The organism is Cupriavidus sp. FW216-B1 (genome assembly GCF_058789195.1).
Genome location: NZ_JBYTEL010000007.1, coordinates 55875 through 153510, shown reverse-complemented (window position 1 = coordinate 153510; position 97636 = coordinate 55875). Strand labels below are relative to the sequence as shown.

Sequence of the window (97636 nt, the reverse complement as noted above, 5' to 3'; positions counted from 1 at the left end):
AAGCGTTGGTGTGGGCGCTGGCGCGCGCCAGCGCCAGCGCCAGCGACTACGTGCTGTTCATCGACGCCGACGAGACCCTGCGCGTGCCGCCCGGCTTCCGCTGGCCCGCGCTGGGCGCCGACGGCTACCGTTTCCTGTGCGAGCTGGGCGGCTGGCACTACCGGCGCAACGCGCTGGTGGCCGCCGGCCAGCCGTGGCGCTGGGAAGGCGTGCTGCACGAATACCTGACGCAGGACGCGCCGCACGCATGGCAGCACCTGGACGGCCCCGCCATCGTGGTGTCGCGCGACGGCGCGCGGGCGCGCGATCCGCATACCTACCTGCGCGACATCGAGGTGCTGGAGCGCGCGCTGGAGAAGGAGCCGGCCAATCCGCGCTACCGCTTCTACCTGGCGCAGAGCTACCGCGACGCGGGGAACGTGGAGGCCAGCCTGGCGCAGTACCGCGCGCGCGCCGCGCTGGAGGGATGGGACGAGGAGCGCTGGTTCGCGCTGTTCCAGATCGGCGTGCTGACCGAACGGCTGGCCGCGGCGGACGCGAGCGTCGCCGCCGGCGCCGTGCGCGACGCCTACCTGGCCGCCTACCAGGCGCGCCCGGCGCGCGCCGAGCCGCTGTGCGAGCTGGCCCGCTGGCACCGCCTGCGCGGCGAGTTCGCGCAGGCGCACCTGTACGCGCAGCAGGCCGCGGCGCTGGCGGTGCCGGACGACTCGCTGTTCGTCGACACCTCGGTCTACAGCTGGCGCGCGCTCGACGAACTCGTGGTCAGCGCTTACTACATCGGCGCGCTCGACCAGGGCCGCGCCGCGCTGCGCAAGCTGCTGGCCGACCGGCGGTTTCCCGAGTCCGAGCGCGCCCGCATCGAGGCCAACCGGCCGTTCTACGGTTTGTAGGCGCTCGCCTTGCGCCGGCTCCCTGTGCCGCAGCCGGCGCCGCTCAGCCGCGGTCGACCCAGTTGACCCGGGGAAACTTGCTGGCGAACGCCGCCGGCATCGGCATCACCTGCTTGCGCGCATAGCTGAAGAAGACGAAGCCGGACTTGGCCAGCGCGATCAGCGCGCCGTCGCTCGGGCGCGTGATGCGGAAGGTGATGTCGCCGCCGTAGCGGTTGAAGTCCATCACGCCCACCTCGAACAAAAGCTGGTCGCGCGCATGCGCCTCGTTGCGGTAGGTGGTGGCGAGATCGGTGACGATGGTGCCGACCTGCTCGGTCTCGGCCGCCTCGCCGTCGCCGCTGCGCAGGTCGAACAGGAAACGCGCGCGCGCCTCGGAGATCATCGAGATCATCGAGTCGTTGCCGAGGTGGTTGGCGCTGTTGATGTCCGTCACGCGCACCGTGAGATGGGTGCTGTAGTAGTACTGGTCTTCGGGGAACTCGAGCTTGAGGCGGGCCATGATGCGGTGAAGGCGTGAGCGTGGAATGGGCAAAAAGAAAGGCCCCGGGAAGGGGCCTGACTGGGACTGCTGGCGAGGAGTGCCGACCGTTGGCTCCCCTCTCCCGCCTGCGGGAAAGGGGAGCACACCACCGCCGGTCCTGTGCCTTACATCGACACCGTATCCGCCACGTCCTTGAAGTCTTCGATCTGGTCGAAGTTCATGTACTTGTAGATCTTGTCGCCGTTGGCGCTCAGCACGCCCATGTCGGCCATGTACTCTTCCTTGGTCGGGATGCGGCCGAGGCGCGAGCAGATGGCGGCCAGTTCGGCCGAGCCCAGGTACACGTTGGTGTTCTTGCCCAGGCGGTTGGGGAAGTTGCGGGTGCTGGTGGACATCACCGTGGCGCCTTCGCGCACCTGTGCCTGGTTGCCCATGCACAGCGAGCAGCCCGGCATTTCGGTGCGGGCGCCGGCGGTGCCGAACACGCCGTAGTGGCCTTCCTCGGTCAGTTGCTTGGCGTCCATCTTGGTCGGCGGGGCGACCCACAGCTTGACCGGGATGTCGCGCTTGCCTTCGAGCAGCTTGGACGCCGCGCGGAAGTGGCCGATGTTGGTCATGCACGAGCCGATGAACACTTCGTCGATCTTGGCGCCGGCCACGTCGGACAGGGTCTTGACGTCGTCCGGGTCGTTCGGGCACGCCACGATGGGCTCGTGGATGTCGGCCAGGTCGATCTCGATGACCGAGGCGTATTCGGCGTCGGCGTCCGGCTGCAGCAGCTCGGGGCTGGCCAGCCAGGCTTCCATCGCCTTGATGCGGCGCTGCAGGCTGCGCGCGTCGGCGTAGCCTTCGGCGATCATCCACTTCAGCAGCGTGATGTTGCTGTTGATGTATTCGATGATCGGTTCCTTGTTCAGGCGCACGGTGCAGCCGGCGGCCGAGCGCTCGGCGGAGGCGTCGGACAGCTCGAACGCTTGCTCGACCTTCAGGTCGGGCAGGCCTTCGATTTCCAGGATGCGGCCGGAGAAGATGTTCTTCTTGCCTTGCTTGGCCACGGTCAGCTCGCCCGACTTGATGGCGTACAGCGGGATCGCGTTGACCAGGTCGCGCAGGGTCACGCCGGGCTGCATCTTGCCCTTGAAGCGCACCAGCACCGATTCCGGCATGTCCAGCGGCATCACGCCGGTGGCGGCGGCGAAGGCCACCAGGCCCGAGCCCGCCGGGAAGCTGATGCCGATCGGGAAGCGGGTGTGCGAGTCGCCGCCGGTGCCGACGGTGTCGGGCAGCAGCATGCGGTTCAGCCACGAGTGGATCACGCCGTCGCCGGGGCGCAGCGAGATGCCGCCACGGGTGCTGATGAACTGCGGCAGCGTGTGGTGGGTCTTGACGTCCACGGGCTTCGGATACGCGGCGGTGTGGCAGAACGACTGCATCACCAGGTCGGCCGAGAAGCCCAGGCAGGCCAGGTCCTTCAGCTCGTCGCGGGTCATCGGGCCGGTGGTGTCCTGCGAGCCGACCGAGGTCATCTTCGGTTCGCAGTAGGTGCCCGGGCGCACGCCCTTGCCTTCGGGCAGGCCGCAGGCGCGGCCGACCATCTTCTGGGCCAGCGTGTAGCCGCGGCCGGTGTCGGCCGGGTTCTGCGGCAGGCGGAACAGCGTGGACGGGGCCAGGCCGAGCGCTTCGCGCGCCTTGGCGGTCAGGCCGCGGCCGACGATCAGCGGAATGCGGCCGCCGGCGCGCACTTCGTCGAACAGCACGTCGGACTTGACCTGGAATTCGGCGACGACCTGGCCGTTCTTCAGAGCCTTGCCGTCATAGGGGCGCAGTTCGATGACGTCGCCCATTTCCATCTGCGACACGTCCAGCTCGATCGGCAGCGCGCCGGCGTCTTCCATCGTGTTGTAGAAGATCGGGGCGATCTTGCTGCCCAGGCACACGCCGCCGAAGCGCTTGTTCGGCACGAACGGGATGTCTTCGCCGGTGAACCACAGCACCGAGTTGGTGGCGGACTTGCGGCTGGAGCCGGTGCCGACCACGTCGCCCACGTAGGCGACCAGGTTGCCCTTTTCCTTGAGCGATTCGATGAACTTGACCGGGCCGCGCTTGCCGTCTTCTTCCGGGGTGATGCCGGGACGCGCGTTCTTCAGCATGGCCAGCGCGTGCAGCGGAATGTCCGGGCGGGTGGTGGCGTCGGGGGCCGGCGAGAGGTCGTCGGTGTTGGTTTCGCCCGAGACCTTGAACACCGTCACGGTCAGGCTTTGCGGCACTTCCGGGCGGCTGGTGAACCATTCGGCGTCGGCCCAGCTTTGCAGCACGGACTTGGCGTTGGCGTTGCCCTGGTCGGCCTTTTCCTTGACGTCGTGGAAGGCATCGAACATCAGCAGGGTCTTCTTGAGCGCGGCGGCGGCGACGGTGCCGACTTCGGCGTCGTCCAGCAGCTCGATCAGCGGCGAGATGTTGTAGCCGCCCAGCATGGTGCCCAGCAGTTCGGTGGCGCGCGCGCGCGTGATCAGCGGGCAGGCTTCCTTGCCCAGCGCCACGGCGGCCAGGTACGAGGCCTTGACCTTGGCGGCATCGTCCACGCCGGCCGGCACGCGGTGGGTGATCAGCTCGACCAGGGCCTGCTCTTCGCCGGCGGGCGGGTTCTTCAGGAGTTCGATCAGCTCCGCAGTTTGCTTCGCGGTCAGCGGCAGAGGGGGAATGCCAAGCGCGGCGCGTTCGGCTACATGGGCGCGATAGGTATCAAGCATGGGATCCTGCGGGGTAATAGGGGTTGGGAAGACCTAGTTGTGCCGTGATTGTAGAGTGAAGTGCGTCCGCGGTCAAATGTCTTATATCTTATATAAGAGTTGAATTACACAATCACAGTAAAAACAATGACTTGGACTTCCCGCCCCGTCGGAAACCTACAACAGGAGACCTTGACCAAATTGCTCGGGCAATCCCCCGGGAAAGGCCCCGGCGAGCCCGTTCAGCCGTAGTGCGCGTCGTCCAGCAGCATGTCCTCGAAGAACGCGCCGAAGCGGTGCCGCGGGTCGCGCAGGTGGATTTCCAGGATCCAGCGCATCGGCAGCGGGCAGCTTTCCAGGTCGGCCAGCGAGCCGGTGTAGATGGTGGCGTGCGGGAAGTCCGAGACGCGGTGGCCGGGCAGGTCGAAATTCAGCTCCCAGCCCATCTTGCGCGCGGTGCGGTCGGCGTGGTCGTAGAGCGCGTGGCCGGTCAGCCCTTCCTTGCGCCAGACCGCGCGCACGTCGTGGAACAGCGCCTCGGCGTCGCGCGCGCAGCGGGCGTATTCGGCGTCGTGGCCGACCGTGAAGCTGGCGCCGCCGTCGCCCTCCCAGGCGTCCACGCGCGGGGCGATGTCGATGAAGAAAAGGTCGTTTTCCCGCAGCACCACGCCGGGCACCGAGGCCTGCTTCATCGGCTTGATGGTGTTGCCGCCGAAGCGCACGCGGGTGGGGTGCCAGCTCAGCGCGAGGCCGGCGTCGAGCAGCACCGAGCGGGCCATCGCCACGGCGTCTTCCTCGACCATGCCGGGCGCCACGCGGGCGGCGATCTCGCGGATGGCCTGGCGCGTCTTGTCGCGCGCCAGCAGCATGCCGTCGACGGAAAAGGCGGGGCCGACACGTTCGGCGGCGGCAACATCGGTCTTTGTCATGGGGTCTCTCCGGGTCAGGTGGCGCGCGCCGTGTGCGGCGCCGGGCAGGAACCAGTATGGAGAGCGGGCGGCCCGGGCAGAACCGCCTCCGGCGGTGCCCTGGCGCCAAATGGCGGCGTTTTCGCGCCAGCGCGGGCCGCGCCGCCCGGCTAACATGGCGGCCATCGCCTCCCGCCATCCGGCCCGCCCATGAACCGATCCGTCGCCATCCTTGTCTTTCCCGGCGTGCAGGCGCTGGACGTCAGCGGCCCGCTCGACGTGTTCGCCGAGGCCAACCGCTTCCTGCTGCCCGGGGACCGCTACCAGCTCGGGCTGATCGGCACCGAGCGCGGGCCGGTGGCCTGCTCCAACGGCATGGTGCTGCACCCCCAGCGGCATTTCGCCGACATCGACGCCAGCGCCGGCGCCGACACCGACGTCCCCGGCCTGCTGCTGGTGGCGGGCGGCCCCACGCTGCCCGAGCGGGCCTTTCCCGCCGCGCTGTACGCGTGGCTGCGCCAGGCCAGCCAGCGCGCCGCGCGCTTCGGCTCGATCTGCAACGGCGCCTTCCTGCTGGCCGGCGCCGGGCTGCTCGACGGGCGCACCGTGACCACCCACTGGAACGACGTGGCCGCGCTGGCCGCGCGCTGCCCGGCCGCCCGCGTGGAGGCGGACCGCATCTACGCGCAGGACGGCAGCCTCTACACCTCGGCCGGCGTCACCGCCGGCATCGACCTGTCGCTGTACCTGCTGGCGCAGGACCACGGCGAGGAAGTGGCGCTCGACGTGGCCAAGCGGCTGGTGGTGTTCATCCGCCGCGCCGGCGGCCAGTCGCAGTTCAGCCCCTACCTGACCCCGCTGGCGGAGGCGGCGTCGCCGGTGGCGCGGGTCCAGCAGTATGTGCTGGCTCACCTCACCGAGGATCTCACCCTCGACCGGCTGGCGGCGGTGGCCAGGATGAGCAGCCGCAACTTCTCGCGCATCTTCGCGCGCGACGCCCGCGCGACCCCGGCCGAGTTCGTCGAAAGCGCCCGGCTGGACGCCGCCCGCGTCATGCTCGAGCGCAGCGCGGTGCCGCTGAAGACCGTCGCCTACGCATGCGGGTTCCGCGATCCGCATCACATGCGCGCGGTGTTCCGCCGCCGGCTCGGCGTCTCGCCGCAGCAGTACCGGCACAGCTTCGGCGGCCCGGCCGACGCGCAAGCGCCAATGGAATCAAGCAGTTAGCCGGCCGGCGCGGCAGCGCGGGGCGCGCCGCGCCGGGGCGCGGCCGGCCGCGCAGCGTGGCGCCGGCCATCCACGGCGCCACCCTGCAGCCACCCCGCCACCACCGGCCACCGCCCGCCGCGCGGCCCGGGGCGCGGGTCTGCGGCGGGCGTCCGGCCCATCGCGGGCGCAATTCCGGCTCAAGTTCCGTGCACGCCATTCGTTAACCCCCAGTAAGACCATCCGCATCATCCGGATGACGCACCCGCTTGGCTCAAATGGCCAAGCTGAGCGGGTTTCACCCTTTTTTTCGGCCCTTTGCTTGCCCTGTCTTCACCCAAGAATGGCAGGGCATTCCGATACAGGCATCTCATGGCGACTACGCTCACTTCTTCCCAGGCTGACGGCAACAAGAGCAAGCGCGGGCGACTGCTGCTGGTTCTCGGCGTCGTGATCGTCGCGGCGCTGGGTGCCGGGGGCTTTTTTCTGGGCAACATCCTGAGCAACCGCCAGCCGCCGGTGCCGGCGGCTCCGGTCGTGCCGCCGCCGATCTTCGTGCCGCTGGAGCCGTTCACCGTCAATCTCAAGAGCGAAGACGGCGACCGTTTCCTGCACACCGGTCTGTCGCTGAAGGTGGCGGACGCGAAGGATCAGACGCGCATCACCGAGTACCTGCCGGAAGTCCGTAGCCGGATCCTGCTGCTGCTGTCGGCCAAGCAGCCGCCCGACCTGGCGACGGTGGAAGGCAAGCGCCGCCTGGCGCAGGAAATCCAGCGCGCCGTCAACCAGCCGTTCGCGCCCAACCTGCCGGCTCAGCAGGTCGTGGACGTCCTATTCACATCCTTCGTGGTGCAGTAAGCACGTGCCCTGCCCCACCAGCAAATCCGACATGAATCCGTCCCTGCCTGCCTTGCCCGTACAACAGCACGCGCGCCAACGCCAGCGCGCGGGCTGATCGGCACATGGTCGCTTTCATTCATCACGGCACTCACGGGGCAGGACACTAGATGGCCTACGACAAGTTCCTCTCGCAGGACGAAGTAGACGAATTGCTGAAAGGCGTGTCGGGCGAAGCCGACCTGCCCGAGGTTTCCGCGCCGGTCTCCGAGGACGGCGTGCGCCCGTACAACCTGGCCACGCAGGAGCGCATCGTGCGCGGCCGGCTGCACACGCTCGAGATCATCAACGAGCGTTTCGCCCGCCAGCTGCGCACCGCGCTGTTCAACTTCATCCGCCGCGGCGCCGACATCTCGGTCGGCTCGATCCGCATCGAGAAGTACGGCGACTTCGTGCGCAACCTGCCGGTGCCGACCAACCTGAACCTGGTGCACCTCAAGCCGCTGCGCGGCACGGCGCTGTTCGTGTTCGACCCCAACCTGGTGTTCCTGGTGGTCGACAACCTGTTCGGCGGCGACGGGCGCTTCCACACCCGCGTCGAGGGGCGCGACTTCACCCAGACCGAGCAGCGCATCATCCGGCGCCTGCTGGACCTGGCGCTCAACAGCTACGGCAACGCCTGGCACGCGGTGCACCCGATCGAGCTGGAATACGTCCGCTCGGAGATGCACACCAAGTTCGCCAACATCGCCATGCTCAGCGAGGTGGTGGTGACGACTGCATTCCATATCGAACTGGGCGCCGTGGGCGGCCAGCTTCACGTCTGCTTCCCGTACTCGATGATCGAGCCCGTGCGCGACCTGCTGATGAACCCGCTGCAGGACGAGGTCGAAGTGGACAAGCGCTGGATTTCCCAGCTGTCGCAGCAGATCCGCTCGGCCGAGGTGGAACTGGTGGCCGAATTCGCCCACCTGGAAAGCACCGTGGCCGAAGTGCTGTCGCTGCGCGCCGGCGATGTACTCCCCATCGAGCTGCCCGAGCAGGTGTTCGGCAAGGTCGATGGCGTGCCCGTGATGCAGTGCGGCTTCGGCACCATGAACGGCCAGTACGCGCTGCGGGTAGAACGGATGATCAATCACCAAGAAAGCGATTCCAACAAGGAAACCGACCATGACTGACGGCAAAGACGACAAGCCGGCCGACCCGATGGACGACTGGGCCAGCGCCCTGGCCGAGCAGACCAGCGCCGAGGATCTCGCCGCTGCTGCCGCGCCGGCACCGGCAGTCGCAGCCGCCACCGCAGCCGCGACGCCGGCCGCCTCCAAGGTCTTCCAGCCGCTGGAAAAGGAGGTGCCGAGCGGCTTCCACAACGATATCGAGATGATTCTCGACATCCCCGTGCAGCTCACGGTGGAGCTCGGCCGCACCAAGGTGCCCATCAAGACCCTGCTGCAGCTCGCGCAGGGTTCGGTGGTGGAACTCGACGGCCTGGCCGGCGAGCCGATGGACGTGCTGGTCAACGGCTACCTGATCGCCCAGGGCGAAGTGGTGGTGGTCAACGACAAGTTCGGCATCCGCCTGACCGACATCATCACGCCGTCCGAACGCATCCGGAAGCTCAACAGATGATCGCCAGCCTGCGCCGGATGGCCACCGCCGGGCTCGTCGCCGGCCTGGCGCTGGCGCAGGCTGCGCCGGCGGCGGCGCAAGCCAGCGCCGCCGCGGGCAATCCCCCCGCCGCCGGCGCCACGGCCGGCATCGCGGCCGGTACCGGCGCCGCCGCGGGCCACGTCGGCCCCAGCGGCGCGGCCAGCATGGCCCAGGCCGGCCTCGGCCTGTTCGCCGTCATCGCCCTGATCCTGCTGCTGGCCTGGCTGGCGCGCCGCGCCGGCCTGGTCCGCCACGGCCAGGGCGGCACCATGAAGGTGGTCGGCAGCACCGCGCTCGGCCCGCGCCAGCGCCTGGTGATGGTGGAGGTGGGCGACACCTGCCTGGTGCTGGGCGTCAGCGCCGGCGAGATCCGCACGCTCCATACCCTGCCCGCGCAGGCCGCGCGGGCGCCGGGCCAGTCTCCGGACCCCGAGCGCGGCGGCCCGGCCAATCCGGCGGGCAGCGGCAGCTTCGGCCAGAAGCTGCTGCGCGCCATGCAACACAACCTGAAGTCATGAATTTCCTGCCCGGCGCCTCGCGGCGCGTTTTCCAGCAGCGGCTGCGAGGCCGCCTGCAGGCTCTGCGCGCCTGCGCCGGCCAGCCCTCGCGGCTGGCCTTCGCCGCCGCGCTGGCCGCCGCCTGCCTGGCGCTGGTGCTGCTGCCCGCCCTGGCGCAGGCCCAGGCGCTGCCCGGGCTGACCAGCCGGGCCGGCCCCGGCGGCAGCCAGACCTGGTCGCTGTCGGTCCAGACGCTGGTCCTGCTGACCTCGCTGTCGTTCCTGCCGGCGGCCATGCTGATGATGACCGGCTTCACCCGCATCATCATCGTGCTGGGCCTGCTGCGCAACGCGCTCGGCACCGCCACCTCGCCGCCCAACCAGGTGCTGGTGGGGCTGTCGCTGTTCCTGACCTTCTTCGTCATGTCGCCGGTGTTCGACCGCGTCTACACCGACGCCTACAAGCCGCTGAGCGAAAACAAGATCAGCCTGGAGGACGCCGCCGAGAAGGCCGCCGTGCCACTCAAGGCCTTCATGCTCAAGCAGACCCGCGAGAAGGACCTGGCGCTGTTCGCGCAGATGGCCAAGGCGCCCGAGATGCAGGGCCCGGAGGACGTGCAGATGCGCATCCTGGTGCCGGCCTTCGTCACCAGCGAGCTCAAGACCGCGTTCCAGATCGGCTTCACCGTCTTCATCCCGTTCCTCATCATCGACCTGGTGGTCGCCAGCGTGCTGATGGCGATGGGCATGATGATGGTGCCGCCGGCCACCATCTCGCTGCCGTTCAAGCTGATGCTGTTCGTGCTGGTGGACGGCTGGCAACTGCTGCTGGGTTCGCTGGCGCAGAGTTTCCTGAACTGAACACGGGGCGCGCCCGCCGCGTCCCCACCGAGACCGCTCCATCATGACGCCGGAAACCGTAATGAGCATCGCCACCCAGGCGATGAAGATGACCCTGATGCTGGCGGCACCGCTGCTGCTGGTGGCGCTGGTGGCCGGCCTGGTGGTCAGCCTGTTCCAGGCCGCCACCCAGATCAACGAAATGACGCTGTCGTTCATCCCCAAGCTGCTGGCCCTGTTCGCCACGATGGTGCTGGCCGGCCCGTGGATGATCAACACCTTCGTCGACTACATGCGCGAAGTCTTCCAGGGCATTCCCGCCCTGGTGCACTGATGCGGGCGTAGCGCCCGCGCTGCCCTCACACCGCGCCCGCCGTGCTGTCCGTCACCTCCGCCCAGCTCTACGCCTGGATCGCCGCGTTCCTGTGGCCGCTGTTCCGGCTGCTGGCGCTGCTCAGCACGGCGCCCCTGTTCGGCGAGTCCACCATCCCGCGCCGCGCCAAGGTCGCCCTGGCCGCGCTGATCGCGATGATCGTCTCGCCCACCATCGACAAGCTGCCGCTGGCGCCGGTGTATTCCTTCGAAGGCTTCCTCATCATCCTCAACGAGGTCGGCATCGGCCTCGCGGTGGGCTTCACCATGCGGCTGGCCTTCGCCGCCGTGCAGTACGCCGGCGAGACCATCGGCCTGCAGATGGGCCTGTCGTTCGCTTCGTTCTACGACCGCTCCTCGGGCGGCCAGACGATGGTGCTGGGCCGCTTCCTCAACGTGGTCGCCACCCTGATGTTCCTGGCGATGGACGGCCACCTGATGCTGCTGGCCACGCTCGCCGACAGCTTCGCCACCCTGCCGATCTCGTCCCAGCCGCTCTCGGGCGAGGGCTGGTCGGCGGTGGCGGCGGCCGGCGCCAGCGTGTTCTCGTCGGGCATGCTGCTGGCGCTGCCGCTGATCGCCGCGCTGCTCACGCTCAACCTGGCGATGGGCATCCTCAACCGCGCCTCGCCGCAGTTGTCGATCTTCGCGGTCGGCTTCCCGGTCACGCTGGCCGGCGGCTTCCTGATGATGGCGCTGGTGATGCCGCAGATGAGCTCGTACATGGGACGGCTGATCGACAACAGCCTGGCCGAGGTCGGCATGGTGCTGGGGCAGCTGGGGCGGTAGACGGGCCGGCGTCGAGCGCGGCGGCCTTTTACGGCAGCGCGGCAACGGCGTCGAGCCGGCCCGGCAGCTCCTTCATGAAGGCCGCCCGGGCGCGCGGGCCGGCATACTCCGCCTCTTTCTTCGCGTCCTGGATCAGGCGGGCGAAGACCACGCCGCGGCCATCCTTCTCCGCCCAGCCGACGAACCATCCATAGGCGTGGTCCCAGTCCTCGCCGCCGTCGGCCAGCCGCGGGGCGCCGGTGCCGGTCTTGCCGTGCACGGCCCAGCCGTTGGCGAGCGTGCCGAGCGCGCTGATGCGGCTGGTCATGTCGTACGCCCGCGCGCTGACCGGCAGTTCGCGCCGGACCACCTTGCGCAGGAAGGCGACCTGCTCCAGCGGGGAAATCCGCAGCGAGGCGCCGAGCCACGCATGGGTCAGGCCGTCATGCCGGCCCGGGTTGCCGGTGACGTCGCGGTTGCCGTACTGGAAGGCGTCGACATAGCGCCGGAAGCGGGTCTCGCCAAGCTGGCGCGTGACCTGCTGCGAATACCAGACGATGGAGTTCTTCATCCAGCTCGCGGGATCGGTCGTGACCCGGCGCGCGGGATTGCGGTCGCCGTATTCGGCGCGGTAGGGCATGGCCGGGGCGTGCGCGTCGACCAGCAGGCCCGCGTCGAACCCCATCAGGCTGATGGGCAGCTTGAAGGTGGATGCCGGCGTGACGCGCGTGCCGCAGTCGCCTTCCTGCGTCAGCAGCCTGCCGGTGGCGGCGTCGGCCATCACGGTGCACAGCACGTCCGCCCGGGCCGCGGGCATGGCCAGCGCCGCGCCCAGCGCGGCGAGGATTACGAATCGCTTCAAGATGTTCTCCGTGGTGTCGTGTTCTTGTCGGGGATGACGCCCGGGCCCGGGCTACGAAGCGCAGCATAGGAGGACGGCGCGCCGGCGCCAAGGCCGCGCGCTGTAACCTGCGTAACATGGCGCCCGCCGCGCAGCACGTCGCGGCCAACCTCGGCCTGTGCCTGTGGCTGTTCTGGAACCACGCACTGATCGACCCCGCACGCGCGTGGCCGGCCGGGCAGGTGCAGCGCCAGGCGGTGCGCTGGCTGGGCTTGTCCGAATGGATCTGCGACCGCTTCGGCGTGGGCGGCGGCTCGGCGTGGAACATCATCTTCCTGTTGCGCATCGCGCGCGGCAACTGCAAACAGGACGGCGGCGGCGCGCTCGCCGACTTCCGCGCGCAGCGGCCACTGCGGCTGGACGACGCGGTGGATGCGCTGCGCCCGTTCCACGCGCCGTTCGCGCGGGCCAAGGGCTTCATCAGCTGGTCGTCGCTGGCCGGCTTCGCGCTGGAAGAGCACGACGGCGGCCACGTGCGCTACGGCGCCCTGCAACTGGCCAACCTGCTGCTCGAAGCGAGCTGGTTCGAGACCTTCGAGCATGGCGCCACGCCGGCCGCCTTCGCCGCCGTGGAGCGGCTGGCCGGGCTGCTGGGCAAGCTGCGCCCGGCCGAGCGGCGCTTCTTCCAGGCCGCGCTGGCGGCGCTGCCGCGCGAGCTGCGGCTGGCCGCGGCCGAAGCCGGCAGGCACGCGGGCCGGCGCGCCGATGAAGCGGCCGGCAAGGCGAGCCGCAAACAGGCCCCGGGACAAGCCCCCAAACGGTCGCCCAAGCCGTCGCCAGAACTATCGCCAGAGCAATCCCCCAAGCAGGCCCGCGCCGGCACGCACAGCCGCCGGCCACGCTGACACACAAGCGTCATCCCGACGCAACATCGCCTCCCTATAGTCGCGCTCGCCACTGACAGGGAGACAAGAATGGGCACTCACAAGAACAAGCACCACGTGCGCCCCGGCATGGCCGCCATGCTGGCCGTGCTGGCCACGGCGGCCGCGCTGTACGGCTGCGGCAGCGAGAACCCGGACGCGGCCGCCGCCGCGATCGCCCCCGCCGTTCCCACCGCGCCGGCCGCGCCTGCGGCTCCGGCCGGCGACGCCGCCAGCGCCGCCGCCAACATCCAGGCCGCGTGGGTCGAGATCGGCGACAGCAACCAGGCCATCGCCCGCGTGATCACCAGCTATGCGGCGCCGGCCGCCGCCGGCGACGCCCCGCCCGCCAACGCCGTGTGCCCGCTGCTGACCGTGGACGGCGTGCAGCAGCGCATGGCGCTGCGCGTGGGCGCCGGCACCATGCCGCTGCGCCCCACCGCCAGCGCGCCGGCCGACTCCAAGCCCTCGGATTTCCCGGTCTCGGCGTGCGAAGCCACGCTGCCGGCCGGCGCCGCCGCCGCCAGCGTGGCCGGGCGCGCCCTGCCGCTGCCCAAGGCCAGTCCCCGGCGCGTGCTGGTGCTGGCCGATACCGGCTGCCGCCTGAAGAAGGCCGACAACGCCTACCAGCCGTGCAGCGACACCGCCGTGTGGCCGTTCGCCACACTCGCGGCCACTGCCGCCGCCATGAACCCGGACCTGGTGCTGCACATCGGCGACTACCACTACCGCGAGAACCTGTGCCCGCCGGACATCGCCGGCTGCCAGGGCACGCCGTGGGGCTATGGCTGGGATACCTGGCAGGCCGACCTGTTCAGGCCCGCCGCCGCGCTGATGGCCAGGGCGCCGTGGGTGGTGGTGCGCGGCAACCACGAGGAATGCGCGCGCGCCGGCCAGGGCTGGTTCCGCTTCCTCGACCCGCGCCCGTACACCGAGGCCCGCTCGTGCAACGACCCGGCCAACGACGGCAGCGCCAACTACTCCGAGCCCTACACGGTGGCGCTGGGCACCGACTCGCAGGTCATCGTGTTCGACTCGGCCAAGGCCGGCAAGACCGCGCTGCCGACCAGCGACCCGCAGTTCATCGCCTACCAGAAGCAGTTCCAGACCGTGGGCTGGCTGGCCAGCAAGCCAGGCATGGTCAACACCATGTTCACCAACCACCATCCGGTGCTCGGCTTCGCGCCGGTGGCGGGCAGCGCGCCGGCGCCGGGCAACCTGGCGCTGCAGTCGGTGATGAGCAGCCTCAACGCCCAGGCCTACTACCCGCCGGGCATCCAGGTGGCGCTGCACGGCCACGTGCATGACTTCCAGGCCATCAGCTTCGCCTCCAACCACCCGGCCACCATCGTGTCCGGCAACGGCGGCGACAACCTGGACGTGGCCCTGCCCGACCCGCTCACGCCGGGCGCCGTGCCCGCGCCGGGCACCACCATCGACAAGATCACCCATCACAACAGCTTCGGCTTCCTGCTGATGGAGCGCAGCCCGGCGCCCGCCACCGGCTGGACCTTCAAGGCCTACAGCGTGGCCGGCAAGCTCATGGCCACCTGCGCGCAGACCGGCACCACGCTGGCCTGCGACAAGACGGGCTTCCTGGCGCCGTGACGGCATCGGTTCGCGCCGCCTGCGCGGCCCGGCCCGCCGGCATCCGCATCGCGCGGGCGGCGCGGAGACTTGCCGCCGGCGCTGCCGTCCTGGCCGCGGGCCTCGCGGCCGGCGCGCCCACCGCATCCACCGCGCCCGCCGCGGACACCGTGCTGACGCCGGGCGCGCCGCCATCGGTGGTGGTCGACATCATCGGCAATGGCACGCCCAAGGTGGCCGCCAGGGTCGACCCGACCGCCGCCGTGTTCCGCCCCGACCCGGCGCTCGCCGCGCTCGGCAGGCGCATCTTCTTCGATACGCGCCTGTCCGAGCCGCGCGGCCTGTCCTGCGCCGGCTGCCACGACCCCGCGCGCGCGTTCGCGCCCACGCTCTCGCCGGCCGCGCTGGCCGGGCCGCGCGTGCCGCAGGGCAGCCGGCCCGGGCACTTCAGCCTGCGCAACGCGCCCTCGCTGCTGTACGTGCGCTACGTCCCGCGCCGGCACTTCTACCAGGACGACGACGCGCCCTACGCCTCGCCGTTCGGCGGCCTGTTCGCCGACGGCCGCGCCGACACGCTGGCCGAGCAGGTGCGCGGCCCGCTGCTCGACCCCGAGGAGATGAACAACGGCACGCCGGCGCGCCTGCTGCGCAAGGTCGGGAGCACGGAACTGGCGCCCGCGCTGGCCGCGCATTTCGGCCCCGCGGCGCAACGCGATCCCGCGCAGATGATGCTGGCGCTGGGCCGCGCGCTGGAGGCCTACCTGCAAAGCGACGAGATGGCGCCGTTCAGCTCGCGCTTCGACGACTACCTGCGCCGGCGCGCGCCGCTGTCGCCGCAGGAAACGCGCGGCCTGGCGCTGTTCAAGAACCCGGACAAGGGCAACTGCATGAGCTGCCACACGCTGGCGGACACCGCCAGCCGGCCCGAGCGCTCGCTGTTTACCGACTTCGGCTACGACGCCATCGCCGTGCCGCGCAACCGCGCGCTGCCCGCCAACCGCGACCCGAAGCATTTCGACAACGGCCTGTGCGACACCGCGCGCCGCCTGCGCTGGCCCGAACCGGCGCAATGGTGCGGCTACCTGCGCACGCCCGGCCTGCGCAACGTGGCGGTGCGCCAGAGCTTCATGCACAACGGCGTGTTCACCACGCTGCGCGACGCGGTGGCGTTCTACAACACGCGCTCGACCGATCCCGGCAAGTGGTATCGCGGCGGCAAGCCCTTCGACGACGTGCCCGCCGCCTACCGCGGCAACGTCAACGTCAACGCGACGCCGATGAACCGGCGCGCGGGCACCACGCCGGCGCTGACCGAGGCGGAGATCGACGACATCACGGCCTTCCTGCGCACGCTCACGGACGCGCCCTACGCGAGCGCCATGCCGCCGGCCGCGGCGCCGGTGGCCGCGCGGCCCTAGCCCTAGCCGGCGGCCCGCGCCTCACGGCGACGCGCACACCGCGTCCGGCTCGAAGCCGCGGAACACCTGCTGCGTGGGGTCCGGCGTGGCCACGATCTCGCCCGAGGGCGCGCGCAGCAGCCGCAGCACCTGGCCGGCGCAGTTGCGGGCCGCCGCGTTGCGCTGGTAGCGCAGCTCGTACTGCCAGCCCGGCAGCGGCACGAACGACACGCCGATCGCGCAGCGGTAAGGCTGGTCGTCCGCCGCCGAGGTCGCCGCCGCCGTCAGGTAGATGCGCTGGCTGGCCACCAGCCAGCGCTCGCGCGTGCGCGCGGGCGGCTCCGGCGAGATGCCCCACATCTTCAGGTCTTCCTCCTTGCCGATGGCCGCCGCCTGGTGGCCGGTGGCCGCCAGCAGCGCGGGCCGCGGCGGCTTGGGGCACTTGCCGGCATCGACCACGCTGAAGGTGGTGTTGTCGTCCGTATTGGTCACGAGCCGCACGCGCGCGGCGGGCGTGCCGGCCTCGACGCGGTAGCGGGTCACGCAGCCGGCCAGCAGCGTGGCCAGCGCCAGGCTCATCAGGACGGCGGATCGGCGGACATTCGGCATGGGCTGGCGGGAAAGTAGGCGTCCGCTCAAGCATAGGCGTTCCGGCCGCCCGCGCGCCGCCGGGCAAAACCCCGAGCCGGCCCGCGCATTGACTTCCGTTCCGGTTCGGCCTTACCCTCGCCTGAGCCTCCGGCCCGCGCGGCGCGCGATACCGGAAGAAAACCGGAAGAAAACCGGAAGAAAAACAAAACAACAAGAACAATACAAAGACAGAGACAATTCCTCGTGAGCACCGCCGCGCCTTCCCGCCTGTCCGAACTCCGTCCCGTCCTGCCGATCCTGCTCGGCGCCTCCGTCATGCTGAGCCTGGCGATGGGCCTGCGCCAGAGCCTGGGCATCTTCATGCCGCCGCTGACCAGGGGCATCGGCATCTCGGTTGCCGATTTCACGGCCGCCATCGCGGTGCAGAACCTGGCCTGGGGACTGCTGCAGCCGATCGCGGGCGCGTGGGCCGCGCGCGTGGGCTTCCGGCCGCTGATGATGGCGGGCTCGCTGCTGTACGTGCTCGGGCTGGTCATGCTGGCCACCGCGCAGGGCATCGTCGGGGTCACGCTCGGCGCCGGCGTGGCCATCGGCGCGTCGATGGCCTGCACCGGCAGCGCCTTCGCGATGGCGGTGGCCGCGCGCCCGGTGCCGGTGGCGCTGCGCAGCACGGTGCTGGGCATCGTCTCGGGCGCCGGTTCGCTGGGCGCGCTGGTGGCCGCGCCGGTCGGGCAGGTGGTGGCGCAAGCCTACGGCTGGCGCGTGGGGCTGGCGGCCTTCGTGGTGCTCGCGCTGGTGATGCTGCCGGCGGCGTGGTTCGCCGGCCGCGTCGACCGCCTGCCGCTGCCGGTGCCGCCGGGCGGCGTGCAGCAGAACGCGCGCGAGGCGCTGGGCACCGCGCTGCACCATACGCCGTTCCTGGTCATGGGCGCGGCGTATTTCGTGTGCGGCATGCAACTGGTGTTCCTGACCACGCATCTGCCCTCCTACCTCGACATCTGCGGCATGGACCCGATGCTCAGCGCCAAGGCGCTCGGCGTGATCGGCGGCTTCAACGTGCTGGGCAGCCTGTTCTTCGGCTGGGCCGGCGGGCGCGTCAACAAGCTGCTGCTGCTCGGCGCCATCTACACCATCCGCTCGCTGGCGCTGACGTGGTATTTCACCTCGCCGCCCACGCCGGCCAGCACGCTGGTCTTCGCCGCCGTGATGGGCTTCCTGTGGCTGGGCGTGGCGCCGCTGGTGGCCGGCTGGATCGCCGAGACCTTCGGTCTGCGCTGGCAGGCCATGCTGGGCGGGGTGGCGTTCTTCAGCCACCAGATCGGCAGCTTCGTGGGCGCCTTCGGCGGCGGGCTGGTCTATGATGCCCTCGGGTCCTACACCCTGGCCTGGCAGATCGGCGTGATGCTGGGGCTGGCCGCCGGGCTGGTGCAGATCGCCTTCGCGGTCGCCGCGCGGCCGCGCCCGCCGCGCATGGCGGCGACGTGATGGGGACATGACGGCGACATGAAGGCAACATGAAGGCGATGTGACGGCGCACGCCAGGCCCCGGCTGCGCCGAACGGCAAGGAGGAAATGTCATGGCCCTGACGCTGCACTATCATCCGCTGTCATCGTTCTGCCACAAGGTCCTGATCGCGCTCTACGAGAACGGCACGCCGTTCGCCGGCCGCGTCGTCGACCTCGGCGACGCGGCCGACCGCGCCGCCTTCGTGGCGCTGTGGCCGGTCGGCAAGTTCCCGGTGCTGCGCGACGACGCGCGCGCGCAGACGGTGCCGGAGAGCACCATCATCATCGAGTACCTCGACCGCCACTATCCCGGCCCGCGGCCGCTGCTGCCCGCCGACGGCGACGGCCGGCGCGAAGCGCGCCTGTGGGACCGCCTGTTCGATCTCTACGTGCACCTGCCGATGCAGAAGATCGTCGGCGACCGCCTGCGCCCGCAAGCCGAGCGCGACCCGCGCGGCGTGGCGGATGCGCTGGCCGGCCTGCGCACCGCCTACGGCGTGGCCGACAAGCACATGGCGGAGCGCACCTGGGCCGCCGGCGAACAGTTCTCGCTGGCCGACTGCGCGGCCACGCCGGCGCTGTTCTACGCGGGCATCGCGCAGCCGTTCGCCGACACGCACCCGAACCTCGCCGCCTATTTCGAGCGGCTGGTGAGCCGCCCGAGCGTGCGGCGCGTGCTGGCCGAGGCACAGCCCTATTTCTCCATGTTTCCAATGGCAGACAAGATCCCCACCCGCTTCCTGGCCGGCCAACTGCCCTGAAACGCGACGGCGCGTCCGTCCACGCGGACAAAACCGGGATTGAGCGGAATTGGCCGCGCTACTCCGCGTTTTGAACCGGCGGCCGTTGCGTAAGATGCGCTCGTGCCTCCAGAGGAGGTGCGGCGCCCCCGACCATCAGTCCTGCCCAGCCCCGCGCGCGTACCCGCCGCGCGGGGCTCTTTTTTTTTGCCGGCGCAACGCGCGGCGAAGACTTCCGGCGCGAATGAGCCGCGAGCCCCCGGCATCCCGATGCGGTCCGCCGGCGCGCCGCGGAAGCCCGACCGGCCCATCCGCTAAGATTCGGCATCCCAGCCCTCGGAGCCGCCACATGCGCAACCTGGATTTCAGTTCCTGGCAGGGCCTGCTTTCGACCTTGTTCGGGCTGGCCTTGATCACCTTGATCGGCGTCGGCATACGCCTCGTCGTCATGCAGACGATCCAGCAGCGCCGCGAGCGCGAGAACCGGCAGATCAACGAACGCCTGCGCACGCTCATCGCCGCCTACAAGACGCTGGGCGGCTCGTTCACCGGCAATCTCGCGGTCGATCCCACGCACCTGCGCGACCTGCGCCGGCGGAGCGCGGGCGCGGACGGCCCCGACGCGGAACAGGCGGCCGGCGCCATCGCGGCGGATGCGCCGGCCGCCGGCGCATGGCCCAGCGTCGACCGCTCGCGGCGCATGCGCGACGCGGTCGAGGCGGCCTTGTCCGACATCATCCTGCTCGGCACCGAGGAACAGGTCCTGCTGGCGTCGAAGGCGGCCGCGGAGCTGGCCGCGGGCCGGCCGACGCATACCGACGAGCTGGTGGTCTCGCTGCGCAACTTCATCCGCCAGGTGCTCGACCTGGAGCCGGTGCCGGCCAGCCTGCAGATTCCGAAGCAGGGACCGGCCCGCCCGTCCGCGGCGCGCGGCAAGGCCGAAGGCGGCGCCAAGGGCGGCGAGGGAAAGTCCGGCGGTGGCATGGGAGGAGGCGGTGGTGGTGGTGGTGGCGGTGGTGGCGGGATGGGCGTCGGCGTGGGCCTGCCCGTCGAGGACGACCAGGAGCATCACCACTAGCCGCGCCCCGATGCGGACCCGCGCTATGCCGACGCTAACCCGGCACAATCCGCCGCCCTGCCGGCGCTGCCGGCCGGAGAACGAGGGCCGCCGGGGAATCTACTGGTAGTCGATCAGCACGGTAACAGCGCCAGTGATGGTGCCCGGCGTGACCGTATCGCCGGTCTGGAAATAGGCTGCCTTCATCGGGATCGCATACGATCCGCCCGTGCCCTTGTCGTAGGCACCGACCTGCACCGACTGCTTGAACGTCACCGGCGTGCCGCCGCTGTCCGTGAGCCGGATATTGACCCCGCCCGCGCTGGAACCCGAGCCCGCGGGCAGCACGCCGGGCGCGTTGGCGACCGTGCCGCCGGCCGGATCGAGCGCGTAGCCGACGCGGTTGTAGCCGGGCGGGCAATTGAGCAGACGGACCTCGAAGCCGATCTCGCCGGTGGTGCTGCCCGCGCCCGTGAACGCGCGCTTCTGCGCGGGCGGCAGCGTGATGGTCTGGCTCGGCGTCTGGCAGGTGCCGGCGATGGGCTTGATCTTGCCGGCGAGCTGGATCGAGGCGAAGCGCTGGTAGCTGTAGCAGGCGCTATAGCCCGGGGTCGCGGTCGCGCAAAGGTTCAGGTTCGCGCGCCAGCCGCCAGCCAGATCCCCCTGCGACATCGTCGCCTCGGTGCGCACCAGTTGCACCTCGAGCGGACTGGATATGGTGACTGCCGGCGCAAAGGTGGTCGTGGTGAGCGGAGCACCGTTGAGCAGCACCTGCAGACCGATGCCGGACACGTCGACGTCGACCACCGGCCCGGCCGCGGTATAGGCGCCGCCGTGGACCCAGAACGAGGGCCGTGCCAGCGTGCAGGTCGGCGCCCCGCACAGTTGCTGCGGCGTCACCGACTCGCGGACCAGCACGGTGCCCGGCGCGGCAAGCGCGGGGAACGCGAGATCCCGCCCGAATGCGGTGACGATGTTGTCAGCCACTGCCCAGCCGCATGCGGACGACAGAAGCACCGCGATGGCGCCGGCCGCGATCGTGCGGCGGGGCCGCACAGCTTGCGCAATTTGCACAGCTTGCGCACGAAAGCTGCCTTCGTCTTTCCTCATGGTGGTCACTTCGATGAATGGATGGGACGTGGCTAGTATCTGTAAATGTCCCGGCACATGAAATAAGACAAGTACCAAATCGTGGGCGGTGCAGCAAAACCGTGGATGATGTGACGAATTGGCGGGATTGCGATGCCGCGCGGGCCCCGCCACGGCCCCATGCCGTGGCTGCCGGCGCGAAGGCCGTCGGTGCGGGCACGGTAGCTGGTGCCGTGCCCGCGCCGGCCTCCGCCTACCGCGGCGGCAAGTCGGCAACGGCGCTGCCGATCTGCGCGGCGCGCCGCGCGTTCATCTCGGCCACGCACGCGAGGCCGAGCATCTCGTGCGTGTTGCCGGCACCGCCGCCGCCAAGCGCGGCGGCGAATTCGCACTGCGCGTCGCGGTAGCGCGCGAAAACCGCGCCGGATGCCTTGAGCTTGCGCGCGGCGGCGGTGGTGTACCTGGCGTCCTCGTCCCACGCGGCGAGCGCGGCCACGGCCTGCCGCTCGGCTCGCCGCAGCGCGTGCTCGCTCGCGCGCGCCTTGCCGGCGAGGCAATCGCGCATGCCGGCCTGCGAGCCGGCGCTGCATGCCGCGCGCGCGTCCTCGACGCCGCCGGCCCGCGCCGGCATGGCAAGCAGCGACGCGGCCAGGGCCAGGCAAGCGGGAAGCGAATACGCGACGGATATCACCGTGCGCATGCGGCCGCCCTTTCCCCGCGCGCCGGCCCGGGCGCGTACCCGGGCTGCCTGGCGTGGCCGGGACCGCCGCCGCCGTTGCAGCGCCGCGCGACCGGGGCCGTGCCCCGTCCCGACCGCCGCCTCGTGGACCGTGGCGTCGGCCGCGCGCGCGTTGCGGTGCCCGCGCCTGGCCACGCCGGATTCACTGCGCGTCGCCGTCGAACACGCGGAAGACGAACGCCTCGGCGGGCGCCGCCTGCGCGTCGGCCACGTCGATCTCGATGCGCCGCAGCGCGCGCTTCGACGAGAACGCGCCGAGCCATTGCGCGGCGAGGCGCGGCAGCACGTGCTGCTCGATGAAGCCGATCAGCAGCCGCGCGCCGGTCTCCTGCACCAGGCAGCGGCCGGTGATGTAGTCGACCACGGCCGGCGCGTAGGTCAGGCCGATCGCGTGGTTCGAGGCCATGCGCCTGACCACGCGGTCGAGGTGCAGCGCGACGATGCGCGACAGCGCTTCCTGCGCCAGCGGGCGGTACGGCACCACGGTCACGCGGCCGAGAAAGGCGGCCGGGAACACCGTCAGCAAGGCCGGGCCGAGCGCCGCGCACAGGCCTTCGTGGTCCGGCGCGAGCGCCTCGTCGGCGCACAGGTTCACGCTCAGGTCGGAGCCGACGTTGCTGGTGAGCAGGATGGTGGTGTTGCGGAAGTCGATGTAGCGGCCGTCGCCGTCTTCCATGTAGCCCTTGTCGAAGACCTGGAAGAACATCTCGTGCACGTCGCCGTGGGCCTTCTCCACTTCGTCGAGCAGCACCACCGAATAGGGCCGCCGGCGCACCGCCTCGGTCAGCACGCCGCCCTCGCCGTAGCCGACGTATCCGGGCGGCGCGCCCTTGAGGCCGGACACGGTGTGGGCTTCCTGGTACTCGCTCATGTTGATCGTGATGAGGTTCTGCTCGCCGCCGTACAGCGCCTCGGCCAGCGCCAGCGCGGTCTCGGTCTTGCCCACGCCGGACGGGCCGGCGAGCAGGAACACGCCCAGCGGCTTGCCGGGGTCGGTGAGGCCCGCGCGCGCGGTCTGCACGCGCTCGCCGATCTGGCGCAGGGCGTCGCCCTGGCCGATCACGCGGGCCGCGAGCGTATCGGGCAGGACCTGCACGGCGGCCACTTCGTCCGTCACCATGCGGCCGACCGGGATGCCGGTCCAGTCGGAGACGATCTCCGCCACGATGGCTTCGCCGACCTCGGGAAACACCAGCGGCGACTCCTGCTGCAGGTCGGACAGCGCCTGCTCCAGCTCGGCCAGCGCCGCCGGCGGCATGCCGGCCTCGCGCGCGCGCAGCAGCGCCTGGGCGGCGCCCGCCTGGGCCTGCCAGCCCGCCTCCAGCGCGCGCTCGTCGGCTTCCAGCGCGGCGATGCGCCGCCCCACGGCGGCCATCGCCTGGTCGTTGCCGATGCCGATGCGCCGCTCGCTGTCGAGCAGCTCGCATTCGACGCGGGCGGCCTGCAGGCGCTGGCGCACGTCCTGCAGCTCGCGCGGCGGCGCGTGCTGGGACAGCGCCACGCGCGCGCAGGCGGTGTCGAGCAGGCTGATGGCCTTGTCCGGCAACTGGCGCGAGGGGATGTAGCGATGCGACAGCGTCACCGCCGCGCGGATCGCCTCGTCCAGCACCACCACGCCGTGGTGGCCCGAGAAGGTCTGCACGAGGCCGCGCACCATGTCGATGGCGGCCGCTTCTTCCGGCTCGGGCACCTGCAGTACCTGGAAGCGGCGCGTGAGCGCCGGGTCCTTCTCGATATGGCGCTTGTACTCGGCCCAGGTGGTGGCGCCGATGGTGCGGATGGTGCCGCGCGCCAGCGCCGGCTTGAGCAGGTTGGCGGCGTCGCCGGTGCCGGCCTGCCCGCCCGCGCCGATCAGCGTGTGGATCTCGTCGACGAACAGGATCACCGGCATCGCGGACTTCGCCGCGGCCTCGATCACGCCCTTGAGGCGCGCCTCGAACTCGCCCTTCATGCTGGCGCCCGCCAGCAGCGCGCCGACGTCGAGGCTCAGCAGCCGCACGTCGGCCAGCTTGGGCGGCACGTCGCCGTCGACGATGGCGCGCGCCAGCCCTTCGACCACCGCGGTCTTGCCCACGCCCGCCTCGCCCGTGAGCAGCGGGTTGTTCTGGCGGCGGCGCAGCAGCACGTCGATCATGGTGCGGATCTCCAGCTCGCGGCCGACCACCGGGTCGATCTCGCCGGCGCGGGCGCGCGCGGTCAGGTCGGAGCAGAACTGCTCGAGCGGCGCGCCGCCGGCCGGCGCGGCCAGCGCGGACGATGCCTCGCCCGGCAGCGCGGCGGAGAAATCGCTGTTGTCGTAGGGCGCGTCGTCGGCCTCGGGCGAGCCGTCGATCCACGCCGGCAGCATCTCGCGCAGCCCGTCGAGCGGAATCTTGCCGAACGCCGGCGAGACCGACAGCAGCACGCGCCGCAGCTCCGGCGTCTTGACCAGCGCCGCCAGCAGCCACGCGCCGCGGATGCGGCGGTCGCCGAAATCGAGCGTGGCCAGCACCCAGGCGCGCTCGATCGCGGTCTCGATGTGATGCGAGAAGTCGCTGATCGAGCTCGCGCCGGCGGGCAGCGCGGCGAGCGCGCGCAGGATGTCCTGGTCGAGCGCGTCGGCGTCGACCTCGCAATGCCGGAGGATGCGCTGCAGGTCGCCGTCGGGCGCCTGCAGCAGTTGATGCACCCAGTGCACCAGCTCGACATAGGGGTTGCCGCGCAGTTTGCAGAAAGTCGTCGCGGATTCGACGCTGCGGAACAGCGAGTTTCCGAGCTTGCCGAACAAAGCCTGTCGTGAAATCGTCATAGTCTCGACCGTGAATGATGGGGCGTGCGCGCGGGAGCGCATCCGCCGCGCGGCGCATCGGGGGCACCGTTGTCCACGCGGGATGCGAGTCGGAAGCGGGCCGGATGCGGGCGGGGATGCAGGCGGGAATGCGGGCAGCGCCGGGCGGGAAATCCGCCGTGCGAAAAAAATAAGACATTAATGGCGATCATTGCCGATTGCCAATAAGACTAGTATCAATCTTTCATTCAATTGTGTCGGCAATGTCATGAGGCGGAATAAAAGAAATCCGCCTAGCACATTCCGCATTCACGATACCGGACGGGAATAAGCGTCGCATTGCCCACGCCGCAAGCGCGCCGCGACTTCCCTGGCGTGGCGGCGCGCATTGCCTTGTCCTGCCTGGATTTCCCGCCCGCGATCGCGCGCACGGATCGACGTGCGGGTCACATCGGCGATTCGCCGCGCCGCCGAAATTTAGAACAATTCCTATATCTACAAATCGGCCCGTGGCATAGCATCTCCCCGGTTTGCATCACACGCTATTCCGTCTTCCGCGTTTCACCTTCCCACTCCGCACCGTCATTGGCAACGGAAACGGGAAATGAAATGGAGGCAGGCGAAATACCACCCTTTGACGATGTCGAGAGAGAAACTGGCGGCGCACGCGCATCCCGGGCCGCACCAACCCATCCCGGCCGGGAGCGACGCTCCGCGGCCCGGCGGCGAAGCGCCGCCGCCGGACGGCCACGCCGCGCCCGCGCCGCCCGACCTGATCGCCATCGGCAACGCGCTGGCGCGCAGCGAGCCGGCCCACTTCCGCGACCTGGCCGCGCTGGCCGGCGCGCAGGCGGACCCGATGCAGCACCGCGACGCGGCGGCGGGCGCGCCGGCGCCGCTGCTCATCTTCGACGAGGAGCCGCTGGCCGGCCCGGGCGCGCTGCCGGAAAGCGACGACGATGCCGACCCGCTGGCCGGCCTGCTCGCCGAGTACCGCCGCGCGCTGATCCACCGCGAGCGCGACCACGACGCGCACGAGCTCAAGGCCATCGGGCGGCCCCAGGTCGCCATGCCGCTGCCGGAGGACCCGTTCCTCGACGCGCGGGGCCGCTTCGAGACCGGCTCGCTGCTGGGCGACCTGCTGGGCAGCCAGCAGAACATCGACACCGTGCTCGGCGAGATGGACACCTTCCGCGCCGACCACCTGTTCGCCGAGGAAGACCGCCACGAGATCCTGGCGCTGCTCGCGCCGGCCCGCAAGGCCGGCCGGGCGCTGTCGCAGGCCGCGCTGCTGGCCCGCCAGGAGCACCACCTGATCAGCGTGGACAGCCATTTCCCCATGCTGGTGGCGCGCACCGACACGGACGCGCCGGACGAGACAGGCACCGACATCGGTGCGGACGCCGGCGTCGACATCGACGCCGACACGCAGGCCGCCGGCACCGGCGCGCAGGCGCCAGCGGACGCGCCGTCGGCACACACGAACCCTTCACCGGAACCCCACGATGACGAACAACCTTGACATGACCGTTTCCACCGCCGCCGCCGATGCCGTCAGCGCCGCCACGCTCGCCGGCATGCTGCGCACGCAGTCGCTCGACCAGTTGCAGCGGCGCACCGCCGAAGCGGTGCGCAAGCGCCCGGCCGATACGCAGGAACGCTGGCTGCTGTTCCAGCTGCTGTGCATCGACGGCGAATGGAACCGCGCGCTCAAGCAGCTCCAGACCTGGGCCACGCTGGAGCCCGCCGGCGAAGCCCGCGCCCAGCTGCATCGCGGCCTGATCCAGAGCGAGCTGTTCCGCATCGAGGTGTTCGCCGGCCGGCGCACGCCCGGCTTCATCGCGCCGGCGCCGGCGTGGGTCGAGACGCTGCTGCAGGCCAACGCCCGGCTCGGCGCCGGCGACGTGGCGACGGCCGACACGCTGCGCCGCGCCGCGCTGGAGCAGGCGCCCGCCAGCCCCGGCGAGAGCCCCGAGATGGGCGCCTTCGCCTGGCTGGCCGAAAGCGACACGCGCCTGGGCCCGGTCTGCGAGATGGCGGTGGCCGGCGGCTACCGCTGGATTCCGTTCGAGCAGATGCAGTCGCTCACCTTCACGCCGGCCGGCACGCTGACCGACCTGGTGTGGCGCCCGGCCACCGCGGTGCTGCGCGACGCCACGGTCCTCAAGGGATACCTGCCGACCCGCTACGTCGGCTCCGACGCGGGCCCGACGCCGTGCCGGCTGGCGCGCGAGACGAGCTGGACGGACGTCGGCGACACCGGCGTGATCGGGCTGGGGCAGAAGACCTGGAGCACCGACCAGGGCGACTGGGGCCTGCTCGACCTCGGCAGCTGCCGCTTCGCGCACGGAAACGGCGATGCGGCAGCCTGACAACTGGCACCGGCCAGCCTACCTGCCGTCGCTGCTCGACCGGCTGCAGGACGACGCGCCCAACAAGCGCAGCGAGCGCCCCGACGCCTATGCGCCGGACGGCGAGGGCATGCGCAGGATCATCCGGCGCGACCTGAGCCTGCTGCTCAACACCACCAATCTCGACGGCGAACTCGACGCGGCGCGCTTTCCGGCGGCGGCCGCGTCCGTCGTCAACTACGGCGTGCCGCCGCTGTCCGGCAGCTACCTGAGCGACCGCAACTGGGAATCGCTCGAAAAACTGCTGCGCGCCGCGGTCATCCATTTCGAGCCGCGGCTGATTCCCGAGTCGGTGGCGATCCGCCCCGCGACCGATCCCGGCGCGGCCAGCTACAACAAGCTGGTGTTCGAGATCAGCGGCCTCATGCAGTGGTCGCCGTATCCGCTGGAGTTCCGCATCCAGAGCACCTTCGACATCGAAATGAACAAAGTGACGCTCGATCCGGGCGCACGCACAGGCAGCTGACATGGACCCGCAGTTTCTCGACCACTACAACCGCGAGCTGACCTACATGCGGGAGCTGGCCGGCGAATTCGCCGCCCGGCACCCGAAGATCGCGCGCCGGCTCGGCATGCAGGGCATCGAGGTGGCCGACCCGTTCGTGGAGCGCCTGATCGAGGCGTTCTGCTTCATGTCGGCGCGCACCCAGCTCAAGCTCGAAGCCGAGTTCCCGCGTTTCACCCAGCGCCTGCTCGAAGTCACCTACCCCAACTACATGGCGCCCACGCCGTCGATGGGCGTGGCGCGCCTGCGGCCGAGCCTGCGCGAAGGCAATTTTAGCAAGGGCTTCAAGGTGCCGCGCCACAGCGTGCTGCGCTCGGCGGTGCCGCCCGGCGAGCAGACCGCCTGCGAGTTCCGCAGCGGCCACGACGTCACCATCTGGCCGATCGAGATCGTCGATGCCAAGCTCACGGCGATCCCGCCCGACCTGCCACCCACCGAGCGCCACCTGCGGCCCCACGTGCAGTTGCGCGGCGCGCTGCGGCTGCGCCTGCGCACCGTCGGCGAGATCCGCTTCTCGCAGATCGCCGGCCTCGACCGCCTGCCGCTGTACATCAACGGCGACGAGCGCATCGCCTCGCACCTGTTCGAGCTGATCCACGCCGGCAGCGTCGCCTCGGTGGTGCGCGCGTTCGGCGCGGCGCGCGGCGAGGGTCATGTGGTGTCCAGCGCCGCGGTCGATTTCGAGGGGCTGCGCGCCGACCAGAGCCTGCTGCCCGTGCCGTGGAACACCTTCCACGGCCACAACCTGCTGCAGGAGTATTTCACCTGCCGCCAGCGCTTCTATTTCTTCGCGCTGACGCAGCTCGGCGCCGGCCTGTCGGCCATCGACGGCAGGGAAGCGGAGATCGTGCTGCTGCTCGACCGCCTGCCCGAGACCCTGACCTCGCACGTCGACGCCGGGCGCTTCCTGCTGTTCTGCACGCCCGTCATCAACCTGTTCCCGAAGCGGACCGACCGCGTCGAGATCAACCGCGCGCTGACCGCCTTCCACCTGGTGCCCGACCGCAGCCGCCCGCTCGACTACGAGGTCTTCTCGGTGTCGCGCGTGTTCGGCCAGAAGGCGCAGACCTCGAACGAGGTGGTCTTCAACCCGCTGTACCAGACCCTGCACAGCGACACCGGCAACTACGGCCGCTACTTCTCCATCCTGCGCGAGCGGCGCACGCTGTCTGCCAACGTGCGCAAGTACGGCACGCGCACGCCGTACATCGGCACCGAGGTCTTCGTCTCGCTGGTCGACCAGGCCGAGGCGCCCTACGCCGACGACATCCGCTACCTGTCGGTGGAGGCCTGGGTCACCAACCGCGACCTGCCCCGGCTGATCCCGCGCAACGGCGTCAGCGACCTGACCATGCAGGAATCGGTGCCGATCGAGGGCGTGAGCCTGGTGCACGCGCCGAGCGTGCCGCGCGAGCCCTACGCCGCCGGCGAGACCGCCTGGCGGCTGATCCGCCAGCTCAGCTTCAACTACATGCCGCTGGCCGAGCTCGACCACGCCGACGGCGGGCAGGCGCTGCGCAACATGCTGCGGCTGTTCGTCGGCAGCGGCGACCACGAGCAGGCCGCGCAGATCGACAGCCTGGTCGGCGCGCGCACCGAACCCGTGGTGCGGCGCCTGCCCGGCCACGGGCTGCTGGTCTACGGGCGCGGCGTGCGCTGCGAGCTGACCGTGGACGAGACCGGCTTCTCCGGCGTCAGCCCCTACCTGTTCGGGCTGGTGCTGGAGCACTACCTGGCGCGCCACGTGTCGATCAACGTCTTCACCGAGACCGAGCTGCGCTCGATGCAGCGCGGCCTCGTCACGCGCTGGAAGGCCCGCATGGGCGGCCGCGGGGCGGTGTAGCCATGCACGCGCCCACCTCGCATCCGGTCGACGCCAGCTCCCCGATCCATCCCGACGCGCTGCGCGCGTGGTTCGACGAGCGCGCGCCGTGGCAGTCCAGCTTCCTCGGCCTGCTGCGCGCGATCTCCGCGCGCGCGCCCGGCATGCCGCTGCCGGGCACGGCGAGCCTGCCGGGCCAGGAGCCGTTCCGCATCGGCCAGCAGCCGTCGCTGGCCTTCGCGCCGCGCGAGATCGCCGCGCTGGACGTGCGCGGCGGCCACCTGGACATCCGCCTGTTCGGCCTCGGGCTGTGGGGGCCGCAGGGGCCGCTGCCGCTGCACATGACGGAGCTGGCCTACACCCGCGCCGAGAGCCACCAGGACCACACGCTGAGCGCGTTCGCCAACCTGTTCCACCAGCGCGCGCTCACGCTGTTCTACCGCGCCTGGGCCGCGTCGCAGGCCACCGTCTCGCTCGACCGCCCCGACGACGAGGCGTTCTCGTTCTACGTCGGCAGCCTGATGGGCACGGACACCGCCGAGGCGGCGCTGACCCATCCGCCGACCCACGCGCGCTACGCCGCCTCGGCCCACCTGGTGCGCGAGGCGCGCAACCCGGACGGACTGGCGGCCACGCTGTCCCACTATTTCGGCGTGCCGGTGGCGGTCGACGAATACGTCGCGCACTGGATCCGCGTCGCCGGGCCGGAGCGCACCCGGCTGGGCGCGCCGGCCGAGTCCTCGATCGTGTGCGAAGGCGCCATGCTCGGCGAGATGGTGCCCGACTGCCAGCACAAGTTCCGGCTGGTGATCGGCCCGCTGGACCTGGACCAGTACCTGCGCCTCACGCCGCATGGCGACGACCTGCCCACGCTGGTCGACTGGGTGCGCGCCTTCGTCGGCTACGAGTACGACTGGGAAATCAAGCTGCTGGTCAAGCCGCGCGCGGCGCCGCCGGCGCGCGCCGACGCCGCGCAGCGGCTCGGCTATTCCACCTGGCTCGGCGAATCGCTGGACGACCTGCCGGTCGTCGGCATGGTGTTCGAGCCGGAGAAATACTGTGCCTGACCTCGGAGATTTTCACGCATGAACGCGAACACGCCGGCCGCGGCGCTGCGCTACGCCGATCTTCTGGAACCCGTCTCGGCCGACGCGCCGTGCGGCCCGGACCTCGAATACGATCCCGCCTTCGTCATGCTGCAGGCCGCCATCGCGCCGCGGGCCGACGCGCAGTACGGCGATTTCGTCGACGCGCCCCAGCCCGCCAACTGGGCCGAGGCCGAGCGCGACTGCCGCGCGCTGCTGCTGCGGACCAAGGACATCCGCCTGGCCGTGATCCTGGCCCGCTGCCGCACCCGCCAGGGCGGCGCGGCCGGCCTGCGCGACAGCCTCGCGCTGCTCAAGGCCATGCTCGACCGCTACGGCGACGCGCTCCACCCGGTGCCGTTCTTCGAGGGCGAGCCCGACCCCGTGGTGTGCGCCAACGCCATCGCCGCGCTGGCCGACGCCGACGGCGCGCTGGCCGACGCGCGCGACATCCCGCTGCCCAAGACGGCGGGGCTGCAACTGCAGCTGCGCGACATCGAGAAGGCCTTCGCCGTGCCACGCCAGAAAGACACGCTGGCGCCGGAATCGGCCAGCCGGCTGCTGCGCGAGCTGTGGGCCAGGCGCGACCCGGCCGTGGTGGCGCTCGCCGAGGCGCAGCGGACCGCCGCCGAACTCGATGCGTGGAGCCGGGCAGCGCTCGGCGCCGACGCGCCCGACCTCGGCGCGCTGACGAAGCTGCTGCAGCCATTCGCGCCGGCCAGCCTGGAATCGCCCCACGCGGCGGCGGCCCAGCCCGCCGGACTTCCCGCGCCGGCGGCGGACATGCCGGACACGGGCGACACGGCGGATGCGCCCAATGCGCCGGACACGCGGGCGGCCCCGCCGGCGGCGCCCGCGCTGCCGGCAGCCGCCGGTCCCGCGGACGCGCCGCGCCCTTGCGCCGGCCCGCCGGCCGACCGCTGGCAGGCGCTCGCCGCGATCCGCGACACGCGCCTGTGGTTCGAGGAGAACGAGCCGAGCAGCCCGGTCATCGTGCTGCTGCGGCAGGCCGAGCGCATGGTCGGCAAGCGCTTCTCCGAGCTGGCCCACATCATCCCCGCCGACCTGCTGCCGCTGTGGGACGCCGTCGATGCGTAGTCCGGGCCGGCCTTCCCGTTTATCCAGCGCCCCCGACTTCCGCGCGGGTTTCCACCCCGGACCCGCCTCGTTTCCACGCCGTTCCCATCTCACTCCCTTCCAGCCATGAAAAGACCTTTCGCGCTACTGGCCTCCCTGTCCGCCGCCGGCCTGCTCGCCGCATCGCCGGGCGCCTTCGCCGAATGCCGGCCGATGACGCAGCCGGAGATCGACTACTCGGTCAACGTCGAAGGTATCAGAGCCCAGGCGTATTCGTCGTTCCAGATCAACTTCCCGGGGCCGGCCGAGGTCGATCCCGACCTCGGCATCGGCGAAACGATCGCGACAGGCGAATACAGAATGGACGACCGGCTCCGGTTTGCCATCTGCATCACGCCGTCCGGGACAATCAACTACGGGTTCTTCGCACCGTTCACGCTTTCCGTGCTGGGACAGAAAATCTATGACACCGGCATCCCCGGCGTCGGCTTCCGGCTCAGCTATCAGCGCCCCAACAACGGGCGTGTCGACGTCATGCCGGTCGCGCTCCCGTGGGCAGGCAGCAGCAGTGTGTACTACAACATCAATGCCGGGGCGGTATACCGCATGGAGCTGATCAAGACCGGCAACAACATGCCGAGCCGGTCGGTGGTGAATCTGGGAACGGTTGCCACCTTCTACGGCGACCTGCCTGCTCCTGCACTCGGGCACATCAGCGTCAACAGCATCGAACTCAAGGTCCTGCCGAAGTGTCATGTCGACAGCAGCACGCTGAACATCGACTTCGGTCCGTTCGGCCCGGCCGACGTCTCCACCACCGCGGGCCCCACGCGGCAGGTCGATTTCACCGTGCGCTGCTCCGGCCCGACCCCGCCCGCCACGATCACCGCCACGCTGGCCGGCACGCCCGACGGCGACGATCCCCGCTTCATCCGCAACACCGGCGCCACCAACCTGGCGATCCGGCTGGCGGACCGGAGCACGTCCTACGTCCTCAAGCCCAACGACAGCAACAGCGCGCTCATACACGAGCCGTATGGCGCGATGGCGTCCAGCTTCTCGCTCGACGCCACGGTGCTGCGGGTCGGCAGCCGGACCCCCACGGCCGGCCAGATCCAGGCCACGGCGACCGTCACGCTGAGCATCCTGTGAACGAACACCTTCCCTTCTCATCACCGCATCTCATGAAATGAAACCCACGATTTTTGTCCAGATGGCCAGCTACCGAGACCCCGAGCTGATCCCGACGCTGCGCGACCTGATCGAACGCGCGGACCGGCCCGACATGCTGCGCATCGTCGTGTGCTGGCAGCACGCGCTGCACGAGACCGTCAGCGAATTCTTCGCGCGCGGCTTCGCCAAGTGGCGCCTCGACGCCAGCGGCCAGCACACGGTCCATACGCTGGCCTATGGCGATGCGTCGATCGAACTGATCGACGTGCCGCACATGGCATCGCAGGGCGCCTGCTGGGCGCGCAACCTGATCCAGCAGCAGTACCGCGCCGAGCGCTACACGCTGCAGCTCGACTCGCACCACCGCTTCGTCGATGGCTGGGACAGCCAGTTGACCGACATGCTGGAGTCGCTGCGCGCGGCCAGCCCCAAGCCGGTCCTCACGGCATACCTGCCGTCGTATTTTCCGCACGACGATCCCGGCGGGCGCCGCCAGAACCAGCTCGAAATGCGCTTCAGCCACTTCAGCAAGCGGGGCGTGGTGGTCTTTTGCCCGGCCCGGCTGTCACACGCGACACCGCGGCAACCCGTTCCGGCACGCTTCTACAGTGGCCATTTCACGTTCGCCGACGGGAGTTTCTCGGTCGAGGTGCAACATGATCCGCAGTATTTCTTCCTTGGCGAGGAAATCTCGATCGCCGCGCGCGCCTATACCCACGGCTACGATCTCTATCACCCGCATCGGCTGATCGCCTGGCACGAGTACACGCGCAAGGGCCGCACCAAGATCTGGGACGACCACTCGGCGCAGGCCAAGGCCGACGGCGCGATTCCGATGTACTGGGGGGAGCGCGACAATATGTCGTACCAGCGCAATCGCGCGCTGTTCGGCATCGACGGCGAGCCGCGCGGCGACGCCGAATTCGGCCCGTACGGACTGGGCAGCGAGCGCACGCTCGCCGAGTACGAGACCTACGCGGGCATCGATTTCACCCATCGCGGCGTGCAGCGCGCGACCCTCGAGGCCGCGCCGCCGGCGCAGGGAATGGTGCCGGCGCGTGGCACCGAAGCGGAGTGGAAGGCATCGCTGGTACGCTCGAACGAGCTGCGCCTGTGCCTGCATCGGAAGACAATGAACGTGGCGTCGACGAAAGTCCACACCTGCCGCATGACCGTCCATGACGCCGCAGGCAGCGTGCTGCACCATCGCGTCATGGAGGCCGAGGAATTCGGCCAGGCCATGCGCGGCGAGTGGTTCGACCGCAACCTAGTCTTCACCTCCGGGCTCGGGCAGCTTCCCGCCAGCTACGTCGTCGAACTGCTCGACGATGCCGGTGAGCAACTGGGACGGATAGAGCAGGCGGTCGAGGCCTGACATCCGGAGCGCGGGCGCGCATGGCTGCATGCGCGCCATTTGCACCGCATGCCCGTCCGGATTGCCGCCGGTCAGCGGATTGAACACGTAGCGGTACGGGCTCGCGCCGGCCGGCGCGGTGCGGTCGGGGCTCAGATAACGGCCGGCGTCGGGATCGTAGAAGCGCGCGCCATTGAGATGCAGTCCGGTTTCCTCGTCCGCGTATTGCCCCGCGAAGCGCAGCGGCTGCCGCGCCTGCTCGCGCAGGCCGGTCGACGGCGCCAGTCCGCCCCAGGCCTTGTAGCGGCCGCGCCAGACCGGCTCGCCGCTCTCGTCGGTGAGCGCCACGGCGGTGCCGGCGCCATCGGTGTGATAGTGCAGCACGCGCATCGGGCCCAGCGTGCCGTCCTCGAGGTGCTTCTGGTCCACGCAGGCCAGCGGCGCGTATGCCGTCAGGCCATCCGCGGCCGGGTGGTACAGATAGGTCCGGATGCTGTCGCCGGTGCGCTCCTGTGCCAGGCGGCCGCCCTGCCAGACCAGTTGCGTGGCCTCGTCCTGCGCCCCGCCAAAAAGTGACCCCGGCAATCCGGGCAGCCCCTGCAGTCCGGCCAGGCCGGGCTCGGCCGGGCCGGCGCTGCGGCGGATGCAGCGGCCCAGCGCGTCGTAGCGGTAGCGCACCACGCGGTCGCGCTGCCGCGCGACGACGAGCCGGCCCTCGGCATCCCACTCCAGCGACAGCGCGCCGGCCGCGCCGTGCTTGCCCGTCACCTGTCCCCAGGCATCGAATTCGTAGTGGTAGCCGCGGCACTCGAGCAGGCGGTGGTCCGCGTAGATGGCGGGCTGCCAGCCGGCGCGCGGCGTGTCGAGCAGGTTGCCGGCCCCGTCCCACGTGAAATACTCGATGCCGAGGTCGTCCGACACGCAGCGCAGCAGCGCGCCGCGCCGGTCGTAGTCGAAATGGATGCGGCCGTCGTAGCGGTCGTCCAGGCGCGCGAGGTTGCCCGCGGTGCTGTATTGCAGCTCGCGCCATTGCAGCACCTCGCCCGGCGCCATCTCGCCGTTCTCGCCAGGCACGGCGGTCATGGCGAACCAGCGCAGCGGCCAGCCGGTCTCGGTGTAGTGAGTGTGGAGATAGAGCGCGCCCTGCGAGCGCAGCACGCAGCGGCGCATGGCGTCGTGCTGGAACGCGGCGATGCCATGCATGTCCTGGCCGCTGCCCAGGCCGAGCAGCGCGGGCGCGCCCGCTTCGTCGTGCTCGGTCTTGACCGTCTGGCCGTGCGGCAGCGTGACCTCGGCCGCGCGGCCGGCCGCGTCGTAGAGATAGGTCAGCGTGCCGTTGGCGCCGTGCTCGGCGGTCATGCGGCCGAGCGCGTCGTATTCGAAGCGGATCGTGTCCGGCTCCAGGCCGAGCGCGCGCCCCGCCTCGGTAGGCTCGTAGCCGACCGCCTCGGGCAGTCCCCGGCGCGTGTAGATGAAGCGATAGCGGGCATGCTGCGTCTCGCGCGAGACCAGCCGCCCGAGCGCGTCGTGGTCGAACGTCTCGGTGCGCGCGAGCGCGCCCGCGGTGGCCGTGACCTGCCCCAGCGTGCCGGCCGCCGCGTAGGCGAACTCGCGCCGCACGCCGTCGGCATCCGTCACCGACTGCAGGCGCCCGGCCGGGTCCCAGGCCAGTTGCTGTATCGCGCCGTTGCTGCCCGCGGTGCGCGTGCGGCGGCCGTGCGCGTCGTATTCGTGCAGCGTGACGTGGCCTTCCTCGTCGACCGCGCGCACGACGTTGCCGCGCGCGTCGCGGTGCCAGTGCCGGGTCTGCCCGTCCGCGCCGGTCCACGACACCGGCTGGCCGGCGGCGTTCCAGGCGTGGCGTTCCTCGCGGCCGTCCGGCAGCGTCACCACGAGCGGGCGGCCCAGCAGGTCGGGCTCGATCCTGGTGAGCGCGCCCTGCGCGTCGATGACGGACACGACGTGGCCGGCGGCGTCGCGGCCATAGGCGGTGGCGCGGCCGCCCGGCTCCACGCGCCGCGCCAGCTGGCCGCGCGCGTCGTACTCCAGCACGGTCGCCTGGCCCTGCTCGTCGGTGCGGTGCTCCGACAGGCCGCCGTCCTGCTCTTCGTGCCGGATCTGCGTGATGCCGTGGCGCGGCGACTGGCGGCGCACCGCCTGCAGGCGGTCGTTGCGCTGCCACAGCCAGGTCCGGCCGTCGTCATGGCGGATGCTGACGAGCTTGCCGGTGGCGAAGGCATAGACCCGCGAGCATTCAGCGCCGAGCGGGTCGATCTCCTGCGTGACGCGGCCCAGGTTGTCGTAGACCGCGCGCAGGCGCCGCTCGCCGGGCAGGGCCAGCATGACCGGCCATCCCGCGCCGTTGTATTCGAAGACGTGGCGGCGCCCGTCGAAGCCGACGTGGGCGCGCACGCGGCCGCAGGTGTCGTACTGCCAGTGCGCGGCGTGGCCGAACACGTCGACCGCCTGGCTGGTGCGGTTCTCGATGCGGTAGGTGCAGCGCTCGTGCGCGCCGTCGCTGGTGATCCGCTCGGCCACGCGCTGCGCGCCGCCCACGGGCTGCCACACGTAGCGCGTGACGTGGCCCAGCGGCCCGGTCTCCTCGACCATGCGCCCGCCGGCATAGGCGAAGCGGCGCACCACGTCGCCGAGCCGGTTGCGCACCTCGGCAAGCTGGCCGTGCGCGTCGTAGCCGTACCTGGCCAGGAAGCCGGCGGCGCCGCCGTCGACGCACTCGATGCCGGTCAGGCGCGAGCTCGCCTGCGCGTAGTGCAGGCGCAGCTCGTGCCCGCAGGTGCCGCGCATGCGCAGCAGGCGGCCGGCCTCGTCCCAGATGCAGCCGATGCGATGCTGGTGGATGTCCTCGACGTACTTCAGCCGCGCCACGCCGCGCGCGTCGAAGTCCCCGAACACGCGGTAGCGCGGCGTCAGGTCGGCCACCACCATGCGCCCGTCGGGCAGGCAGGCGATGTGCAGCTGCTCCGCCGACACGATGACCTGGGCGCCGCGCGCCGGCGCCGGCACCGACAGCGCGCGGCCCTGCTCGTCGGTGTAGACCAGCCGGTCGTGCACGCGCGCGAGCGTGACTTCCCAGGGCGAGCGCCAGCCCGGTCCCAGCAGCCCGCCGCCGGGCAGCAGGCTGGAATAGAAGCGGTTCCAGGTGATCGGCAGGCGTCCGGGCAGCGCGAAATCGGCCTCGTTCCACGGCAGGCAGATCTTGGCCCCGGTGGTCATGTCCACCGTTTCGCACAACAGCCCCGAGAGCGCGCGGCGCGCGCCGTAGCGCCCCGCGAGGTCGCCCGGCTGATGCCGGAAGCGGCCCGCCGGCGGCGCCACCTCCAGCGATTCCAGCACCACGCCTTCCAGGCCGGCCAGCACGCCGCCCAGTCCTCCGATCCCGCTCATGCTTCTCCTTTGCTCAACCGCCGATGGAGACGTCGCCGGAGCCCGTGACGATGGGCGCTCCGCATGACGTCAGGCTGCCGACGAACGCCGCCGGCAGGCCATTGATGAAAACCGAGCCGGAACCCAGCACCACCGCCTGCGCGGAACAGTGCGGCCCGCACACGGCGATGCTGCCGCCGACGAAGGCGGCGGGGATGCCGTTGATGGACACGTCGCCCGAGGCCGTGACGACCACGCCGCCGTGGCCGATGGCGTCGCCGAGCCTTGCTGCGGGACTACCCATGATGAAACTCCTTCTGAAGAATGGGGCGACTGCGCCCTGGTTCGCGTAAACGCCGCGGCCCCTTTTCGGTCCCGCGGAGGGACCGCGGCGGCGCCGGATCAATCGACATCACCTGTAGTTTCGGGATACGTCTCGGGCGGCTCCGGTGTCGATGGTTCCGGCGTTGACGGCTCTGGTGTCGACGGCTCTGGTGTCGACGGCTCGGGCGTTGACGGTTCTGGTGTCGACGGCTCCGGTGTCGACGGTTCTGGTGTCGATGGCTCCGGCGTTGACGGCTCCGGTGTCGACGGCTCAGGGGTTGACGGTTCTGGTGTCGACGGCTCAGGCGTTGACGGCTCCGGTGTCGACGGCTTCGGCGTCGACGGCTCCGGCGCCGGCGGCAACGGCCGCAGCTTCGGCGCCGTCACCGAGAACCCGAACGCGGGCAGCGGGATCGGCGGCACGACGCCGCTGCCGCCGCCGCCGCCGCTGGCCGCGCTGTCGGAGTCGCCCGGGTTGAGGTCGACCTGCGAGCCCTGTATCACCACGTGGCTGCTGCCGATGATGCGGATCTTGGTGCCGACGATCTTGATACTGCCATCGGGCGACAGCGTGATCCCGGCCGCGCCGCAGCAGAAGTTGATCAGGCCGCCCACGGCCAGCGCGTAGACGCCGCCGACCGAGGTCGAGTAGGCGCCGCCGACCGCGACCGCGCGCGCGCCGCCGACGTTCAGCGCGGACGCGCCGCCGACCTGGGTCGACTCGGCGCCGCCCACGGAATAGCTGGCGGCGCCGCCGACGATGCTGGTAAACGTCGCGCCGACCGAGCACGAGTACGTCAGGCCCACGCCGAGCGAGAGGTTCACGCCGACCGTGTGCGACTCGTTGTTCTTGGTCAGGCGGTTCATGTCCTTCTCCGCCTGGATCTCGACCTCCTCCGCGCCGAGCTTGTCCTCGAAGCGGATGGCGTTGTAGTTCTGGCGCCCGCCGGTGATGGTCTTGCTCTTGAAGCCGCTCTTGGTCGCTTCCGCGGGCAGGTCCCACGGCGGCGGCGTCATGGTGTTGTAGAGGCTGCCGAGGATCAGCGGGCGGTCCGGGTCGCCGTTCAGGAAGCCGACGATCACTTCCTGCCCGATGCGCGGAATGTAGATGCCGCCGAAGTTGGTGCCGGCCCAGGCCTGGCTGACGCGCACCCAGCACGAGTCGGTGGCGTCGTTGCGCGCGTAGCGGTCCCACAGGAAGCGCACCTTGACGCGGCCGAATTCGTCGGTCCACACCTCCTGGCCCTGCGGCCCAACCACGATGGCCGACTGCGGGCCGTGCGTGGTCGGCTTGGGCGTCTCGCGCGGCATGCGGAAGACCTCGCCGGTGGGCTGCACCACCAGCTCGTTGTTGCATTCGTAGCGATAGCCGCTGCCGGTCTCGTCGGCGACCTCGGTCAGCGCCAGCGCGGATTCGATCACCAGGTATTCGCGGTTCGCATCCTCGTGCTGGTGCCGCGTCAGGACGAAGGTCTGCCCGCAGCCGATGCCGCGCACGTTGCCCTTGCCGTAGGCCCGCGTGCCGGGCGCGCGCCGCTCTTCCATGCGCACGCGGCTGATGAGCTCGCCGTGCTTGCTGTCGGTGTAGTCGCCCGGCCACTCGTAGAGCTCGCCCTCGCCCCAGTTGGTCTCGCGCGGCTGGTGGTTGGAGGTGCCGATCAGCGCGCGCGGGCGCGTGAAGTCGAAGTCGTCGATGACCACGCGGCCCGGCCGCAAGGCCTCGTCGGTGGAGAAGTAGCCGATGTACTCGATGTCGATCTTGCCGCCGTCCGGATGGTGGACCAGCTCGTGATAGGCCTCGCTGGGCGACTTGCGGTGCGCGCCGATGTGGTCGCACAGCACGAGACGGTGCTTGTTGTCGGTGTGCTCGAAGAACCAGTAGATGCCCCACTCCTCCATCAGGCGCTGGATGAAGTCGAAATCGGTCTCGCCGTACTGGACCTGGAACGCGCGCGGCTCGTTGCGCTCGCTCTCGCCGCGCACCGAGTACTTCTCGATGTCGAGGCGCTTTTCCACCGGGTAGGGATAGTCGTGCAGCACCGTGTCGATGATCTCGACCACGGTCTTGTCCTGGAAGATCTTGTAGTCGCTGGTCAGCGTGGCCAGCCACAGCCAGGGCCGCAGCTCCACGCGGTAGATGTTGTAGCGGCCCTCGCCGCGCAGGAAGCCCGCCTTCACCACCAGCCCGCTGATCTCGCGCACGCCCGCGCCCACCCCGCCCAGCGCCCCCGTGCCGATGCCGTCGAGCTGCAGGCTGACCGTCATTTCCGTGCCGATCATCGCCTTCAGGTCCAGATTGGCGCTGGTGGACAGCGGCACGTGGAAGTCATCCGGCGTGCGCAGGAGCAGCTCGTATGCGTAGAGCTTCCCGAGATGCTCCTCGCCCCGCAGGGACAGGAACCGGAGTGCCGGCTGGCCAAGCAACCGGGGCATCGCGTCGCTGCGGATGGCCACCGTGTGATCCTGGACAATCCGGCTCGCAGAAGAATTCATTGACATACAGTCCTCTCGATCCTACTCAACCAAACAAATTTGCGCCACGCGGCCGGCCCGGCCGCGCGGCTTCGCACCGCGCCGCTCAGGGCCGGGCGCCGCCGCTGTTCAGCGGCGGCTGCACGCGCACCTGCGCGCGCCGCAGCAGCACCTCGATCAGCAGATCGGCGCCGATGCCCTGCGCGGCCTCGACCAGGTAATCGGCAGCCAGGTCGAGATCCCTCGGACCACGCGCGTCGACGATCTTCTGGCCGAACTCGGCCACCCGCCGCATGCAGTAGACCGCCCGCGGCCCCGGCACGGCGGGCTCCCCCGCCGCCGTGGCGATGCCCTTCACCCATCCGACCGGCGTCGCGTGGACGCCCAGCCACTCGCCGAGCATGCCGGCAATGGTGTGGAGGTTGCCGGCGGCGCACAGCGCGGCCACCCTGGCGCCGTCCACCTCGCGCAGGCGCCAGGCGGCGCGCCACAGCGCGTTTTCCAGCTTCTTCGCATGCGGCAGGCGCCGGAAGGCGACGATTTCCCGATATTCCCGGTGGCGGCTGCGCAGCGTGGTGCAGTTCGAGGCGATGGCGCGCTCGAGGGCGCGCGTATCCGGCTCGTGCCGGCTCGGCAGCTTGTCGAAGGTGTAGGTGTCAGCGTCCCTGATGTTCATGAATCCGCCTATTGTCCTGTTGACGAGTAAGGGGCCGTGCCGCCGGCCGGCTCAATGCACCGCCGGCAGCCCGGCGCCGGCCGGCCGCGCCGCGGCCATCTTGCGTGCGCCGCCGGGACCGCGGCCCGCGGCGGTGCCGGGGCAGCGGAAGTCCTTCAGCAGGCTGGTCGCGAGCGGGTTGAACTGCCCGCCCGTGACCAGTTCCAGCGCCGCGTGCCGGCCGTCGAAATCGAAATCCACCACCAGCCGGCTGGCCGACGCGGTGCCGCTCAGGCGGCCGCGCTCGATCAGCCGGAACAGCGCCCACGGCCCGCTGGCGACGATCGTCGAGGTGTCGGGCCGGATGCGCGGCCTGGCCGTGATCTCGGCCACCGCGCCGCCGCGCGGCCCGGGCCAGCTCAGCGCGAAGGGCCGCACCGGGCCGTGCGCGTAGCGCAGGCCCTGGCCGTCCACGTCGACCGCCAGTTCGGTGATCTCCGGGTCGATGGCGGCGATCCTGGCATCCATCTTCCACGCCATGCGCTTGGCGCCGGGCTCGCGGAACAACAGCTCGCGGATCGCCGCGGCGCGCTCGAACGGCTCCAGGCTCGGCCCCTGGATCGGCGGCATGCCGGGATTGAGCGCCTTGTAGCGCCACGGCCTGACGTTGGTGTCCACATAACTGGCGAACGATTTCTGGAAGAAGTCGTCGAGCAGGCCCCCGGCGGCGAACACGCGGTTGAAGTCCTCGATGTCGACTTCCTGGCTGCTGGCCGCGAACGGATATTTCCCCTCGATGGCCAGGCGGCAGCTCGCGCCGACGCTGGAATCCATCTGCAGCGCCAGCAGCGCGCCCACCTCGCGCCCGACCTTGCTGGCCGACTGCGAGGCGATGCCGCCCAGCACCAGCCGCAGCGGCGCGGGCAGCTTGTCGGCTTCCATCTGCAGCGTGGTGCCGATGTCCAGCGCGGGCGGCATGCTGCTGCTGGCCAGCGCGTTGTCGGCCACCGCCAGGCGCGTGTACTGCTCGTTGAGCAGCGCGATGAGCGCGTCGAGCTGCAGCGCCTTGCTGCCGCTGACCGGCGGATTGCTCATGGCCGGGCCGTTGCCGGTGTCCGCCTGGCCGGTGACGACCTCGCGCAGCGCGGCGAAGCGGTTGTCCACCAGCTCTTTTTCCAGCCGCTGCTCGGGCCGCTGCGCGGCGATCCTGGCGGCAGTGGTCGCCGCCGCCTGCGCGGTGCCGGACTTGCGCCCCACCGCGGCCAGCGCCATGTCGGCCAGCGACGAATCCTCCTCGCGCCCGGCCAGCGACAGCGAGGTCTCGCGCACGGCGGCGCGCGCCAGCCGCACCAGCGGCGAATCCGGCGAGGCCAGCACGCGCAGCGTGTTGAGATCGAGCGCCAGCGTGCCGCCGACGCTCTGCGCGCCGGCCGCCGCCGGCCGCACGTCGGCCAGGAACTGCTGCCAGTGGTTGCCGTAGTCGGTCAGGTACTGGCGGCGGATGTCGTCGGCAATGGCCGACCTGCCCGCCACCAGACTGGTGTTGCGCAGCCCGCCCAGCGGCGCCGCGGCGGCCTCGGCGCGGCCCATGACCCAGGCGTCGTCGCTCTGCGCGCGCGCCAGGAACTCGGGCAGGCGCTTGCCGAAGACCTCGTGGTAGCCGTCATAGGTGTAGAGGCCGGGAACGCCGCGCTCGTACCGCGTGCCGTCGGCCAGCACGAAGATCGACGCGCCCTGGATGCCGGCCGCGCGGGCCAGCGTGAAGTTCTCCGGCGCGTCCTTCTCCATCGAGGCCATCGCGCGCTCGTAGAGCCGGCGCGGCGCCGGGTTGCTGCTCAGGAAGCTGCGCGCGCGCTGCACCAGCGCCGCGTCCTGCGGCACGCCGGGTCGAGCCGGGCGCGCGGCGAACATGGCGTCCAGATGCTGGCTCATGGCCTCGCGGCCGCCCATCGCCGTGGCGCCGTCGGTGCGCTCCCAGTCGCGCAGCACCCAGTTCCCGACCGTCTGCGCGTCGAAGCGCTTGTCGTCGTAGAGCATCAGGTAGGCCATCAGCGTGCGGTAGACCTCGTCGGCGTTGCCGGCGTCGACCTGCGCGCCCAGCACGGTCTCGACGCGGCGCACCACCTGCGGGAACAGGGCCTGGTGCAGCAGGCTCGAGTATGTCGTCCGCGACGCGTCGACGATGACGGGCGCCGTGTACAGGCCGTAGCGGTAGGCGCCGCCCGGCGCGAGCAGATCGAGGCTGCGGTACTGCGGCAGGTCGCGCGAGGCGTCCAGCATGCCGGCGATGGCGCCCGCCTGCGGCGCCTTGTTGTAGGCCTTGACGCCGGCCGCCAGCTCGCCGGTCTTCTGCGAGATCACCGTCAGGTAGGCGCGGTTGTTGTCGAAGCTCACCGTGAGCGCGCTGACCAGCCACAGGAACAGCGTGGCGACCAGCAGGTGCCCGGCCCAGCGCACCATGCACAGGCGGATCTCCCATTTCAGGTTGGGCCGCACCAGGTGCGCTTCCGGCACGATCACCTGCCGGAACACGTCGCGCAGGAAGTAGCCGCGGTGGACCGGCGGCGCCGCGTCGGCGCGGGCGGCCTCGGCCGCGCCGTCGTCCGGGCGCAGCCTGGCGAGCCGGCGCCGCAGGCGCTGCATCAGCGTCTCGCGGTCGGCCGGCACGATCTGGCCGGTCTGCTCGGTGCTGGTGAAATAGACGCCGCGCATGGTGGTCTGCAACTGCGTGTCGTCATAGCGCGAGTCGAGGAACACCAGCCCGAGCGTGTCGACCAGGACCGCGCACAGGCTGCGGAATTCCCGCGGCAGCGCGTAGAGCGTCTTGCGGCGGTCGTTGTCGTACTCCTCGAGCAGGCGGTTGTTGAGGCCGGCGTCGATGCGCGCCTCCAGTTGCGCGAGCTCGTCGGCGCAATGCCGGCGCAGGTCGGCGACCTCGGCCGAGGCGCCGTCGCCGCCGTGCGGCAGCGTGAAGCCCCAGGCCTGCGCGCGCCCTTCCGCGCTCAGCGACTGGAAATACTCGGGAAAGCCCGGCAGCAGGTCGAGCTTCGTCACCAGCACGTAGACCGGGAAGCGGATGCCGAGCTGGTTGCGCAGCTCGCCCAGGCGCGCGCGCAGGCTGGCCGCCAGCGCGGTGCGCTCGCCGTCGGACTTGTCCAGCAGTTCGGCCGCGCTGATGGCCAGGATGGCGCCGTTGACCGGCGCGCGCGGACGGTGCTTGCGCAACAGGCCGAGGAAGCCCCGCCATTCCGCCGCGTTGACCGCCGCTGCCGGTTTGCCCTGTTGGCCTTGCTGGCCCTGTTCACCGCGTTCGTCATCTCCGGCTTGTTCGGCCTGCTCGGCCTGCTCGACTTGTGCGTCGCTCCGGCTCTCGTGCTGGACGTAGCGCCCGGCCGTGTCGATCAGCACCGCCTCGTTGGCGAACCACCAGTCGCAGTTGGCGGTGCCGCGCGCGCCGCGCGGCGCCGACTGCGCGCCCATCTGGTCGGCCAGCGGGAATTCCAGCCCGGAGCCCAGGATGGCGCTGGTCTTGCCGGCGCCGGGCGTGCCCAGCATCAGGTACCACGGCAGCTCGTACAGATGGCGGCCTCTTTCGAGCACGCGCGTGCGCAGCGTGCCGCCGCGCAGCCGCTTGAGCTGCCCGACCGCCTTGGCCACCACCAGGCTGACCGTGCGGATCTCGTCGCGCGCCACCGGGTCGGCCTTGTCGGAGGACGGATTGAGAATCCGCTTGAGCAGGTCCGGGTTGGCGCGCACCGCGTGCCACAGCCGGTACAGGCCATAGGCCGAGTAGCAGAAGACGATCACCGAGATCAGCAGCACGCGCACCCACACCGGCGCCAGCGGATGATGCTCGGCCAGCCCGAACAGCGGCCCCGCGTGCCACAGCAGCACACACAGCGCGACGGCGGCGACCGGGCTCAGCGGCCACCCCAGCAGCCAGAACAGCAGCAGCGCCAGCAGCAGCACGATGACGGTCACGCGCGGGCCGGCATCCTCGAGCGGATGCAGCTGGCCGAAGGCCAGCAGCGGGCCGACGAACCACACCGCCAGCGACAGCAGCGCGACCGCGATGAACGCGAGCATCTGCCGCGAGAACAGGAATCGGAAAAAACGTTTCAAGTAAGACATGGCGGGCTCCGTCGCTACAGCGTCACCGTGATTTCCACGCGGCGATTGCGCGCGCGGCTCTCGGCCGTGGCGTTGTCGGCGACCGGTTGCGAGTCGCCCCGGCCGACCGCCTGGATGCGGCTGGCGGGGGTGCCGTGGGCTTGCAGGATCTGCGCGACGTAGGCCGCGCGCTTCTCGGAAAGCACCTGGTTGTTGGGAAATTCCGCGCTGCGGATGCGCTGGTTGTCGGTATGGCCGGTCACGGTCACGCGGCCGCCCACGCGGGCCACCTCCTGCGCCACCTTGACCAGGATCGGGTCGATCTCCTGGCGCACCCGGGCCTGGCCGGACACGAACATGGCGTCGCCGCGGAACACCACCACGCTGCGGCGCTCGTCCTCGGCCACGGTCAGCAGCCCGCGCGCGATTTCCTGCTTGAGCAGGATCGACAGGCGCAGGCGCTGCGCGGGCACGGCGGGCGCCTCCTTGCCGATGGCGAGAATGCGCGCGGCCAGCGCGTTGCGCTGCGACAGCAGATGGTATTGGTAGAACGCGAACAGGCCGAACAGGAACAGCACCGCGCACGCGGCCGTGGCCCACACCGGCACGCTGCGCAGGAACGGCAGCTTGCCGGCCTGCGCGCCGCGCCAGTGCGGCGACAGCTCATGCTGGAGGGCATCGCGCGCGCCGGCGATCAGCGTCCACAGGCGCTGGCGTATCTGCTCGAGATGGCGGCGGCCGTCGGCGACCACGCTGTAGCGCCCCTCGAAGCCCAGGCCGAGCACGCGGTAGAGGATCTCCAGGATGTCGACGTATTCCTGCGGGTCGGTCGCCATGCGGCCGATCAGCAGGAAGAACTTCTCGCCGCCGTCGACTTCGCCCTCGAACGTGATCAGCAGGCTCTGCGCGGCCCACACGCCGCCGCCGCCCCAGCGCGTGCGGTTGGCGGCTTCGTCGAGCGCCGTGCACAGGCAGTAGCGCACCACCGCCATGTGCTTCCACGGCAGGTCGGCCTTCTCGCACAGCTTCTGGAACACGCTGACCTCGCGCACCAGCAGCGTGCGCAGGCTGGCCACGGCGTCCGACGAATCGAGCGTGGCCGGCATGTCGGCCAGCGCCCGCAACAGCGGATGAGCGGCCTCGAGCAGCGGGTTCGCGGCCGCGCGCACCGCGTCCAGCCGCGCCGGGATGTCGACGGGCAGGTCGAACGCGCCGTCGCCTTCGGGCGCTTCCGGCGCGCCGAGGGCGCCGAGGGCGCCGGAAGCGGGCCGCGCCATCCCGGGCAGCAGGCCGGCGTCCACGCCGGCGCTGGCGGCGGCATCGGACAGGAAATCGAACGCGCCGTCATCGAACGTGGCCGAGCTCATTTATGACGCACTCCCCACAGTTCGAGCTTGAGCTCGGGGAAGCGGCCAGCGATGTGCATGGCGAGACCGCCCTGCTGCGCGATCTGCTCCCAGAACGGCCCGCTGCGCGACAGCTCGTAGTAGATGAAGCTCGAGTTGAACGGAATCTGGCGCGGCGGCACCGGCAGCGGCAGCAGCGTAAGACCCGGCAGGTGCGAACGGATGAGCTCGGGCAGGCGCTGCGGCTGGCTGATCTTGGTCTGCGCGGCGAACTGCTGCTGCAGCACGTCGGGCGACATCTGCGCGCCGACCGCGAGCACCAGGCTGGAGTAGCCCGCGAGGTCGGCCGGCAGCATGGTGGCCACGCGGATGCCGTGCGGCTGCTCGGTCAGCGGGATCGGCTGCGCGCCGCGGATCAGGACCTGGTTGAGCAGGTAGTGGACCTCGTCGACCAGCGGCCGGATACTGCGGTACAACTGCGCGTGGTCGTAGCCCGGCGTGGGCAGCGGGCGGCGCGTCTGCGGGCGCACGAAGGTCGACAGCTCGCCGGCCAGCATGGCCAGCTCGCGGTACAGCGTCACCGGCGGCGTCTCGCGGATGCGGCAGACGTGCTCGAGCAGCGGCTCGTAGCGGTTGAGCACCTGCAGCAGCAGGTAGTCGGCCACTTCCGCGGCCGCGCCGGCGCGGCCGTCGCCGCCCGACAGGCGGGCCGCGAGCGCGTCGGCGCGCAGCTTGGCCAGGCCATGCAGTTGCGTGGCCCATTCGCGCAGCAGCGGATTCGCGCCGTAGTGGCAGACCGGCGGGATATGGTCGGTGTCGTGCAGCGTCACCGAGCCGTCCGCGCGCAGCGCCTTGACGCGCGTGAGCGCGATGCCGATCCACGACTGGGTCAGCTCCTTCTCCGGCAGCAGGCGCAGGCGCAGGTTGGCCAGCTGGACCGGCTTCGGGCCCTGGCCGATCGCGTTGCTGTCGCGCAGCTCGTTCTCGAAGGCGGCATAGCGCGCCAGCGAGCCGGGCTGCTCGTCGAACGCGGTTTCCTCGGTGTTGGGCAGGCGCAGCGGCACCGCCAGGTAGATCATCTGCTCCTGGTGCTCGGGCCCGATGGTCAGCGGCGGCGGCGGCGGCGTGTGGCCGGGCACGTCGAACGGCGTGCCGTCCGGGAACACGCCCGTGCCGTTCTTGAACACGAGCTTGCCGAACGACAGCGATTCCTGGTCGATCTCGTACTGGCCGAAGCCCCAGAAGAACGGGCCGAGCACGGCCGCGCGCTTGTGCGCGAAGTGCTCGAAATAGCGTTCCTGCTGCTGAAACAGCTGGGGAAGGAGAAACAGCCCTTCGCTCCAGACGACTTTGTTATGCCAACTCATTGCAACTAATCCAATTCAGTAACCAGAATGGCCTGCTGGCCGATATCGACGTTCAGCCTGACCTTGGTGCGCGGCATGACCGCCCGGTACCAGCCTTCCTCGGGCACCGGCGGCGCCTGGTAGACCGCGCGCCATACGGATTTGCCCAGTTCGCGGTAGGCGGCCAGCACGCCGATCGCCACGGTGGCGGGATTGGCGCGCCGGCGGATGTCGCGCGTGTCGCCGGGGCGGAGGATGAATTCGTCCATCGCCAGCGCGTCTTCGCCGAGCACCTTCCTGCTGTCGTTGTGCAGCGTGAAGAAGTCGGCGTTCTCGAACGCCGTCGCCGATTTCAGTTCGTAGATCCGCACCATGACGGGCGCCGGGCGCCCCTTGTCGTCCGGATTCGTGCCTTCGCCCGACTTGATCCGCACGTGCAGGTCCGCCCGCTCCTTGCGCGGCTGGGGCAGGCTGCCGCAGGCGGGCAGAAGCAGGCATAGCGTCCCCGACGCGAGCCACCGGGTGGCCGCGCGCCGCGTCATGCGCCGGGAGGAAAGTCGAGAAGGCATCTGGATGATCATGTCGGGGAGGACCGCTGGCCGCACCGCCCGCCGCGCGGGCGCTCCGGTCAGCAGCCTCGGGCTCCGCCGCGGCGCGGCGGAGCCCTCTTCCGGAAAACCGGCGTCGGGGGTTAGGCTGCGTTCTTCTTGACGTCGAACGTTGCGGTGATCGCGCCGCCGCTGCCGCCCTGGGCGTTCTGCACCACGTATTCCTGCTTCAGGCGCGAGAACGACAGGCGCACGCTTTCACGCGGACGCGATTCGCCGGTGGCGACGCCGGACGGGCTCACCTGGGTCACCAGCACGTCGCTCATGGTCAGCTTGATGTACTCGAGCGGGTTGCCGCCGGCCTTGCGGACCACCAGCTTGGCTTCGTCGATATGCTTGCCCAGCAGGCAGTACTGGATCAGGTTGGGGCTGGCACGGTCGATGTAATGCTCGAACTGCAGATCGTCCACGGTCGCCTTGCCGGCGCCGCCACCCGAACCCAGATGCATGTTCGATTGCTGGGACACGTTCCATGCCCAGCTCAAGACTTCGATTTCGCCCTTGTGCGTGGCGTCTTCCGCTTCACCATCAATGCCGTTGATCTTGAGGAAGATGTCGTGCGACATGGCAATACTCCTTACGTTCTCGGTTAACAATGCGTTGAGGCAGGCAGGGATGTTTCACGAGCGCCTGCCCGTCGCTCGGCCGGGCGGCCGTCAGGCCGCCCCGCATGCCTTGATGCCGGCCGGGACCGCGCGGCAGGCCGCGCCCGGCCGCGGCCTCGCATCGTGTGTGTGGGGTGGCCGTGCCGCGGCGGCACGGCCGGGCGTCAGGCGGCTTCCTTGACCGAAGGCAGCTTGGCGACGAGGCGCAGCGATACCGTCAGGCCTTCGAGCTGGAAGTGCGGGCGCAGGAAGAACTTGGCCTGGTAGTAGCCCGGGTTGCCTTCCACGTCCTCCACGACCACTTCCGCGGCCGCGAGCGGGCGGCGCGCCTTGGTGTCCTGCGAGGAATTGCCGGGATCGGCGTCGACGTAGTTCATGACCCATTCGTTGAGCCACGTCTGCATGTCGCTGCGTTCCTTGAACGAGCCGATCTTGTCGCGCACGATGCACTTCAGGTAGTGCGCGAAGCGCGAGCAGGCGAACAGGTACGGCAGGCGCGCCGACAGGTTGGCGTTGGCCGTGGCGTCCGCGTCGTAGTACTCGGCGGGCTTCTGCAGCGATTGCGCGCCGATGAACGCCGCATAGTCGGTATTCTTGCGGTGGATCAGCGGGATGAAGCCGTTCTTGGCCAGCTCCGCCTCGCGGCGGTCCGAGATGGCGATCTCGGTCGGGCACTTCATGTCCACGCCGCCGTCGTCGGTCGGGAACGTGTGGCACGGCAGGTTCTCCACCACGCCGCCGCTCTCCACGCCGCGGATCAGCGTGCACCAGCCGTAGTGCTTGAACGAGCGGTTGATGTTGACCGCCATCGCGTAAGCGGCATTGGACCACGCGTACTTGCGGTGGTCGGCGCCGTCGGTCGATTCCTCGAAGCCGAACTCGTCGACCGGGTTGGTCTTGATGCCGTAGGGCAGGCGCGACAGGAAGCGCGGCATGGCCAGGCCGATGTAGCGCGCGTCCTCCGAATTGCGCAGCGAGTTCCACGGCGCGTACTCGAGGTTCTGCGTGAAGATCTTGGTCAGGTCGCGCGGGTTCGCCAGTTCCTGCCACGAATCCATCTGCAGCACCGACGGCGAGGCGCCGGTGATGAACGGCGCGTGCGCGGCGGCGGCCACCTTGGCGATCGAGCCGAGCAGGTCCACGTCGGGCGGGGTGTGATCGAAGTAGTAGTCGGCCACCAGGCAGCCATAGGGCTCGCCGCCGAGCTGGCCGTATTCCTCTTCGTAGATCTGCTTGAAGAACGGGCTCTGGTCCCAGGCCACGCCCTTGTAGCGCTTCATGGTGCGGCGCAGGTCGTCCTTGGACACGTCCATGAAGCGGATCTTCAGCTTCTCGTCGGTCTCGGTGTTGGTGACGAGGTGGTGCAGGCCGCGCCACGCGCTCTCCAGCTTCTGGAAGTCTTCGTGGTGCAGGATCAGGTTGATCTGCTCCGACAGCTTGCGGTCGATCTCGCCGATGATCGCCTCGATGCTCTTGTAGGCGTCGTCGGACATCGTGATCGAGTTGGCCAGGGCCTGCTCGGCCAGCGTCTTGACCGCGCCTTCCACCGCTTCGCGCGCCTGCTCGGTCTTCGGCTTGAATTCGCGCGACAGCAAGGCATTGAAATCCGGTTGCGTGGCGAGCGTCGCCTCGGCGGACCGGGATTGTGATTCACGTACAGCCATTTCTACTCCTGTGGACTAGTCCAGATTCAATCTTTTCCTTCAACGAAAATCAGCGTTTTTCCGCCGGTGCGGCGGCGCCTTTCTTTTCCGTTTCGGGCTTGGGCGCCTTGGCCAGCGCGCTGAGCAGCGCCGGGTCCTTGAGGACCTTGCTGACCAGGTTCTCGGCGCCGGACTTGCCGTCCATGTAGGTCTGCAGGTTGGCCAGCTGCGTGCGCGCATCCAGCAGTTGCGCCAGCGCGTCGACCTTCCTGGCGATGGCCGCGGGAGAGAAGTCCTCCATGCTCTCGAAGGTCATGTCGACCATCATCTGGCCGTCGCCGGTCAGCGTGTTCGGCACCGAGAACGCCACGCGCGGCTGCATGGCCTTCATGCGCTCGTCGAAGTTGTCGATGTCGATGTTGAAGAACTTGCGGTCGCTGACGGCGGGCAGCGCCTCCAGCGGCTTCCCCGAGAGGTCCGCCAGGACGCCCATCACGAACGGAAGCTCGACCTTCTTCTCCGAGCCGTAGATCTCGACGTCGTACTCGATCTGGACGCGCGGCGCGCGGTTGCGCGCGATGAATTTCTGTGAACTGTTTGAAATGACAGACATGAACTCTCCAGCCTTATGTCTTTTGGTAAAAATCTATTGAAAAATTCTTCGTTTTTAGAATTCCCAATAAAACCAGTCGCAATGCTACGTGTTTGGTTGTACCGCTTATATGGGAATTGTTCGAAAAATGGCTTTCGACTCTGAATTTATTGACGCCGTGAAAATGAAGATGACGACGCTGCTCCTGGCGCCGGACCACGCGCGCGCCGGGGCGGCGCGGCGCGTGAAGTGCCGGGCGCAACGGCTTACCGCGCCGCGCTCTCGGGAACGAAGAAGATGTCCACGCGGCGGTTCTGCGCGCGGCCTGCCGCGCTGCGGTTGTCGGCCACCGGGCGCGTGTCGCCGTAGCCCTGGATGGCGAAGCGCGTGACGGGCAGGGGGCCCTGCGCGACGAACCAGTCGCGGATCGCCCGCGCGCGCGCTTCCGACAGCACGAAGTTCGCCTGGGCCGAGCCTTCGCCGTCGGCGTGCCCGGCGATCAGGATGCGCTGGCCGGGCGTCGCGCGGATGCGGTCCAGCACGTCCTGCAGGTCGCGCCGCGCGGCGCCCGGCGCGAACGTCGCCTTGCCGCTGTCGAACAGCGACAGGCTGTCGATGCGCACCGCGGGCTGGGACGGAAGGCGCGACGCCAGTTCGTCCAGCGCGCGGTCCAGCGGCGCCAGCGCCGCCGGGGCGCCGTCGCCGCGCTCCCCGTCCACGTGCCAGTACGCATACAGGCCGGGAAACGCGCGCAGGAGGGCCTGATGATTCGCCCATGCCGCGATGCCCAGCCCGAAGGCCAGCGTCGCGGTTGCCAGGAGCAGCGGCCGCCGGTGCGGCCACGGGCGCGCGCGGCTGCGCGGCGGCGGCGCAGCGGGCCTCGCGGCCGGCGCCGTGGTGGCGGCCAGCGGCGTCAGCACGGCGTGGAACGCCTGCGCCGGCGGCGCCTCGAATTCCGCCTCGAATGCCGCCTCGGGAACCATCGCGGGCGCGGGCGCTGCCACCGGCGCCGCCGCCGGCAGCGGCTGCCCGACCGGCACGGGCACCGGCAGCGGCCCGGTCGCCGGCGTCGTCAGGCGCGGCTGCATGCCAGTGCGGCCGACCAGCCAGCGCGACCACGCGCCGGGCCGCACCGGCGTCTGCGCCAGGTCGGCCAGCAGCAGGCCCTGCAGCGCCAGCGGCGCGGTGTTCGCCAGCGACGACAGCGAGGACAGCAGCGCCGCGGCGTCGAGCCACTCGAACACCGCCAGCCCCAGCGCGCCGCGCGCGGCGCTGCCGTGCGGCGGCGCCTGCTCCAGTTGCGCGCGCAGCGCCCGCAGGCGCTCGCGGACGTGGCCCGTGCCGGCCAGGACCGGCGCGCCGAAATCGACGGCATCGCCGAACCATCGCGGCTCCCGCGGCGCCGGCGCCTGCGCGCCGAGCGGGCCCAGGCAGGCATACACCGCGAGATAGCAGGGCAGCACGCATCCGGGATGGCACAGCGCGGTCGCCAGCACGTGCTGCCACTGCGCGAACTCGCGCCGCAGCGTCGCCTCGTCGTCGCCTTCGGGCAGCACGGGAATCAGCGCCGCGTCGGGGAAACGGCCGCGCGATGCCTTGACCTTGGCCATCGTCTCGGCCAGTTGCGCGGGCGTATCGACGCGCAGCCACACCGCGCGGTCGTCGCGCCGCAGCGTGGCGCGGGATGCCTCGCGCGCGAACAGCGCGCCCGCGTAGGGGCCGAGCACCAGGACGACCGGCAGCTCGCGGCCGTCGGCCGCGGCCTGCTCCGGCGCGCCTGCGCCGCCGTCCGGTTCCGCCCGCGCGCCGGCCGTCTCTTCCGGGTGCCGCCCCGCGGCCGCCGCCAGGCGGCGGCGGTACGCCTGCCGCAGGTCGCGCCCTGCCAGGAAACCGAGTTCGAGCACGAGGTCATACCAGTCCAGCAGCGCCGGCGACGGCGCCGCCGAGTTCAGCAGCGCCTCGATGCGCACGCGCACGCGGCTGGTGCCGTCCTGCGCCGCGTGGAAGCGCGCCTGCAGCGTCTCGCGCATCCAGTCGTCGCGCTGGCCCGGCGGCAGGCTGCGCAGCGTCACCTCGTCGAGCAGCACGCAGTGCGCCAGCCCGATCTCGCTCACCGCGGCGTCGGCGTAGCCGCGGTCCCGCAGCGCCTGCGCCAGCGTTTCGGCAAGGCCGGCGCAGCGCGCGCGCCAGACGTGAATGGGCGGCAGTTGCGCGCCGTGGGAAAGCAGGGCGAGATGCAGCGCGGTGTCGTGCATCAGCGGGCGCAGCGATGCACCGGGTGTTCCGAGGTTCATGCGAGGAAATGTCTGGATGGAGCGATGCCGCCGTCACGGCATCTGGAGGATGTAGGTGACGTAGGTCTGGACCACGCCCGCGCCGGTCTGGCCGGTGGCGAAATAGCGCGCGAAGAACGGGATCTGCAGGTTGGTCCGGCCTTCGACCGGCACGGGCCTGACCGTCGAGCGGTCGCCCACCTTGATCGGCGAGCCGTCGCCGTTGGTGAGCTGGACCTGCACGCGGGTCGCACTTTGCACGCCGGCCTGGTCCTGCACCTGGAGATTGCCGGTGCCGGGATCGGTGGTCGGCCCGCTCTGGAAATAGGCGATGACCGAGTCCACGCCGCTGTCGCATTGCACCGGGATGTGGAAGCCCGTGGCCCCGGCGGTCTCGCCGGCGGCGGTCAGCACGCGCGTCGAGATGGTCGGCAGCGTGACGGTCTGGTCCGTCGCACCCGCCGCGACCGTGCACGACACCGCGTGATAGGTGCCGGTGAAGTTCAGCGTGACGGTCGGCGAGCCCGCCGCGAACGCGGCCGGCGCGGTCCATGCCAGCGCCAGCGCGGCCAGCGCGGCCCGCCGGGCGCCGCGCGCAAGTTGTTTCAACGTATGCCTCTGTGTCGTCATTTCGGTTCGCCCGACGAATTGGATTGCTGGACCGGCGCAGGACCGGGATGGGACTCCGCCGCGCAAGGCGGCAGCGCCGCGCCGGCGCGCGCCCCCAGGCGGACGCGGCGCGGATGTCTTCGCCCGGACGCGCATGCCGCTGCCCTCACGCGGACGGCCGGCAGCGCCATTGCACACGCAGCGTGGTGGCGCCTTTCCTGGCCTGCAGGCCGGCCGGCGCAATCGCGTAAGGCACGGTGCAGCTTTCCTCCGCGCGCTCGCCCCACTTCGCCGTGAGCGCGCCGCTGCCCTCGAGCCCGCGCAGGAACGTCATGCCGCCCTGCCCGACGCCGCCCAGCGACTTGCCGGACGTGTCGAACAGCTCGGCGCCCATCGGCAGCGGGCTGCCGTCGGCCTTGCGCACCGTGGCGATAAGCGGCCGCCCCAGGCGCGTGGCCATCTTCACGAACACCACGGCATTCAGGCGCGGGACCACTTCCTCGCTGGTGTTGTTCAGCTCGACGTCGTCGGGCATGGCGGCCGGATCGAGCGCCACCGTGTTGGCGCGGTATGGCATCAGCGACGGAACCACGGCATAGCCGAAGCGGTCGATCGAGGCCCCCTGGCCGTTGATCACCTTGCCGCCCTTCGCCCCCTTGGCTTCGATCAGCGCGGCGGCCGCGCCGAGCGGCGGGCTCAGCGTCACGCCGCCGCGGTGGACGACCACCGCGCCCGTGGCGCCGAGCGACGCCTGGCGCGTGCGGTTGTTCAGCGACGCATTCGCCGTGACCGTGCCGACCGGCGAGCGGTACGTGCCGTAGCCGCCGAGCGAGGCGTTGGTGCTGTCGCCGCTCACGATGCGCGCCATGTTGACGCCGTAGTCGAGGCCGATGTCGGTACGGCTGCCCGACAGGCTGGTCTGCAGCGCGCTGTTGCCGCTCGAATCGCGCGATGCCGATGCCGACAGGAAGCTGAACGTGTTGCGGTTCGCCGCGGTGGCGCGGCCGAGCGGAATCGACAGGTTCAGCCCGACCTGCGTCACCGTGCGGCCGTTGCCGTCGGTGGCGCGCTGCGCGTAGAGCGAATAACCGACGTGCCGGAACACGCTGCTGAAGCCGAACTGGAACTGCAGGTCGCGCCCGCGCGCCGTGCCCCAGTAGTTCTGCGTGCTGCCCGATACATAGAACGCGCTGCGCGTGCCGACCTGCTGGTTGACGTTCACCTGCAGGCGGCTGCGCGCGCGATAGTCGCGATAGTCGCGATAGTCGTCGGTGCCGCCGGCGCCGGCGTGGTCCTCGCGCGCGCGGACCGCGTCGCCCAGGCTGTAGAAGCCCGGCGTCGAATAGCGGTAGGCCGCCAGCGAGAAATTGGTGCGCGAGCCCGGCATCATCTTGCTGTAGCTGGCGCGCGTGCTGATGCCGCTGCGGTTGCCGCGCCCCGGCAGCTCGGTGCGCGCGGCGGTGGCGTCGAACGCGATCGCGCCGAGCGGCGTGTTCAGGCCGAAGCCGAGCACGCTCGAGACGTAGCCGGCCGATGCCAGCACGCCGCCGTAGGCCGTCACGAGATTGGTGAGGCCGTGCTGGTAGGTGCCCTGCGCGACCCACGGCGTGGCGCCGTGCGCGGCATCGCGGTAGCGGCCCGCCGCCACGCTGAAGCGGTAGCTGCCTGGACGCAGCATCTGCGCCACCGAGGCAAACGGCACGGAGAACTGCCGCGCGCGCCCGTCGGACTCCGTCACCGTGACCTCGAGGTCGCCGCCGTAGCCGGTGGCGGGCAGGTCGGTGAACTCGAACGGGCCCGGCGGCACGCTCGCTTCGTAGATGATGTTGCCGTTCTGCCGCACGATCACGCGCGCGTTGGTGTCCGCCACGCCGCGGATGACCGGCGCGTACGAGCGCAGCGAGTCGGGCAGCATGCGGTCGTCGCTGGCGAGCTGCACGCCGCGCACGCCGAACGAATCGAAGACCTCGCCGCTGGTGTAGCTGTCGCCGGCGGTCAACTGGCTGCGCAGCGCGGTGATGTCGCGCTGCGCGTAGGCCTCGAGGCTGCGCCAGCCCACGCCGGCGCCGCGGCTCATCCAGCTCACCGTGGAGCGCTGGCGGAAGCGCCAGGCACCGATGTTCAGCCCGCTCTGCAAACCGAGATAGGCGCTGCTGAAATCCTGCGTGCCGGTCTTCTGCTCGCTGGTGTAGGTGTTCAGGCTGTATTGCAGCAGGCCGGCGTCAATGCCGTTGTCCCAGCGCGCGGGGTCGATGTACCCCCGCGGCGTCTTGCTCATGGCGAGCTGCGGGATGGTGAGGTCGAGCTTCAGGTCGGCGCTGTCGAACGAGGCGCTGGCGCCCGGCAGTGCCTCGCGCAGCGGCAGGCAGGTTTCGGGGTCCAGCGTGGCGCGCGCGGCGTCGACGGTGGCGTCGGCGTCCTCGTCGTCCAGCCCCTTGAGCTGGCGCACCACCGCCTGGCTGTCCACGCCGAGCCGCTCCAGCGTCGCGAGCGTGAAGCACGGCGACGCGGTCTCGCTGCCGGGCACGGCGCGGAACTCGACCTCCAGGCGCCCGCGCCCGGCGCCGTTGACGGAGACGTCGACCGGATAGGTGCCGGGCTCGACCGGATTGCCGCGCGCATAGCGCGTCAGGTCGACGCCCTTGCCGGCGAACAGGGCGGAATTGAAGGCCACCACCAGCGGCTCGGCGGGTTCCTGGCGGCTGGCGGGCGCGCGCGGCGGCATGCCGTCGGCCAGGATCTGCGGGGCGGCGCTGGGGGACAGCGCCGCCAGTTCCACGCTTGGCCGGCGCGTCACGGCGAGCTTGCCGGCCTCCTCTGCGGATGCATCCACGGCCCACGCTCCCGCGCCAAAGGCCAGAATCGCTGCCGAAACCGTTTGACGGCAGCGGAAAACGCCATGATCGCCGCCCTGCGGTCCACCCTGCATTGCCCTGCTTACTACGCCAGCCACTCAGCTCACCCCCAATCGTTTTACCGCCTGGTCCACTTACTCCACTGTTTCCACGTTTGCCGTGTCCTTCACTTCCGCGCCGTAGTCATTGAGCAGCCCGTAGGAAACGAGCCCCGGCGCCTTCACCAGGCCCGGCTCGCCCTGCTTGCGCTCGAAATCGAGATGGCCGAACGGCGCCACCATGTCCTGGTTGAACGATGTTTCCCTGTCGCCCGACTTCAGCGTCACGCGGCTGAACGAGATGTGGTACGGGGTCGGGTTGTCGACGCGCAGCACCGGGCCGCCGCCCTTCTCGTCTTTTGCGTCTTTTGCGTCTTTCGCGCCCGGCACCAGCCGCCACTTCAACCGGGCCCGCACGGCGGCGGGGTCTTCCTGCAGCGCCGCGGGCCGGTAGAACAGCTTGATGCGGGTGCGGAAGGCGAACTGCAGCAGGTTGCGGCTGGCCGCGTCCTGCGCCGTGGGCGGGATTTCGAGGACGTTCAGCCAGTAGAGCGATTCGCGCTCCGGCGGCGCGTTCTCGCCCGCGTACATCACCCTGAGCGTCTGCCCTTTCTTCGGCTCCATGCGGAACACGGGCGGCGTCAGGACAAAGGGAACCTGGATTTCGTCGGGCTGCGCATTGACGTCGCCGTCGTCGATCCACGCCTGCACCAGCACCGGGGAATTCTCGATATTGGTCATGCGCACATTGACCTCGCGGCTTTGCTCCGGATAAACGACCCGCGTTCCGGTAATGACGACGGCTGCCTGCGCCGGCAATAACATCATGGCCGCCATGAAGGCGCCGATTTTCCATAAGCGCACGCAATACTCCTTTTCATTCTTTTTCCGGAAAATTCCGAACCGCCTCTGGCGAGACAGCCCGGAATTCGCCGATCCCGGCGGATCGATTTAGTTGTAGGCCAGCGTGAAGCGGGCGAACGATTCCACCTTGCCGGCCGTGGTGGCGGCGGTGGCGTAGTACTGGCCGCCGTACGTCAGCGTCGCGCCGCGCGCGGCACCGGTACCGGTGAGGTTGACGGGCTTGCCGCCGGCGCCGAGCGGAATCGGCGCGCCGCCGTCGCCGTCGACGAGCTGCACGTTGACGTTCCCTGCCGGGTTGGTGGTGGCCAGGTTCTTCAGGTTGCGGGTGGCCGGATCCATGTTGTCCATCTCGAAATGCGCCTTGACGGTGTTCAGGTCCGCGGAGCACTGCGTCACGCCGATGGTGAACGAGGTGGCGCCGGCGGTGGCGCCCTGGGTGGCCAGCGCGGTGGTCGACACCGTGGGCATCGTGACGGTCTTGTCTTCGTCGCCGGCGGTGATCGAGCAGGTGCTGCTCACCAGTTCACCGTTGAACTTCACCTTGCCCGCGGATTGCGCGAACGCGGTTTGCGCAGCGGCCAGGCCAAACAGCGTGGCGATGGAAAAAACGATTGCGTTCTTCTTCACTAATTACTCCTGTTCATATGAATAAAAGGCACCAACTTTTAATTGGTCGGCGAGATTGACGGGATTTTCTGCGGAATAATGAAAATGGATTCGCCTTATCCCGTCGATCAAACCCGAGGGCGATAGTAGTGCGCGGGATACGGGTGCGCCATATGACAAGTATTAAAGTCACCCGCTTGAAGTAACAGAGTGAAATGCATGTGCCGCACAGCCCATATGGGGATACCGATATGGCTGTGGCGGAAACATTTCAGACACAAAGCGCGGCCACGGATATTCGAATCGGGGCGCTGGAACGGCGATATGGAAATGGGCGCGCGGGCTTGGGCGCGCAGAGCGACAGCGCGCGGAACGCGTATGGGAAGCGAGCACGAGGAAAGCGGCGAGGCGGAGAACACGCCGGCCGTTCCACCCGGCGACCGCCGCGCCGGCACGGCCGGGACGCGCGGAGCCGGCGGCCTGCCCGGACGCCGCGACACGTGCGCCGCAAACGCCGCATGGCCGGCGGCGGCGGGAGCGCCGATGGCCGCCCCCGCCGGCAGCGCTCACGCCACCGCCGGCATGGCCTCGCGGCACGGAGGGCCCGTTTTTACGCACCATTCAGGTGCATTTACGGCGCCGGGCGCAAGAAAGCGGGCCAAAGTCAGGCCTCTGAAAGCAAAATCAGGCAAAATCTCACATTTACCGCGGACTGCGATCCAGCCGGCGGCGCCTTCCCTACCTATTTCTTGACCTTGAGGTAAGCAATGAGTACCCAGCCCACCATCATCTACACGCTGACCGACGAAGCCCCGCTGCTGGCGACCAGTGCCTTTCTGCCTATCATCCGCACGTTCACCGCGCCGGCCGGCATCGACGTCACGACCAGCGATATCTCGGTGGCTGGGCGCGTCCTGGGCGAATTTCCCGAATTCCTGACCGAAGAGCAGCGTGTGCCGGACAACCTGGCGGAACTGGGCCGCCTGACGCTGCTGCCGGACACCAACATCATCAAGCTGCCCAACATCAGCGCCTCGGTGCACCAGCTGGTCAGCGCCATCAAGGAACTCCAGTCGAAGGGCTACAAGGTGCCCGACTACCCGGAAGATCCGAAGACCGACGAAGAGAAGGCCATCCGCCAGCGCTATTCCAAGTGCCTGGGCAGCGCCGTGAACCCGGTCCTGCGCGAAGGCAACTCGGACCGCCGCGCGCCCGCCGCCGTCAAGAACTACGCCCGCAAGAACCCGCACAGCATGGGCGAGTGGAGCATGGCTTCGCGCACCCACGTGGCGCACATGAAGCACGGCGACTTCTATCACGGCGAAAAGTCGGCCACGCTGGACCGCGCGCGCGAAGTGCGCATGGAACTGGTCACCAAGAGCGGCAAGACCATCGTGCTCAAGCCCAAGATCGCGCTGCTCGACGGCGAGATCCTCGACAGCATGTTCATGAGCAAGAAGGCGCTGCTGGCCTTCTACGAAGACCAGATGGAAGACGCGCGCAAGACCGGCGTCATGCTGTCGCTGCACGTCAAGGCGACCATGATGAAGGTGTCGCACCCGATCGTGTTCGGCCACGCCGTCAAGGTGTTCTACAAGGACGCCTTCGCCAAGCACGCCAAGCTGTTCGACGAACTGGGCGTGAACGTCAACAACGGCCTGATCGACCTGTACACCAAGATCGAGGCACTGCCGGAATCGAAGCGCGAGGAAGTCATCCGCGACCTGCACGCCTGCCACGAGCACCGCCCGGAACTGGCGATGGTGGACTCGGCCAAGGGCATCTCGAACCTGCACGCGCCGAACGACGTGATCGTCGACGCGTCGATGCCGGCCATGATCCGCATCGGCGGCAAGATGTGGGGCGCCGACGGCCGTCCGAAGGACACCAAGTGCCTGATCCCGGAATCGACCTTCGCCCGCATCTATCAGGAAATCATCAACTTCTGCAAGACCAACGGCAACTTCGACCCCACCACGATGGGCACGGTGCCGAACGTCGGCCTGATGGCGCAGAAGGCCGAGGAATACGGCTCGCACGACAAGACCTTCGAGATCCCCGAAGACGGTGAAGCCCGCGTCGTCGACAACGCCACCGGCGAAGTCCTGGCCGCGCTGACGCAGCAGGTCGAGCAGGGCGACATCTGGCGCCTGTGCCAGGTCAAGGACGCGCCGATCCGCGACTGGGTCAAGCTGGCCGTCACCCGCGCGCGCAACTCCGGCATGCCGGCCGTGTTCTGGCTGGACCCGTATCGCCCGCACGAAGCCGAGCTGATCAAGAAGGTCGAGACCTACCTCAAGGACTACGACACCAAGGGCCTGGACATCCACATCATGTCGCAGGTGCGCGCCATGCGCTACACGCTGGAGCGCGTGATCCGCGGCCTGGACACCATCTCCGTCACCGGCAACATCCTGCGCGATTACCTGACCGACCTGTTCCCGATCATGGAACTGGGCACCAGCGCCAAGATGCTGTCGATCGTCCCGCTGATGGCCGGCGGCGGCATGTACGAAACCGGCGCGGGCGGCTCGGCGCCCAAGCACGTCAAGCAACTGGTGGAAGAAAACCACCTGCGCTGGGACTCGCTCGGTGAATTCCTGGCGCTGGCCGTGTCGCTGGAAGACCTCGGCCTCAAGACCGGCAACGCCGCCGCCAAGATCCTGGCCACCACGCTCGACGCCGCCACCGGCAAGCTGCTCGACAACAACAAGAGCCCGTCGCCCAAGACCGGCCAGCTCGACAACCGCGGCAGCCAGTTCTACCTGGCCATGTACTGGGCCCAGGAACTCGCCGCGCAGACCGCCGACGCCAAGCTGGCCGCCCACTTCGCGCCGCTGGCCAAGAAGCTGACCGACAACGAGAAGACCATCGTCGGCGAGCTGTCGGACGTGCAGGGCAAGCCGGCCGACATCGGCGGCTACTACTGGCCCGACTCCGCCAGGCTGGAAGCCGTGATGCGCCCGAGCAAGACGCTCAACGCCGCGCTGGCCGCCACGCAAGGCTAAGCAGGACCGGCCCGAAAAGAAACGGCCGGGCCGCCCCGAGAATCGGGGCCGGCCCGGCCGTTTTTTCGTTTGCGGCAGCCGGATGGCTCCCTGGCGCGCGGGCCTTGCCCGGGCGCCGGCGCGGCTAGTCCCAGAGACTCCGGAATGCCGCCGCCACGATCACCGGGATGGTGAGCACCAGCGGAATCGCGAAATACGGCAGGTCCAGGTCGACGTAGCGCTTGTAGATGAGCCAGGCGACGCCGAGCGCAAGCGTGACCAGTCCGACGAGCACAGAGAGCACATTCAAGGTCCGGTCCGACGGACGCTTTTGCGCTCGTTCCTTGGTGGAATGCGTGTCCATTTCAACTCCGAAGCAGGTCGTGGCGGGCATCCGTGCATTCAGTCTACTCCAGCCCGCGCCGGCGTGAATACCGGTCTGCCGGGCCGGCCACCGCCACCGTTGTGACGCGCATGCCATTTCCGCCGGGCATGGCATCCGCCACCGCCAATGTGTCAAAATGCCACGGCTCGCGCGGCCCCGGCCGCGCCCCGCTTCGGGTAGACTGCACGCGCCCCGATCGCACACCCACATGACGCCCCGCAAACGCATCTCGACTACCGCATGGCTCGGCTTGCTCGCCATGTGGCTGATCGTGTTCGCGCCGGTCGTCAGCCAGTTCGTGGCGTCCGCCCATGCCGCCGACCCGGCCGGCTACATCTGCTCCGCCGCCCATCCCGACGATGCCGCCCGCCAGCCGGCGGCCGCCGACCTCGCCGCCTGCGGCTACTGCGACCTGCTGGCCGATCATCCGGCGGCGCCCGCCATGCCCGCGCCGCCGCCCACGCTCGTCCTGCTGATCGCCTTCGTCGCCGCGGCGGCGCTCTTCACCCGGTTCGTGCCGCTCGGCGCGTTCCCCTCGGGACGCCCGCGCGCCCCGCCAGCTCTGCCTCGTCTGCGCCCCTGAGTATCCGCGGCGCCCCTGCGCGCCCGCGGCGTCCGCATGCACCGGCATGCGGGCGACGGACATCGATTCGAGGTAGACCCAGATGCACAAGATGCTTTCCCGCGGCCGCACCGCGCTGCGCGAGGCCGCTCCCGCTGCCGCCCGCACCCTGCTTTGCGCCGCGCTGGCCGCGCCCGGCGCCCACGCCCAGGAGGCCGGCGGCAACCCGGCCAGAGCCGCCGGCGAAACCGGCGCCGACGACCACAGCCTGCCCGCCGTGAGCGTGACCGGCACGCGCTCGTTCGCCGAGAAGAACCAGTTGCCGCAGACCACCGCCGGCATCACGGCGCAGCAGGCAGCCGAGACCATCAACGCGATGGGCACGGAAGACATGCTCAAGTACCTGCCCGACGTGCTGGTGCGCAAGCGCTTCATCGGCGACACGCAGTCGCCGATGGCCACCCGCACCACCGGCATCAACGCCAGCGCGCGCAGCCTGATCTATGCCGACGGCGTGCTGCTGTCCACGCTCGTGAACAACAACAACGGCAACGGCTCGCCGCAGTGGTTCATGGTCGCGCCCCAGCAGGTCGAGCGCATCGACGTGATGTACGGCCCGTTCTCCGCCGCCTATCCCGGCAACTCCTACGGTGCGGTGACGGAGATCGCCACGCGCATGCCGAAGAAGCTGGAAGGCAGCATCGAAGTCACCGGCGCGATACAGCACTTCGGCCAGTACGGCACCAGCGAGAACGAGCCGTCCCAGCAGTACAGCCTCACGCTGGGCGACCGCGCGGGCAAGCTGTCGTGGTGGTTCAGCGCCAACCATCTCAACAGCTTCAGCCAGCCGCTGAGCTTCGGCACCGTCACCCAGTCCACCACGCCGGCGGGCGCCGCGCTGCCGGTCGTCAGCGGCGCCTTTGCCGAGCGCAACCGCACCGGCGGCGCGATCCAGGTGATCGGCGCGGGCAACTTCCAGCACACGCTGCAGGACAACGCCGCCATCAAGCTGGCCTACGACTTCACGCCCGCGGTCAGCGCGGTCTACTCGCTCGGCTACTGGCAGAACGACGCGAAGGCCAGCGCCCGCACCTACCTGAGCACCGCCGGCGGCACGCCCTATTATGGCGGCGCCGGCGGCAGCGTCAACATCGGCGGCTTCGCCTACAACGCCAGCACCATCGCCGGTCAGTTCACCGGCAACAACGTCGAGCAGCAGCACCTGATGCAGAGCCTCAAGGTGGAAAGCCACACGCAGGGCGTGTTCGACGGCGAGGCGACGGTCAGCAATTTCTACTACCTGCGCGACCTCAGCCGCCTGTCCACCGGCACCTACCCGGCCGCGCTCACGGGCGGCCCCGGGCGCGCCACCGACATGAGCGGCACCGGCTGGACCACGCTCGACCTCAAGGGCACCTGGCGCCCGCAGGGCATGGCCGGCGCCAACATCGTCAGCTTCGGCGCGCACTACGACCAGTTCAAGCTGGTCAGCCCGACCTACACCACGGCGGACTGGACCGCCGGCAGCAGCGGCGCGCTGTTCAGCAACTCGCTCGGCAAGACCCAGACCACCGCGCTGTGGCTGCAGGACGTCTGGCGCGTGGCGCCCGGCGTGCAGGCCACGCTGGGCGGGCGCTACGAATGGTGGCGCGCCTACGACGGCTACAACTTCTCGCTCGGCAGCAACGGCGCGGGCGTGTCGATCAGCCAGCCCAGCGTGGACCAGTCCGGCTTCTCGCCCAAGGCTTCGCTCACCTGGGACGCCACCGAGCGCTGGTCCGTCACCGGCTCGTTCGGCAAGGCGCTGCGCTTTCCCACGGTCGGCGAGCTGTACCAGAGCGTGCAGACCGGCACCACCTTCACGCAGGCCAACCCGTTCCTGCAGCCCGAGCGCGTGCTGTCGAGCGAACTGGCGATCGAGCGCCACGACAGCGACGGCAAGATCCGCCTGTCGGTCTTCAACGAATACGTCTCCAACGCGCTGATCTCGCAGACCTCCAACATCGCCGGCTTCGCCACGCCGGTATCGTTCACGCAGAACGTGGGCAAGACGCGCCAGACCGGCGTGGAGCTGGCCGGCCAGCAGGACAACGTGCTCATCCGCGGGCTCTCGCTCTCGGGCAACGCCACCTATGTCGATTCGCGCATCCTCTCCGACGACAGCTACGTGCCCACCGTGGCGGGCGCCACCGCCGCCGGCAAGCGCGTGCCCTACGTGCCGGCCTGGCGCGCGACGCTGGCGGCCACGTACCGGCCCGACAACAAATGGACCTACACGCTGGCGGGCCGCTACAGCTCGCGCGTGTACGCCACGGTCGACAACACCGACGTCAATCCGGCGACCTACCAGGGCTTCCAGAGCTTCTTCGTGATGGACGCGCGCGTGCGCTACGAATTCGACAAGCACTGGAGCACGGCGCTCGGCGTGGACAACCTGAACAACCGGAAGTATTTCCTGTTCCACCCGTTCCCGCAGCGCACGTTCTATCTCACCGTGCGCTACGCGCTCTAGGCGCGCCGCCGCCGGCCCGCGGGCGCTCGCGCGCCTGCGCCGCCACCGCCACCAGCGCCTCGATCAGCCCCGCCACCGGCGCCCGCTTGAGCGCCGACTGCCGCACCAGCACGCCGATCTCGCGGAACATCGGCTCGCCCGGCAGCGGGATCTCCACCACGTTGCGCGTGCGCCCGAGCGGCACCAGCTCGGCCGGGATGATGGCGCAGCCCAGGCCTTCGCTCACCATCTGCAGGATCACCGCCGGCTCGTCCAGCTCCATGCCGCCGTCCACCCACAGCCGGTGCCGGCGCAGGTAGCGGTCCACCAGCTGGCCGCCCATCGAATGGCGGTTGTAGCGGATGAACGGCAGCGCCGCCAGCGCGGCCTTGAGGTCGCGCGGCGCGCCCCTGGGCGCGATGCCGACGAAGCGCTCCTGCATCAGCGGCACCCACTTCAGCTCCGGCGGGATGCCCAGCCGCGGCTTGACCAGCACGGCCACGTCGAGCTCGCGCGCGTCCACCTGCGTGAGCAGCTGGGTGGACATGCCGGGGACGACGTTGACGTGCGTCTTCGGAAAGCCGTCGCGGAAGCGCTTCATCGCGCGCGGCAGCAGCGCGGCCTGCACGGTGGAGACCGCGCCCAGGTCCAGCGGCGCGGTGTCGGGGGCCGATTGCGCGTGGCCCTTCATCGACTCGTACAGGTCGATGAAGCGGCGCGCCTCCGGCAGCAGGCGGCGCCCGTCCCCGCTCAGCGCGACCGATTTGCCAGCGCGGTCGAACAGCGTGCAGCCCAGGTCTTCCTCGAGCCGGCGGATCTGCGTGCTGACGGCGGACTGGGTCAGCCCGAGCCGCGCGCCGGCCGCGGAGAAGGAGGCCGTCTCGGCGGCCACGAGGAAGGTCTGGAAGTAGCGGATCATATATAGAAACTTTCGATACTCAGAGCAGAAAACATTCGTTTCATATTACGAGTTCTGCTGATTACAATCAACGGACCAGCGCCGCGCCGGCCGCGGCGCGGAACCGGCCAACCCGTCCCCCCGAGAGCCCCCGATGAGCGCCATCCCGTTGTTTCACCTCGCCTTTCCCGTCAACGACCTGGCGCAAGCGCGCCGCTTCTACGGCGGCCTGCTCGGCTGCCCCGAAGGCCGCAGCTCCGACGCCTGGATCGACTTCGACTTCTACGGCCACCAGGTGGTGGCGCACCTGGCGCCGCAGGAATGCGGCCATCGCGCCACCAGCGCGGTGGACGGCGACGAGGTGCCGGTGCGCCACTTCGGCGCGATCCTGCCGATGCCCGAATGGGAAGCGCTGGCCGACAGGCTGCGCGCGGCCGATACGCAGTTCGTGATCGAGCCGCACGTGCGCTTCAAGGGACAGGTCGGCGAGCAGGCCACCATGTTCTTCCTCGACCCGTCGGGCAACGCGCTCGAGTTCAAGGCCTTCGGCGACCTCAGCCAGGTGTTCGCCAAGTAAGTGCCGCCAGGCCGCAAGCCACGTTTGCCAAGCAGGCGCCGGATCGTTCCGGCGCATTTTTCCAAGCCCCCTCACCTACGGATTCCAAGATGACCGATTTCGTGATCCAGCCGCCCGCCCAGGCGAGCGTCGCCGTGGCCGGCAGCGATGCCCGCTTCCCCATCCGCCGCGTGTTCTGCGTCGGCCGCAACTACGCCGCGCACGCGCGCGAGTTCGGCAACGACCCCGACCGCGATCCGCCGTTCTTCTTCACCAAGCCGGCCGACGCCGTGGTGCCGGCCGAAGGCACCGTGGCCTACCCGCCGCTGACCGGGAACCTGCACCACGAGATCGAGCTGGTGGTGGCGATCGGCAAGGGCGGCGCCGACATCAAGCCCGAGCAGGCGCTGGACTTCGTGTGGGGCTACGCCGTGGGCGTGGACATGACCCGCCGCGACCTGCAGGACGTGGCCAAGAAGATGAGCCGGCCGTGGGACTGGTCCAAGAGCTTCGACGCCTCCGGCCCAAGCGGTCCGCTGCACCCGGTGGCCAGCGTCGGCCATCCGGCCAAGGGCCGCATCTGGCTCGCGGTCAACGGCGAGACCCGCCAGGACGGCAACCTCGACGAACTGATCTGGCCGGTCGCGGACGTGATCGCCTATGTCTCGCAGAGCGTGACCCTGGCCCCCGGCGACCTGATCTTCACCGGCACCCCGGCCGGCGTGGGCGAACTGCGCCAGGGCGACAAGGTGACGGCGGGCGTGGAAGGCGTGGGCGAGATCGCGTTCACGGTCGGCAAGCGCTGAGGCAGCGGGGTCAGGCATCGCAAGCGGACGGTTTTTTCCAGTCCGACAGCATTCGCCAGCGCTGGCCCTCTCCCCCGACCCCTCTCCCGCGAGCGGGAGAGGGGAGCGAGGCCGGCCCAAACCCGGCTATCCCCGGCTTATACTTCCCCGCAGCAGCGCGGATCGCCGCGATCCGCCGTCGAGAACACGCCGGGGGCACGTGTCGCCTGGCGAAGACCTGCCAGGAGACAAAGCCCGATGCGCGAGAACCGGATTCGAAAGATGTGGGCGGCCGGCCAGGCCGTGGTCAATGGCTGGCTCTCCATCCCCAGCAGCTTCGCGGCCGAGACGATGGCGCACCAGGGCTGGGACTCCCTGACCGTGGACCTCCAGCACGGCGCGCTCGACTACCGCGACGCGCTCGCGCTGTTTACCGCCGTGTCCACCACCGATACCGTGCCGGTGGCGCGCGTGCCGTGGAACGAGCCCGGCATCCTGATGAAGGTGCTGGACGCCGGCGCCTACGGCGTGATCTGCCCGATGATCAACACGCGCGAGGACGCGGAGCGCTTCGTCGCCGCCACGCACTACCCGCCGCTGGGCTCGCGCAGCTTCGGGCCGATCCGCGCGCTGCTCTACGGCGGCGCCGATTATCCCGAGCGCGCCAACGAGACCATCGTCACCTTCGCCATGATCGAGACCCGGCAAGGGCTGGACAATCTCGACGCGATCCTCTCGGTGCCGGGGCTGGACGCGGTCTACATCGGCCCGTCCGACCTTTCGCTCGCGCTCGGCTGCCGCCCGGTCTTCGACGACGTCGATCCGCCGGTGGCCGCCGCCATCGCCCACGTGCTGGCGCGCGCGCAGGCGCACGGCGTGGTCGCCGGCATCCACAACGGCGCGCCGGAAGCGGCGCTGCGCCGCATCGGGCAGGGCTTCCGCTTCGTCACGGTCGGCTCCGACGCGCGCCTGATGGCCGCCGGCGCCCGCCAGGTGGTGACGCAGATGCGCGCCGGGCAGGCGCCGGCCGGCGGCGGCGCCCAGGGCTACTGACCGCCGGCATGCCGACCATGCCAGCGCGCGCTACACGTACTTGCCGGTGATGCCGCCGTCCACCACCAGCTCGGTGCCGGTGACGTAGGCGGCCGCGTCCGAGGCCAGGAACGCGCAGGCGTGCGCCACCTCCCACGCGCTGCCCATGCGGCCCAGCGGCACCTGCGCGGCGCGCGCTTCCTTCGCCTGCTCCAGGCTGGTCGCGGAGAACATGCCGGCCACCGTGGTGGCGATGCGCGGCGTGTCGATCAGGCCCGGCACCACCGTGTTGGCGCGCACGCCGTGCGGCGCGTACTGCTGCGCCAGCATGCGCGTGAACTGGATCACCGCCGCCTTGGTCACGTTGTAGGCCAGGTGCGGATAACCCAGGTAGCGCATGCCGGCCACCGACGAGATCGCGACGATGGCGCCGCGCCCGCGCGCCACCATGTCGGGCAGCACCTGCTGGCTGGCCAGCAGCAGGCTGCGCACGTTGACGGCGTGGATGCGGTCGAAGTCGGCCGCGCTGGTCTCCAGCGGGCCGCCGGTCTTGCCGATGCCGACGTTGTGATGGAGCACGTCCACCACGCCGAAGTGCTCGCGCGCCTCGGCGAACAGGCGCGCCACGTCGTCCTCCACGGCGACGTCGCCGACGAAGGTCTCGGCCGTGCCGCCTTCGGCGCGGATCAATGCGGTGGTTTCCGCGGCCGAGGCCGCGTCGCGGTCCGCCACGCAGACCCGCGCGCCGAGCCGCGCGTAGGTCACGCTCGACGCGCGGCCGATGCTCCAGCCCGGCCCGGCCGAACCGGCGCCCGCCACGAATACCGTGCGCCCGGACAGATCGAGCGGCAGCGCCGGCGGGCGCGCATCCCGCGTCGCGTCCGCCGTCATGCGCCCTCTCCCGCCGCGCGCCCGCCTTCGCCCACGTAGGGAATGGCGTGCTCGACGGTATCCCAGATGAAGCGGCCCGACGGGCTCTGCTGTTCCTCGACGATATGCGCCACCAGCCCGGCCGCGCGCGAGATCACGGCAAAGCCGCGCATCACCGCCGTGGGCACGCCCAGTTCGCCCAGCAGCGCGGCCACGGCGCCGGTGGCGTTGATGGTGATGGGCCGCCCCGCCACCGCGTCGACCGCCGCGGACAGGCGCTCCAGCGCGCGGATCTTGTCGCCGCCCAGCTCGGGCTCGGCGCGGCCCATCTCCAGCAGCTTGTAGGCGCGCGGGTCCACCGGCTTGTGCAGGTGGTGGCCGAAGCCGGGCACGTGGGCCTTGATGGACTTGTAGTGCCGCGCGATCTCCATCGCCTCGGCATCCGGGTCGGCGGCCGCGCCGATGCGGTCGAGCAGCTGCGAGCAGTTTTCCATCGTGCCCACGAAGGAGCTGCCCACGGCCAGCAGGCCGGCGGCGACGGCACCCTGCAGGTTCTCGGGCGCGCTCATGTAGATCAGGCGCGTGGCGATGGCGCTGGGCGTGAGGCCGTGCTCCATCAGCACGATCAGCACCACATCGGTGATGCGCAGGTCCACCGGGCGCGGCGCGCGGCCCAGGATCTGCATCAGCATCACCTCGGTGAAGGTCTTCTTGCCCATCAGGTCCTCGACCAGGTCGGCATCGCGGTAATGCAGGCTGGTGAGCGTGTGCGTGCACAGGCGGGTGACGGGCGTGGCGGCGTTCGAAGCGGCGTTGGTCATGGCTTGGTCTCTTGTTGTGCGGAGGAGCGGAGGAGCGGAGGTGCGGAGGCGCGGACGATCAGGATACGTCGGCGGGCGCCAGCGCGCGGTCGCGCACGGCGGTCTTGAGCACCTTGCCCACCGGCGAGCGCGGCAGGCTGGCATGGAAGTGGATGCGCTTGGGCGTCTGCACCGGCCCCAGGCGCTCGCGCACGAAGGCGATCAGTTCGGCCTCGCTGGCGTGCTGGCCGGGGCGCAGCTCCACCGCCGCCTGCACCGCCTCGCCCCATTTCTCGTCGGGCACGCCGAACACGGTGCATTCGTGCACGGCGGGGTGCTGGCCCAGCGCGTTCTCGACGTCGATCGGGTAGACGTTGAAGCCGCCGGTGATGACCATGTCCTTGAGCCGGTCCTTGAGATACAGGTAGCCGCGCGCGTCGATCAGGCCGCGATCGCCGGTGTGCAGCCAGCCGTCCACCAGGGTCTCGGCGGTCTTTTCCGGCAGGCGCCAGTAGCCGCTCATCAGCAGGTCGCCGCGCGCCACCACCTCGCCCACCTCGCCGGCGGGCAGCAGGCGGCCGTCGGGCGCCATGACGGCCACGTCGCTGAACCACGTGGCGCGGCCCACGGCGGCCCAGTTGCGCTCGTCCTCGAAATCCTCGGGGCGCATCACGGTCAGGTTCTGCGGCGCCTCGGTCTGGCCGTAGGTGGTGCCCAGCACCGGGCCGAAGAATTCGCGCACCTCGCGGATCTTCTCGGGCGGCATCGGCGCGCCGCCGTAGATCAGGCGGCGCAGGTGCGGGAAGTCCGCGCGCGAGGCGCCCGGCAGCGCCATCAGCATGTAGACCAGCGTGGGCGGCATGAAACACACCGTGCCGCCGCGCTCGCGGAAGGCGGTGCGCACGGCCTCGGCGCCGGCCTCGGCCAGCACCACGTGGCAGCCGCCCTGCGCCAGGATCGGCAGCAGGTAGGTGGAGGTGCCGTGCGTGACCGGCGCGGCCACGATGTAGCGCTCGTGCTCGTCGAAGCCCCAGGTGTGGATCTGGTTGGCGATGTTGGCCATCCACGCGCGGTAGGTCTGCATCACGCCCTTGGGCGCGCCGGTGGTGCCGCCCGTGAACTTGATCGCCTGCGTGGCCTCGGGCGGCAGCGAGAACACCGGGCGCGCCGCGCCGGCATGCTGCGCCACCAGCCCCGCCAGCGTGCGCTCGCCGGCCGGCGGCGGGCCGCAGTAGATGCGCTCGCCGGGCGCGCCTTCGAGCAGGCCGGCGCAGGCGGGATCGATCACCAGGATGGACGGCTCGGTCGCGTCGATGATGCGGCGGATCTCCGGCCGCGTGCTCTTGGGATTGAGCGGCACCCAGACCTTGCCGCAGGCCAGCGCCGCCAGCAGCGCCACGATGTGCTCGGCGCTGTTGCGCGCGCAGATGCCGACGCGGCTCTGCGGCGCGGGGTCCAGCGCCACCAGCGCCGCGGCCAGCGCCGCGACCCGCTCGGCCAGCGCGTCGTAGCGGATGGCGCCCTCGGGCGCGTCGATGGCGATGTTGCCGGGCCAGCGCGCGGCCGCGCGCCAGAAGAAATCGATCGGGAACATGCGGTAAATCCTCCTTATTCGGCTTTGGCGCCGGACTGCTTGACGACATCGCGCCAGCGTCTGGTTTCGGATGCGATCAGCTTGCGCAGCTGGTCCGGCGTGCCGGGCTCGGGCGTGGCCGCCAGGTCCTGCAGGCGCTGGCGCACGTCCGGCATGGCCAGCACCTTGCCCAGCGCGGCGTTGAGCCGCTCGACCACCGGCTGCGGCGTGCCCGCCGGCGCGGCGAGCGCGAACCACGACTGCACGTCGAAGCCGGGAAAACCAGACTCCGCCACGGTCGGCACGTCGGGCAGCAGCGGCGAGCGCTGCGCGCTGGTGATGGCGATGGCGCGCAGCCGGCCGGCCTTCACGTGCGGCAGCGACGACGGCGTGTTGTCGAACATCGACTGCACCTGCCCGCCCAGCAGGTCGGTCACGGCCGGCGCGCTGCCGCGGTAGGGCACGTGCAGCATGTTGAGCCTGGCCTGCATCTTGAACATCTCGCCCGACAGGTGGATGGACGAGCCGCTGCCCGACGAGGCGAACGTCACGCCCTCCGGCGCGCTCCTGGCCAGGCGCATGTAGTCGGCCAGCGTCTTCACCGGCAGCTTGGGGTTGACCACCAGGATGTTGGGAATCCGCGCGATCAGGCCGACCGGCTCGAAGTCCTTCTGCGGGTCGTAGCCGAGCTTGTCGTACAGCGAGGCGTTGATGGTGTTGGCGATGGTGTAGACGTAGAGCGTGTAGCCGTCCGGCGGCGACTTGGCCACCAGTTCGGCGCCCACGTTGCTGTTGGCGCCGGCGCGGTTGTCCACCACCACCGACTGGCCGAGCTGCTCGCCGAGCTTGACCGCGACGAGGCGGGCGATCACGTCGGTGGCGCCGCCGGCGGAATAGCCGACCACCAGCCGGACCGGCTTGGTCGGCCACGCGGCGGGCTGGGCCCGCAGGGCCGGCGCGGCGCCGCAGGCGAGCGCCGCGGCGAATGCCAGCAAGCGCCGGCGCAGTGCGTTGTGCGAAGTCATGTTGTCTCCTGTTTTGGCGGTGCGATGCCGTCTCGGGCCCCCTTCTGACCGCGCTGCGGCATACTGCGGGGTGGCTCCGTCGACCGAGAAATTCTTCCCCATGCCTGCCCGCACTGCCAGCCGAAACGTCCGCCAGCCGGACGTTCACTCCGCCGCCGAGGCGGCCGAAGACTGTGGCGCGCGCACCTTGCGGCGCGGCCTGCAACTGCTCGACGCGGTGCTCGACAGCGGCCGCGACGGCCTGCGCGTGGTGGACCTGTGCCGCATCGCGGCGCTCGAGCGCGCCACCGTCTACCGCCTGCTGGCGACCCTGATCGAGAGCGGCTACGTGGCGCAGCGCGGGCGTTTCCGCTACGTGGCGGGACCGCGTGCGGCAGCGCTGGCGCAGCCGCGCGCCACGCCCGGCTTCGCCGCGCGCCTGCAGCCGGTGCTGGCGCGCGTGAGCGCCGCCTGCGGCGACGCGGCCTTCGCCATCGTGCGCGAGGGGCCGATCTCGCACTGCATCGCGCGCCACGTGGGCACGCACCCGGTGCAGATCCTCGTGATCCAGATCGGCACGCGCCAGCCGCTCGGCGTGGGCGCCGCGGGGCTGGCGCTGCTGGCCGCGCTGCCCGACGAAGAGATCGAGCGCTGCATCGCCGCCAACGCGCCGGCGCTGGGCCGCTACGGCGGCATGACGCCCGAGCGCATGAAGATCCTGGTGCGCTCCACGCGCGAGCGCGGCTGGTCGGTGATCGGCAACCATGCCACCAGCGGCGTGCTGGCGGTCGGCATGGCGGTGCACGCGCCGGACGGCGAGCCGGTCGCGGGCATCAGCGTGGCCTCCACGCTGGCGCGCATGCCGCGCGAGCGGCAGCAACTGATCGCGCGCGCGATGCGCGAATCGCTGGCGGCGCTGTTGCCGAAGGGGTTGTGAGGGGACGCGGCGCGCGACCCGCGAAGTCGCACCGGCGGGCGACAGACTGATGACCGCCGGCGCATCGGCGCCGGCAGTTCAGTAGCCGCGGGACGGGACGCGCGGAACGCGCGCGCCGGCATGCCTGTTGGCTGGACAACGCCAGGTGGCGCGAGTAGCCTACCCGGGCCACCGTGACGTGGCAGACCCGTCATCCACCAGGATGAGGCAACCCCCCAGGCTCAGACCGGGCACCGGCCCGGCCACACTCAAGAGGCCCCCATGAGCATCACCAGCAAGCTTCGTTTCGCCGCAACCATCCTCGGCACCGCCGCGGCCCTGAATGCCGCCTGCCTGTACAGCGGCAGCGCCGGCGCGCAGACCGTCAACGCGCCGCCCGCGGGAACGGCCACCGCGACGCCCGACAACGCGGTGCTGCTCACCGTGTTCCTGCGGCACGACCAGTCGCGCCCGCTCAGCGAGCTGAATGCGCAACTGGCCAAGCAGGGCTTCTACAAGGCGTTTCCGCCAGCGGGCGTCGAGGTGGTGAGCTGGTACGTCGCGATGGGGATCGGCCAGGTCATCACGCTGCGCCTGCCCGCCACGCGCATCCGCGAGGTCAACCGCGTGCTGGAAGACACCGCCTGGGGCGCGTACCGCACCGAGTTCTACCCGACCTACGACTACAAGGCCGTCGGCCTCGCCGAGCACGACAAGGCGGCCAAGTAACCGGGGATCGCGCGGCCGGGCCGGCCCCTGAGCGGACCCTAAGCGCCGGCGATGAGTCTTGCGACCCGAGCCAGATTGTCCGGGCTGACGTGAATCAGTCCCCGGCCCGGCACGTCGATGTCGGCGATGAGGGCGAGCGAAATCGAGATGACCGCGGGAAACACCACGAGGAGCCCGCGGTGATTGCGAACGCCGGCGCTGTAGCCGATGAGCGCGCTGCAGAAGGCGGCCAGCGCGGTGATCAGGCCCCAGGCCGCGGGTGGTATCTGGCTTCGCCAGCTGGCCGTCGAATTCTCATACGAACCGAGCAAGTCGCTCATTGCGGACACCGGCAGCACGGCGACCGGATTCGGCTGCCTTCCGGCGTTCCGCGCCACGATCGCCCACATCTGCGACCTGAGCAGATTCGCATTGCCGGCCAGCTCATCCGTCTGCCTGCCGTGGCCGGTCTGGTAAAAACGCAGCCGCGCATCCAGATACTGCCGGAGCAAGCCGCGCACTTTGCCGGCATCCTCGCCCGGCAACAGTTCCGCCTTGAAAAAGGCGGACTCGATCCTGTTGGCCTCCATTGCCTCGTTGGCCTGGCGCGCGTTGTATCCGCCGATGGCAAGCGAGAAGGCGAACCCCACGACCAGCGCCAGCAGCGTCAGCGTGGCGCTCAGGACCACCCTGATATCGTCGGTGGCCCCCGATTCGGCGTTCCGCACATACCTGGCGCCAACCGCGCCGCACGCGCTCACGATCGACAACAGGGCAAGGTACTGCAGGAGCAGCGGCCATGAATAAGGCACGACGTGGTAGAACTGGTGCAGCATGGCAATGTTTTCCAGGGGCCGGATTCGATCACAACGCCGCGGGGCGACGCTCGATGCTTAATTCCTGATGTCTTGCTTCCCGACGCGCCGCCGCGTCATTGCCCGAACAGCAGGCGCGTGTACTTGGGCGAGACCACGCCATCCCGAACGCCGTTCTTGTCGAAATATCGGCCGAACCGGCACACGCGCTGATTGGCATCGCAAAACAGACCCGATTCGAACGTGAATGCCGTCAGGTCGAATTCTCCCTGGGAGCGCAATCTTTCCACCGCCTTCCTGCCAAGGTATCTCTGCGTCAGCGCGTAGGATATTCCGCCTGCGCCCGCGCACACGTAGCGGTCGCACAGGACCCCCGCTCCGGGCGAGAACACCTTCCCCGGCTTTGCCGCCCAGGCAGGCGCGGCAAGCACGGCCGCAAGCAACAGCGGGAGGAAACGGACGAAGCGGACGAAGCGGACGAAACATCTGATCATGACTCCCTCGGCATCTCTTGTCTCCCAATGCGATCGCCGCCGCGAGGATCTCCCCGGGCAAGACCGGAACCAGCCTTGACGCGCTTCTCGCGGAAATTCGCCGATGTAGTATGCCATCAGCCAACGGCAACGTGACGTCTCCGTGGCCGGCAAGACCAGTCACGCGCATTTGTCCGGCGCCGGGCATGCCGCATTGAACGGCAGCCCGCACGTCCCGCGCGCGGGGATTGGCTGGAAAGATCCGCCGCAGGAAGCGGCATGACGGGCCGGCGGCGGTTGCGCGAACGGCAAGCCGCGGGCATGTGGAATTCGATGATGTGCATTCGATGGCGTTCGGGCGGAACGCCATCGCGGAGGGCTCCGGGCCGGCGCCGGCCCGCCCCTCCCCCCCCCCCCCGCCGCTCAATACGTTTCCAGGTGCAGCCGCCCCTCGCGCCTGAGGTCGGCGCCCAGCGTCTCCCACGACAGCCCGGCCTGCTGCGCCACGTCGCGCAGCGCCAGCACCACGCCCTCCTCCATGCTCTTGAGGCCGCACACGTAGAAATACGTGTCGGGGTCGGCCAGCAGCGCCGCGAGGTCGGCGGCGCGCTCGCGCATGGCGTCCTGCACGTAGCGCCTGGGCTGGCCCGGCGTGCGCGAGAACACCATGTTGATGTCGATGAAATCCCTGGGCAGGTTCTGCAGCGGGCCGAAGTAAGGCAGTTCCTCCCTGGTGCGCGCGCCGAAGAACAGCATCAGCTTGCCGCCCTCGAACTTGCCCGACTTGCGCAGCCGGCGGCGCCATTCGGTCATCGCGCGCATGGGCGCGCTGCCGGTGCCGGTGCAGATCATGACGATGTTGGAGCGCGGGTGGTTGGGCATCAGGAAGCTGCTGCCGAACGGGCCGATCACCTCCACCTTGTCGCCCACCTGCAGGTCGCACATGTAGTTGGACGCCACGCCGCGCACGGGATTGCCCTGGTGGTCTTCCAGCACGCGCTTGATGGTCAGCGAGAGGTTGTTGTAGCCGGGCCGCTCGCCGTTGCGCGCGCTGGCCACCGAATACTGGCGCGCGTGGTGCGCGCGGCCGGCGGCGTCCACGCCGGGCGGCACGATGCCGATCGACTGGCCTTCGAGCACCGGGAACGGCAAGGCGCCGAAATCCAGCACGATGTGGTGCGTGTCGTAGTCGTGCCCGGCCTCGCGCCCGACCTCGGTCACGCGCACGTTGCCGGTCACGGTGGCGGCGATGGTCCTGGCGGCCTTGGCGCCGTACAGGTTGGTGTAGGCATGCGCGGCCGACCACGGCGGCACGGTGGCGCCGTACTGCGCGCTGTTGAACGCTGCCTCGCCGCTGGCGGCGGCGGGCAGCGAGACGGCGGCCGGCGGCGGCGGCTCGGCGCCGGCCGCCACGCCGGCGGCGGCCAGCTGCTCGGGCGTGAGCTCGGCCGGCAGCTCGTCCCAGCCGAGCTGCTCGCCGATGCCGTAGGCGCGCGCGCGCGGCATGGTGCGCCAGTTGTCGATCGAGCCGGTCGGGCACGGCGAGATGCAGGCCATGCAGGCGTTGCATTTGTCGGCATCCACCACGTAGTTGCGCGCGTCGTGCGTGATGGCCGCCACCGGGCAGGTGGCTTCGCAGGTGTTGCAGCGGATGCAGATCTCGGGGTCGATCAGGTGCTGCCTGACGACCTGGATGTCGGACATGTCCAAGGCGATCTCCGGGTAGCGTGCCCCCTGTGGCCGGGGGCTTCCCATTGGCTTGCGGCGGCAGGCGCGGGGGTCCCTGCCGCAGGTAGCGCCCGCGCGCGGGCGCGGCGCTCAGTTGAAGCGCACGTACTCGAAATCCACCGGCTGGCGGTTGATGCCCATCACCGGCGGCGCGATCCAGTTGGCGAACTTGCCGGGCTCGACCACGCGGCCCATCAGGCTGGACACGAAGGCGCGGTCGCCGTCGCTGGGCAGCCACTGGTCCACGTTGTCGCGCCATTCGGCCTCGGAGACCACGCGGCCGTCCGGCGAGATCTTCACGCCCGAGAGCGCGCCGATGTTGCGGTGGAACGCCTTGTGCGGCACCTTCAGACGGAACGGGATGGCGGCCTTCTCGATGACCTTGTTCCAGCGCTCCACGCCGGCCATGCTGTCCTTGATGTAGTCGTCGCGCAGCACTTCGTTGAGCGCGTTGAGCAGCGGCACTTCCTTCTCCACCAGTTGCCCGCCCACGGCCTGCAGCACCTTGTAGCTCTGGCCCTTGAGCACGTGGTCGTCGGTGCGCTTGCCTTCTTCGTAGCGGCCCTTGAGGCCGGTGCTGTAGAAGGTGGCGGCGTTGCTGGACTCGTCCGCGCCGAACAGGTCGATGGTGACGCTGTAGTGGAAGTTCAGGTAGCGCTGGATGGTCGGCAGGTCGATCACGCCGGCCGCGCGCAGGCGGGCCGGGTCGTCGGTCTTGAGCTCGTTCATGACCTGGCAGGTGCGCTGGATCACGCGCGACACGCCGCTCTCGCCCACGAACATGTGGTGCGCTTCCTCGGTCAGCATGAACCTGGTGGTGCGCGCGAGCGGGTCGAAGCTCGATTCGGCCAGCGCGCACAGCTGGAACTTGCCGTCGCGGTCGGTGAAGTAGGTGAACATGAAGAACGACAGCCAGTCCGGGGTCTGCTCGTTGAACGCCTGCAGGATGCGCGGATTGTCCTGCTGGCCGCTGCGGCGCTCCAGCAGCGCCTCGCCTTCCTCGCGGCCGTCGCGGCCGAAGTACTTGTGCAGCAGGTAGACCATCGCCCACAGGTGGCGGCCTTCTTCCACGTTGACCTGGAACAGGTTGCGCAGGTCGTACATGCTCGGCGCGGTCAGGCCGAGGTGGCGCTGCTGCTCGACCGAGGCCGGCTCGGTGTCGCCCTGGGTGACGATGATGCGGCGCAGGTTGGCGCGGTATTCGCCGGGCACGTCCTGCCAGGCGTCCTCGCCCTTGTGGTCGCCGAAGTGGATCTTGCGGTTGGCCTCGGCCGGGTTGAGGAAGATGCCCCAGCGGTAGTCCGGCATCTTCACGTGGCCGAAGTGGGCCCAGCCCTGCGGGTCCACGCTGATGGCGGTGCGCAGGTAGATGTCGAAATTCTGCGAGCCGTCCGGGCCCATGTCGTTCCACCAGCTCAGGTAGTTGGGCTGCCATTGCTCGAGCGCGCGCTGCAGCGTGCGGTCTTCGCTGAGGTTGACGTTGTTGGGGATCTTTTCGCTGTAGTTGATGCCGGACATCATTGTCTCCGTGGCTGGCTGTGCTGCGTTGGCTTGGGTGGAGAAGGATCGGTGCCGGCCGCGGCGCCCCCACCGGGAAACGCGCCGCGCCGCCGGGGGCGTGCGGTCTAGACGCGGTTCCAGTCGAACGCGGCCTTGTCACCCTTGCCGTAGACCTTGAGCGCGCCCTTCTCGCCCACGGCGTTGGGGCGCTGGAAGATCCAGTTCTGCCAGGCGGTGAGCCGGCCGAAGATGCGGGTGAACATGTTCTCGGGGCCGTTGAAGCGCAGGTTGGCTTCCATGCCGGTGAGCGCGTCGGGCGACATGGCGGCGCGCTCCTCCAGCGCGATGCGCACTTCGTCGGTCCAGTCGATGTCGTCGGGGTTGGCGGTGACGAGGCCGAGCGCGTGGGCCGCGTCGGCGTCGAGCGGCTGGCCGGCGCGGGCGCGCACCGCTTCGAGCGCGGGCTGCTCGTCGTAGAAGCGGCGGCCCAGGCGGCTTTGCCCCGTCACCATCGGGTAGAGGCCGAAGTTGGCCTCGGCCACGGTGATCTTCGGCGCGCGCGCCTCGTCGTCGGGCAGCGCGAGGTGGTAGCTGCGGTCGCAGGCCAGCGTCAGTTCGAGGAAGGTGCCGGCGAAGCACGAGCCTGGCTCGATCAGCGCGAACAGGCTGCGCGACGACACGTCCAGGCGCGCCAGCGTGCGGCGCAGCAGGCCGATGGTCTCGCGCACCAGCCAGTGGTCCTTGTGCGCGAGCAGCGTGGCGTCCATCGCCAGCACGTCGGCGGCCTCGCCCTCGGTCTTGATCAGCCAGGTGCCGATGTCGAGCTCGTTGGTGCGCATCGACAGGATGGAGTCGTCCAGCTCGCGCGCCAGCTGCAGCGGATACCACGCGGCGCCCGCCTCGGCGATGGCGCCGAGCGTCCGCGGCTGCGTGGCCGACGGCGCCCTGACGATGAAGGTGGCGCGGCGCGCGGCGCGGTCGATCTCCACGCTCACGTGCTCGTAGCGCAGCGCATCGGCGTCCACGCCGCGCCGAAGCGGGGTCAGCGCCACGCCGCGGCCGTCGGCCGGGCGGTCGCTCCGCGCGGCCAGCGCCAGCGCGCGCTCGCGCACTTTCTGCGCGAACACGGCGGGCTTGGCGATGTCGTCGACGAGGCGCCAGTCCCTGGCGCGCTGGCCGCGCACGCCTTCGGTGGTGGTGCAGAAGATGTCGGCGAGATCATGGCGCACGTGGCGCTTGTCGGTCACGCGGGTCAGGCCGCCGGTGCCCGGCAGCACGCCCAGCAGCGGCACCTCCGGCAGGCTCACGGCGGAGGCGCGGTCGTCGACCAGGATGATCTCGTCGCAGGCCAGCGCCAGCTCGTAGCCGCCGCCGGCGCAGGCGCCGTTGACCGCGGCGAGGAATTTCAGGCCGCTGTGCCGCGACGAGTCTTCCAGGCCGTTGCGAGTCTCGTTGGTGAACTTGCAGAAATTCACCTTCCAGGCGTGGCTGCTCACGCCCAGCATGAAGATGTTGGCGCCCGAGCAGAACACGCGGTCCTTGCCGCTGGTGACCACCACGGTGCGCACCTCGGGATGCTCGAAGCGGATGCGGTTGACCGCGTCGTTGAGTTCGATGTCGACGCCGAGGTCGTAGCTGTTGAGCTTGAGCTTGTAGCCGGGGCGCAGGCCGGCGTTCTCGTCGATGTCCACCGCCAGCGTGGCAACGGGACCGTCGAACGTCAGCTTCAGGTGCTTGTATCGGGACGGGTCGGTCTGGTAATCGACGCGGGGGGCGGTAGTCATGCGGTGTCTCCTCGGCAGCGAAGCACGATAGTGCAGTGATCGGGAATCTGGTGGAACGCAATATAGTTCCCACCAAAACCAACGTCAAGCACTATTGTGCATCTTTTCTGCCGAAGCGCCTGAAACGCCCCTCCGCCGCTAGAGCGGCAACCGCAAGGCCCGCCGCACCACGTCCCGCAGCGCCTGGAACGTCTCCTCCAGCGGCTCGGCGCTGGTGTCCACGCTGAACTCCGCCTTGGAATAAAACGCCGCGCGGCCGGCCAGGATGTGGCGCAGGTCTTCCATCGCCTCCTTGCTGGCGGCCATCGGCCGCAGGTCGCCCTGGGCGCGCACGCGGCTCATGTGGTCTTCCGGGTCGGCCTGCAGCCACACCGTGGTGCAGTGGGCCAGCAGCAGGTTGAAGGTGGCCGGGTCGGACACCAGCCCGCCCGGCGTGGCGATCACCGCCTCGGGATAGATCTGGATCGCCTCTTCCAGCGCGCGCCGCTCGTAGCGGCGGTAGGCGTTCATGCCGTACAGGCCCTGGATCTCGGAGATGCTGCAGCCGGCGAACTGCTCGATTTCGCGGCTCAGCTCCACGAACGGAAAACCGAGGTCCTCGGCCAGCATCGCGCCCAGCGTGGACTTGCCGGCGCCGCGCAGGCCGATCAGCGCCACGCGCGGGCTGCGCGCGGTGTTGCCGCCGCCGGTGCCCAGCATCTCGCCGATGGCGATGCGCACGCGCCGCAGCGTGGCTTCGTCGCGGTGCTCCAGCAGCTCGCGGATCAGCAGCCATTCCGGCGACGAGGTGGAGACGTCGCCCAGCAGTTCCGCCAGCGAGCATTGCAGCGCGCCGGCGACGTGCTGCAGCACGAGGATGGAGGCGTTGCCGCTGCCGTATTCGAGGTTGGCGAGGTGCCGCTCCGACACCCCGGCGGCCAGCGCGGTGGCCTTGCGGGTCAGGCCGCGGCGCGCGCGCAGCTCGCGCACGCGCTCGCCCAGGCCGGCCAGCAGCGTGTTCCGCTCGCCGGCGCTGGCGGCCGCGGAAGCGGCGTCCTGACCGGCGGCGGGCTGTGCGGCCGGTTGCGCATCCGGTTGTGCTGCGCCGGCCTCGCCCTCGTCCAGCGCGGCCTCTTGCTCGATCGGCTGCTCGATCGGAGTTAACCCGGTCGCATGCAATATATTGCTTGACATGATTTCTCGTCGGCTCTATGTTTCACACATGCACAATAATGCATGAAGCGTGGGTATGCAACCCGGCTAAGTCTAATGGAGCCCCCATATGTCCCCAACCGAATTTCATGCGCAGGCATTCCGCGCACGGATCGCGCGGCTGACGGCCGAGATCGCCGGCCGCCCGCTCGATGCCGCCCTCGACGCCTGGCTCAACACCGAACACGGCGCCGGCAGCCCCACCTACCGCGAACTGAAAGCCGCCTGCGAGACCGGCGTGGCCGAGGGCTGGCTGTGCGACCGCGAAGGCGGCGGCATCCGCTACGGCCGCATCTTCAGGCCGGACGACGAACTGCACGGCTTCTCGGTCGACGTGGTGGACATGCGCGACATCGCCGGGCCGCACCACGTGCATCCCGAAGGCGAGATCGACCTGATCATGCCGCTCGAAGGCGACGCGCGCTTCGACGGCCGCCCGGCCGGCTGGCTGGTCTGCCCGCCGGGCAGCGCGCACCGGCCCACCGTCACGCAGGGCCGCGCGCTGGTGCTCTACCTGCTGCCCGCCGGGCGCATCGAATTCACGCGGTGAATTCGCACTAGATTCACACCACAGGCAACCCGCATCATGACCGAACTGCTTTCCAACCATCTCGGCGGCCGCTGGCAGGCCGGAACCGGCGCCGGCACGGCGCTGCGCGACCCCGTGCTGGGCCACGAACTGGTGCGCGTGGACGCCGCCGGGCTCGACCTCGCCGCCGGCTTCGCCTTCGCCCGCGAACAGGGCGGCGCGGCCCTGCGCGCGCTCGACTACCGCGAGCGCGCCGCCCTGCTCGGCGCCGTCTCCAGGGTGCTGCAGGCCAACCGCGACGCCTATTACGACATCGCCACCGCCAACAGCGGCACGGTGCGCAACGATTCGGCGGTGGACATCGACGGCGGCATCTTCACGCTCGGCACCTACGCGAAGCTCGGCGACGGGCTCGGCGCGCGCCGCTTCCTGCTGGACGGCGAGGCCGCGCGCCTGGGCAAGGAGCCGCTGTTCCAGTCGCAGCACGTGCTCGCGCCCACGCGCGGCGTGGCGCTGCTGATCAACGCCTTCAACTTCCCCGCCTGGGGGCTGTGGGAGAAAGCCGCGCCCGCGCTGCTCTCGGGCGTGCCGGTCATCGTCAAGCCCGCCACGGCCACGGCATGGCTGACGCAGCGCATGGTGCGCGACGTGATCGAGGCCGGCATCCTGCCGCCCGGCGCGCTGTCCGTGGTGTGCGGCAGCGCGGCCGGCCTGCTCGACCAGTTGCAGCCGTTCGACGTGGTGTCCTTCACCGGCTCGGCCGACACCGCCGCGCTGATCCGCTCGCATGCGGCGGTCACGCGGCGCTCGGTGCGCGTCAACATCGAGGCCGACAGCGTCAACTCGGCGCTGCTGCTGCCGGGCGAAGCCGCCGGCGGCGAGGCGTTCGACCTGCTGGTGCGTGAGGCCGCGCGCGAGATGACGGTCAAGTCCGGGCAGAAATGCACCGCCATCCGCCGCATCTTCGTGCCCGCGGCGCTGTACGGCGCCGCCGCCGAGGCCATCGGCGCGCGCCTGCGCAAGACCACCGTGGGCAACCCGCGCCACGACGCGGTGCGCATGGGCGCGCTGGTCAGCCGCGCGCAGCTGGACGCGGTGCGCGAGGGGCTGGCTTACCTGCGCGAACAGGCCGAAGTGCTGCACGACGGCGCCACGCACGCGCTGGTCGACGCCGACCCGGCCGTGGCCTGCTGCGTCGGCCCCACGCTGCTGGGCGTGCGCGATGCCGATGGCGCCGACGGCGCCGACCGCGTGCACGACACCGAGGTGTTCGGCCCGGTGGCCACGCTGGTGCCCTACCGCGACGTCGCCCATGCGCTGGCGCTGGTGCGGCGCGGGCAAGGCTCGCTGGTGGCCTCGCTGTACGGCAGCGACGCCGCCGCGCTGGCCGCCGCCGCCGTCGCGCTGGCCGACAGCCACGGCCGCGTCCACGTGGTCTCGCCCGAGGTGGGCCAGTCGCACACCGGCCACGGCAACGTCATGCCGCAGTCGCTGCACGGCGGCCCGGGCCGCGCCGGCGGCGGCGAGGAACTGGGCGGGCCGCGCGCGCTGAACTTCTATCACCGGCGCAGCGCCGTGCAGGCCGGCACCGGCGTGCTGGCGCAACTGTAGGCCGGGCGCACGACCCGCCACCCACCAGGGGAGACAAGCATGACCACCGACACGCCCGCGCAGCCGCCGGGCACGCCCTTCAATTTCGCCGCGCACCTGATCGCCCGCAACGCGCGGCGCGCCGGCAAGACCGCCTATATCGACGACCGCGGCAGCCTCAGCTACGGCGCGCTGGCCGAGCGCGTGCGCCGCCTGGCCGCCGCGCTGCAGGACTGCGGCATCCACCGCGAGGAGCGCGTGCTGCTGCTGATGCACGACTGCAACGACTGGCCGGTGTCCTTCCTCGGCGCCATGTACGCCGGCATCGTGCCGGTGGCGGTCAACACGCTGCTCACCGCCGACGACTACGCCTACATGCTGGAACACAGCCGCGCCCAGGCGGTGCTGGTGTCGGCCGCGCTGCTGCCGGTGCTGCGCCAGGCGATGGCGCAGGGCGGCCACGAAGTGAAGGCGGTCATCGTCTCGCACCCGGACGGCGCGCCCGCCAATGACGCCAATGATGCCGCCGACGCCGACTACGCCGGCACCGTCGCGCTCGACGCATTGCTCGCGCGCCACGCGCCGCTGGCCGCGCCCGCCGGCACCGGCCCCGACGACCCCGGCTTCTGGCTCTATTCGTCCGGCTCCACCGGCCGCCCCAAGGGCGTGCTGCACAGCCAGGCCAACCCGTACTGGACCGCGCAACTGTACGCCGGCCCCATCCTCGGCCTGCATGAAAACGACGTCTGCTTCTCCGCCGCCAAGCTGTACTTCGCCTACGGGCTCGGCAACGGCCTGAGCTTCCCCCTGAGCGTGGGCGCCACCGTGGTGCTGATGGCCGAGCGGCCCACGCCCGAAGCCACCTTCCGGCGCTGGCTGGAACACCGGCCCACGGTCTTCTTCGGCGCGCCGACCGGCTATGCCGGCATGCTCGCCTCGCCGGCCCTGCCCGCGCGCGGCGCGGTCGCGCTGCGGCTGTGCTCGTCCGCCGGCGAAGCGCTGCCCGCCGAGCTCGGCGAGCGCTTCACCGCCCACTTCGGCTGCGAGATCATCGACGGCATCGGCTCCACCGAGATGCTGCACATCTTCCTCTCCAACCGCCCCGGCCAGGTGCGCTACGGCACCACCGGCTGGCCGGTGCCCGGCTACGCGGTCGAGCTGCGCGACGAGGAAGGCCGCCCGGTACCCGACGGCGAAGTCGGCGACCTCTACATCCAGGGCCCGAGTGCCGCGCTGATGTACTGGGGCAACCGCGAGAAATCGCGCGAGACCTTCCGCGGCGGCTGGACCAAGAGCGGCGACAAGTACGTGCGCAACCCCGACGGCAGCTACTGCTACGCCGGGCGCAGCGACGACATGCTCAAGGTCAGCGGCATCTACGTCTCGCCGTTCGAGGTGGAAGCCACGCTGGCCCAGCACCCCGCCGTGCTCGAGGCGGCCGTGATCGGCGTGCCCGACGCCGCCGGCCTGACAAGGACCAAGGCCTTCATCGTGCTCAAGCCCGGCGCGCGGGCCGGCGAGGCCGAGCTCAAGGCCTTCGTCAAGGAACGCCTGGCGCCCTACAAGTACCCGCGCGTGATCGAGTTCGTGCCCGCGCTGCCCAAGACCGCCACCGGCAAGATCCAGCGCTTCCGGCTGCGCGAGCTGGAAGGCGCGCCGGCCTGACGCCGGGTCGCGCAAAGCGCCACGATGGCCGCGTACCTGCCGACGGTCTGCTCCCCTCTCCCATGCAATGGGAGAGGGGAGCAGACCCGCAGTCATTCCGCGGCGCGCCTCACGCCACCGCCTTCGCCTCCTGGTACGCCGCATACAGCCGCTTGAACACCGGCCCCGGCACGCCCGCGCCGATGGTCTTGCCGTCGATGGTCACCACCGGCAGCACTTCCTTGCTGGCCGAGGTCAGCAGCACCTCGTCGGCCGCGAACACTTCCTCGCGCGCGATGCGGCGCGCTTCCAGCGCAATGTCCAGCCTGGCGCAGAGCTCCTCCATCCAGCCGTAGCGGATGCCTTCCAGGATCAGGTTGTCCTTGGGCGGCGCGCTGACGCGGCCCTGCGTGACGATCCACACGTTGGACGAGGACGCCTCGGTCAGGAAGCCGTCGCGGAACTGGATGCTCTCGGTGACGCCATGCTCGGCCGCGTTCTGCGCCGCCAGCACGTTGCCCAGCAGCGAGGTGGACTTGATCTGGCAATGGAGCCAGCGCTTGTCTTCCTGCGTCACGCACACCACGCCCTGCTCGCGCATCTGCGCCGACGGCGGCGTCATCGGGTTGGTCATGATCAGCACCGTCGGCGTCACCTCCCTGGGGAAGGCATGGGCGCGCCGCGCCACGCCGCGCGTGACCTGGATGTAGACCATCTGGTCGGACAGCCCGTTGGCCTTGACCACGCGGTCGATCAGCGCCATCCATTCGGCCTCCGTATGCGGATTGGGAATGCCGATGGTTTCCTGGCTGCGCGCCAGCCGCGCCAGGTGCTGCGGCAGGCGGAACGGCCGGCCGCCGTAGATGGGCACGACTTCGTACACGCCGTCGCCGAAGATGAAGCCGCGGTCCAGCACGGGGACGCGGGCTTCGGACAGGGGCGTGAGTTCGCCGTTGAGGTAGACGATGTCTTCGTTCATGGTTGGCAGGGGTCTCGGGGCAGCGGTGGAAGGGAATGCGGCATTCTTCCACAAGCCGCGGCGGCGGCTCATGCAAATTAAGCATGACGCGCGGGCGGCCTCTGTGCCTGCCGCCGCACCCGCGCGGGCGCGCCTTCCTTGATCGCGCGGCAAGAATCATTTGCCTGCCATGGGGTTTTTGCCGGAGCCGGCCGCCCCGACAATCGCTTCATCCACCCATCCGAAGCGAGGCAACCATGCTGTTCACCCCCTACACCCTTGGCGACATCACCACGCCGAACCGCATCGTGATGCCCCCGATGACCCGCTCGCGCGCCGCCGCCGGCGACGTCGCCACCGACCTGATGGCCGAGTACTACGCCCAGCGCGCCAGCGCCGGCCTGATCATCTCCGAAGGCACGCAGATCAGCCGGCAGGGGCAGGGCTACGCCTGGACGCCCGGCATCTACACCGGGGAGCAGGTGCGCGGCTGGCGCAAGATCACCGACGCGGTGCACGCCGCCGGCGGCCGGATCTTCGCGCAGCTGTGGCACGTGGGCCGCGTCTCGCACACCTCGCTGCAGCCGGGCAACGCCGCGCCGGTATCGTCGTCGGCGCTGGTCGCCGAGGGCGTGAAGGTGTTCGTCGACGCCAGCGGCCAGGGCCCGCAGGGCGGCGTGGGCGAGATGGTCCAGCACTCCGCGCCGCGCGCGCTGTCGATCGACGAGATCCCCGGCATCGTGGCCGACTACGCCCGCGCCGCGCGCAATGCGCTGGAAGCCGGCTTCGACGGCGTGGAGCTGCACGGCGCCAACGGCTACCTCATCAACCAGTTCATCGACTCGCAGGCCAACGCCCGCACCGACGCCTACGGCGGCTCGCTGGCCAACCGCCTGCGCTTCCTCAAGGAAGTGGCGCAGGCCGTGACCGACGTGGTCGGCAAGGACCGCATCGGCGTGCGCCTGGCGCCGCTGACCACGCTGCAGGGCGCGGTCGACGACACGCCCGAAGCCACCTACCTCGCCGCCGCGCACGCGCTCGGCCAGATCGGCGTGGGCTACATCCACATCGCCGAGGCCGACTGGGAAGACGCGCCCGTGATGCCCGCCGCCTTCAAGGAAGCGCTGCGCGCGGTCTACCCCGGCACGCTGATCTACTCCGGCAACTACACCAAGCCGCGCGCCGAGGAAGCGCTCGCCCGGGGCTGGGCCGACCTGATCGGCTTCGGCCGCCCGTTCATCGCCAACCCGGACCTGCCGTATCGCCTGCGCCACGACCTGCCGCTCAACACCGGCGACCGCGCCAGATACTTCGGCGGCGCCGAGGCCGGCTACACGGACTATCCGCGGCACGCCAGCAACACCGGCGCGCAGGCCGATGCCGCCTGATCCCGCCGCCAAGGAGACCGCCATGCCCGGCGCACTGGACAAACTGACCGCCGGCGGCTTCAGCGTCGGCGTGGAACTGCCGCTGGACAACGACTGGTCGCCCGCCGGCGAAGCCGCCCGGCGCGCATCCGGCCGCCTGCCCGGCGAGCCCGACATGGCCCGCCACGGCGAACTGGCCCGGCTGGCCGACCGGCTCGGCTTCCGCGCGCTGTGGGTGCGCGACGTGCCGCTCTACGACCCGCAGTTCGGCGACGCCGCGCAGGTGTTCGAGACCTTCAGCTACCTCGGCTACCTCGCCGGCGTGACCGGGCAGATTCTGCTCGGCACCGCCGCCGTGGTGCTGCCGCTGCGCGAGCCGATGCTGACGCTCAAGTCCGCCGCCACGGTGAACCGGCTCAGCAACGGCAGGCTGCTGCTCGGCGTGGCCAGCGGCGACCGCCCGGTCGAATACCCGGTCTTCGGCCGCGACTTCGCGCGCCGCGGCGAAACCTTCCGCGAGCACGTGGCGCTGCTGCGCGACGCCGGCGCCTCGCGCCTGCCCGAAGGCGTGCGCATGCTGCCGCGCCCGGAGCAACCGCTGCCGCTGCTGGTGGCCGGGCTGGCCCAGCAAGCGCCCGCCTGGGCCGGCGAGCACATGGACGGCTGGCTGGCCTACCCCGGCACGCCCGAGGACCACGCGCGGCGCAGCGCCATGTGGCGCGGCGCCGCCGGCGCCAAGCCCTACATCAGCTTCATCCACCTCGACCTGCTGGCCGACCCCGACGCGCCGATCCGCCGCCACCGCTTTGGCGCGGCGGTCGGCCGCAACGGGCTGATCGAAGAACTGCGCGCCATGCGCGCGGCCGGCGCCGCGCACATCGCCCTGCACTTCCGCCGCAGCCAGCGGCCGGTCGGCGAAGCGATGGAGGAAATCGCGGCGCATGTGCTGCCGCATTTTCATGGTGAGGCGGTGGCGGCTCAGGCTCCAGCATGCATCGCGGAGACCGTGCCCCATGAGATGCGCGTGGTGGCGTAGCCGCGGCGCGCGGACCGCTCGTCACCCGGTCCGCGCTCCCGCCTGACCGAACAGCGCAGCCTGCGCCTGCGCGCAAGCCGCGCCGATGCAGCGCCCGAGTTCGTGCAAGGCGTCGTCGGCAAGCTGTCCGCTGAACGTGTGGGTACTGACCGCCAGCGCGGGCCGGCCGTGCGCATCCGCTATCGCCGCGGCGACCGAGACCACGCTCTTGATCAGCACGCCGGCATCCACCGCGTAACCACGCTGCCGCGCTTCATCGATCTCCGCGAGATAGCGCTCGAATGGCATCGGCGTATTCCAGCGGATGCCCGCGAAGGCTTCCCGCAACCGTTCGGGGGACACCTGGCCGGCAGCCGCGGCCGCGCGCCCGATCGCGCCGGCGTACAGCGGAATCCGCATCGCGCTGCGGAACTCGATATGCACGCCGAGCTCCGGCTTCAATCGATCGAGCAGCAGGAAGCGCGGCGAATCTCGCCTTGAATCCCGTGGTGGAGCGCGCTGCGAATCCACCACCCGCCATACGCTGACGGTGGCCTCGAACTGGTTCGCGATGCGCTGCAGTCCCGGGCGCAACAATTCCACCTCCGTCTTCCCCAGCATGACCCGCGCCAGTTCCAGCAGGCCGAGATCGAGGCCATAGGTCTTGGTGGCCGGCTCGAAGGCAACCAGCCGCTCTTTCACCAGGGTCCTCAGGATATTCAGCGCAGTCGACGGATTCAGCGCGGCGATGCGCGCGATGGCGGTCACGCCCAGCGGCTGCCGCGTATCCGACAACACCCGCAGGATCGATGCCGCCTGTATTACCGCGCCAACGTCTTTGCCTGCTTCCATTGCGTTCTCCGGTCAAGGCTCGAATGGCCCGATAGCTGGTCACTCTACACAAACAAATTCCTATTATTTACAGCAAACAAAGCCTTTGAAAAATCATGAAAAATTAGTCGGCAATTCATTTAATCGGTGAACAACAGATTCATGGTATTTCCCTACGGTGAATATCATTGACCATAGAAAACCTTGGGTATAACTTGTTAGTCAACCGGCACGCATAAGGCGACCACTTTCGCCAGACACCGCCGACCCGGCCCCCTGCCGCGCCGCATGCCCCGGCCGGCCACAAACCCGTCGAATCCACCCGCCCCCGGCGGCGCGCTGCACGCGAGCCACCGGCGGCCTCATGCTGCCCGCGACATGATCAGCTACGACATCGTTACCTTTGGCGAGGCGCTCGTCCGCCATGAACGGCCCACTCCGGTCCCCACCGGCGACGAGATCCTGCTCAGGATCTCGGCGGCGGGCGTATGCCATACCGACGTCCATACCCGTTCGGGCGCATACGACCTCGGCGGCGGCAAGGCCCTGCGCATGGCGGATCGCGGCATCCGCCTGCCGCTCACGCCCGGCCACGAAATCGTGGGCGAAGCCGTGGCGGCGGGGGAACACGTGGACCCGGCCATGCTCGGCAAGCCATATCTGGTCTATCCGTGGATCGGCTGCGGGACCTGCGCACCGTGCCAGGACGGCCGCGACAACATGTGCGCCCAGCCGCGTTCGCTGGGCGTCTTCCGCCCCGGCGGCTACAGCGACCATGTGATCGTGCCCGCCTCGCGCTTCCTCGTCGACATCGCCGGGCTGACCCCCGAGTCGGCCGCGCCGCTCGCGTGTTCCGGGCTGACGACCTACAGCGCGCTGCGGAAGCTCGACGCGCAAACGCTGGGCGCGACCTCGCTGGTCGTGATCGGCGCCGGCGGCCTCGGCCTGATGTGCGTGCGCCTGGCCCGGGCAATGGGCGGCGCGGGCACCATCGCCGTCGACATCAACGCGGACCGGCGCCAGGCCGCCGCGCTGGCCGGCGCGCGCGCCTGCTTCGACCCGGCGCAGGCCGGCGTGGCCGAGCGCATCCGCGCAGCCGCCGGCGGGCCGATCCTGGCCGTCGTCGACCTGGTCGGCTCGGCCCGGAGCACCGCGCTTGCCCTCGACCTGCTGGCCAGGGGCGGCAAGCTGCTGCTGGTAGGCCTGGCCGGCGGCGAACTGACCCTGTCCTTGCCACTGCTGCCGCTGCGCGCGCTTTCCCTCGAAGGCTGTTATGTCGGCACCCTGCAGGAGCTGCGCGACCTCGTCGCGCTGGTGCGCAGCGTGGAGATGGCGCCGATGCCGACCACCTGCCGGCACCTTCACGAAGCCAACGACGCGCTCGACGACCTGGAAGCCGGGAACGTCGTCGGACGGATCGTACTGCGCCCCTAGGCCAGGCATCCGGCCTGGCCGGCATCCAACCGCGGCGGCCACCGCACCGCCGCGTCCAACCACACAAGGAGACGGGTTCAATGGACATGACTGCCCCCGAACAGACGCAGCAGCGCTCGGCCGAGGACGCCACCTACCGGAAAATCACCGCCAGGCTGCTTCCCATCCTGCTGCTGTGCTATCTCACGGCGTATCTCGACCGCATCAACATCGGCTTCGCGCAGACCGCCATGAGCGAGGACCTCGGTTTTTCCGCCGCCGTGTACGGCTTCGGCAGCGGCATCCTGTTCATCGGCTACCTGCTGTTCGAGGTGCCAAGCAACTATGTGCTCGAGCGCATCGGCGCCAGGAAGACGCTGGCCCGCATCGCGCTGCTGTGGGGCGCGATCTCCTCGTGCATGATGTTCGTGCAGACGCCGATGCAGTTCTACGTCATGCGGTTCCTGCTGGGCGTGGCGGAAGCCGGCTTCTTTCCGGGCGTGATTCTCTACCTGACCTACTGGTATCCCGCCGGGCGCCGCGCCAGGATCGTCGCGCTGTTCATGACGCCGATCGCGTTCGCGGGCTTCATCGGCGGGCCGCTGTCGGGCTGGATCATGCAGAACATGGCGGGGCTCAACGGATGGAAGTCCTGGCAGTGGATGTTCCTCATCGAAGGCCTGCCGTCCATCGTCATGGCGGTGGTCGTGATGCTGTTCCTGGTGGACCGGCCCGACGATGCCAGATGGCTGACGGCCGAGGAGAAGCGCATCGTCAGGCGGGCGGTGGAGACCGGGCGCGCCGGAAGCAGGTCCGGCTTCAACGAGACACTGGCCGCGCTGCTCAAGGACGCGAAGCTCTATCCGCTGCTGTTCGTCTACTTCGCGCTGGTCTGCGGCGTGGTCACTACCGCGAGCTGGATTCCGGCCTTGCTCAAGACCGTGTTCCCCGCCGGCACGCCGCAGCAGCTCGGCCTGCTCACGGCCATCCCCTATGCGCTCGGCGGCATCGGCATGGTCTGGATCGGCCGCCGCTCGGACCGCACCGGCGAGCGGCGCTGGCATTGCACGCTGTCGGTCCTCGCCGGCGGCGCCGGCATCGCGGTGCTGGGCTGGAACACGGACAGCCTGGCGCTGGCGGTCGCGGCCATGTCGGTCGCGTCGGTCGGCATCTTTGCCGGCTTCCCCACCTTCTGGGCGGCCGCCACCCATCATCTCGACGAAGCGAAGGCCGCGTCCGGCATCGCACTCATCAGCTCGGTGGGGCTGATCGGCGGCTTCATCAGCCCGATCGTGATCGGCACGCTGCGGACCACCACCGGCAGCTTCAGCGGCGGGTTGTACGCCGTGGCGGCGGTGCTGCTGGCCGGCGGCGCGACCATCTTCGCCACGCTGGCCGCGCCGCGCGCGCGTGGCGCCATCCTCGCGGACGGCCCCGGCCGCTCGCTGGAGCCGGGCAGCCACCCATGAACCTGTTCGCGCACTTCAGCATGACCATCGGCGGCGCGCCGGTCCTGGCCGCCGATACCCTGCCCGTCATCGACCCGGCGACCTGGCAGCGCGTCGGCGACGCGCCGCGCGCCACGCGGGCGCATCTCGACCACGCGGTCGCCGCGGCACGCGGCGCCTGCGCGGCCTGGAGCGCGGTTTCCCTGCAAGAGCGCCAATGCCTGCTCAGGCAACTGGCGGCCGGGGTCAAGGCCCGCGAAGACGACTTCGCCCGCCTGCTCACGCTGGAGCAAGGCAAGCCGCTCCATGCCGCGCGCGGGTCCTGCTACGAGGTGCGCAGCGTCCAGGCGTGGCTGGAGGCTGTCGCGCGCATGTCGCCCGCAGCCGAGGTGCGGCTCGACACCGCGCAGCGGCGCGTCGAAGTCCGCCGCGAGCCGCTCGGCGTGGTCGGCGCCATCGCGCCGTGGAATTTCCCGATGACGCTGGCGGTCTGGAAGATCGCGCCGGCGCTGCTCACCGGCAACACGATGGTCCTGAAGCCCTCGCCGTTCACGCCGCTGACCATGCTGAAGTTCGGAGAGCTGGCCCGCGGGATATTGCCGCCCGGCGTTCTCAACGTGGTCAGCGGCGGCGACGAGCTCGGCCCCTGGATGACCGCGCACGCCGGCATCGACAAGATCGCATTCACCGGCTCCACGCAGACGGGCAAGGCCATCCTGCGCGCCGCTGCCGACACCATGAAGCGCGTGACGCTGGAGATGGGCGGCAACGATGCGGCCATCGTCATGGACGACGTCGACATCGATGCCGTGGTGCCGAAGCTGTTCTGGGGCGCGTTCGCGAACAACGCGCAGTTCTGCCTGGCCATCAAGCGGCTGTACGTGCACGAGCGCATCTACGACCGCTTCATCGCCGCCTTCGTCGCCTTCGCCAGGACCGTGAGAGCCGGCAACGGCCTGGACCCCGGCGTACAGCTCGGCCCGGTGCAGAACCGGCGGCAATACGATCGCCTGGTCGAACTGATCGCATCGTCGAAGGCGCGCGGCGACACCTTCCTGCTCGGCGGAGACATCCCCGCGGGGCCGGGCTATTTCGTGCCGGTGACGATCATCGGCAACCCGGCCGACGATGCCCGCGTCGTCGTCGAAGAAGCGTTCGGCCCGGTGCTGCCCATCCTCCGGTTTGCCAGCATCGACGAAGTCGTGCGGCGCGCCAACGACTCCGACTACGGGCTGGGCGCATCGGTCTGGTGCGCCGACCCCGCGACGGCGAGCAAGATTGCGGCGCGCCTGGAAGCGGGCACCGTCTGGATCAACACGATCCATGTGCTGTCGCCAGACTATGTCTTCGGCGGCTACAAGCAATCGGCCTTCGGCAGGGAAAATGGCATGGAAGGACTGCTGGAGTACACCAATACGAAGACGGTGGTGACGGACTTCTGAGCCCCCGGCCATCGCCACGTATCGGACGTCGGCGGCGGATCGGACGCGGTTCGGCCGGCCATCCGGCAGTCAGGGCTTTTCGCGGCAACAAGAAACCCGGTCATCCGACCGGGCTTCAGGCTGCATGCAACCCCCGACTTGCCAACGGGTTGCTCCCCTCAATCCCAGACCGGCGCCAGCCCCTCGGGACTGGTCAAGCGCCCGCCGCGATCCAGCGCGGCGATGGCGGCCATGTCCGCATCGTTCAGCCGCACGGCCAGCGCGCCGAGGTTGCTTTCGAGGTTGGCGCGCCTGGTGGACGACGGAATCACCGCGTAACCGAGCTGCATGGCCCAGGCCAGCACCACCTGTGCGGGCGTGGCGGACAGGCGCGCGGCGATCCGCCCGATCACCGGGTCCTGCAGCACGCTGCCGTAGCCGAGCGTCATGTAGGACGTGACGTGGATGCCCTGGCTGCGGGCGAACTCGGCCACCTTGCTGTTCTGCAGGAACGGATGCAGCTCGATCTGGTTGGTGGCGATCGCGCCGGCGCCAACGGCGTCGATGGCCTCGCGCATCAGCGCGATGGTGAAGTTGGACACGCCGATCTGCCGCGTGAGGCCCTGCTCGCGGGCCTCGGCCAGCGCGCCCATGAACTCGGCCACCGGCACCGCGCCGCCGGGCGAGGGCCAGTGGATCAGGGTCAGGTCGACGTGGTCGGTGCGCAGCTTGGCGAGGCTGTCCTTGAGGCTGGGCACCAGCTTGCCGCGCGAGAGGCTCTCGATCCAGATCTTGGTGGTGAGGAACAGGTCGGCGCGGGCCACGCCGCTGGCAGCGATGGCCGTGCCGACTTCGGCTTCGTTGCCGTAGATCTGCGCGGTGTCGATGGCGCGGTAGCCAACCTCGAGGCCGTTGCGCACGGAGTCGATGGCGGCCTGGCCTTGCAGGCGAAAAGTGCCGAGGCCGAGTGCGGGAATGCTCATGTTCGTTCCTTTGTCAGGTAGGTGGCGGCCGGGGCTGACGGCGGCCCGGCCGGAGATCGGGGGTGGCGGGCAAGCGCGCTGGCTCAGTCCACCGGCATGTCGTGTTCGATCCAGCCGGTGACGGAGTCGTGCGCGGGCCGCCAGCCGAGCTCGGTGCGCGCGCGGCGGGCGCGCACGCGGCTGTTGGAGCCGAAGGAATAGCGCGCGGCGCCCTCGCCCCACACCGGCGCGGCCTGCGCCACGGTCCAGGACTGCGCCGGGCCGAGCCCGAGGCGGCGCGCGATGGCGGCGCCGATCTCGGCGTAGGACGCCTCGCCGTTCTCGACGAAGTAGAAGGCGCCGGCCGGCGCGTGCTCCAGCGCCAGCGCGTAGAGCGCCACCACGTCGGCGATGTGCACGTTGGACCAGCGGTTCACGCCGCTGCCGACGATGCGCACCACCCCGCTCTCGCGGGCCTGCGCCACCAGCGGCGGGATCTGCACACTGTCGGCGTGCAGCCCGGCGCCGGTACCGTAGATCATGCTGTTGCACAGCACGATGCCGCGCACGCCGTCGGCGGCCGCGGCCAGCACCATCTCGTCGATGGCGTGGCGGGCCTGCTTGTCCGCTTCCACCACCAGCGGCGTGTCTTCGTCGAAGATGCGCGCGGACAGCACGTCGCCGCCCACGTCGTCGCCGATCACGCTGGAGCCGCTGGTGTGCAGGAAGAGCTTGCCGCTGCCGCGCAGGCCGGCCAGCAGCGCCTCCACGGCGCCGCGGTGGTCGCTGCTGGCGGTGTTGATGACGGCGTCGGCCTGCGCGGCCTCGCGCGTCAGCAGGGCCGCGTCGTCGAGCGTGCCGGCCACCGGCACGATGCCGAGGCGGGCCAGCGCGTCGGCCTGGGCCGGGTTGCGCACGAGACCGCGCACGGTGTGGCCGTCGGCCAGCAGCCGCACCGCGATCGAACCGCCGATGAAGCCGGCGGCGCCGGTGATGAAGATCTGCATGGGAAACTCCTCATGCCGGGCAAGCCCCGGCTTTTGCACATGGCAGGAGTATCCGGGCAAGCCGCGGCGGGAAACACCCGCCGCCGCGCAGAAGAGACTTGACCGCGGCGCAAGAATCGCCGGGCGGCGCGCGCCTGGCCGAGCCTCAGCCGGCACCGACGGAAACGCGCAGCGGTCTCGCCATGCGGGTAGCGGCGCGAGCGCGTCAAACCCGGTGGGGCAGACCTCGGAGCCGGTCCGGAAATGCAACGATGCGCGAAACCTGCCAAGCTGCCGGCAGGTGGCACGGCCAAGCGTTACAACCTTTAAGCTGTATCTCTTGATTACAGCTTATATAATGTTTTTTTCAAGAAATACACTTCATACGCTGTATTTTTGAAAAACAGCCTATACTCTGTATTCAAGGCACGCACCGGAAGACCACCGTGAACTACCCGATCCAGACCGTCGACCAGCTGGCACCCACGCTCAAGGCCTTCCGCCGCGCGGCCGGCATGACGCAGGCCGAGCTGGCGGCTCGGCTCGGCATCACGCAGCAGACCTATGCGCGCCTCGAGGCAAATCCGCAGGTAGTCAGTCTCGCGCGCTTTCTGCGCGTGCTGTCGGTGCTCGGCGTCCAGATGACGCTCGGGGCGGAAGACGCGGCAACCCAACGGCAGAGCCCGACCAACACCTGGTTTTCCGGCGACCAGTCCTCCCCCCCTGCGGCCAGGCACGTGCAGGAGGCCGCCGCCCGGTACGCAGCGCCCACGGCCACCCGCAAGCAACCCGAGGCCGGCGCATCCGCCTCCGCGAAACGCCCGGCCGCCGCGAAACGCAAACCGGCCAGGCAGGATTCGGACAGCGCGCCTGAACAGTCCAAGCAGCCCAAGCCTGTCGTCTCCAGGCGCGAGCAATGGTAGGCATGGCGCGCGCACCGCGTCACCGCCGCCTGCACCTGTGGATGAACGGTCTGCCGGTCGCTGGGACAAATTTGCCCCGGGGGCACGCCCCCGCCTCGCGCCTCAGCTCTGCCTGAGCGCCATCGCCAGCACCCGCGCCACGTGCAGCGCCTCGGCCTGCGCGCCGTCGTGGATCTGGTGGCGGCAACTGGTGCCGTCGGCCACCACCAGCGCGTCCGCCGCGCGCTTGCGCACCGCCGGCAGCAGCGAGAGTTCGGCCATCGCCGTGGAGGCGTCGTAATGCTCGGCCTCGTAGCCGAAGCTGCCCGCCATGCCGCAGCAGGACGATTCGACCGGCGACACCTTGAGGCCGGGAATCCAGCCGAGCACGGTCTGCACCGGCGTGAAGGCGTCGAACGCCTTCTGGTGGCAGTGGCCGTGCACCACCGCCTCGCTGGCCGGCAGCGCGCCGAGGTCGAGCGCGAGCCGCCCCGCGCGGTGCTCGCGCACGAGGAATTCCTCGAACAGGAAGGCTTGCGACGCCAGCTTCGCGGCTTCCTCGCCATAGCCGTAGCCGAGGAACTCGTCGCGCAGCGACAGCAGGCAGGATGGCTCCAGCCCGACCACCGGCACGCCGCGCTCCACGTAGGGCTTGAGCGTGTCCAGCAGGCGCCGCGCTTCCGCCTTGGCCTCGTCCACCAGCCCGGCGGCGAGGAAGGTGCGGCCGCAGCACAGCGGACGCTCGCCCGCGCGGACGTTGAAATGCACGGTGTAGCCCGCGGCTTCCAGCACCTGCTGCGCCGCGCGCGCGTTGTCCGGCTCCATGTAGTTGTTGAAGGTGTCGACGAACAGCAGGACTTCGCGCGCGGGCGCGTCCTTGCCCCCGGTGCTCTTCGTCCGCGCCGTCGACAGGAACGAAGTCCGCAAGCGCGGCAGCGAGCGCTGCGGCGCAAAGCCGAGCGCGCGCTTGACCAGGCCGGAGATGCCGGGAATGCCATCGGCCAGCGCGAGCAGCGGCGCCAGCCGGCTGGCCAGCGGCGCGTAGCGCGGCATGTACGCCACCATGCGCTCGCGCAGGCTGGTGCCGTGCCGCCGCGACCACGCCTGGCGCGCTTCGATCTTGAAGCGCGCCATGTCGATGCCGGTCGGGCAGTCGCGCTTGCAGCCCTTGCACGACACGCACAGGTCCAGCGCTTCCTTGACCTCGGCGCTGGCCAGGCCGTCGTCGCCGAGCTGGCCGGAGACCGCCAGCCGCAGCGTGTTGGCGCGCCCGCGCGTGACGTGCTGCTCGTCGCGCGTGACGCGGTAGCTCGGGCACATGGTGCCGGCGTCGAACTT

General features: G+C 70.2%; 81 protein-coding genes (1 of these 81 running past the window's edge). 40 read left to right on the top strand and 41 right to left on the bottom strand.

Going from position 1 to position 97636, the window contains the following annotated elements:
• A partial coding sequence (locus AC3WXD_RS17190) for a tetratricopeptide repeat protein (protein ID WP_492324257.1) occupies window positions 1–890 on the top strand: 890 nt, incomplete at its 5' end.
• A gap of 43 nt (window positions 891–933) precedes the next feature.
• Here the strand turns inward: AC3WXD_RS17190 and AC3WXD_RS17185 are convergent.
• The 3 genes from AC3WXD_RS17185 to AC3WXD_RS17175 form a co-directional block, all read right to left on the bottom strand.
• Complete coding sequence (locus AC3WXD_RS17185; RefSeq protein ID WP_020201835.1) at window positions 934–1392, bottom strand: thioesterase family protein; 459 nt, start codon at window positions 1390–1392, stop codon at window positions 934–936.
• A gap of 146 nt (window positions 1393–1538) precedes the next feature.
• On the bottom strand, window positions 1539–4124 hold the full coding sequence (acnB, locus tag AC3WXD_RS17180) for a bifunctional aconitate hydratase 2/2-methylisocitrate dehydratase (protein WP_020201834.1): 2586 nt from the start codon (window positions 4122–4124) through the stop codon (window positions 1539–1541).
• Between the two features lie 221 nt (window positions 4125–4345).
• Entirely contained in the window at window positions 4346–5032 is a 687-nt protein-coding gene (locus tag AC3WXD_RS17175) for a M24 family metallopeptidase (protein ID WP_020201833.1), read from the bottom strand.
• A gap of 189 nt (window positions 5033–5221) precedes the next feature.
• Here AC3WXD_RS17175 and AC3WXD_RS17170 point away from each other — a divergent pair, with 189 nt between their 5' ends.
• From AC3WXD_RS17170 to fliR, 8 genes are all read left to right on the top strand, one after another.
• Window positions 5222–6238 carry a GlxA family transcriptional regulator gene (locus AC3WXD_RS17170; RefSeq protein ID WP_492324256.1) on the top strand — a complete coding sequence of 339 codons (1017 nt, stop codon included), beginning with the start codon at window positions 5222–5224 and terminating at the stop codon, window positions 6236–6238.
• Window positions 6239–6589: 351 nt separating this feature from the next.
• Window positions 6590–7075 carry a flagellar basal body-associated protein FliL gene (gene fliL, locus AC3WXD_RS17165; RefSeq protein WP_020201831.1) on the top strand — a complete coding sequence of 162 codons (486 nt, stop codon included), beginning with the start codon at window positions 6590–6592 and terminating at the stop codon, window positions 7073–7075.
• A 149-nt stretch (window positions 7076–7224) separates the two neighbouring features.
• Window positions 7225–8232 (top strand): flagellar motor switch protein FliM, encoded by a 1008-nt coding sequence (fliM, locus tag AC3WXD_RS17160; RefSeq protein WP_020201830.1) that lies wholly within the window; start codon window positions 7225–7227, stop codon window positions 8230–8232.
• Window positions 8225–8683 carry a flagellar motor switch protein FliN gene (fliN, locus tag AC3WXD_RS17155; RefSeq protein WP_020201829.1) on the top strand — a complete coding sequence of 153 codons (459 nt, stop codon included), beginning with the start codon at window positions 8225–8227 and terminating at the stop codon, window positions 8681–8683. The genes fliM and fliN overlap by 8 nt, the downstream gene beginning before the upstream one ends.
• Window positions 8680–9222, top strand: a complete 543-nt coding sequence (fliO, locus tag AC3WXD_RS17150) for a flagellar biosynthetic protein FliO (RefSeq protein ID WP_492324255.1) — start codon at window positions 8680–8682, stop codon at window positions 9220–9222. Before fliN ends, fliO begins: the two co-directional genes overlap by 4 nt.
• Window positions 9219–10061: a flagellar type III secretion system pore protein FliP gene (fliP, locus tag AC3WXD_RS17145; RefSeq protein ID WP_020201827.1), complete on the top strand. Its 843-nt coding sequence runs from the start codon at window positions 9219–9221 to the stop codon at window positions 10059–10061. Before fliO ends, fliP begins: the two co-directional genes overlap by 4 nt.
• 43 nt (window positions 10062–10104) lie before the next feature.
• On the top strand, window positions 10105–10374 hold the full coding sequence (gene fliQ / locus AC3WXD_RS17140) for a flagellar biosynthesis protein FliQ (RefSeq protein WP_029043347.1): 270 nt from the start codon (window positions 10105–10107) through the stop codon (window positions 10372–10374).
• Window positions 10375–10415: 41 nt separating this feature from the next.
• Window positions 10416–11201 carry a flagellar biosynthetic protein FliR gene (gene fliR / locus AC3WXD_RS17135; protein ID WP_020201825.1) on the top strand — a complete coding sequence of 262 codons (786 nt, stop codon included), beginning with the start codon at window positions 10416–10418 and terminating at the stop codon, window positions 11199–11201.
• 28 nt (window positions 11202–11229) lie between these two features.
• On the opposite strand, the gene blaOXA is transcribed toward fliR, so the two are convergent.
• A complete protein-coding gene (gene blaOXA / locus AC3WXD_RS17130; RefSeq protein ID WP_052165812.1) occupies window positions 11230–11997 on the bottom strand; it encodes a class D beta-lactamase in 768 nt (255 codons plus the stop codon).
• A 161-nt stretch (window positions 11998–12158) separates the two neighbouring features.
• Here blaOXA and AC3WXD_RS17125 point away from each other — a divergent pair, with 161 nt between their 5' ends.
• The 3 genes from AC3WXD_RS17125 to AC3WXD_RS17115 all read left to right on the top strand — a co-directional run bounded on the left by AC3WXD_RS17125 (window position 12159) and on the right by AC3WXD_RS17115 (window position 15949).
• Window positions 12159–12926, top strand: a complete 768-nt coding sequence (locus AC3WXD_RS17125; protein ID WP_492324254.1) for a hypothetical protein — start codon at window positions 12159–12161, stop codon at window positions 12924–12926.
• Between the two features lie 69 nt (window positions 12927–12995).
• Window positions 12996–14552, top strand: coding sequence for a metallophosphoesterase (locus AC3WXD_RS17120; RefSeq protein WP_492324253.1), 1557 nt, complete (start codon window positions 12996–12998; stop codon window positions 14550–14552).
• Window positions 14553–14593: 41 nt separating this feature from the next.
• The gene (locus AC3WXD_RS17115; protein ID WP_492324335.1) at window positions 14594–15949 is read left to right on the top strand and encodes a cytochrome-c peroxidase; all 1356 of its coding nucleotides are present in this window, start codon (window positions 14594–14596) and stop codon (window positions 15947–15949) included.
• 21 nt (window positions 15950–15970) lie between these two features.
• On the opposite strand, the gene AC3WXD_RS17110 is transcribed toward AC3WXD_RS17115, so the two are convergent.
• Window positions 15971–16507, bottom strand: coding sequence for a hypothetical protein (locus tag AC3WXD_RS17110; RefSeq protein ID WP_454733740.1), 537 nt, complete (start codon window positions 16505–16507; stop codon window positions 15971–15973).
• Between the two features lie 327 nt (window positions 16508–16834).
• On the opposite strand from AC3WXD_RS17110, the gene AC3WXD_RS17105 reads away from it, so the two are divergent.
• The 3 genes from AC3WXD_RS17105 (at window position 16835) to AC3WXD_RS17095 (ending at window position 19843) form a co-directional block, all read left to right on the top strand.
• On the top strand, window positions 16835–18004 hold the full coding sequence (locus tag AC3WXD_RS17105; protein ID WP_052165810.1) for an MFS transporter: 1170 nt from the start codon (window positions 16835–16837) through the stop codon (window positions 18002–18004).
• A 92-nt stretch (window positions 18005–18096) separates the two neighbouring features.
• Window positions 18097–18786: a glutathione S-transferase family protein gene (locus tag AC3WXD_RS17100; protein WP_492324252.1), complete on the top strand. Its 690-nt coding sequence runs from the start codon at window positions 18097–18099 to the stop codon at window positions 18784–18786.
• 328 nt (window positions 18787–19114) lie between these two features.
• A complete protein-coding gene (locus AC3WXD_RS17095) occupies window positions 19115–19843 on the top strand; it encodes a hypothetical protein (RefSeq protein ID WP_492324251.1) in 729 nt (242 codons plus the stop codon).
• A 99-nt stretch (window positions 19844–19942) separates the two neighbouring features.
• Here the strand turns inward: AC3WXD_RS17095 and AC3WXD_RS17090 are convergent, their stop codons facing one another.
• From AC3WXD_RS17090 to tssH, 3 genes are all read right to left on the bottom strand, one after another.
• Window positions 19943–20932, bottom strand: coding sequence for a fimbrial protein (locus tag AC3WXD_RS17090; RefSeq protein WP_492324250.1), 990 nt, complete (start codon window positions 20930–20932; stop codon window positions 19943–19945).
• 232 nt (window positions 20933–21164) lie between these two features.
• The gene (locus AC3WXD_RS17085) at window positions 21165–21611 is read right to left on the bottom strand and encodes a lysozyme inhibitor LprI family protein (protein ID WP_492324249.1); all 447 of its coding nucleotides are present in this window, start codon (window positions 21609–21611) and stop codon (window positions 21165–21167) included.
• 181 nt (window positions 21612–21792) lie between these two features.
• Window positions 21793–24438 (bottom strand): type VI secretion system ATPase TssH, encoded by a 2646-nt coding sequence (tssH, locus tag AC3WXD_RS17080; protein WP_492324248.1) that lies wholly within the window; start codon window positions 24436–24438, stop codon window positions 21793–21795.
• 619 nt (window positions 24439–25057) lie between these two features.
• Here tssH and AC3WXD_RS17075 point away from each other — a divergent pair.
• From AC3WXD_RS17075 to AC3WXD_RS17040, 8 genes are all read left to right on the top strand, one after another.
• Window positions 25058–25939, top strand: a complete 882-nt coding sequence (locus AC3WXD_RS17075) for a TagK domain-containing protein (RefSeq protein WP_492324247.1) — start codon at window positions 25058–25060, stop codon at window positions 25937–25939.
• Between the two features lies 1 nt (window position 25940).
• Complete coding sequence (locus AC3WXD_RS17070) at window positions 25941–26789, top strand: type VI secretion system accessory protein TagJ (RefSeq protein ID WP_020201812.1); 849 nt, start codon at window positions 25941–25943, stop codon at window positions 26787–26789.
• Window positions 26776–27294: a type VI secretion system baseplate subunit TssE gene (tssE, locus tag AC3WXD_RS17065; RefSeq protein ID WP_020201811.1), complete on the top strand. Its 519-nt coding sequence runs from the start codon at window positions 26776–26778 to the stop codon at window positions 27292–27294. The genes AC3WXD_RS17070 and tssE overlap by 14 nt, the downstream gene beginning before the upstream one ends.
• Window position 27295: 1 nt before the next feature.
• Window positions 27296–29176: a type VI secretion system baseplate subunit TssF gene (tssF, locus tag AC3WXD_RS17060; protein WP_020201810.1), complete on the top strand. Its 1881-nt coding sequence runs from the start codon at window positions 27296–27298 to the stop codon at window positions 29174–29176.
• Window positions 29177–29178: 2 nt separating this feature from the next.
• Window positions 29179–30222 (top strand): type VI secretion system baseplate subunit TssG, encoded by a 1044-nt coding sequence (tssG, locus tag AC3WXD_RS17055; protein WP_492324246.1) that lies wholly within the window; start codon window positions 29179–29181, stop codon window positions 30220–30222.
• An 18-nt stretch (window positions 30223–30240) separates the two neighbouring features.
• Window positions 30241–31338: a type VI secretion system protein TssA gene (locus AC3WXD_RS17050; protein ID WP_492324245.1), complete on the top strand. Its 1098-nt coding sequence runs from the start codon at window positions 30241–30243 to the stop codon at window positions 31336–31338.
• A gap of 105 nt (window positions 31339–31443) precedes the next feature.
• Window positions 31444–32469, top strand: coding sequence for a fimbrial protein (locus AC3WXD_RS17045; RefSeq protein WP_020201807.1), 1026 nt, complete (start codon window positions 31444–31446; stop codon window positions 32467–32469).
• Window positions 32470–32506: 37 nt separating this feature from the next.
• Window positions 32507–33865, top strand: a complete 1359-nt coding sequence (locus tag AC3WXD_RS17040) for a GlcNAc-transferase family protein (RefSeq protein ID WP_492324244.1) — start codon at window positions 32507–32509, stop codon at window positions 33863–33865.
• Here AC3WXD_RS17040 and AC3WXD_RS17035 read toward each other — a convergent pair.
• The 16 genes from AC3WXD_RS17035 to AC3WXD_RS16960 form a co-directional block, all read right to left on the bottom strand.
• Window positions 33758–37249, bottom strand: coding sequence for an RHS repeat-associated core domain-containing protein (locus tag AC3WXD_RS17035; RefSeq protein WP_492324243.1), 3492 nt, complete (start codon window positions 37247–37249; stop codon window positions 33758–33760). The two genes, AC3WXD_RS17040 and AC3WXD_RS17035, sit on opposite strands and share 108 nt — an antisense overlap.
• 13 nt (window positions 37250–37262) lie before the next feature.
• On the bottom strand, window positions 37263–37532 hold the full coding sequence (locus AC3WXD_RS17030) for a PAAR domain-containing protein (RefSeq protein ID WP_020201804.1): 270 nt from the start codon (window positions 37530–37532) through the stop codon (window positions 37263–37265).
• A 98-nt stretch (window positions 37533–37630) separates the two neighbouring features.
• Window positions 37631–40051, bottom strand: a complete 2421-nt coding sequence (locus AC3WXD_RS17025; RefSeq protein ID WP_492324242.1) for a type VI secretion system Vgr family protein — start codon at window positions 40049–40051, stop codon at window positions 37631–37633.
• A 79-nt stretch (window positions 40052–40130) separates the two neighbouring features.
• Window positions 40131–40700, bottom strand: a complete 570-nt coding sequence (locus AC3WXD_RS17020; RefSeq protein WP_492324241.1) for a hypothetical protein — start codon at window positions 40698–40700, stop codon at window positions 40131–40133.
• 51 nt (window positions 40701–40751) lie between these two features.
• Window positions 40752–44810: a type VI secretion system membrane subunit TssM gene (gene tssM / locus AC3WXD_RS17015; RefSeq protein ID WP_492324240.1), complete on the bottom strand. Its 4059-nt coding sequence runs from the start codon at window positions 44808–44810 to the stop codon at window positions 40752–40754.
• Between the two features lie 14 nt (window positions 44811–44824).
• Window positions 44825–46156: a type VI secretion system protein TssL, long form gene (gene tssL / locus AC3WXD_RS17010; protein WP_492324239.1), complete on the bottom strand. Its 1332-nt coding sequence runs from the start codon at window positions 46154–46156 to the stop codon at window positions 44825–44827.
• Complete coding sequence (tssK, locus tag AC3WXD_RS17005; RefSeq protein ID WP_020201799.1) at window positions 46153–47502, bottom strand: type VI secretion system baseplate subunit TssK; 1350 nt, start codon at window positions 47500–47502, stop codon at window positions 46153–46155. The genes tssL and tssK overlap by 4 nt, the downstream gene beginning before the upstream one ends.
• A 5-nt stretch (window positions 47503–47507) precedes the next feature.
• Entirely contained in the window at window positions 47508–48062 is a 555-nt protein-coding gene (gene tssJ / locus AC3WXD_RS17000; protein WP_231401575.1) for a type VI secretion system lipoprotein TssJ, read from the bottom strand.
• A 110-nt stretch (window positions 48063–48172) separates the two neighbouring features.
• On the bottom strand, window positions 48173–48655 hold the full coding sequence (locus AC3WXD_RS16995) for an Hcp family type VI secretion system effector (protein ID WP_020201797.1): 483 nt from the start codon (window positions 48653–48655) through the stop codon (window positions 48173–48175).
• A gap of 203 nt (window positions 48656–48858) precedes the next feature.
• Window positions 48859–50358: a type VI secretion system contractile sheath large subunit gene (gene tssC / locus AC3WXD_RS16990; RefSeq protein WP_029043338.1), complete on the bottom strand. Its 1500-nt coding sequence runs from the start codon at window positions 50356–50358 to the stop codon at window positions 48859–48861.
• Between the two features lie 49 nt (window positions 50359–50407).
• Window positions 50408–50950, bottom strand: coding sequence for a type VI secretion system contractile sheath small subunit (gene tssB / locus AC3WXD_RS16985; protein WP_020201795.1), 543 nt, complete (start codon window positions 50948–50950; stop codon window positions 50408–50410).
• A 245-nt stretch (window positions 50951–51195) separates the two neighbouring features.
• On the bottom strand, window positions 51196–53223 hold the full coding sequence (locus AC3WXD_RS16980; protein WP_492324238.1) for a DotU family type IV/VI secretion system protein: 2028 nt from the start codon (window positions 53221–53223) through the stop codon (window positions 51196–51198).
• Window positions 53224–53256: 33 nt separating this feature from the next.
• Entirely contained in the window at window positions 53257–53811 is a 555-nt protein-coding gene (locus tag AC3WXD_RS16975) for a fimbrial protein (protein WP_492324237.1), read from the bottom strand.
• 166 nt (window positions 53812–53977) lie between these two features.
• Window positions 53978–56536: a fimbria/pilus outer membrane usher protein gene (locus tag AC3WXD_RS16970; RefSeq protein WP_492324334.1), complete on the bottom strand. Its 2559-nt coding sequence runs from the start codon at window positions 56534–56536 to the stop codon at window positions 53978–53980.
• Between the two features lie 264 nt (window positions 56537–56800).
• The gene (locus tag AC3WXD_RS16965) at window positions 56801–57568 is read right to left on the bottom strand and encodes a fimbria/pilus periplasmic chaperone (protein ID WP_492324236.1); all 768 of its coding nucleotides are present in this window, start codon (window positions 57566–57568) and stop codon (window positions 56801–56803) included.
• Window positions 57569–57655: 87 nt separating this feature from the next.
• Entirely contained in the window at window positions 57656–58195 is a 540-nt protein-coding gene (locus AC3WXD_RS16960; RefSeq protein ID WP_020201790.1) for a fimbrial protein, read from the bottom strand.
• A 746-nt stretch (window positions 58196–58941) separates the two neighbouring features.
• Here AC3WXD_RS16960 and AC3WXD_RS16955 point away from each other — a divergent pair.
• A complete protein-coding gene (locus tag AC3WXD_RS16955; protein ID WP_059412354.1) occupies window positions 58942–61182 on the top strand; it encodes an NADP-dependent isocitrate dehydrogenase in 2241 nt (746 codons plus the stop codon).
• Window positions 61183–61306: 124 nt separating this feature from the next.
• Here AC3WXD_RS16955 and AC3WXD_RS16950 read toward each other — a convergent pair whose 3' ends face one another.
• Window positions 61307–61471 carry a hypothetical protein gene (locus tag AC3WXD_RS16950; RefSeq protein WP_492324338.1) on the bottom strand — a complete coding sequence of 55 codons (165 nt, stop codon included), beginning with the start codon at window positions 61469–61471 and terminating at the stop codon, window positions 61307–61309.
• A gap of 283 nt (window positions 61472–61754) precedes the next feature.
• Here AC3WXD_RS16950 and AC3WXD_RS16945 point away from each other — a divergent pair, with 283 nt between their 5' ends.
• A complete protein-coding gene (locus tag AC3WXD_RS16945; RefSeq protein ID WP_043365765.1) occupies window positions 61755–62129 on the top strand; it encodes a DUF2946 domain-containing protein in 375 nt (124 codons plus the stop codon).
• A gap of 82 nt (window positions 62130–62211) precedes the next feature.
• Window positions 62212–64620: a TonB-dependent receptor gene (locus AC3WXD_RS16940; protein ID WP_492324235.1), complete on the top strand. Its 2409-nt coding sequence runs from the start codon at window positions 62212–62214 to the stop codon at window positions 64618–64620.
• Here AC3WXD_RS16940 and AC3WXD_RS16935 read toward each other — a convergent pair.
• Window positions 64598–65518 carry a LysR family transcriptional regulator gene (locus AC3WXD_RS16935; protein WP_020201785.1) on the bottom strand — a complete coding sequence of 307 codons (921 nt, stop codon included), beginning with the start codon at window positions 65516–65518 and terminating at the stop codon, window positions 64598–64600. The two genes, AC3WXD_RS16940 and AC3WXD_RS16935, sit on opposite strands and share 23 nt — an antisense overlap.
• Before the next feature lie 133 nt (window positions 65519–65651).
• Here AC3WXD_RS16935 and AC3WXD_RS16930 point away from each other — a divergent pair, with 133 nt between their 5' ends.
• The 3 genes from AC3WXD_RS16930 (at window position 65652) to AC3WXD_RS16920 (ending at window position 67891) form a co-directional block, all read left to right on the top strand.
• A complete protein-coding gene (locus AC3WXD_RS16930) occupies window positions 65652–66074 on the top strand; it encodes a VOC family protein (RefSeq protein ID WP_020201784.1) in 423 nt (140 codons plus the stop codon).
• An 89-nt stretch (window positions 66075–66163) separates the two neighbouring features.
• Window positions 66164–66859, top strand: a complete 696-nt coding sequence (locus AC3WXD_RS16925) for a fumarylacetoacetate hydrolase family protein (protein WP_020201783.1) — start codon at window positions 66164–66166, stop codon at window positions 66857–66859.
• A gap of 237 nt (window positions 66860–67096) precedes the next feature.
• The gene (locus tag AC3WXD_RS16920; RefSeq protein WP_492324234.1) at window positions 67097–67891 is read left to right on the top strand and encodes an HpcH/HpaI aldolase family protein; all 795 of its coding nucleotides are present in this window, start codon (window positions 67097–67099) and stop codon (window positions 67889–67891) included.
• Window positions 67892–67921: 30 nt separating this feature from the next.
• On the opposite strand, the gene AC3WXD_RS16915 is transcribed toward AC3WXD_RS16920, so the two are convergent.
• The 4 genes from AC3WXD_RS16915 to AC3WXD_RS16900 are packed head-to-tail and all read right to left on the bottom strand — an operon-like array spanning window position 67922 to window position 72138.
• Entirely contained in the window at window positions 67922–68761 is an 840-nt protein-coding gene (locus AC3WXD_RS16915) for an SDR family NAD(P)-dependent oxidoreductase (protein ID WP_492324233.1), read from the bottom strand.
• Window positions 68758–69561: a citryl-CoA lyase gene (locus AC3WXD_RS16910; protein WP_492324232.1), complete on the bottom strand. Its 804-nt coding sequence runs from the start codon at window positions 69559–69561 to the stop codon at window positions 68758–68760. The genes AC3WXD_RS16915 and AC3WXD_RS16910 overlap by 4 nt, the downstream gene beginning before the upstream one ends.
• A gap of 58 nt (window positions 69562–69619) precedes the next feature.
• Window positions 69620–71134, bottom strand: coding sequence for a class I adenylate-forming enzyme family protein (locus AC3WXD_RS16905; protein WP_020201779.1), 1515 nt, complete (start codon window positions 71132–71134; stop codon window positions 69620–69622).
• 14 nt (window positions 71135–71148) lie between these two features.
• The gene (locus AC3WXD_RS16900; RefSeq protein ID WP_059412350.1) at window positions 71149–72138 is read right to left on the bottom strand and encodes a tripartite tricarboxylate transporter substrate binding protein; all 990 of its coding nucleotides are present in this window, start codon (window positions 72136–72138) and stop codon (window positions 71149–71151) included.
• 100 nt (window positions 72139–72238) lie between these two features.
• Between AC3WXD_RS16900 and AC3WXD_RS16895 the strand changes: the two genes are divergently transcribed.
• Both AC3WXD_RS16895 and AC3WXD_RS16890 read left to right on the top strand, forming a co-directional pair.
• Window positions 72239–73054 carry an IclR family transcriptional regulator gene (locus AC3WXD_RS16895; protein WP_020201777.1) on the top strand — a complete coding sequence of 272 codons (816 nt, stop codon included), beginning with the start codon at window positions 72239–72241 and terminating at the stop codon, window positions 73052–73054.
• Between the two features lie 261 nt (window positions 73055–73315).
• Complete coding sequence (locus AC3WXD_RS16890; RefSeq protein WP_020201776.1) at window positions 73316–73762, top strand: hypothetical protein; 447 nt, start codon at window positions 73316–73318, stop codon at window positions 73760–73762.
• A 38-nt stretch (window positions 73763–73800) separates the two neighbouring features.
• Here AC3WXD_RS16890 and AC3WXD_RS16885 read toward each other — a convergent pair whose 3' ends face one another.
• The 6 genes from AC3WXD_RS16885 to AC3WXD_RS16860 all read right to left on the bottom strand — a co-directional run bounded on the left by AC3WXD_RS16885 (window position 73801) and on the right by AC3WXD_RS16860 (window position 81214).
• A complete protein-coding gene (locus AC3WXD_RS16885; RefSeq protein WP_492324231.1) occupies window positions 73801–74577 on the bottom strand; it encodes a bestrophin-like domain in 777 nt (258 codons plus the stop codon).
• A 95-nt stretch (window positions 74578–74672) separates the two neighbouring features.
• Window positions 74673–75050, bottom strand: a complete 378-nt coding sequence (locus tag AC3WXD_RS16880; RefSeq protein ID WP_059412347.1) for a YcgJ family protein — start codon at window positions 75048–75050, stop codon at window positions 74673–74675.
• Window positions 75051–75452: 402 nt separating this feature from the next.
• On the bottom strand, window positions 75453–76739 hold the full coding sequence (gene boxA / locus AC3WXD_RS16875) for a benzoyl-CoA 2,3-epoxidase subunit BoxA (RefSeq protein ID WP_059412346.1): 1287 nt from the start codon (window positions 76737–76739) through the stop codon (window positions 75453–75455).
• Window positions 76740–76847: 108 nt separating this feature from the next.
• Window positions 76848–78275, bottom strand: coding sequence for a benzoyl-CoA 2,3-epoxidase subunit BoxB (gene boxB, locus AC3WXD_RS16870; RefSeq protein ID WP_020201772.1), 1428 nt, complete (start codon window positions 78273–78275; stop codon window positions 76848–76850).
• Between the two features lie 107 nt (window positions 78276–78382).
• Window positions 78383–80041 (bottom strand): 2,3-epoxybenzoyl-CoA dihydrolase, encoded by a 1659-nt coding sequence (boxC, locus tag AC3WXD_RS16865; protein WP_492324230.1) that lies wholly within the window; start codon window positions 80039–80041, stop codon window positions 78383–78385.
• A gap of 138 nt (window positions 80042–80179) precedes the next feature.
• Window positions 80180–81214, bottom strand: coding sequence for a helix-turn-helix transcriptional regulator (locus AC3WXD_RS16860; RefSeq protein WP_492324229.1), 1035 nt, complete (start codon window positions 81212–81214; stop codon window positions 80180–80182).
• 88 nt (window positions 81215–81302) lie between these two features.
• Between AC3WXD_RS16860 and AC3WXD_RS16855 the strand changes: the two genes are divergently transcribed.
• The 3 genes from AC3WXD_RS16855 to AC3WXD_RS16845 are packed head-to-tail and all read left to right on the top strand — an operon-like array spanning window position 81303 to window position 85016.
• A complete protein-coding gene (locus AC3WXD_RS16855) occupies window positions 81303–81782 on the top strand; it encodes a DUF4863 family protein (RefSeq protein ID WP_492324228.1) in 480 nt (159 codons plus the stop codon).
• A gap of 36 nt (window positions 81783–81818) precedes the next feature.
• Window positions 81819–83372 (top strand): 3,4-dehydroadipyl-CoA semialdehyde dehydrogenase, encoded by a 1554-nt coding sequence (locus AC3WXD_RS16850; protein ID WP_492324227.1) that lies wholly within the window; start codon window positions 81819–81821, stop codon window positions 83370–83372.
• Between the two features lie 39 nt (window positions 83373–83411).
• On the top strand, window positions 83412–85016 hold the full coding sequence (locus tag AC3WXD_RS16845; RefSeq protein ID WP_492324226.1) for a benzoate-CoA ligase family protein: 1605 nt from the start codon (window positions 83412–83414) through the stop codon (window positions 85014–85016).
• A 109-nt stretch (window positions 85017–85125) separates the two neighbouring features.
• Here AC3WXD_RS16845 and AC3WXD_RS16840 read toward each other — a convergent pair whose 3' ends face one another.
• On the bottom strand, window positions 85126–85974 hold the full coding sequence (locus AC3WXD_RS16840) for a D-amino acid aminotransferase (protein ID WP_492324225.1): 849 nt from the start codon (window positions 85972–85974) through the stop codon (window positions 85126–85128).
• Between the two features lie 236 nt (window positions 85975–86210).
• Between AC3WXD_RS16840 and AC3WXD_RS16835 the strand changes: the two genes are divergently transcribed.
• On the top strand, window positions 86211–87341 hold the full coding sequence (locus AC3WXD_RS16835) for an alkene reductase (protein WP_492324224.1): 1131 nt from the start codon (window positions 86211–86213) through the stop codon (window positions 87339–87341).
• Between the two features lie 22 nt (window positions 87342–87363).
• On the top strand, window positions 87364–88356 hold the full coding sequence (locus AC3WXD_RS16830; protein WP_492324223.1) for a TIGR03571 family LLM class oxidoreductase: 993 nt from the start codon (window positions 87364–87366) through the stop codon (window positions 88354–88356).
• A gap of 21 nt (window positions 88357–88377) precedes the next feature.
• Here AC3WXD_RS16830 and AC3WXD_RS16825 read toward each other — a convergent pair whose 3' ends face one another.
• Window positions 88378–89187, bottom strand: coding sequence for an IclR family transcriptional regulator (locus AC3WXD_RS16825; RefSeq protein ID WP_020423704.1), 810 nt, complete (start codon window positions 89185–89187; stop codon window positions 88378–88380).
• 357 nt (window positions 89188–89544) lie between these two features.
• Between AC3WXD_RS16825 and AC3WXD_RS16820 the strand changes: the two genes are divergently transcribed.
• The 3 genes from AC3WXD_RS16820 (at window position 89545) to AC3WXD_RS16810 (ending at window position 93469) form a co-directional block, all read left to right on the top strand.
• The gene (locus tag AC3WXD_RS16820; protein WP_492324222.1) at window positions 89545–90600 is read left to right on the top strand and encodes an alcohol dehydrogenase; all 1056 of its coding nucleotides are present in this window, start codon (window positions 89545–89547) and stop codon (window positions 90598–90600) included.
• An 86-nt stretch (window positions 90601–90686) separates the two neighbouring features.
• Entirely contained in the window at window positions 90687–92048 is a 1362-nt protein-coding gene (locus tag AC3WXD_RS16815) for an MFS transporter (protein ID WP_492324221.1), read from the top strand.
• On the top strand, window positions 92045–93469 hold the full coding sequence (locus AC3WXD_RS16810) for an aldehyde dehydrogenase family protein (protein WP_492324220.1): 1425 nt from the start codon (window positions 92045–92047) through the stop codon (window positions 93467–93469). Before AC3WXD_RS16815 ends, AC3WXD_RS16810 begins: the two co-directional genes overlap by 4 nt.
• A gap of 158 nt (window positions 93470–93627) precedes the next feature.
• Here AC3WXD_RS16810 and dkgB read toward each other — a convergent pair whose 3' ends face one another.
• Both dkgB and AC3WXD_RS16800 read right to left on the bottom strand, forming a co-directional pair.
• Window positions 93628–94431, bottom strand: a complete 804-nt coding sequence (gene dkgB / locus AC3WXD_RS16805; protein ID WP_492324219.1) for a 2,5-didehydrogluconate reductase DkgB — start codon at window positions 94429–94431, stop codon at window positions 93628–93630.
• Between the two features lie 83 nt (window positions 94432–94514).
• Window positions 94515–95417, bottom strand: coding sequence for an NAD-dependent epimerase/dehydratase family protein (locus AC3WXD_RS16800; RefSeq protein ID WP_492324218.1), 903 nt, complete (start codon window positions 95415–95417; stop codon window positions 94515–94517).
• A 425-nt stretch (window positions 95418–95842) separates the two neighbouring features.
• Here AC3WXD_RS16800 and AC3WXD_RS16795 point away from each other — a divergent pair, with 425 nt between their 5' ends.
• Window positions 95843–96319, top strand: a complete 477-nt coding sequence (locus tag AC3WXD_RS16795; RefSeq protein ID WP_454733775.1) for a helix-turn-helix transcriptional regulator — start codon at window positions 95843–95845, stop codon at window positions 96317–96319.
• A 102-nt stretch (window positions 96320–96421) separates the two neighbouring features.
• Here the strand turns inward: AC3WXD_RS16795 and AC3WXD_RS16790 are convergent, their stop codons facing one another.
• On the bottom strand, window positions 96422–97636 hold the final stretch of the coding sequence (locus tag AC3WXD_RS16790; RefSeq protein ID WP_492324217.1) for an FAD-binding and (Fe-S)-binding domain-containing protein. Its footprint extends 1815 nt past the window's final position; the window shows 1215 of its 3030 coding nt (coding positions 1816–3030); the start codon falls outside the window, past its right edge; its stop codon occupies window positions 96422–96424.

Bases quoted from the DNA above. Each gene is read 5' to 3' on its own strand.
- AC3WXD_RS16855 (WP_492324228.1), top strand. From the start codon at position 81,303: ATGTCCCCAACCGAATTTCATGCGCAGGCATTCCGCGCACGGATCGCG.
- fliO (WP_492324255.1), top strand. From the start codon at position 8,680: ATGATCGCCAGCCTGCGCCGGATGGCCACCGCCGGGCTCGTCGCCGGC.
- blaOXA (WP_052165812.1), bottom strand. From the start codon at position 11,997: ATGCCCGCGGCCCGGGCGGACGTGCTGTGCACCGTGATGGCCGACGCC.
- AC3WXD_RS16925 (WP_020201783.1), top strand. From the start codon at position 66,164: ATGACCGATTTCGTGATCCAGCCGCCCGCCCAGGCGAGCGTCGCCGTG.
- AC3WXD_RS16800 (WP_492324218.1), bottom strand. From the start codon at position 95,417: ATGCAGATCTTCATCACCGGCGCCGCCGGCTTCATCGGCGGTTCGATC.
- AC3WXD_RS16830 (WP_492324223.1), top strand. From the start codon at position 87,364: ATGCCCGGCGCACTGGACAAACTGACCGCCGGCGGCTTCAGCGTCGGC.
- AC3WXD_RS16810 (WP_492324220.1), top strand. From the start codon at position 92,045: ATGAACCTGTTCGCGCACTTCAGCATGACCATCGGCGGCGCGCCGGTC.
- AC3WXD_RS16895 (WP_020201777.1), top strand. From the start codon at position 72,239: ATGCCTGCCCGCACTGCCAGCCGAAACGTCCGCCAGCCGGACGTTCAC.
- tssC (WP_029043338.1), bottom strand. From the start codon at position 50,358: ATGGCTGTACGTGAATCACAATCCCGGTCCGCCGAGGCGACGCTCGCC.
- AC3WXD_RS17040 (WP_492324244.1), top strand. From the start codon at position 32,507: ATGAAACCCACGATTTTTGTCCAGATGGCCAGCTACCGAGACCCCGAG.
- tssE (WP_020201811.1), top strand. From the start codon at position 26,776: ATGCGGCAGCCTGACAACTGGCACCGGCCAGCCTACCTGCCGTCGCTG.
- AC3WXD_RS16820 (WP_492324222.1), top strand. From the start codon at position 89,545: ATGATCAGCTACGACATCGTTACCTTTGGCGAGGCGCTCGTCCGCCAT.
- AC3WXD_RS16825 (WP_020423704.1), bottom strand. From the start codon at position 89,187: ATGGAAGCAGGCAAAGACGTTGGCGCGGTAATACAGGCGGCATCGATC.
- AC3WXD_RS17125 (WP_492324254.1), top strand. From the start codon at position 12,159: ATGGCGCCCGCCGCGCAGCACGTCGCGGCCAACCTCGGCCTGTGCCTG.
- AC3WXD_RS16845 (WP_492324226.1), top strand. From the start codon at position 83,412: ATGACCACCGACACGCCCGCGCAGCCGCCGGGCACGCCCTTCAATTTC.
- AC3WXD_RS16885 (WP_492324231.1), bottom strand. From the start codon at position 74,577: ATGCTGCACCAGTTCTACCACGTCGTGCCTTATTCATGGCCGCTGCTC.
- AC3WXD_RS17020 (WP_492324241.1), bottom strand. From the start codon at position 40,700: ATGAACATCAGGGACGCTGACACCTACACCTTCGACAAGCTGCCGAGC.
- AC3WXD_RS17030 (WP_020201804.1), bottom strand. From the start codon at position 37,532: ATGGGTAGTCCCGCAGCAAGGCTCGGCGACGCCATCGGCCACGGCGGC.
- AC3WXD_RS16980 (WP_492324238.1), bottom strand. From the start codon at position 53,223: ATGAACCTCGGAACACCCGGTGCATCGCTGCGCCCGCTGATGCACGAC.
- AC3WXD_RS17085 (WP_492324249.1), bottom strand. From the start codon at position 21,611: ATGCGCACGGTGATATCCGTCGCGTATTCGCTTCCCGCTTGCCTGGCC.
- tssB (WP_020201795.1), bottom strand. From the start codon at position 50,950: ATGTCTGTCATTTCAAACAGTTCACAGAAATTCATCGCGCGCAACCGC.
- acnB (WP_020201834.1), bottom strand. From the start codon at position 4,124: ATGCTTGATACCTATCGCGCCCATGTAGCCGAACGCGCCGCGCTTGGC.
- fliL (WP_020201831.1), top strand. From the start codon at position 6,590: ATGGCGACTACGCTCACTTCTTCCCAGGCTGACGGCAACAAGAGCAAG.
- AC3WXD_RS16970 (WP_492324334.1), bottom strand. From the start codon at position 56,536: ATGCCGCCGCGCGCGCCCGCCAGCCGCCAGGAACCCGCCGAGCCGCTG.
- tssK (WP_020201799.1), bottom strand. From the start codon at position 47,502: ATGAGTTGGCATAACAAAGTCGTCTGGAGCGAAGGGCTGTTTCTCCTT.
- tssL (WP_492324239.1), bottom strand. From the start codon at position 46,156: ATGAGCTCGGCCACGTTCGATGACGGCGCGTTCGATTTCCTGTCCGAT.
- AC3WXD_RS17095 (WP_492324251.1), top strand. From the start codon at position 19,115: ATGCGCAACCTGGATTTCAGTTCCTGGCAGGGCCTGCTTTCGACCTTG.
- AC3WXD_RS16890 (WP_020201776.1), top strand. From the start codon at position 73,316: ATGAGCATCACCAGCAAGCTTCGTTTCGCCGCAACCATCCTCGGCACC.
- AC3WXD_RS16940 (WP_492324235.1), top strand. From the start codon at position 62,212: ATGCACAAGATGCTTTCCCGCGGCCGCACCGCGCTGCGCGAGGCCGCT.
- fliQ (WP_029043347.1), top strand. From the start codon at position 10,105: ATGACGCCGGAAACCGTAATGAGCATCGCCACCCAGGCGATGAAGATG.
- dkgB (WP_492324219.1), bottom strand. From the start codon at position 94,431: ATGAGCATTCCCGCACTCGGCCTCGGCACTTTTCGCCTGCAAGGCCAG.
- AC3WXD_RS16945 (WP_043365765.1), top strand. From the start codon at position 61,755: ATGACGCCCCGCAAACGCATCTCGACTACCGCATGGCTCGGCTTGCTC.
- AC3WXD_RS16935 (WP_020201785.1), bottom strand. From the start codon at position 65,518: ATGATCCGCTACTTCCAGACCTTCCTCGTGGCCGCCGAGACGGCCTCC.
- AC3WXD_RS16920 (WP_492324234.1), top strand. From the start codon at position 67,097: ATGCGCGAGAACCGGATTCGAAAGATGTGGGCGGCCGGCCAGGCCGTG.
- AC3WXD_RS17075 (WP_492324247.1), top strand. From the start codon at position 25,058: ATGTCGAGAGAGAAACTGGCGGCGCACGCGCATCCCGGGCCGCACCAA.
- AC3WXD_RS16880 (WP_059412347.1), bottom strand. From the start codon at position 75,050: ATGATCAGATGTTTCGTCCGCTTCGTCCGCTTCGTCCGTTTCCTCCCG.
- tssJ (WP_231401575.1), bottom strand. From the start codon at position 48,062: ATGATCATCCAGATGCCTTCTCGACTTTCCTCCCGGCGCATGACGCGG.
- AC3WXD_RS16860 (WP_492324229.1), bottom strand. From the start codon at position 81,214: ATGTCAAGCAATATATTGCATGCGACCGGGTTAACTCCGATCGAGCAG.
- AC3WXD_RS17175 (WP_020201833.1), bottom strand. From the start codon at position 5,032: ATGACAAAGACCGATGTTGCCGCCGCCGAACGTGTCGGCCCCGCCTTT.
- tssF (WP_020201810.1), top strand. From the start codon at position 27,296: ATGGACCCGCAGTTTCTCGACCACTACAACCGCGAGCTGACCTACATG.
- AC3WXD_RS17170 (WP_492324256.1), top strand. From the start codon at position 5,222: ATGAACCGATCCGTCGCCATCCTTGTCTTTCCCGGCGTGCAGGCGCTG.
- AC3WXD_RS16840 (WP_492324225.1), bottom strand. From the start codon at position 85,974: ATGAACGAAGACATCGTCTACCTCAACGGCGAACTCACGCCCCTGTCC.
- AC3WXD_RS17050 (WP_492324245.1), top strand. From the start codon at position 30,241: ATGAACGCGAACACGCCGGCCGCGGCGCTGCGCTACGCCGATCTTCTG.
- tssG (WP_492324246.1), top strand. From the start codon at position 29,179: ATGCACGCGCCCACCTCGCATCCGGTCGACGCCAGCTCCCCGATCCAT.
- AC3WXD_RS16915 (WP_492324233.1), bottom strand. From the start codon at position 68,761: ATGACGGCGGACGCGACGCGGGATGCGCGCCCGCCGGCGCTGCCGCTC.
- AC3WXD_RS17100 (WP_492324252.1), top strand. From the start codon at position 18,097: ATGGCCCTGACGCTGCACTATCATCCGCTGTCATCGTTCTGCCACAAG.
- AC3WXD_RS17185 (WP_020201835.1), bottom strand. From the start codon at position 1,392: ATGGCCCGCCTCAAGCTCGAGTTCCCCGAAGACCAGTACTACTACAGC.
- AC3WXD_RS16815 (WP_492324221.1), top strand. From the start codon at position 90,687: ATGACTGCCCCCGAACAGACGCAGCAGCGCTCGGCCGAGGACGCCACC.
- fliM (WP_020201830.1), top strand. From the start codon at position 7,225: ATGGCCTACGACAAGTTCCTCTCGCAGGACGAAGTAGACGAATTGCTG.
- AC3WXD_RS16930 (WP_020201784.1), top strand. From the start codon at position 65,652: ATGAGCGCCATCCCGTTGTTTCACCTCGCCTTTCCCGTCAACGACCTG.
- AC3WXD_RS16910 (WP_492324232.1), bottom strand. From the start codon at position 69,561: ATGACCAACGCCGCTTCGAACGCCGCCACGCCCGTCACCCGCCTGTGC.
- tssM (WP_492324240.1), bottom strand. From the start codon at position 44,810: ATGTCTTACTTGAAACGTTTTTTCCGATTCCTGTTCTCGCGGCAGATG.
- AC3WXD_RS16900 (WP_059412350.1), bottom strand. From the start codon at position 72,138: ATGACTTCGCACAACGCACTGCGCCGGCGCTTGCTGGCATTCGCCGCG.
- AC3WXD_RS17110 (WP_454733740.1), bottom strand. From the start codon at position 16,507: ATGAGCCTGGCGCTGGCCACGCTGCTGGCCGGCTGCGTGACCCGCTAC.
- fliP (WP_020201827.1), top strand. From the start codon at position 9,219: ATGAATTTCCTGCCCGGCGCCTCGCGGCGCGTTTTCCAGCAGCGGCTG.
- AC3WXD_RS17025 (WP_492324242.1), bottom strand. From the start codon at position 40,051: ATGTCAATGAATTCTTCTGCGAGCCGGATTGTCCAGGATCACACGGTG.
- boxC (WP_492324230.1), bottom strand. From the start codon at position 80,041: ATGACTACCGCCCCCCGCGTCGATTACCAGACCGACCCGTCCCGATAC.
- AC3WXD_RS17120 (WP_492324253.1), top strand. From the start codon at position 12,996: ATGGGCACTCACAAGAACAAGCACCACGTGCGCCCCGGCATGGCCGCC.
- tssH (WP_492324248.1), bottom strand. From the start codon at position 24,438: ATGACGATTTCACGACAGGCTTTGTTCGGCAAGCTCGGAAACTCGCTG.
- AC3WXD_RS17035 (WP_492324243.1), bottom strand. From the start codon at position 37,249: ATGAGCGGGATCGGAGGACTGGGCGGCGTGCTGGCCGGCCTGGAAGGC.
- fliN (WP_020201829.1), top strand. From the start codon at position 8,225: ATGACTGACGGCAAAGACGACAAGCCGGCCGACCCGATGGACGACTGG.
- AC3WXD_RS16835 (WP_492324224.1), top strand. From the start codon at position 86,211: ATGCTGTTCACCCCCTACACCCTTGGCGACATCACCACGCCGAACCGC.
- boxB (WP_020201772.1), bottom strand. From the start codon at position 78,275: ATGTCCGGCATCAACTACAGCGAAAAGATCCCCAACAACGTCAACCTC.
- AC3WXD_RS16905 (WP_020201779.1), bottom strand. From the start codon at position 71,134: ATGTTCCCGATCGATTTCTTCTGGCGCGCGGCCGCGCGCTGGCCCGGC.
- AC3WXD_RS17045 (WP_020201807.1), top strand. From the start codon at position 31,444: ATGAAAAGACCTTTCGCGCTACTGGCCTCCCTGTCCGCCGCCGGCCTG.
- AC3WXD_RS16995 (WP_020201797.1), bottom strand. From the start codon at position 48,655: ATGTCGCACGACATCTTCCTCAAGATCAACGGCATTGATGGTGAAGCG.
- AC3WXD_RS16955 (WP_059412354.1), top strand. From the start codon at position 58,942: ATGAGTACCCAGCCCACCATCATCTACACGCTGACCGACGAAGCCCCG.
- AC3WXD_RS17105 (WP_052165810.1), top strand. From the start codon at position 16,835: ATGCTGAGCCTGGCGATGGGCCTGCGCCAGAGCCTGGGCATCTTCATG.
- AC3WXD_RS16850 (WP_492324227.1), top strand. From the start codon at position 81,819: ATGACCGAACTGCTTTCCAACCATCTCGGCGGCCGCTGGCAGGCCGGA.
- AC3WXD_RS17070 (WP_020201812.1), top strand. From the start codon at position 25,941: ATGACCGTTTCCACCGCCGCCGCCGATGCCGTCAGCGCCGCCACGCTC.
- AC3WXD_RS17090 (WP_492324250.1), bottom strand. From the start codon at position 20,932: ATGAGGAAAGACGAAGGCAGCTTTCGTGCGCAAGCTGTGCAAATTGCG.